This window comes from Nocardia sp. 852002-51101_SCH5132738, assembly GCF_001665695.1.
Classification (GTDB): Bacteria; Actinomycetota; Actinomycetes; order Mycobacteriales; family Mycobacteriaceae; genus Nocardia; species Nocardia nova.
Genome location: NZ_LZML01000217.1, coordinates 114,808 through 198,219 on the forward strand (window position 1 = coordinate 114,808; position 83,412 = coordinate 198,219).

78 protein-coding genes and 2 pseudogenes (1 of these 80 only partly in view) are annotated in these 83,412 nt (G+C 68.9%); 39 read left to right on the top strand and 41 right to left on the bottom strand.

Annotated features, from left to right (window positions below; genetic code table 11):
- Together dprA and A5789_RS34770 are read left to right on the top strand one after the other, a co-directional pair.
- Positions 1-303 carry the end of a DNA-processing protein DprA gene (dprA, locus tag A5789_RS34765; protein WP_064904023.1) on the top strand. It extends 834 nt beyond the left edge of the window, so only the last 303 of its 1,137 coding nucleotides appear in the window; the start codon falls outside the window, past its left edge; the stop codon is at positions 301-303.
- Positions 304-407: 104 nt separating this feature from the next.
- Positions 408-1,331, top strand: a complete 924-nt coding sequence (locus tag A5789_RS34770; RefSeq protein WP_064903931.1) for a tyrosine recombinase XerC — start codon at positions 408-410, stop codon at positions 1,329-1,331.
- Positions 1,332-1,543: 212 nt separating this feature from the next.
- Here A5789_RS34770 and A5789_RS34775 read toward each other — a convergent pair whose 3' ends face one another.
- On the bottom strand, positions 1,544-2,056 hold the full coding sequence (locus tag A5789_RS34775) for a DUF1990 family protein (protein ID WP_064903933.1): 513 nt from the start codon (positions 2,054-2,056) through the stop codon (positions 1,544-1,546).
- A gap of 149 nt (positions 2,057-2,205) precedes the next feature.
- On the opposite strand from A5789_RS34775, the gene A5789_RS37130 reads away from it, so the two are divergent.
- Entirely contained in the window at positions 2,206-2,973 is a 768-nt protein-coding gene (locus A5789_RS37130) for a siderophore-interacting protein (RefSeq protein ID WP_064903935.1), read from the top strand.
- Positions 2,974-3,024: 51 nt separating this feature from the next.
- Here A5789_RS37130 and A5789_RS37135 read toward each other — a convergent pair.
- Positions 3,025-3,477, bottom strand: a pseudogene (locus A5789_RS37135) (M23 family metallopeptidase); the annotation flags it as partial.
- A gap of 524 nt (positions 3,478-4,001) precedes the next feature.
- On the opposite strand from A5789_RS37135, the pseudogene A5789_RS38705 reads away from it, so the two are divergent.
- From A5789_RS38705 to tsf, 4 genes and pseudogenes are all read left to right on the top strand, one after another.
- A pseudogene (locus tag A5789_RS38705) lies at positions 4,002-4,322 on the top strand (YidH family protein); the annotation flags it as partial.
- Positions 4,319-4,684, top strand: coding sequence for a DUF202 domain-containing protein (locus A5789_RS34800; RefSeq protein ID WP_064903939.1), 366 nt, complete (start codon positions 4,319-4,321; stop codon positions 4,682-4,684). The pseudogene A5789_RS38705 and the gene A5789_RS34800, both read left to right, overlap by 4 nt.
- Positions 4,685-4,954: 270 nt before the next feature.
- On the top strand, positions 4,955-5,833 hold the full coding sequence (gene rpsB / locus A5789_RS34805; RefSeq protein ID WP_036503641.1) for a 30S ribosomal protein S2: 879 nt from the start codon (positions 4,955-4,957) through the stop codon (positions 5,831-5,833).
- 123 nt (positions 5,834-5,956) lie between these two features.
- The gene (gene tsf / locus A5789_RS34810) at positions 5,957-6,781 is read left to right on the top strand and encodes a translation elongation factor Ts (RefSeq protein ID WP_064903941.1); all 825 of its coding nucleotides are present in this window, start codon (positions 5,957-5,959) and stop codon (positions 6,779-6,781) included.
- A gap of 60 nt (positions 6,782-6,841) precedes the next feature.
- Here tsf and A5789_RS37140 read toward each other — a convergent pair whose 3' ends face one another.
- Positions 6,842-7,312 carry a hypothetical protein gene (locus tag A5789_RS37140; protein ID WP_146100924.1) on the bottom strand — a complete coding sequence of 157 codons (471 nt, stop codon included), beginning with the start codon at positions 7,310-7,312 and terminating at the stop codon, positions 6,842-6,844.
- 57 nt (positions 7,313-7,369) lie between these two features.
- Here A5789_RS37140 and pyrH point away from each other — a divergent pair, with 57 nt between their 5' ends.
- From pyrH to A5789_RS34830, 3 genes are all read left to right on the top strand, one after another.
- Positions 7,370-8,104: a UMP kinase gene (gene pyrH, locus A5789_RS34820; RefSeq protein ID WP_030513088.1), complete on the top strand. Its 735-nt coding sequence runs from the start codon at positions 7,370-7,372 to the stop codon at positions 8,102-8,104.
- A gap of 63 nt (positions 8,105-8,167) precedes the next feature.
- A complete protein-coding gene (frr, locus tag A5789_RS34825) occupies positions 8,168-8,725 on the top strand; it encodes a ribosome recycling factor (RefSeq protein WP_064904025.1) in 558 nt (185 codons plus the stop codon).
- 103 nt (positions 8,726-8,828) lie between these two features.
- Positions 8,829-9,716: a phosphatidate cytidylyltransferase gene (locus A5789_RS34830; protein ID WP_064904027.1), complete on the top strand. Its 888-nt coding sequence runs from the start codon at positions 8,829-8,831 to the stop codon at positions 9,714-9,716.
- A gap of 18 nt (positions 9,717-9,734) precedes the next feature.
- On the opposite strand, the gene A5789_RS34835 is transcribed toward A5789_RS34830, so the two are convergent.
- Positions 9,735-10,082, bottom strand: a complete 348-nt coding sequence (locus A5789_RS34835) for a lipopolysaccharide assembly LapA domain-containing protein (RefSeq protein WP_063014967.1) — start codon at positions 10,080-10,082, stop codon at positions 9,735-9,737.
- Between the two features lie 135 nt (positions 10,083-10,217).
- Here A5789_RS34835 and rlmN point away from each other — a divergent pair, with 135 nt between their 5' ends.
- Positions 10,218-11,327 (top strand): 23S rRNA (adenine(2503)-C(2))-methyltransferase RlmN, encoded by a 1,110-nt coding sequence (rlmN, locus tag A5789_RS34840; protein WP_063014965.1) that lies wholly within the window; start codon positions 10,218-10,220, stop codon positions 11,325-11,327.
- On the opposite strand, the gene A5789_RS34845 is transcribed toward rlmN, so the two are convergent.
- From A5789_RS34845 to hpnC, 12 genes are all read right to left on the bottom strand, one after another.
- A complete protein-coding gene (locus A5789_RS34845) occupies positions 11,324-12,655 on the bottom strand; it encodes an MFS transporter (protein ID WP_064903943.1) in 1,332 nt (443 codons plus the stop codon). The two genes, rlmN and A5789_RS34845, sit on opposite strands and share 4 nt — an antisense overlap.
- Positions 12,656-12,714: 59 nt before the next feature.
- A complete protein-coding gene (efeB, locus tag A5789_RS34850) occupies positions 12,715-13,950 on the bottom strand; it encodes an iron uptake transporter deferrochelatase/peroxidase subunit (protein ID WP_064903945.1) in 1,236 nt (411 codons plus the stop codon).
- 36 nt (positions 13,951-13,986) lie between these two features.
- Positions 13,987-16,215 carry an iron uptake transporter permease EfeU gene (gene efeU / locus A5789_RS38710; protein ID WP_155525843.1) on the bottom strand — a complete coding sequence of 743 codons (2,229 nt, stop codon included), beginning with the start codon at positions 16,213-16,215 and terminating at the stop codon, positions 13,987-13,989.
- Between the two features lie 92 nt (positions 16,216-16,307).
- On the bottom strand, positions 16,308-17,426 hold the full coding sequence (gene ispG / locus A5789_RS34860; RefSeq protein ID WP_064903947.1) for a flavodoxin-dependent (E)-4-hydroxy-3-methylbut-2-enyl-diphosphate synthase: 1,119 nt from the start codon (positions 17,424-17,426) through the stop codon (positions 16,308-16,310).
- Entirely contained in the window at positions 17,423-19,216 is a 1,794-nt protein-coding gene (locus A5789_RS34865; protein WP_064903949.1) for a 1-deoxy-D-xylulose-5-phosphate synthase, read from the bottom strand. Before A5789_RS34865 ends, ispG (A5789_RS34860) begins: the two co-directional genes overlap by 4 nt.
- A gap of 48 nt (positions 19,217-19,264) precedes the next feature.
- Positions 19,265-20,266 carry an adenosyl-hopene transferase HpnH gene (hpnH, locus tag A5789_RS34870; protein ID WP_030513098.1) on the bottom strand — a complete coding sequence of 334 codons (1,002 nt, stop codon included), beginning with the start codon at positions 20,264-20,266 and terminating at the stop codon, positions 19,265-19,267.
- The gene (ispH, locus tag A5789_RS34875; RefSeq protein WP_219823437.1) at positions 20,267-21,268 is read right to left on the bottom strand and encodes a 4-hydroxy-3-methylbut-2-enyl diphosphate reductase; all 1,002 of its coding nucleotides are present in this window, start codon (positions 21,266-21,268) and stop codon (positions 20,267-20,269) included.
- Between the two features lie 478 nt (positions 21,269-21,746).
- Positions 21,747-23,714: a squalene--hopene cyclase gene (gene shc, locus A5789_RS34880; RefSeq protein WP_082857057.1), complete on the bottom strand. Its 1,968-nt coding sequence runs from the start codon at positions 23,712-23,714 to the stop codon at positions 21,747-21,749.
- 2 nt (positions 23,715-23,716) lie between these two features.
- The gene (locus tag A5789_RS34885; protein WP_063014952.1) at positions 23,717-24,733 is read right to left on the bottom strand and encodes a polyprenyl synthetase family protein; all 1,017 of its coding nucleotides are present in this window, start codon (positions 24,731-24,733) and stop codon (positions 23,717-23,719) included.
- On the bottom strand, positions 24,730-26,232 hold the full coding sequence (hpnE, locus tag A5789_RS34890; protein WP_064904029.1) for a hydroxysqualene dehydroxylase HpnE: 1,503 nt from the start codon (positions 26,230-26,232) through the stop codon (positions 24,730-24,732). Before hpnE ends, A5789_RS34885 begins: the two co-directional genes overlap by 4 nt.
- Positions 26,229-27,131, bottom strand: a complete 903-nt coding sequence (gene hpnD, locus A5789_RS34895) for a presqualene diphosphate synthase HpnD (protein WP_321190262.1) — start codon at positions 27,129-27,131, stop codon at positions 26,229-26,231. The genes hpnE and hpnD overlap by 4 nt, the downstream gene beginning before the upstream one ends.
- A gap of 2 nt (positions 27,132-27,133) precedes the next feature.
- Positions 27,134-27,988, bottom strand: coding sequence for a squalene synthase HpnC (gene hpnC, locus A5789_RS38205; protein WP_030513104.1), 855 nt, complete (start codon positions 27,986-27,988; stop codon positions 27,134-27,136).
- A 179-nt stretch (positions 27,989-28,167) separates the two neighbouring features.
- Between hpnC and A5789_RS34905 the strand changes: the two genes are divergently transcribed.
- Positions 28,168-29,310: a CdaR family transcriptional regulator gene (locus A5789_RS34905; protein ID WP_063028573.1), complete on the top strand. Its 1,143-nt coding sequence runs from the start codon at positions 28,168-28,170 to the stop codon at positions 29,308-29,310.
- Positions 29,311-29,331: 21 nt separating this feature from the next.
- On the opposite strand, the gene crcB (A5789_RS34910) is transcribed toward A5789_RS34905, so the two are convergent.
- The 3 genes from crcB (A5789_RS34910) to A5789_RS34920 form a co-directional block, all read right to left on the bottom strand.
- Entirely contained in the window at positions 29,332-29,694 is a 363-nt protein-coding gene (gene crcB / locus A5789_RS34910; protein ID WP_030513106.1) for a fluoride efflux transporter CrcB, read from the bottom strand.
- Positions 29,691-30,209 carry a fluoride efflux transporter CrcB gene (gene crcB / locus A5789_RS34915; RefSeq protein WP_063014948.1) on the bottom strand — a complete coding sequence of 173 codons (519 nt, stop codon included), beginning with the start codon at positions 30,207-30,209 and terminating at the stop codon, positions 29,691-29,693. The genes crcB (A5789_RS34910) and crcB (A5789_RS34915) overlap by 4 nt, the downstream gene beginning before the upstream one ends.
- A 136-nt stretch (positions 30,210-30,345) precedes the next feature.
- The gene (locus A5789_RS34920; RefSeq protein ID WP_082941168.1) at positions 30,346-30,993 is read right to left on the bottom strand and encodes a phosphatase PAP2 family protein; all 648 of its coding nucleotides are present in this window, start codon (positions 30,991-30,993) and stop codon (positions 30,346-30,348) included.
- A gap of 194 nt (positions 30,994-31,187) precedes the next feature.
- Here A5789_RS34920 and A5789_RS34930 point away from each other — a divergent pair, with 194 nt between their 5' ends.
- Positions 31,188-31,922 (top strand): LysR substrate-binding domain-containing protein, encoded by a 735-nt coding sequence (locus tag A5789_RS34930; protein ID WP_063014939.1) that lies wholly within the window; start codon positions 31,188-31,190, stop codon positions 31,920-31,922.
- 48 nt (positions 31,923-31,970) lie between these two features.
- Here the strand turns inward: A5789_RS34930 and A5789_RS34935 are convergent, their stop codons facing one another.
- On the bottom strand, positions 31,971-32,255 hold the full coding sequence (locus tag A5789_RS34935) for a DUF2631 domain-containing protein (protein ID WP_104363070.1): 285 nt from the start codon (positions 32,253-32,255) through the stop codon (positions 31,971-31,973).
- A 162-nt stretch (positions 32,256-32,417) separates the two neighbouring features.
- Between A5789_RS34935 and dxr the strand changes: the two genes are divergently transcribed.
- A complete protein-coding gene (gene dxr, locus A5789_RS34940; protein WP_063015001.1) occupies positions 32,418-33,557 on the top strand; it encodes a 1-deoxy-D-xylulose-5-phosphate reductoisomerase in 1,140 nt (379 codons plus the stop codon).
- A 21-nt stretch (positions 33,558-33,578) separates the two neighbouring features.
- Complete coding sequence (locus A5789_RS34945) at positions 33,579-34,802, top strand: RIP metalloprotease (protein WP_064903956.1); 1,224 nt, start codon at positions 33,579-33,581, stop codon at positions 34,800-34,802.
- On the opposite strand, the gene A5789_RS34950 is transcribed toward A5789_RS34945, so the two are convergent.
- The 6 genes from A5789_RS34950 to nfi all read right to left on the bottom strand — a co-directional run bounded on the left by A5789_RS34950 (position 34,786) and on the right by nfi (position 43,232).
- Complete coding sequence (locus A5789_RS34950; protein WP_082857055.1) at positions 34,786-36,174, bottom strand: diacylglycerol kinase family protein; 1,389 nt, start codon at positions 36,172-36,174, stop codon at positions 34,786-34,788. The genes A5789_RS34945 and A5789_RS34950 overlap by 17 nt on opposite strands.
- A 21-nt stretch (positions 36,175-36,195) precedes the next feature.
- Entirely contained in the window at positions 36,196-37,902 is a 1,707-nt protein-coding gene (locus tag A5789_RS34955; RefSeq protein ID WP_064903958.1) for a SulP family inorganic anion transporter, read from the bottom strand.
- 9 nt (positions 37,903-37,911) lie between these two features.
- The gene (locus A5789_RS34960) at positions 37,912-40,707 is read right to left on the bottom strand and encodes a cation-translocating P-type ATPase (protein WP_082941169.1); all 2,796 of its coding nucleotides are present in this window, start codon (positions 40,705-40,707) and stop codon (positions 37,912-37,914) included.
- A gap of 31 nt (positions 40,708-40,738) precedes the next feature.
- Positions 40,739-41,662, bottom strand: a complete 924-nt coding sequence (gene ppk2 / locus A5789_RS34965; RefSeq protein WP_369817532.1) for a polyphosphate kinase 2 — start codon at positions 41,660-41,662, stop codon at positions 40,739-40,741.
- Between the two features lie 12 nt (positions 41,663-41,674).
- On the bottom strand, positions 41,675-41,935 hold the full coding sequence (locus A5789_RS34970) for a three-helix bundle dimerization domain-containing protein (RefSeq protein ID WP_063014933.1): 261 nt from the start codon (positions 41,933-41,935) through the stop codon (positions 41,675-41,677).
- 514 nt (positions 41,936-42,449) lie between these two features.
- A complete protein-coding gene (gene nfi, locus A5789_RS34975; RefSeq protein ID WP_227463057.1) occupies positions 42,450-43,232 on the bottom strand; it encodes a deoxyribonuclease V in 783 nt (260 codons plus the stop codon).
- Between the two features lie 255 nt (positions 43,233-43,487).
- Between nfi and ispG (A5789_RS34980) the strand changes: the two genes are divergently transcribed.
- The 3 genes from ispG (A5789_RS34980) (at position 43,488) to A5789_RS34990 (ending at position 47,477) form a co-directional block, all read left to right on the top strand.
- A complete protein-coding gene (ispG, locus tag A5789_RS34980; RefSeq protein ID WP_193615572.1) occupies positions 43,488-44,621 on the top strand; it encodes a flavodoxin-dependent (E)-4-hydroxy-3-methylbut-2-enyl-diphosphate synthase in 1,134 nt (377 codons plus the stop codon).
- Positions 44,622-44,729: 108 nt separating this feature from the next.
- Positions 44,730-45,590, top strand: coding sequence for a GNAT family N-acetyltransferase (locus A5789_RS34985; RefSeq protein WP_082857053.1), 861 nt, complete (start codon positions 44,730-44,732; stop codon positions 45,588-45,590).
- A gap of 81 nt (positions 45,591-45,671) precedes the next feature.
- Positions 45,672-47,477, top strand: coding sequence for a penicillin-binding transpeptidase domain-containing protein (locus A5789_RS34990; RefSeq protein WP_064903959.1), 1,806 nt, complete (start codon positions 45,672-45,674; stop codon positions 47,475-47,477).
- A gap of 117 nt (positions 47,478-47,594) precedes the next feature.
- On the opposite strand, the gene A5789_RS37145 is transcribed toward A5789_RS34990, so the two are convergent.
- Together A5789_RS37145 and A5789_RS34995 are read right to left on the bottom strand one after the other, a co-directional pair.
- Complete coding sequence (locus tag A5789_RS37145) at positions 47,595-47,750, bottom strand: hypothetical protein (protein ID WP_156055460.1); 156 nt, start codon at positions 47,748-47,750, stop codon at positions 47,595-47,597.
- A 167-nt stretch (positions 47,751-47,917) separates the two neighbouring features.
- Complete coding sequence (locus A5789_RS34995) at positions 47,918-48,436, bottom strand: peroxynitrite isomerase (RefSeq protein WP_063014929.1); 519 nt, start codon at positions 48,434-48,436, stop codon at positions 47,918-47,920.
- A gap of 180 nt (positions 48,437-48,616) precedes the next feature.
- Between A5789_RS34995 and A5789_RS35000 the strand changes: the two genes are divergently transcribed.
- Together A5789_RS35000 and A5789_RS35005 are read left to right on the top strand one after the other, a co-directional pair.
- On the top strand, positions 48,617-49,450 hold the full coding sequence (locus tag A5789_RS35000; RefSeq protein ID WP_082941170.1) for an ABC transporter permease: 834 nt from the start codon (positions 48,617-48,619) through the stop codon (positions 49,448-49,450).
- Positions 49,447-50,268, top strand: coding sequence for an ABC transporter permease (locus A5789_RS35005; RefSeq protein ID WP_082857051.1), 822 nt, complete (start codon positions 49,447-49,449; stop codon positions 50,266-50,268). The genes A5789_RS35000 and A5789_RS35005 overlap by 4 nt, the downstream gene beginning before the upstream one ends.
- 21 nt (positions 50,269-50,289) lie before the next feature.
- Here the strand turns inward: A5789_RS35005 and A5789_RS35010 are convergent, their stop codons facing one another.
- Positions 50,290-51,153, bottom strand: a complete 864-nt coding sequence (locus A5789_RS35010) for a helix-turn-helix transcriptional regulator (protein ID WP_062962471.1) — start codon at positions 51,151-51,153, stop codon at positions 50,290-50,292.
- Between the two features lie 178 nt (positions 51,154-51,331).
- On the opposite strand from A5789_RS35010, the gene A5789_RS35015 reads away from it, so the two are divergent.
- Positions 51,332-52,090, top strand: a complete 759-nt coding sequence (locus A5789_RS35015; RefSeq protein ID WP_064903961.1) for a pirin family protein — start codon at positions 51,332-51,334, stop codon at positions 52,088-52,090.
- A 15-nt stretch (positions 52,091-52,105) separates the two neighbouring features.
- Here the strand turns inward: A5789_RS35015 and A5789_RS35020 are convergent, their stop codons facing one another.
- Positions 52,106-52,726: a YHS domain-containing protein gene (locus tag A5789_RS35020; protein WP_063014923.1), complete on the bottom strand. Its 621-nt coding sequence runs from the start codon at positions 52,724-52,726 to the stop codon at positions 52,106-52,108.
- Positions 52,723-53,277, bottom strand: a complete 555-nt coding sequence (locus tag A5789_RS35025) for a peroxiredoxin-like family protein (RefSeq protein WP_064903963.1) — start codon at positions 53,275-53,277, stop codon at positions 52,723-52,725. Before A5789_RS35025 ends, A5789_RS35020 begins: the two co-directional genes overlap by 4 nt.
- Positions 53,278-53,351: 74 nt before the next feature.
- On the opposite strand from A5789_RS35025, the gene A5789_RS35030 reads away from it, so the two are divergent.
- The 5 genes from A5789_RS35030 to A5789_RS35050 all read left to right on the top strand — a co-directional run bounded on the left by A5789_RS35030 (position 53,352) and on the right by A5789_RS35050 (position 57,898).
- Positions 53,352-53,966, top strand: a complete 615-nt coding sequence (locus A5789_RS35030) for a TetR/AcrR family transcriptional regulator (protein WP_064903965.1) — start codon at positions 53,352-53,354, stop codon at positions 53,964-53,966.
- A gap of 279 nt (positions 53,967-54,245) precedes the next feature.
- Positions 54,246-54,677 carry a hypothetical protein gene (locus A5789_RS35035; protein ID WP_030513131.1) on the top strand — a complete coding sequence of 144 codons (432 nt, stop codon included), beginning with the start codon at positions 54,246-54,248 and terminating at the stop codon, positions 54,675-54,677.
- 60 nt (positions 54,678-54,737) lie between these two features.
- Positions 54,738-55,601 carry a type I methionyl aminopeptidase gene (gene map, locus A5789_RS35040; protein WP_064903967.1) on the top strand — a complete coding sequence of 288 codons (864 nt, stop codon included), beginning with the start codon at positions 54,738-54,740 and terminating at the stop codon, positions 55,599-55,601.
- A gap of 1 nt (position 55,602) precedes the next feature.
- Positions 55,603-57,195 carry a cobyric acid synthase gene (locus tag A5789_RS35045; protein ID WP_064903969.1) on the top strand — a complete coding sequence of 531 codons (1,593 nt, stop codon included), beginning with the start codon at positions 55,603-55,605 and terminating at the stop codon, positions 57,193-57,195.
- 142 nt (positions 57,196-57,337) lie between these two features.
- Positions 57,338-57,898, top strand: a complete 561-nt coding sequence (locus A5789_RS35050) for a hypothetical protein (RefSeq protein ID WP_063014910.1) — start codon at positions 57,338-57,340, stop codon at positions 57,896-57,898.
- A gap of 88 nt (positions 57,899-57,986) precedes the next feature.
- On the opposite strand, the gene A5789_RS35055 is transcribed toward A5789_RS35050, so the two are convergent.
- A complete protein-coding gene (locus tag A5789_RS35055) occupies positions 57,987-59,000 on the bottom strand; it encodes an alpha/beta hydrolase (RefSeq protein ID WP_227463058.1) in 1,014 nt (337 codons plus the stop codon).
- A gap of 191 nt (positions 59,001-59,191) precedes the next feature.
- Between A5789_RS35055 and mqo the strand changes: the two genes are divergently transcribed.
- Both mqo and A5789_RS35065 read left to right on the top strand, forming a co-directional pair.
- Positions 59,192-60,709, top strand: coding sequence for a malate dehydrogenase (quinone) (mqo, locus tag A5789_RS35060; RefSeq protein WP_064904040.1), 1,518 nt, complete (start codon positions 59,192-59,194; stop codon positions 60,707-60,709).
- Positions 60,710-60,730: 21 nt separating this feature from the next.
- Positions 60,731-61,180, top strand: a complete 450-nt coding sequence (locus A5789_RS35065; protein ID WP_030513138.1) for a GNAT family N-acetyltransferase — start codon at positions 60,731-60,733, stop codon at positions 61,178-61,180.
- Between the two features lie 75 nt (positions 61,181-61,255).
- On the opposite strand, the gene A5789_RS35070 is transcribed toward A5789_RS35065, so the two are convergent.
- Positions 61,256-62,032, bottom strand: a complete 777-nt coding sequence (locus A5789_RS35070) for an EI24 domain-containing protein (protein ID WP_064903971.1) — start codon at positions 62,030-62,032, stop codon at positions 61,256-61,258.
- Between the two features lie 69 nt (positions 62,033-62,101).
- Here A5789_RS35070 and purN point away from each other — a divergent pair, with 69 nt between their 5' ends.
- The 5 genes from purN to A5789_RS35095 all read left to right on the top strand — a co-directional run bounded on the left by purN (position 62,102) and on the right by A5789_RS35095 (position 67,650).
- Positions 62,102-62,698: a phosphoribosylglycinamide formyltransferase gene (purN, locus tag A5789_RS35075; protein WP_064903973.1), complete on the top strand. Its 597-nt coding sequence runs from the start codon at positions 62,102-62,104 to the stop codon at positions 62,696-62,698.
- A gap of 54 nt (positions 62,699-62,752) precedes the next feature.
- Entirely contained in the window at positions 62,753-64,789 is a 2,037-nt protein-coding gene (locus tag A5789_RS35080) for a magnesium chelatase subunit D family protein (RefSeq protein WP_227463059.1), read from the top strand.
- 117 nt (positions 64,790-64,906) lie between these two features.
- Positions 64,907-65,521, top strand: coding sequence for a cob(I)yrinic acid a,c-diamide adenosyltransferase (gene cobO / locus A5789_RS35085; RefSeq protein WP_063014897.1), 615 nt, complete (start codon positions 64,907-64,909; stop codon positions 65,519-65,521).
- Between the two features lie 13 nt (positions 65,522-65,534).
- Positions 65,535-67,163 carry a cobyrinate a,c-diamide synthase gene (locus A5789_RS35090; RefSeq protein WP_064903975.1) on the top strand — a complete coding sequence of 543 codons (1,629 nt, stop codon included), beginning with the start codon at positions 65,535-65,537 and terminating at the stop codon, positions 67,161-67,163.
- Between the two features lie 112 nt (positions 67,164-67,275).
- Positions 67,276-67,650 (top strand): cobalamin biosynthesis protein, encoded by a 375-nt coding sequence (locus A5789_RS35095; RefSeq protein ID WP_064903977.1) that lies wholly within the window; start codon positions 67,276-67,278, stop codon positions 67,648-67,650.
- A 111-nt stretch (positions 67,651-67,761) separates the two neighbouring features.
- Here A5789_RS35095 and A5789_RS35100 read toward each other — a convergent pair whose 3' ends face one another.
- The 3 genes from A5789_RS35100 to A5789_RS35110 form a co-directional block, all read right to left on the bottom strand.
- Complete coding sequence (locus tag A5789_RS35100) at positions 67,762-68,271, bottom strand: hypothetical protein (RefSeq protein ID WP_146098616.1); 510 nt, start codon at positions 68,269-68,271, stop codon at positions 67,762-67,764.
- A gap of 135 nt (positions 68,272-68,406) precedes the next feature.
- On the bottom strand, positions 68,407-69,537 hold the full coding sequence (locus tag A5789_RS35105; protein ID WP_064903979.1) for a hypothetical protein: 1,131 nt from the start codon (positions 69,535-69,537) through the stop codon (positions 68,407-68,409).
- Complete coding sequence (locus tag A5789_RS35110; RefSeq protein ID WP_064903980.1) at positions 69,534-70,682, bottom strand: phosphotransferase family protein; 1,149 nt, start codon at positions 70,680-70,682, stop codon at positions 69,534-69,536. The genes A5789_RS35105 and A5789_RS35110 overlap by 4 nt, the downstream gene beginning before the upstream one ends.
- Positions 70,683-71,073: 391 nt before the next feature.
- Here A5789_RS35110 and A5789_RS35115 point away from each other — a divergent pair, with 391 nt between their 5' ends.
- Positions 71,074-72,414, top strand: a complete 1,341-nt coding sequence (locus tag A5789_RS35115) for a DoxX family protein (protein WP_082941172.1) — start codon at positions 71,074-71,076, stop codon at positions 72,412-72,414.
- Between the two features lie 2 nt (positions 72,415-72,416).
- Here the strand turns inward: A5789_RS35115 and A5789_RS35120 are convergent, their stop codons facing one another.
- Positions 72,417-73,385, bottom strand: coding sequence for an alpha/beta hydrolase (locus A5789_RS35120; protein WP_064903982.1), 969 nt, complete (start codon positions 73,383-73,385; stop codon positions 72,417-72,419).
- An 88-nt stretch (positions 73,386-73,473) separates the two neighbouring features.
- On the opposite strand from A5789_RS35120, the gene A5789_RS35125 reads away from it, so the two are divergent.
- The 4 genes from A5789_RS35125 (at position 73,474) to A5789_RS35140 (ending at position 77,553) form a co-directional block, all read left to right on the top strand.
- Positions 73,474-73,881 (top strand): PPOX class F420-dependent oxidoreductase, encoded by a 408-nt coding sequence (locus A5789_RS35125; RefSeq protein ID WP_063014887.1) that lies wholly within the window; start codon positions 73,474-73,476, stop codon positions 73,879-73,881.
- A 194-nt stretch (positions 73,882-74,075) separates the two neighbouring features.
- Positions 74,076-74,630, top strand: a complete 555-nt coding sequence (locus A5789_RS35130) for an LGFP repeat-containing protein (RefSeq protein WP_030513149.1) — start codon at positions 74,076-74,078, stop codon at positions 74,628-74,630.
- 70 nt (positions 74,631-74,700) lie between these two features.
- Complete coding sequence (gene cobA, locus A5789_RS35135; RefSeq protein ID WP_064903983.1) at positions 74,701-75,960, top strand: uroporphyrinogen-III C-methyltransferase; 1,260 nt, start codon at positions 74,701-74,703, stop codon at positions 75,958-75,960.
- 132 nt (positions 75,961-76,092) lie between these two features.
- Positions 76,093-77,553 carry an MFS transporter gene (locus A5789_RS35140; protein WP_063014883.1) on the top strand — a complete coding sequence of 487 codons (1,461 nt, stop codon included), beginning with the start codon at positions 76,093-76,095 and terminating at the stop codon, positions 77,551-77,553.
- A gap of 25 nt (positions 77,554-77,578) precedes the next feature.
- On the opposite strand, the gene A5789_RS35145 is transcribed toward A5789_RS35140, so the two are convergent.
- The 3 genes from A5789_RS35145 to yaaA form a co-directional block, all read right to left on the bottom strand.
- On the bottom strand, positions 77,579-77,974 hold the full coding sequence (locus A5789_RS35145; protein WP_227463061.1) for an ankyrin repeat domain-containing protein: 396 nt from the start codon (positions 77,972-77,974) through the stop codon (positions 77,579-77,581).
- Between the two features lie 80 nt (positions 77,975-78,054).
- Entirely contained in the window at positions 78,055-80,094 is a 2,040-nt protein-coding gene (locus A5789_RS37555) for a three-helix bundle dimerization domain-containing protein (protein WP_197516798.1), read from the bottom strand.
- A 213-nt stretch (positions 80,095-80,307) separates the two neighbouring features.
- Entirely contained in the window at positions 80,308-81,072 is a 765-nt protein-coding gene (gene yaaA, locus A5789_RS35155; protein WP_064903987.1) for a peroxide stress protein YaaA, read from the bottom strand.
- A gap of 58 nt (positions 81,073-81,130) precedes the next feature.
- On the opposite strand from yaaA, the gene A5789_RS35160 reads away from it, so the two are divergent.
- Positions 81,131-82,888 carry a proline--tRNA ligase gene (locus A5789_RS35160; protein ID WP_063014876.1) on the top strand — a complete coding sequence of 586 codons (1,758 nt, stop codon included), beginning with the start codon at positions 81,131-81,133 and terminating at the stop codon, positions 82,886-82,888.
- Between the two features lie 104 nt (positions 82,889-82,992).
- On the opposite strand, the gene A5789_RS35165 is transcribed toward A5789_RS35160, so the two are convergent.
- Positions 82,993-83,412, bottom strand: a 420-nt coding sequence (locus A5789_RS35165; protein ID WP_064927431.1) for a ferritin-like domain-containing protein, incomplete at its 5' end; no start/stop codon positions are given.

The window sequence follows — 83,412 nt, forward strand, 5'->3', positions numbered from 1 at the left end:
CACCGGATGATCCGCGACCGCGAAGCGATTCTCGTCAGTCGTGTCGACGAAATCCACGACGAGGTCGGACCGCTGCGACTGTCACTGCCTGGGAGCAGCGAAGCCGGCGCCGATCTGGCCGGGGACCAGGCGGCCGTCTTCGCCGAACTGCCGGTGGCCGGTTCGCGACTGCCGAAACAGATCGCCGACGAGAGCGGCCTCGCCATCCACGCGGTGCGCGCGGCACTGGTTGGCCTCGAGGTCGCCGGCCTGGTCGGGTCGGACAGTTCGGGCTGGTTCCGCACCGTGCGAAAGGAGGCGTGAAAGGCGAATGCGACGTGCGTGCTCCGCGGTGATCTGCGGGTCCTTCCGTACTGCTGTCGGCGCGGTGGCTTGCGCGCGGGCCGGGCGCCGGTGAACGTGGAGAAATGGACGGATTACCGGGCGATCTCGTGGATCTGCTCGAGCAGTACGAACGGCATCTGCTGCTGGGACGCAACCGGTCCGCGCACACGGTGCGGGCCTATCTCGGGGATGCGCGATCCCTATTGGAGCATCTGTGTGCCCGGTCGCCCGATGCCGCGGTGGGAGAGATCGATCTGCCGCTGTTGCGATCGTGGCTGGCCGAACAATCGGCCGGGGGCGCCGCCCGGACCACCATGGCGCGGCGTGCCTCGGCGGCGCGGACGTTCACCGCCTGGCTGACCCACACCGGCCGCCTCGCGGCCGATCCCGGTCCACGGCTGGGCTCGGCCCGTGCACACCGGGTGCTGCCCGCCGTGCTGGGCAAGGATCAGGCCGATGCGGCCATGAACGCCGCGGAATCCGGTGCGGCGCAGCGTGACCCGATGGCTCTGCGGGATCGGCTCGTGGTGGAGATGTTGTACGCCACTGGAATCCGGGTCAGCGAACTGTGCGGACTCGACATCGATGACGTGGACCGGGGCAGGAGGCTGGTGCGGGTATTGGGCAAGGGCAACAAGGAGCGCTCGGTGCCGTTCGGCCTGCCCGCCGATCGGGCACTGGAGAATTGGCTGAACTTCGGGCGCCCGCACCTGGCCACCACCGAATCCGGGCGAGCGCTGCTGCTCGGCCGGCGCGGCCGCCGGCTGAACCAGCGCCAGGCCAGAACCGTTGTCCACGAGGTTGTTTCGGCCGTATCGGGAGCCCCGGACATGGGTCCGCACGGCCTGCGCCACACCGCCGCGACCCATCTGCTGGAAGGCGGAGCCGACCTGCGCGTGGTCCAGGAACTGCTCGGTCACGCCAGTATGGCGACCACCCAGCTCTACACCCACGTCTCGATCGAACGGCTGAAGCGGGTGCACGACCAAGCCCATCCCCGCGCCTGAGGAGCGGAATCGCCGAGGCAGCGGCGCGGCGTGACCGTGGCCTCGTCGTAGGGTGGCCATGTCACGACCGCAGGGTGGCCGTGTTCCGCTGAGCTGCCGGGCTGGAACACGTTGTCGTGCAAGATACTGCGATGTCGCACGCCGATGGGACGACCTTATCGCCGATCCGACAATCGCCGCGCATGCCCGCCGAGGCCGACAACGGAAGTCGTCTACGGCCGGATGGCGTCGATGTAGCGGCCCGCGATGAAGTGCTGCACCGCACGGACCACAGGGCCGCCGAGTTTCGTGTACCAGGCGGCGGGCCGCGAGAAGGCGGCCACGACGCCGTAGACCGCCTCGTCGGCGGGGTCGTATTCCACCGCGAAGAGTTCCTCGCCGATTTCCGGGTGGCCCGGCAGGGTGCCGTAGGCGAAGCCGCGGCGGGTCGGCTCGTCGACGACGTAGATCACCCGGCAGGGCGCCGTGATGCCGATGCCGGCGATACCCAGGCGCACCGTCAGAGCTGTTCCCGGTTCGGCGGCCGGGGTATCGGCGTGTTCGAAAATGCCGGTGCCGCGCTGCATGCGGTAGGCCAGGATCTGATCGCCGGCGGATTCGAACAGCGCCCGTCCGCTGCCGATGCGACGGCGCAGCCGGAAGTGGTGATAGCCGGGTGGGAATTCTCCGGCGGTCGCTCCGACTTCCGGATAGGTGAACGGCTCGGCGGCCGGGGAATTCGCCATAACACCATCCTTACCCGCAGCGCAGTGCCGCGACATGGCGCATCGAAGCGAGATCGTCCTCTCGACATTATCGACGATATACTTCGAGCTATCGGAGATAAGTCGTGCTACGCTTCCTTAGGTAACCCTAATATCGGAGGTATCGCACTGTGGCTCGTACTCGCACCAAACTGTCCTTCGAGGTCAGGCGCACGCGACGCCTGACCGACCACATGATCCGGGTGTATCTGGGCGGCCCGGGTTTCACCGGTTTCCATCCCAACGGATTCACCGACGCCTACGTCAAACTGCTGTTCCCCGGCCCGGACGGTGAGACGACGCGCACCTACACCGTGAGCGCCGTCGACCCCGAGGCCGAGGAGATCGCGATCGATTTCGTCTACCACGGTGACGAGGGGGTCGCCGGTCCGTGGGCGGCCGCGGCTCGACCGGGCGACCGCATCGAACTCTTCGGGCCGGGCGGTGCGTATTCCCCCAAGCCGGAGGCGGATTGGCATCTGCTGGCCGGTGACGAGGCGGCTCTGCCCGCCATCGCCGCGGCGTGTGCCGCCCTGCCGTCCGACGCCCTCGGCCGGGTATTCGTCGAAATCGCCGGTCCCACGGACGAATTGGATTTCCCGCGCCCCGCGGCGGTCGAACTCGCGTGGGTACATCGTGGGGATCGCACCCCCGGCGAAGCGCTGGCCGCCGCGGTCCGTGCCGAGCCCTGGCGCGAAGGCCGCGTGCACGTCTTCATCCACGGCGAGGCCGACAAGGTCATGCACGATCTGCGGCGCTACGTCCGCACCGAGCGCGGGGTGCCGGCCGATTGGGCCTCGATCTCCGGATACTGGCGACGCGGGCGCACCGAGGAGGGCTTCCGGCAGTGGAAACGTGAACTGTCCGAAGAGGAATCCGCCGCCGAGGCTGTTCGCTAGATCGGCGCGGGCCTCTGCCGGACCTCGGCGGGCCTCCGAGGGCGCCGGCGGTCGCACCGGTTTCAGGCGCACGGGAGCGTGGCGCACCAGGCCGAGCGGGTCGAGATAGTCACGGCCACGCCGCAGACCCCAATGCAGACAGACGCCGGGACAACCGGCATGTCCGGATTGCAGCGTCCCCAGGACCGCCCCGCGCTCGACCCGGCGACCGACCGGCACGCCCGCTCGCACCGGCTCGTAGGTCGTGCGCAGTCCGCCCGGATGGTCGACCGAGACGACCGGTTTGCCACCCACCTCACCCGCGAAGACGACGATTCCGGCACCGGCGGCGAGTACCGGCTGCCCGTCGGCGCCGGCGAGATCCACTCCGCGGTGGCCCGGTAGCCAGTCGTGCGGCGGTTTGTCGAAGCCGCGCACGACCGCCGGTCGCGGCTGCAGCGGCCAGCCGAATCCGGCCGGGGGCGTGGCGGACGCGCTCGCACCGCCGCAGCTCACGGCCATCATCACCACTCCCGGAAGAAATCTCGACAACCAGCGCATGCGTCCCACCCTCGCCGCAACCGACGGGCATGGAAAGATCGGTCTCGGCGTGTGTGGACAACTCGCAAGCATGTGAACAGGGCGCGTTCCCGGTGGGACGCCGCGGTGGTCGCTCGAGCCCGCCGGACTCGCCCGAGGAAGGTGCAGTCGATGGTCGCGTGTCGTGATTCCGCCGAATCGGTCACGGCCGTCCCGAGAACCTCCGCGGCGCATGCTGTTTCGTTCGGCAGACGGGTGATCGGCCCGTGCATGACCGGCGGCCGCCCGGCCGCCGTCTCCTCCGTGGACCGCGTTCGCCGGTGGTTCGGATCATGAGCGCCGAGACGCCCGACTCCGCCCCGGCCACACCGCCGGACCCGCGCACCGCGGACTCGAACCCGCCCGGCGCGCCCGCCGCCGCATCGTCGGCGCCCCCCGGGCCCCGCTCCGCCCGCGCGGGCACGGACACCGGCGGCGAACCGGCTGCGTCCGACGCGACGGAGGGCCCCGAACTCGACTATCGCTTCACCCTCGCCGGTGAACGCACCTTCCTGGCCTGGATCCGCACCGCCCTCGGCCTGCTCGCCGGTGGGGTCGCGGTGCACGAGTTGGTGCAGCCGTTCGGGCATCACGACATCCGATCGGCGCTGGCGATCAGCTGCATCGTGCTGGCGGCCGTGATCGCACTCGGCGCCCTCGGTCGCTGGCGGATGGTGGGGGCGGCGATGCGGGAGGGCCGTCCGCTCCCGCACACGGTGATGGTGCCGATTCTGGCGATCGGTATCGCCGTGATCGCCGTGCTGGCCGGCATCGGACTGCTGCTGTCATGACCTCGATCCCGCCGGAGCGCCCGCCCGCCGTGGCGGCCGATCGCGGTTTGCAGGCCGAGCGGACGGCGTTGTCGTGGTGGCGCACCGCCGTGGGGGCCATGGCCAACGCGCTGCTGTTCCTGCACGTGGCCTTGACCAGCGGCGACCGTGCGGCCCTCGTGCTAGCGCTGGTGGCGATCGGTGCGCTGGGGGTGGTGGCCACCGTCTGCGTAGTGCGCAGCCGGACCCTGCACACTCACGCGTGGGGAAGCTGGAGCGACGGACGGTTCGCGATGTCGACGACGAGCGTGGCGATCTGCGTTGTGGCGCTTGCTGCGCTCGTCGTGGCGTTGCTGGAGTCGATGCCCGGTTGGCGACTGTGAGCTGATCTGCGGATCGGCGGGTTGCCCGGCGTCCGCTGAGCCCGCCCGCGAAACCGGGCGCTGACCACCCCGTTTATGTTCTCACCTGCGCTGGTCGTAGACTGGCCACGCGGTTCGCTGTACGCGGATCGACTTCGCGCGTCCGATCACGGTGCCGTCGGCTGGTCCTCCCGAAAATTCTTCCGGAAGGTCCGGCGGCCACGGACGCCAGGGCAGAGACCGACCCTCGGTTTCTGCGTCAACCGGCACAGGAAAGGCGGATACGCGGCTATGGCTGTCGTAACCATGAAGCAGCTGCTCGACAGCGGCGCACACTTCGGTCACCAGACCCGGCGGTGGAACCCGAAGATGAAGCGGTTCATCTTCACCGACCGCAACGGCATCTACATCATCGACCTGCAGCAGACGCTGACCTACATCGACAAGGCCTACGAGTTCGTCAAGGAGACCGTCGCCCACGGTGGCACCGTTCTCTTCGTCGGCACCAAGAAGCAGGCTCAGGAGTCGATCGCGGCCGAGGCGACTCGCGTCGGGATGCCCTACGTCAACCAGCGCTGGCTGGGTGGCATGCTCACCAACTTCTCCACCGTGCACAAGCGGCTGCAGCGCCTGAAGGAACTCGAGGCGATGGAGCAGACCGGTGGTTTCGAGGGCCGCACCAAGAAGGAAATCTTGATGCTGACCCGCGAGAAGAACAAGCTGGAGCGCACCCTCGGCGGTATCCGCGATATGGCCAAGGTGCCCTCGGCCATCTGGGTCGTCGACACCAACAAGGAGCACATCGCCGTCGGTGAGGCTCGCAAGCTGAACATCCCGGTCATCGCGATCCTGGACACCAACTGCGACCCCGACCTGGTCGACTACCCGATTCCGGGTAACGACGACGCGATCCGCTCGGCCGCGCTGCTCACCAAGGTCGTCGCTTCCGCGGTCGCCGAGGGCGTGCAGGCCCGTGCCTCCCGCGCCTCGGGCGATGTGAAGCCCGAAGCCGGCGCCGGCGAGCCGCTCGCCGAGTGGGAGCAGGAACTGCTGGCGCAGGCGACCCCGGCCGCCGAGGGCGGCGAGGCTGCCGCCGAGGCTCCGGCCGAGACCGCCGCCGAGGCGGAGCTGAAGGAAGAGCCGGCCACCAAGACCCCGGCCGACTTCTGATCCGGCGCGGTTCCCACCGCGATTGTCTGTTCACCTTGCCGGCCCTTCCTGTTCGGAAGCGGTCGGCATGGTGGTGCTAAGAGACTTGACAACTTTCGTAAATCTTCGAGGAGGCTCGCCACGATGGCGAACTACACCGCCCAGGATGTGAAGCGGCTCCGCGAGCTCACCGGCTCCGGAATGATGGACTGCAAGAAGGCCCTGGAGGAGACCGACGGCGACTTCGATAAAGCCGTCGAGGTTCTGCGGATCAAGGGCGCCAAGGATGTCGGCAAGCGCGCCGAGCGCGCCACGGCCGAGGGTCTGGTCGCCGCGCAGAACGGCGTGATGATCGAGCTCAACTCCGAGACCGACTTCGTCGCCAAGAACGACGAGTTCCAGAACACCGCCGGCGACATCGTCGACGCCGCCGCCAAGGTGCGCCCGGCCGATCTGGAGGCGCTCAAGGCCGTCGACGTCAACGGCAAGACCGCCGACCAGGTGGTGCAGGAGCTGGCCGCCAAGATCGGCGAGAAGCTCGAGCTGCGTCGCGTCGTGTCCTTCGAGGGCCCGGTCGCGACCTACCTGCACAAGCGGTCCTCGGACCTGCCGCCGGCCGTCGGCGTGCTCGTCGAGTACCAGGGTGAGGGCGACGCCGCCGCCGAGGTCGCTCGCGCCGCCGCGATGCAGATCGCCGCGCTGAAGGCCAAGTACCTGACCCGCGAGGAGGTCCCGGCCGAGGTCGTCGCCAAGGAGCGCGAGATCGCCGAGGCGACCGCCAAGGAAGAGGGCAAGCCGGAGGCCGCGCTGCCGAAGATCGTCGAGGGCCGGGTGAACGGCTTCTACAAGGACGTCGTCCTGCTGGAGCAGTCGTCGGTCACCGACAGCAAGAAGACCGTCAAGCAGCTGCTGGACGAGGCCGGTGTCACCGTCACCCGCTTCGCCCGCTTCGAGGTCGGTCAGGCCTGATACACCGCAAAGGCCCCCGGCGCGACCAATTCCGTTGCGCCGGGGGCCTTTCGGTATCGATCAGCCACCGGTGCCGCAGTGGCCCGTTCCCGGCATGATGCAGTCGCTGCTCCCGGTGATGGCCCAGTTCGCCAGGAGCGGTATGACGGGGAGCAGGCTGATGATCGGCGTGCTGTTGTCCACGCTGCCGAACGCCGCCGCGGTGCTGCCGGTCGGGATCGGTTCGGTGAAACTGGTCGGCGTCGCAGAACCGGGGTTGTCCGGCGCTGCCGTGGCCTCCGGTGTCAGCGGAACGACCGCCGCCGTGGCGGGAGAGATGACGGCGAGGGGTGCGGCGCCGAGCAACGCTGCGGCGCAGAGAAAGTGAACCGTCCGGCGAGTGAGCTTCATGCGGCCGCACCTTATTTGAAACAACAACGTTTCGTAGTGGGATCCGGGAATGGCGGCGTATTCGAGGGTCGGCTCACCGGCGCGACCTCGCGTGGTGCAGGATGGACGCAGCGTGTTACCGTCCCGCGCGAACAATCGCACCCGGGAGGGTAATTTCCCGTGCGTGCGCTCGCTCGACTGCCGAGGACTAGGAGACCGATGACGGACCCGGATACGGCGCCCGACCGCAAGGGCTATCGCCGAGTACTCCTCAAATTGGGTGGGGAGATGTTCGGCGGCGGCGAGGTCGGGCTCGACCCGGATGTGGTCCAGACCGTAGCCGAGCAGATCGCCGAGGTCGTCTCGACCGGCGTGCAGGTGGCGGTGGTCATCGGTGGCGGTAACTTCTTCCGCGGCGCCGAACTCGAGGAGCGCGGCATGGAGCGGGCCCGCTCCGATTACATGGGTATGCTCGGCACCGTGATGAACAGCCTTGCGCTGCAAGACTTTCTGCAGAAGCAGGGTGTCGACACCCGGGTGCAGACGGCCATCACCATGGGACAGGTCGCGGAGCCGTATCTGCCCCTGCGGGCGAAGCGGCACCTCGAGAAGGGCCGCGTGGTGATCTTCGGGGCCGGTATGGGCATGCCGTACTTCTCCACCGACACCACCGCGGCGCAGCGCGCGCTCGAGATCGGCGCCGAGGTGGTGCTGATGGCCAAGGCCGTCGACGGCGTCTTCACCGCCGACCCCAAGGTCGAGGCGGAGGCGATCATGTTCTCCGAGATCACCCACAAGGAAGTCCTCGAGCGCGGACTCAAGGTGGCCGACGCGACCGCGTTCAGTTTGTGTATGGACAACCAGATGCCGATGCTGGTGTTCAATTTGTTGATCAAGGGCAATATCGCCCGCGCGGTGGCCGGTGAGAAAATCGGCACACTGGTTCGGTCCTGAACCCTGCGGGGATCGGTCCTCGCGAATTCCGGGCCCCGAAACGATGCTGTGGAGGAAACGGTCGTGATTGATGAAGCGCTCTTCGACGCCGAGGAGAAGATGGAAAAGGCTGTCTCGGTGGCGAAGGACGACCTCGGAGGTATTCGGACCGGCCGCGCCAACCCGGGCATGTTCAACCGGGTCGTGGTCGAGTACTACGGCTCGCCGACGCCGATCACCCAGATGGCCAGCATCACCGTGCCCGAACCGCGCATGGTCGTCATCAAGCCCTACGAGCAGGGGCAGTTGCAGACGATCGAGACCGCGATCCGCAATTCGGATCTGGGCGTGAATCCGACCAACGACGGCACGATCATTCGCGTGGTGATTCCGCAGCTGACCGAGGAGCGTCGGCGGGAATTGGTGAAGCAGGCGAAATCCAAGGGTGAGGACGCCAAGATCGCCATTCGCAATGTGCGGCGCAAGTCGATGGATGAGCTGAGCCGCATCCAGAAGGACGGCGAGGCCGGTGAGGACGAGGTCGGTCGCGCCGAGAAGGAACTGGACAAGACCACCCAGAAGTACGTTGCCCAGATCGACGAGCTGGTCAAGCACAAGGAATCGGAACTGCTCGAGGTGTGAGACTCGGCCCGGCGCGACGATGCGGCACGGGCCCGGGGACGGAGTGGACGAATAAGTGAGCGACGGGACAATCGTGGCCGAAGACGCCGCAGCCGGCGAGACGATGCCGGTGAGCGACCCGGCCGGTGCAACACCGGCTCCCGACACGCCCTCGGCGCAGCCGAGCGGTAAGCCCTCACGCGCCGGTCGCAACTTACCGGCCGCGCTGGCGGTCGGTGTCGGCCTCGGCGCATCGCTGATCGCGATCCTGCTGTTCGTTCCGAAGGTTCTGATCGGAGTCATCGCGGTCGCGATGGCGATCGCCACCTGGGAGGTCGCCAAGCGGCTGCGCGAGGCCGATGTCCTGGTGCCGCGGGTGCCGCTGATCGTCGGCGGGCAGGCGATGATCTGGCTTGCCTGGCCCTACGGCCCCCAGGGCGTGGCGGGTGCGTTCGCGGCGACCGCGCTGGTGTGCATGGTCTGGCGGCTGTTCGACCACGGCTTGTCGGCCACGCCGCGAAACTTCCTGCGCGACACCGCGATCACGGTATTCGTGGTGTCCTGGATCCCGCTGCTGGCCTCGTTCGCGGTGTTGATGCTGCAACAGGACGACGGCAATCTCCGGGTGCTGACCTTCATGATCCTGGTGGTCTGCTCCGATGTCGGCGGTTACGTGGCCGGGGTGCTGTTCGGCCGCCATCCGATGGTGCCGGCCATCAGCCCGAAGAAGTCCTGGGAGGGTTTCGCCGGCTCGCTGGTGTTCTGCATCATCGGCGGACTGCTCACGGTGACGCTGCTGCTGCAGGCCAATTCGATGATCGGCGTGCTGCTGGGCATCGCGGTCGTGCTCGTGGCGACCTGCGGGGATCTGATCGAATCGCAGATCAAGCGCGAGCTGGGCATCAAGGACATGGGCACGCTGCTGCCCGGACACGGCGGCATCATGGATCGCCTCGACTCGATGCTGCCCTCGGCGTTCGTCTCCTGGCTGGTGCTGACCGCCCTGCTCTGAGATCCCGCCGCTCCGGGTTCAGCGCCGCTTCGCCGCGCGCCGCAACTGCATGATCCGCCAGCCACCGGCCAGCGCCATCACCAGCGCTCCGGCGATCACCGACAGCAGCAGCGTGACGCCGAGCGGCAGGTTGAACTGCCAGAAGAACAGGTGGATCCGAACCTGATCGAGGTTCTGCAGGATGAAGATCAACAGCAGCACCCCGATGACCGCCGCCGCCACCAGCGCCACCCAGGTGTAGCCCGCGCGGGTTTTCAGGGCTCGGTTGCGCCGGACGGGTGCGGTCGAGGGCGGAGTGTCGACGCGCGGGGGATCGGTGTGCGGGACCGGATCCGGTCCGGGGCTCGGTACTGCGTCGCTGGTCATATTTCGATCATTCCCGATCGCTATGGCGGATATGCGTATCTCCGGAATACCCGTTCGGCCGCGCCGTAACTGTGATCGGGTTATCCCTGCCCGCAGGCGGCGGGCCGGTACCGGCAATGCGACACTGGAAGGGTTATGACTACCTCCCTGCCGCTCGTTTTCGATGCCCCGCGCCGTGGAATGCCGCCGCGGCATCTCGCCGACCTCGATTCGGCCCAGCGGCGGCAGGCGGTGGAGGAGCTCGGACTGCCGAAGTTCCGGGCCGATCAGATCGCCCGGCAGTACTACGCGCGGTTGCAGGCCGACCCGCGGCAGATGACCGATCTGCCCGAGCCGATGCGGGAGAAGATCGCGGAGGCGCTGTTCCCGCCGCTGCTCAGCGAGGTGCGGCAAGTGGTGTGCGACGAGGGAACCACCCGCAAGACCCTGTGGCGCGCAGGCGACGGCACGCTGCTCGAGAGCGTGCTGATGCGCTATCCCGACCGCAACACGCTGTGTATCTCCAGTCAGGCCGGCTGCGGTATGGCCTGCCCGTTCTGCGCGACCGGCCAGGGCGGACTGAATCGCAATCTATCGACCGCCGAAATCGTCGACCAGGTGCGCGCGGCCGCCGCGGCGTTGCGTGACGGCGAGGTGGCCGGCGGTGTCGGCCGGCTGTCGAACATCGTGTTCATGGGGATGGGTGAGCCGCTCGCCAACTACAAGCGCGTGGTGGCGGCGGTCCGGCGAATCACCGCGCCCGCCCCGGACGGCCTGGGTATCTCGCAGCGCAACGTGGTCGTGTCGACCGTCGGCCTGGCCCCCGCGATCCGCAAACTGGCCGACGAGGGCCTGTCGGTGACGCTGGCCGTCTCCCTGCACACACCGGACGACGAATTGCGAGATACGTTGGTGCCGGTCAACAATCGCTGGTCGGTCGCCGAAGTACTCGACGCCGCACGGTATTACGCCGACAAGACCGGCCGTCGGGTCTCGGTCGAATACGCCCTGATCCGCGATATCAACGACCAGCCGTGGCGCGCCGACATGCTGGGCTCGAAACTGCACAAGGCACTCGGCTCCCGCGTCCACGTCAACCTCATCCCGCTCAACCCGACGCCGGGCTCCAAATGGGACGCGTCGCCGAAACCCGTCGAGCGGGAATTCGTGCGGCGAGTGGAGGCACAGGGTGTGCCCTGCACGGTGCGCGATACCCGGGGGCAGGAGATCGCCGCGGCCTGCGGGCAATTGGCGGCCGAGGGTTAACTCGGTGCGCTGTCGGTCGAGCCGGTAGCGCCGCTTCCGGATCGCAGGGCGAACACACCGAGACCCGCGAGCACCATCGATGCCCCCACCACCCACAGCCCCGCGCGCTGGGTTCCCGTCAGGTCGGCCAGCCAGCCGGTGAGATACGGCGCCGCGAACCCGCTGACGTTGCCGAGCGAATTGATCAGGGCGATCCCGCCGGCCGCGGCGGCTCCGGACAGGAATGCGCTCGGCAGGGCCCAGAAGGTGGGCAGCGCGGCGAGCACACCGACGGCGCAGACGGTGACCGCGGACATCGCCGCGAACGGATTGTCCAGGTACAACGCGACCGGAATGGCGAGGCCGCCGATGATCGCGGGCAGGGCGACGTGCCGGCGGCGTTCGCCGGTGCGATCGCCGTGGCGGCCCCACCACACCATCGCGACCGCGCCGATCACATAGGGCACAGCGGTGATCAGGCCACGCTGCACCACCGAGTAGTGGGTCCCGTACTGCTGCTGGAATCCGGCCACGATGGTGGGCAGGAAGAAGCCGAGGGCGTAGAGCCCGTAGACGATGCCCGCGTAGATCGCGGCCAGTCCGAGTATGCGCGGATGGGTCAGAGATCGGCGCACCGTCCAGTGTTCGGTGCGCTGAACCGAGCGCTGCTCCGCCGTGAGTTCGGTTGCCAGCCAGTTCCTTTCCTCGGCCGACAACCAGCGGGCCTGCTCCGGCCGATCGGTGAGGTAGAACCAGGTCACCACCGCCAGCAGCAAGGCCGGCAGGCCCTGCACGAGGAACATGAACCGCCAGCCGCTGAGCCCGAAGACGTTGTCCCCGTACTCGATGAGCAGGCTCGACAGTGTGGATCCCAGAGCGGTCGACAGTGGCACCGCGGTCATGAACAGGGCGACGATACGGGCCCGGTAGCGCTGGGGAAACCAGAAGGTCAGATACAGCAGAATGCCCGGGAAGAATCCGGCCTCCGCCACGCCCAGCAGAAAGCGCAGCACGATGAGGACCGTCTCGTTGGGCACGAACGTCATCGCGGTGGCGACGATGCCCCAGGTGAGCATGATGCGGGCGATCCAGCGCCGCGCACCGAACCGGTGCAGCGCCAGATTGCTCGGCACTTCCAGCACGAGATAGCCGAGAAAGAAGATGCCCGAGGCGAATCCGAATGCGGTCTCCGACATGCCGAGGTCGGTCTTCATCCCACTGGGCCCGGCGAAACCCACGTTCACCCGATCCAGGTAATTGACGAAGTACAGCAGGCACAGAAACGGCACCAGCCGAATCGTCACCTTGCGTACGGTCGCGGTGGCGACGTCGGCAGGGGCGATCATCATCCGTACTCTGCGCATTCGCGGCCGGCCAGTCAAATCGGGTTCGCGGGCGCGCTCACCGCTCAGCTCAGCAAAGCCCGTGCGTACCAATCCTTCTCGTCACGCACCCCCGGCAGGGCGAAGAAGTAGCCGCCGCCGAAGGGCTGGACGTAGTCGGTGAGAGGTTCGTTGATCAGCCGGGTCTGGATGGCCTCGAACTGGCGGGCGACGTCCTGCTGGAAGCAGGTGAAGATGTGGCCCGAGGCCATGTTGCCGTTGCGCTCCACGCCGAGGTCGTAGTTGTAGGAACGGCGGACCAGCTGCTGACGGGCGGTTTCCGGAGTGCGCGGATTGGCCAGCCGGATATGGGAATCCAGGGGGATGACCGAACCCTCGGGGTCGGCGGCGTAGTCGGGGGTGTCGAATTCCTGATTGCCGTCGAGCGGGGCGCCGGAGTCGCGTCGGCGTCCGAACATGTTCTCCTGCTCGTTGATCGAGACCCGGTCCCAGAATTCGACGAGCATGCGGATCAGCCGGACCACCTGATAGGTGCCGCCGCGGGTCCACTCGGGTTCGCCGCCGCCGTCGGTCCAGATGAGCGATTCGGCGTCGGCGCCGGTGGGGTTGGCCGTTCCGTCCTTGAAGCCCAGCAGGTTCCGGCCGGTGCCGGAGGGGCGCGGCGGGGAGTTGTAGCCGTCGATCTTCCAGCGCAGCTGCAGTGCGCCGCGGGTCTGGCGGGTGATGTCGCGCAGCGCGTGATGGACGGTGTCGGGGTGATGCGCGCACAGCTGGATCAGCAGGTCGCCGTGCATCCAGACCGGATCCGGGGTGTCGTTGGGGAAGGTCCGCATCGGCGTGAGTTTGGCGGGTTTGGCCGCGGCCAGCCCGAAGCGGCCGTCGAACAGGCTCGCGCCCACACCGGTGGTGACGGTGAGCCCGTCGGCGATGACCTCCGGCCCGAGCACCGCGCTGTCGGAGGGAGGCTGGCCGAGCCCGAGGTCGGTCGGGGCGCCGCCGGCGGTGAGGAAGCGGGCGCGTGCGGTGAGGGTTTTCATCGCCTCCACCAGTTCCGTGCGGTGGGTGGTGGTGACGTCGAAGGCGGCGAAGCAGGCGGCATTCTGTTTCGCCGACGGGCCCGGGGTGAGGATGCCGGACTGGTGTTCACCGTGGAAGGGGTAGCTCGCCTCGGCCTTCGGGGTGCCCACGGTGGCGGCGTCGGCGTCCTTGCGGGCGCCCTCGGCGAGGATGCCCGCGGTCAGCGCGGTTCCGGCGGCACCGGCGGCGGCGCCGGAGAGGAAGCGGCGGCGGCTGACGTTCATCGTGAAGCCTTACTGGTCGGTCGGTGGTTCGGCATGTCAGTGGGAGATCGGCACTTCGAGCAATCGCGGCACCTTGGCGAGTTCCTCGAGGGCGGCGCCGAGGCGCGCGTTGACGGCTTGCCGGGCGGCCGGCGGGGTCCGGTCGGGCGACTGCCAGTGCCCGTGGTCCTGGGTGGCGAGCAGGGCGGCCTGCAAGTCGTCGAGACGGGTGCGCAGGGTGGCGCGCAGCTGCGGCGCCCGCGGGTCGATCAGCGGGCCGAGCTGATCGAGGACCGCGCGAGTCACGTCGATGTCGGCGAGCGTCATCGGATACGCGGCGCCCGCGCCTTGGTCGTCGATGCCCGAAATATGGTCGCGCAGGGCGTCTTCCAGAATCTCGTGCCCGCGCAGCGGGAGTTTTTTCGGATCGCCGGCGAGGTCGTCGCTGCCGAGATTCTTGCGGATGTTCGTGATATCGCCACCGAGCCGATCGACCACCGGCAGCAGCTGATCCGGCCGCTGGCCGTGCCACAGGCCGTACTCCAGCCGGTGCAGACCGGTGAATCCGGGATCGTTCACCCCACCCGGCAGGCCGTCGGGCAGACCCGAGACCGCGGTGCCGGCGTCACCGAAGCTGTTGTAGGAGGCGCCGACCCGTTCCCATTCCAGCTGGGCGTTCAGCCAATCCGCTTGTGCCGCAGCGATATTACCGCCGCGCAGATCGTTGCCGATGGCGGTGACGGCGCCGGAGAGCCGGGTCAGCACGCCGGCGGCATACGCCTGATAGGCGTCGTTGGGCCCGCGCAGATCGTCCTCGGTGACGCGTTTGACGGCCGGCGGGGTCTCGCCCGCCTCACCGCTGACCTGCACTGCCGCCGATGAAGTCACCGGTTTGCCGGACATCAGGCATTGCATGGTGTAGCTGCCGCTGCTCAAGGTCGCCGTCAGATTGGCGGTCGTGGCCGGGCCGATCGTCTCGATCTCGCCGACGACCGCGCCGCCGGAGTTGACCAGGTTGATCTCCCCGGCCTTGGACGTCTTGTTCTGCACCTCGAATGTCTGCGTCCCGGCCCGCCCGGACTTCCATTCCGAGGCGCACGAACTGTCGGTGACCGACACCGCCTGCGCCTTACCCGAGCCGCTCGACGGCAGCAGCGCGATCGCCACCCCGGCGGCCACCGCGGGAACCACCACCAGCACCGCACCGACCAGCAAGGGTCGAGGTCCGGCGACCCGCTCCCACCAGTCGGGCGTGTGCTCGGAGTCGGCCGGAGCCGATGCCGACGTTGTCGCTGCCGCCGGGGGAGGCGCCGACGCTGTGTTTCGCGGACCCTGGCCGGTCGCCCCGGTGGCCGGTGTGGCGCCCCCGCCACTCGCCGCGGCGGTAGCCGTCACGGGCGCCGCGGCCGCCGGCTGCGCCGCCTTCGCCGGGGCCTTCGCGGGCGCCTGGCGGCCCGCTCGGACGAACAGCGGGATCACCACCGCCAGGTAGACCACCCACGCCACGACCTGCAACACGGTCATCCGCGGCGTCAGTTCGGTGATGCCGGTGATGATCGAGACCCACCAGGAGTTGGGGTCGATATGCGCCGACAGGTCGAACGCGACCCAGTGGCGGCCGGGCAGAATTCCGGCGTCCTGCAGATCGCCGAGACCGTAGGACAGCACGCCGGCGGCGATCACGATCAGTGCGAGCGCGGTGCGGTTGAAGAACACGCCGAGGTTGAGCTTCACCGACTGCCGATACAGCAGCCAGCACAGCACCACCGCGGCCGTGAACCCGAGTGCGGCGCCGATCAGCGGCGCGACGGTGGTGCCGGAGGCCTTCACCGCGGTCCACACGAACAGCGTCGATTCCAGGCCTTCGCGCCCGACGGCCATGAAGGCCGTGATGGCCAGCGCTCCCGCGCCGATCGCCGTGGCGCGGGCGACCTCACCGCGAAGCTGGCCCGACAGCGACGCGGCGGTGCGCCGCATCCAGAAGACCATGGCCGTCACCAGGGCGACCGCGATCACACTCAGGGTGCCGCCGACGATTTCCTGGCCGGAGTTGGAGAGCACGCTCGTCGAATAGGTGAGCACCGCCGCGAAGCTGGCCGCCACCGATACCGCGCCGAGCAGGCCGAGCCAGACCGGGGTCGAGGAGACCGGGCGCTGGGGGGTCGATGTTTTGCGCACGGCAGCCAGCAGGATCGTCACCACGAGGCCCGCCTCGAGGCCCTCCCGCAGGCAGATCAGTAGATTCGGTACAGCCTCGGCCCAGCTCACCGTCCAAAGGTAAGGCATACCTATACCACAGGTCCAATCCTGCATGCCTGTAGCGAGTAACCGTTACCGTAGATGGGGTGGTATGCGCGTAATGTCCGGATTTGCCGAGGCTATCCCTCCGGCGCTTCCTCGACCAGTGCCAGCGCTTCCTCGAGCAGCGCCTCCACGATCATCGATTCCGGTACCGTCCGCACCACCTCGCCGCGGACGAAGATCTGACCCTTGTGATTGCCCGCCGAAACCCCGATATCGGCTTCCCGCGACTCGCCTGGACCGTTGACGATGCAGCCCATCACCGCGACGCGCAGCGGCGCCGGGAAATCCCGGAAGGCCGCCTCGACCTTCTTCGTGAGCTCGAAGACGTCGACCTGGCAGCGGCCGCAGGTCGGGCAGGACACGATGTCGAGGGTGCGGGGGCGCAGCCCGAGCCCGGCCAGGATGTGGTGACCGACCTTGACCTCCTCGACCGGCGGCGCGGACAGCGAGACGCGGATCGTGTCGCCGATCCCCTCGGACAGCAGGATCCCGAACGCGGTGGCCGATTTCGCGGTGCCCTGCAGCGGCGGACCCGCCTCGGTGACCCCGAGATGCAGCGGATAGTCGCAGCGCTGGGCGAGCAGCCGGTAGGCCTGGATCATCGTCAGCGGATCGTTGTGTTTCACCGAGATCTTCAGCTCGGCGAAACCGTGCTCCTCGAACAGCCTCGCCTCCCACAGCGCCGATTCGACCAGTGCGGCGGCCGTGGCGCGACCGCCGTGCCGGTCCAGGATGCGCCGATCGAGGGAACCTGCGTTGACGCCGATGCGGATCGGCACCCCCGCCGCACTCGCCGCGGCGGCGATCTCGCGGACCTTGTCGTCGAAGGTGCGGATATTACCCGGATTCACCCGCACTCCGGCACAACCGGCATCGATGGCGCCGAAGACGTAGCGTGGATTGAAGTGGATGTCGGCGATCACCGGGATGGCCGAGCGGCGGGCGATCGTCGGCAGTGCCGCGCAGTCGTCCTGGGTGGGCACCGCCACGCGGACGAGATCGCAACCGGCAGCGGTCAATTCGGCGATCTGGCGCAGCGTCGCCTCGACATCGGCGGTGACGGTGGTGGTCATCGACTGCACCGAGATGGGTGCGCCGCCGCCCACCGGCACCGAGCCGACCTGGATGCGCCGGCTCTCCCGGCGCGGTCGCAGCGTCGGAGCCGCGGGCTCGGACAGGAATACGGCGGTCATCGGATCCTCTCGGTCGCGGGTAACCATTCCGCGCAAGCCGCGGCGATGCCCTCGCCGGTCAGTCCGTACTCGGCCAGGATGCTGTCGCGGGAGGCGTGGGGGATGAATGCGGTGGGCAGGCCGAGCGCGCGAACAGGGGCGGCGTCGGGGTCGCGGGAAATCGCGTGGACCAGATGGGAGCCGATCCCGCCGGCGGCGATACCGTCTTCCACACAGACGGTGAGCCGATGCCGTGCCGCGATCGCCGGTAGCCCCGGATTGATCGGCCACACCCAGCGCGGGTCGATGACGGTGGCGCCGAAACCGCTGTCGGCCAGTAGTTCCGCCGCGCGCAGGCACGGCCCGGCCATCGGACCGACCGCCACCAGCAGAATATCGAGCGGACTGCGCGGCCCGCGGTACAGAATGTCCATCCCGTCCATCCGTGCCATCGGCGAAATATTCTCTCCGGCAGTGGCTTTCGGGTAACGCACGGTGGTGGGCCCGGCCGTGGCCACGGCTTCGCGCAGGAGTGCGCGGACCCGGCCGGGATCGCGTGGGCACGCGATCCGCATCCCCGGTACGCAGGTGAGCAGCGCCAGATCCCACATCCCGTGATGGCTGGGGCCGTCCGGACCGGTGACGCCGGCGCGGTCCAAGGCCAGTGTGACCGGCAGTTCGTGCAGCGCGATATCGAGCAGTACCTGATCGATCGCGCGGTTGAGGAAGGTCGAGTACACCGCCACCACCGGATGCATACCGGCTGCCGCCAAGCCCGCGGCGGAGGCCAGCAGGTGTTGTTCGGCGATACCGGAATCGAACACCCGCTCCGGTGCGCTGCGGGAGAATTCGCCGAGTCCGGTGGGCAAGCGCATCGCCGCGGTCATGGCGATCACCTCCGGATGGTCGCGGGCGATGGCGGCCAGTTCCGATTCGACGATATCGGTCCAGGTGGGGGCGGGCTGTTTGCGCGGCACACCGGTGACCGGATCGATCACCCCGCACGCGTGCATGCGGTCGGCCTCGTCCGCCTCGGCCGGGCCGAAGCCGCGGCCTTTCACCGTCACCGCGTGCACGACAACCGGTTTGGCCAGTTCGGCGGCCTTGTGCAGGGCCGTGCACAGTGCGCCGATGTCGTGGCCGTCCACCGGGCCCAGATAGGTGAAACCCAAGGCGTCGAACAGATTTCCGGAGACGGTGTCGCCGTCGCGCAGTCCGGTGAGATGCCCGGCCAGCGCGCCGACGGTCGGATCGTAGGAGCGCCCGTTGTCGTTGAGCACCACCACGACCGGGCGCCCGCCCGCGCCCAGATTGTTCAGGCCTTCCCAGGCCACACCGCCGGTCAGCGCGCCGTCGCCGATCACCGCCACCACCCGGCGCTCGTGTTCGCCGCGCAGCTGGAAGGCCTTGGCGATGCCGTCGGCCCACGCCAGGCTGACCGAGGCGTGGGAATTCTCCACCCAGTCGTGCGCGGATTCGGTGCGGTTCGGATACCCCGCGATCCCACCCGCCTGCCGCAGTGTGTCGAAGGTGTGCGATCGCCCGGTGAGCAACTTGTGCGCATAACTCTGATGTCCGGTGTCGAAGACGAGAACATCGGTGGGCGAACGGAAGACGCGATGCAGCGCGATGGTCAGCTCCACCGTCCCCAGACTGGCGCCGAGATGCCCGCCGGTTCCGGTGACGGTTTCGACGAGGCGATCGCGTAACTGCTGCGCCAGCGCGGGCAGTTCGTCGTCGGACAACGCGGCCAGTGCGTCGGGTCCGGTGAGGGCGGCGAGCGGGTCCGGCCCGCGCGGCGAGGGTTTCATGCGTGGCTCACCTTCCGGTGTGGGAATTCGACCCGGTGTCGATTCGGCTCAGCTGACGGCGGCGCGGATCGTCTCCTTCAGCGAACCCAGGGTCGCGACCACCGCGGTCGGCTCGTAGCCGCAGTGCGCCATGCAATTCGAGCAGCGTGGATCGTTGCCGCGGCCGAAGGCGTTCCAGTCGGTGTCGTCGATCAATTCCCGATAGGTGGCGACATAGCCGTCGTCGAGCAGGTAGCACGGCCGCTGCCATCCCTTGAGCGAATACGACGGAATCGCCCAGGCGGTGCAGTCGAAGTCGACCTTGCCCTCCAGGAAATCCAGGTACAGCGGAGAATGATTCAGCCGCCACTTCTTGCGGCGTCCGTCGGCGAAGGCCTTGGCGAACAGCTGATGGGTCTGCTTCACCCCGAGCCAATGCTCCTGATCGGGGGCCTTCTCGTAGGCGTAACCGGGCGCGATCTGCATGTGGTCGATCTCGAGCTCGTCGTTGAGATAGTCCAGGACGTCGATCACGTCCTGTGGCGAATCCAGATCGAAGAAGGTGGTATTCGTCATTACCCGGAATCCGGCGGCCTTGGCCTCGCGGATCGCCGCTACGGCCTGATCGAAGACGCCGTCCTTGCAGACCGAGGCGTCGTGGCGTTCGCGCAGTCCGTCCAGATGCACCATCCACGCGAAATTGCGGTGCGGGGTGAACTTGTGCAGATGTTTGGGCAGCAGCACCGCGTTCGTGCACAAAAAGACGATCTTGTTACGGTCGAGCAGTTGCCGCACGATCTCGTCGATCTGCGGATGCATCAGCGGTTCGCCACCGGCGATCGAGACCATCGGGGCGCCGCATTCCTCGATCGCGCCGACGGCCTGTTCGACCGGCATGCGCTGTTTGAGCAGCGTATGCGGATGCTGAATCTTGCCGCAGCCCGCGCATTTCAGATTGCAGGCGAACAACGGCTCCAATTCGACCAGGATGGGGAACTTCTCGCGGCGCAACAGCTTCTGTTTTGCGAGATACGCTCCCAGACGTACGGATTGACGGAATGGCATGGCCATTCAGCTCACCTCCCGAGGCAGGTTGAATCGAACACTCTCTTCGGTCACGGTGGTGTGGCGGACCCGGAGGGCGCCGAGCCCGGACAGGGCCTCGACCAGGTCGTCCACCAGATGCGGCGGTGCCGACGCACCGGCGGTGACACCGATGCGGCGGGTGCCGGCCAGCCAGTCCAATTCGACCTCGCCGGCGTCCTCCACCAGATGTGCCGCCACACCCTCGGCCGCGGCGACCTCGGCCAGCCGCAGCGAATTGGAGGAGTTACGCGAACCCAGCACGAGCACCAGGTCCGATTCCCGGGCCACCGCCCGCACCGCCTCCTGGCGGTTGGTGGTGGCATAACAGATGTCGTCCTTGCGCGGCCCGCTCAAGGCCGGAAACCGTTGCCGCAGAACATCGGCCGTGGCCTCGGCCTCCGCGACGGCCAGGGTGGTCTGCGTGACGTAGGCGACCCGATCGGGATCCGGTGGCGACACCCGGGCGGCCGCTTCCGGATCGGCGACCACGATCACATTGCCGGGCGCCTCGCCGCGGGTGCCCACCACCTCCTCGTGGTCGGCGTGACCGATCAGGAAGACGGTCTTGTCGGCGGCGGCGAAGGTGCGCACCTCCGCGTGCACCTTCGACACCAGGGGACAGGTGCCGTCGACCACGCGCAGGCGGCGGCGTTCGGCCTGGCGGCGGACGTCCGGGGTCACGCCGTGCGCGGCGAGCACGACCACCGCGCCTTCGGGCACATGATCGAGCTCCTCGACGAAAACCGCTCCGTGCCCGGCCAATTCGCGCACCACATGGCTGTTGTGCACGATCTGACGCCGCACGTATACCGGGGCGCCGAAGCGGAGCAACGCCTGCTCGACGATCTCGATCGCCCGCTCGACCCCGGCGCAGAACGAGCGCGGCCCGGCGAGCAGGATCTCGCGCTCGCCGGTTGCCGACGACCATCGGTCCAGCGCCGGCGCGGCCGCCCGCAGCGAACGCAGTGCCCGTATTCCGCGCCACATCGTGCCGGGGCGCAGCAGCGGCGCGTCGGGGGTGTCGACGATCGCCCGGAGCGCGACGGCCTGCCCGTCGGGGGCATCGGCGGCGAGGAACGCGGTTTCGGTGTCGACCGCGAGCGCACCGGTCTCCGCCAGTTCGGCGCGCGCCCGGCCGGTGACCACGTGCTCGGCGGAATACACCGGTCCGAGCCGTGCGGGCAGCCCCAGCCGCAGCAGTTCGCCGTGCAGCAATACCGCTGCGGGACTGGGCAATTCGGTGCCGTTGCGCCGGATCTCGCTGGCCACCACGAGATCACCGGGGCGCAGCTCCGTGGTCAGCGCACCCGCGACTCCCGCCACCGCGACCGGTCCCGCCGCCGCGGCGTCGTAGCGCCGCCGCGGACCGCGCCCGGTGTGCACCACGGGCGCCGTGGCGGCACCGCGCAGTGCCGCCCACTCCGAACGCAACGGGGCACAGACGGTTCCGGGGCGGGGCATGTCGTCAGCTCCCGTCTCGCTCGGCGGTGGCCGTTCGCCGCCGCAGGTACCGCCCCAACGCCCAGACCGGGAACACCAAGCGGTACAGGTGGTAGTTGATGTAGAAATCGCCGGGGAAGCCGGTGCCGGTGAACAGGTCCTCGTCCCAGCCGCCGTCGGGTCGCTGCGTGCGCACCAGCCAGTCGATGCCGCGGCGCACGGCGGGGGAGTCGTGTTCCTCGGCGGCCAGCAGGGCCAGCAGGGCCCACGCGGTCTGCGAGGCGGTGGAGTCGCCGCGGCCGACCCATTCCGGGTCCCGATAGGAGCGCAGATCCTCACCCCATCCGCCGTCGGCGTTCTGATGGGCCTCCAGCCAGCGCACCGCCGCGCGGATCGCCGTCGACCGCGGACTCGTACCGGCCGCGACCAGCGCCGGAACCGCCGCGCCCGTGCCGTAGACGTGGTTGGCGCCCCAGCGTCCGAACCAGGAACCGTCGGACTCCTGATGGTCGAGCAGCCAGCGCACACCGCGGCGGCATGCGCGATCACCGCCGCGGCCGAGGACGGCCAGCATCTCCACCACGTGCGCGGTCACATCGGCCGAAGGCGGATCGGTGACGGCGCCGAAATCGCAGAACGGCAGTTTCGTCGGCAGGATCGAGGTGTTGTCGGCGTCGAAGGCGCCCCACCCGCCGTCGGCGGACTGCATGCCGACCGTCCAGCGCACCGCGCGCTCGATCGCCGCATCCAGCCGCGGGCGATCCGGATGCGAAACCTGGTGCAGCGCAATGACGATCTCGGCAGTGTCGTCGGTGTCGGGGTAGACGTCGTTGGCGAATTCGAAGGCCCAGCCCCCGGGTTCCAGATGTGGCCGGCGCACCTGCCAGTCGCCGCCGGCGGTGATCTGCTCACCCAGCAGCCAGTCGGTGGCCCGCAGCACCGCTGGGTCGTCGGGCGCCACCCCGCCGTCCAGCAGCGCGGCCGTCGCCAGCGCGGTATCCCACACCGGTGACTGGCAGGCCTCGAGCCGCCGTACCTCACCGTCCGGGGTTTGTTCGCGGACGACGAATCCGTCCAGGCCCGCGATGCCAGCCCGCATCGCCGGATGATCGAGCGGATAGCCCAGCAGGTGCAGTGCCAGCAGCGAATACACCCACGGCGGCTGAATTCCGCCCCAGCCGCCGTCGGCCTCCTGGCGGGCCAGAATCCACTCCGCGGCGTGCCGCATCGCCACATCGCGCAGCGGATTCAACGGCAGCCGCGCGTAGGTGTGCAGCACCGTGTCCACGCGCTGGAACACTCCGGCGAGGGAGGTGATCGGCGCGCGGCGGGCCGGGGGCGCGCCGGTACGCAATTCGTCGATGCCGAACGGCAGCGGGCGGCACGGCCGCAGCGTGGCGACCACGGTCAACGGCACCACGGTCTGGCGGGCCCAGCATCCCCAGTCGTAGATGTTGAGCGGGAACCAGGACGGGAACAGCACGAGTTCGGGTGGCAGATTCGGCAGATCGTCCCAGGACCACAAGCCGAACAGCGCCAACCAGATTCGGGTGAAGACCCGCGACGCCTCGATCCCGCCTTCGGCGCGCACGAATGCGGCCGCGGCGCGCATATGCGGCGCGGCTGGGTCGTCACCGGCGAGTCGCAACGCCACCCACGCCTCGGCGGTGGTCGACAGATCGCCGGGGCCGCCGTGGAAGGTCGCCCAGGTTCCGTCGGCGCGCTGCTGTGATCGGATCCAGCGTGCCGCCGGCTCGGTCACGTCCGGGGTGGAGATGCCGAGGAACTCCCGCAGCAGGAGATCTTCGGCGTCCATCGTCACGTTGGTCGCCAATTCGCCCTTCCACCAGCCCTGTTCGTGCTGGGACGAGCGCAGCAGCCGCACCGCCGCGTCGGTGGCCGAGCGGACCGCGCTCAGTTCGTCGGCGCCGTGCGCCGGATCGACCGCTGCCCGCCGGTTCGCTGCCGCATTGCCGGTTTGGGTGACTGTCATTCCTATGCACTCCGTTCCACGATGAAATCGGCCAGGTCACAAAGCTCCCGGCGGTATTCGGGGGTGATGGTGACCGCGGCGAGAGCCTGCTGGGCGGTGCGCACCCGCCGCCGGGCCTCGGCGCGGGCCCAGCGCCGGCCACCGGCGGTCTCGACCATGTCGGCGGCGGCCCGCAGATCGTTCTCGCTCGGTTCGCCCGATTGGGCGAGCCACTGTGCCAGCGCCTGACCGGCCGCGCGGCCGGATTCCACGCTCCAGGTGACCGGGAGCGACTTCTTGCGCGAACGCAGATCCGAGAACACCGGTTTGCCGGTCACCGCCGGATCGCCCCAGATGCCGAGCAGATCGTCGACGAGCTGGAAGGCCAGACCGATGTTGTCGCCGTAGGTGCGCAGCGCCCCGACCGTCGCCGGCGGCGCCCCGGCCAGCACACCGCCGACCGCGGCACTCGCCGAGAGCAGCGCCGCGGTCTTGCCCATGGCCATGCGGATACATTCGGCGAGGGTCACGTCGTTGCGGTGTTCGAAGTCGACGTCGGCGGCCTGGCCGATGATCAGATCCTGGGTCGCCTTCCCGACCAGCCGGGCCGCCGCCACCGCGTGCGGTGACCCGGAATCGAGCAGCACCTCGTGCGACAGCGAGAGCATCGCGTCGCCGGCCAGCACGGCGACCGGATCGCCCCACACCGCCCAGACCGTGGGCCGATGCCGGCGGGTGGCGTCGCGATCCATCAGGTCGTCGTGCACGAGCGAGAAGTTGTGCACGAGTTCGACCGCCACCGCGCCCGGAATCCCACAGAGCTCGTCGCCGCCGGCGGCGTGGGCGGCGAGCATGGTCAGCCGCGACCGCACCGATTTGCCGCTGTCGGCGACGGCCGGACGGCCGCGTTCGTCGCAGAAACCGAGGTGATAGGCGACCACCGGCCGGATCGCGTCGTCGAGCCGCCCGACGGCGTCGGACAGCGCCGACCGGACGGCCTGGCCGTCGGCGTCGACCGTGGACAGGATGGTTACCGTCATCTGATCACCTCCGATATCCGCGTGCGGGGTTCGGGCATACCGGTGCGCTCGGCGGCACCGGCGCGGGGCCGACGCCCCGACGGATGCGAAATGATCTCGGCCGCAGCGGATTCCCCGCTGCGCACGGCGCCCTCCATGGTCGCGGGCCAGCCGGTGTCGGTCCACGCTCCGGCCAGCGCCAGGCCGGGCAACGCGGTGGCCGCGGGCGGCCGCAGCCGCGCACTGCCCGGTGCGGGCCGGAACGTCGCATGGCGTTCGCGAGTGACGAAGAAGTCGACCACCTGCGCCGTGCGGGCGGCGGGCAGCAACTGTTCGAGGGCGGGCAGGAATTCCCGGCGCAGCTCGGCGACGGGGCGATCGACGAATGCGTCGGCGGCGGAGACGGAGACGGCCAGATATTGCGCGCCGGCGGGAAACCGGGCAGGTGCCACCGACGGGCTCGGTGCGGCTGTCGCGACCGGCGCCGAACTGTCTTGTGGCCCGTCGGTGACGTCCGCGCTCCGGCGACCCGCCGCGCGCAATCCCGAGGCGTCGGTGCGGTCGAAAACCCACTGCACGACCGAGCCGACCCCCGCTCGCAGGGATTCGTTCATCACCGGCCGGTCGTAGACCACGTGGATGTTGACGATCGGCGAACTGCCCAGGCTCGCAGCCCAATTCGCGGGCAGATCCACCGCGTCGGCGGGCAACAGCGCCTGAGCCGCGGCAGGGGGCACGGCCGAGACGACGGCGTCGGCGGCGCAGTCGCCGGACCGGGTGCACACCGCCCACCCGTTCGCTACTCGCCGGACGGCCGTGACTCGCTCGTGGACGACCGTAACCCCGGCCGCGGTGAGGGCGGTCAGCGCGGCCTCACCGTGCAACTGCCGCAACGGGATCCGCGACCACCCGATATCGGCGGCATCGGCATCGGTGAGCAGGCCGATCCGGAAGACGGTCGCGGCCAGCGCCAGCGATACGTCGTCGGCGCGCGCGTTGAGGGTGGCGATGCCGACCAGATCCCACAGACTGTCCACGGCGTCGCGATCCTGGCCGTGCGCACGCAACCAGTCCCCGAAACTGGTGGTGTCCGTCCGTGGATCGGCGGGATCGACCGCCCGCAGAGCAAGTGCGGCCCGGACGAACCGCACCCGCGCGCCCTGCGACAACCACGGATAGCGCAGCAGCGCCCAGCTCAGATGCAACGGTGCCGGCAACGGCAGCCGCCGCAACCTGCCCGCGCGGCCACCGCCGGAGACGGGTATGTCCAAGCGCGGCTGCAGGTGCACCGCATCCCGCATGCCGAGCCGATCCAGCAGTGCGAGATAGCGGTCGCAGCACCGCAGGAAGACGTGTTGTCCGTTGTCGATCCACAGATCGCCACGGGGAAACGAATGCGTCAGCCCGCCCAGCCAGGGCCGGGATTCATACAGCCGCACCGCATATCCGGCGTCCGCGCAGCGCAGAGCCGCGGTGATCCCCGCGAGCCCGCCGCCCACCACGGCCACCCGCGCCGTCATCGCGGGCCCCACCCGAATGCCGTCATCGAGTACTGCAGCAGGGCGCCGGAGGCGACGCGGGTCTTCTCCCGTGCGCTCAACGACAGCCGCCGGTCGTAGACGGCCACCGGATTGGCGCGGATGCGCTCGTTGAGCCGCCGGTAGATGCCCGCTATCGCCGCGCAGCAGGCGGCACTGCGGCCGTCCAGATGCGGAATCAGCCGCAGTCCCAGGCAATACCAGTTCTCGGCGCGTTCGGCGCCGGCGCGGATCAGCGCGGCCAGTCCGCCGTTGTGATCGTCGAGCGCCCCACCGGCGTCGAGTTCGAGCCGGACGCCGAAGCGCAGCAACTCGTCCCGGGGCAGATAGACCCGGCCGTTGCCGAGGTCCTCGCGGATATCGCGCAGAATGTTGGTCTGCTGCAACGCTATTCCCAGCTGATCGGCATACAGCGGCGCGCACGGATCACCGCCGGAGCCGAAGATCGACAGGCACAGGCGGCCCACCGCCCCGGCCACGCACCGGCAGTAGTGGGTCAACTCGTCGAAGTCGGTGTAGGTGACGCCGTCGACATCGGCCTGCACACCGTCGATCAGTTCGCCGAACGCGCCCAGCGGCACCGGATAGCGCCGCGCGGTGTCGGCGACGGCGAATAACACCGGATCGTCGGTGCCGGCGCCGCCGGTGACCTTGTCCAATTCCTTGCGCAACAGGGTCAGCGCCTCGGTTTTGGTGGCCGGTTCGCCCTGCTCGTCGCCGATATCGTCGATGCGGCGGGCCAGCGCGTAGAGCGCGCACAGTGCCGTGCGCTTCTCCGGGGGCAGCAGCCGGATACCGTAGTAGAAGTTCTTGGCCTCGGTGCGGGTGATCCGTTCACAGGTCTCGTAGGCCGCCGCGGTGGTCGGGCCGGTCGCGATGATGCTCACTGCGGCACCACCGTGGCCTTGCCGAGCAGCGTGACCATCGAGGCCACGGTGTCGACGTGGCGGGGCCGCACCGGCTGGGTCCACACGTCGCCCTCGGCCGCGCGCAGCGCCTTCGCGGTCGCGCATCCGCCCGCGAGATATCCCGCGACTGCGAGCCGGGCCCATCCGGTGAGCCGGGCGACCAGCGGAGCTCCTTCGCCGAGCATCGCTTCGCAGCGTTCGACCTGGGTCAGGACCACCGCCCGGCATGCCGGATCACCCGGTCCGCCGGTGGCCAGCGCCGCTTCCGGCACCCCGGCCGCGGCCAGATCGTCCTGCGGCAGGTAGATGCGTCCGGCCGCGTGGTCCTCGGCCACGTCCTGGCAGTGCTCGAGCACCTGCAGTGCCGAACACACCCGATCCGACAGTGCCAGCGTGTCCGGTGTGGACTGGTCGAAGACCGCCAGGACCAGGCGGCCCACCGGATTCGCCGACAGCCGGCAGTAGCCCAGCAGATCCTCGAAGGTGGCGTAGCGGCCGACGCGTTGATCGAGCAGATTGGCCTCGATCAACTCCTGGAACGCCTCCTGCGGCAGATCGCACGCCGCCACGGTGGGGGCGAGCATCTGGAGCACCGGATCGTCGGGCGTGCGACCCTGGTAGAGACCGGCGAGGTCGGCACGCAGCGTCAGCAGTTGCGACACACGATCGCCGGGGGCTTCGTCGCCGACCTGGTCGATTAACCTGGTGGCTGCGTAGACCGCGTGCAGGTGTCGGCGTGGTTCGCGCGGCAACCACCGCAGCGCGACGGGAAAGTTCTCTTCCTTTTCACGGGCCCGCAGCCAGCGGGCCGGGGCTGTCGCTGCGTCCATGTTTCGATGGTGAACGCAACACAGGGCTCAAATCTTCAACCGTCGAGGTGATTCCGGTTGGTGTTTTTTGTATCCGGAAGATAATCGAGTCGGAAAGGACTCGAATGAGCGATTCCCATAATGAAATTCCGATAACACCGGAGGCATTGGAGCAGCTTTCGGAGGAACTCGACGCTAGGATGCCCGATCTCCTGGACGAGGTCCGTGATCTGCTCGCCGCGGAGTGGCCCGACTACGCGCGCTATCTCGACGACCATCGCCCGGAGGTCGCCGAGGTCGGGGTGTTGTTCGTCCATCGGCTCCTGGACCTGGCCGAACACGGCCCCCGCACAGGCGATTCCGCTGGTGAGGGCGTCCCGCCGCCGACACAGCTGGTCTTCGAACAGGTGGGTCGCCAGCAACTGCACGACGGCGCGGACCTGTCCGATCTGCTCGGCGCCTACCAGGTCGGCGCCCGCGCCGCCTGGCATCACGTCGCGGAAACGGCGCTGAAACTCGATCTCGGTCCGGAGGTGCTCGCGGTGCTGGCGGAGGCCGTTTTCGCCTTCGTCGACGAATTCTCCGCGGCCTCGGCGCACGGTTATGTGCTCGAACAGTCCGCCTCCAGCGCGGCCCGGGAACGGCACCGCGAGGAATTGGCGGAAATGTTGCTTTCCGGCCGTTCCGACACCGTCGGAATCCGGTTGGCCGCCGAACGCGCGGGCTGGCAGCTGCCCCCCGAGGTCGCGGTGGTGCTCGCCGATCCGGCCGATGCGCGCTCCTGCGGCGTGGTGGAACATCTCGGCGGTCACTGCCTGCCGATCCGGCGTGACGACGCGGTCGGGGCGATCGTGCCCAGTCCGATGCTGGGCGGGCGGATCACCCGGCTGATCGCCGCGCTGCGGGGTTGTGACGCGGTGATCGGTCATCCGCTCACCTTGGACCTGCTGCCGACCGGTATGCGGATCGCCCGCACCGCGCTGCGGTTGCGCAAGGCCGGCGTGCTGTCCGGCTCGCCGGTGGTGGTCGCCGACGAACTCGACACCATCATCGCCAATCGCGACGAATGGCTGCTGGAAACGCTGCGTGCCCAAGTGCTGCAACCACTTCGGGAACTGCCCGACGGTAAGCGCGACCGGCTGGTCGAAACGCTGCGCAGCTGGCTCTGGAACATGGGCGACCGGCACGCGGTCGCCGACGATCTGCACATTCACCCGCAGACCGTGCGCTACCGCATGGACCGGCTGCACGACCTGCTCGGGGAGCGCCTGGATTCGCCACGCGAGCGAGCCCGGATGTATCTGGCGCTGGTCTGGGATCAGCCGCACGGACGCGCCGGTTGAGTCGGCGATATCCGCGAGATCTCAGCCGACCAGCGCGTGCGTCACGGCATAGCCGAGCAGCGCGGCGCCGAGTCCGGCGATCACGCTGATCACCACGTTCATCGCGGCGTAGAACACGGAGCGCTGCTCGAGCAGCCGGACGGTCTCGTAACCGAAGGTGCTGTAGGTGGTGAGCGCCCCGCAGAATCCGGTGCCCGCGAACGCCAGCACCGGGCTGCCGGCCGCACCGCCGGTGAGCGCGCCCAGAATCAGGCAGCCGACGATGTTGACCGTCAGCGTGCCCCAGGGAAACAGACTGTCGTGGCGTGCCTGCACGAACCGATCGGTGAGGTAGCGGGCCGGGGCGCCGAGCACCGCACCGGCGAAGACCAGGACGACGGTCATCGTGCCTCTCCTCGAATCACCTTGCGGAGCAGCGTCATTCGCGCCAGCGTCACCCCGGCGAGGACCGCGAGCAGCGCGCTCAGCAGGGTAGCGGCCAGATAGACGAACGCCGTCACGGCCGAACCGGGTTGCAGCAGATTGCGGATTTCGACGGCGTAGGTGGAGAAGGTGGTGAACCCGCCCAGAAATCCGACCCCGAGAAACGGCCGCACCAGTCGATGCGCCGACCAGACCTCGGTGATCAGCACCATCAGCACGCCGATCGCGAGGCAGCCGAGCACATTCTCGGTGAATGTGCCCCACGGGAACTGCCCGGGGCGTGTCGGCAGGAGCTGGGTGAGGCCGTAGCGGGCCAGACCGCCCAATCCGCCACCCAGCCCGATCACCGCCAGCACCGCGCCGTGTTCGCGCAGCAGTTCGCGGCGTTGCGACGGGACGTGCAGATCGATATCGGGATCGACGGGCCGGTCGGCGGATTCGCCGGGCCGGGGCTCCTCACGGCGTAGCTCGGTCAACGACGGACTCCTACTCGAACACGAACATGGTGGTACCTCGAGTAGGGACTGTTGGCGATCGTCCGATCACGGTTGCTCCGGCCGCGGCGCCGAAGTGGCGAGCCCCACCGCCACGTCGGACAGAATAGCGTGAGGCTCACATCCGGGATGCCGGCGCCGTCGAGGCGTCGGCGACCAGCGGCGCCAGTGCGGAGGACCGCATGCGCGTCACCACCGCCGTGGCGGGGCGGGCCAGCAGCAGACTGACGGCAGCGGCGACCGGAATAGCCAGGATCGCCGACGCCACGACGTCGTGCGGGTAATGACCGCCGACATAGACCCGGCTGAAGGCCAGTACGACCGCGAAGACGGCCGTGATCCAGCCCAGCCGCCGATTCAGCAGATACAGCGCCGCGACGGTCGCCGCGGCGGTGGTGGTGTGACCGCTGGGAAACGAGTAGTCGCTCGGCACCGGACAGGTTTCGATGATGTAGGCGGTCGGCACGCCCCGGCACGGGCGTGGTTCGGCGACGATCACCTTCACCAGCTCGGCGACCAGATAGGCGACCACCACACTGACCGGAGCCAGGAGCGCCAGCGCCATGGACCGGTCGTCGCGGCGCCGGGCCTGCCACCAGCCGATCACCATCAGCACCGCGAACACCGCCAAACCGGCGTCGGTCCACCAGAGCATCGCGTCGTTGAGCCACCGGGTGTGGTCGGCGAAATCGGTGATGGTGGTGAACAGCGGCCGATCGAATCCGGGGCCGCCGGATGCCATCGGGGCCGGGGAGGGGGTCGTCAACGCATATCCGATCTGGTCTGCCCGGGACGCCGGGGGAGGATGGGAAACGTACTGCGATCATTTCTACCGTGTTCGCCCGGTGGGCACGGTTTCGACCACTGCCGTCGAACTCCGCGTCACCTGGATCGCGTATCGGGTCGCCGTGGTTCGCGGTGGATGCCGAACCGGCCCGCCCGGTGCCATACGCTGACCGCATGACCGAGTCTGCTCCCGCCGCGCTGCGCATCGGCTACGTCCCGGGCGTCACCGTCGCCAAGTGGGCGCGGGTGTGGGCCGAACGGTTCCCCGATGTCCCGCTCGATTTGATCGCCGTGCCGCAGGCACAGCAGCGCGACGTACTGGCGCAGGGACGGGTCGACATGTGCTTCGTCCGGTTACCGATCGATCGGGCCGGGCTGCACGCGATTCCGCTCTACCACGAGGTCGCCGTGGCGGTGGTGCAGAAGGATCATCCGATCGGGCTGTTCGACGAGGTGAGCCTGGCCGATCTGGAGGGCGAGCGGATGCAGGACGCGACCGATCTCGACGCGGTGGGCGACACCGTCGAATTGGTGGCCGCGGTCGGCGGGGCGGCGGTGGTGCCGCAGTCGCTGGCACGGCTGCATCACCGCCGCGACCTGATCTATCGCCCGCTCACCGATGTCGATCCGACCCAGGTCGCGCTGTCGTGGCCGATCGAGGACGCGGTCGAACTCGCCGAGGAATTCATCGGCGTCGTGCGCGGGCGCACGGCACGCAGTTCCCGGACCGCCGGTGAACGCGATCGGCGCGGCCGGCAGGATTCCGGTGCGCGCGCCGAAGGTGTTGCGGCGCAGCGCGGTAGGGGCCGGGGCGACGGCGGTGCGAAACCGGCCGCACGCCGGGGCGGCGCGGCGAAGCCGGGACGGGCGGGCAAGGCCGGCGGCCCGCGGAAACGACGCGGCCGCTGAGGTCAGCACCTCAGCGGCCGGTCGAATGATGCGCTACGCGACGGTGATTCAGCGCGGCTTGCGCCGGATGATCGAATCGCGGATCAAGATGCCCGCCAGCGCGACGGCGAAACCGATCAGGAAGATGTATCCGGTGTAGCCGGTGCCCGAGGTGTGGCCCTGCTGGTTCTCGAACAGCATGGCCAGCAGGATCAGGAAGACGACCCATCCGGCGATACGGAAGGTGCGCCGCGATTCACCACTCCAGCCCCAGGCGGCGGAGGGAACCTCGGCGGGATCGACCTTGGTGACGACGCCGGCGCTCTTGGCGGGTTCCAGTTCCGTGGCGGCCACGTTCGCTCCCATCATTTCCGTGTTCGCTGCGGTTCGGGTGCGCGGAGTGCACCGTGAGGTCCGCAGGTCGTGAAGGTGACTGTCGAGAATATGTTTGCATACGACCGGGCGTCGTAGCCAGCGGGGTGACGTGCGCGGCGATTCACCGTGGACAATGAGTGCGTGTCCGACATCGTGAAAGTTCTGCTGCTGGGCAGCACCGGCTCCATCGGCACCCAGGCATTGGAGGTCGTCGCCGCCAATCCGGACCGATTCCAGGTGGTCGGACTGGCCGCGCGCGGCGGCAATACCGACCTGCTGGCCGAGCAGATCCGCGCCACCGGTACCGACAACGTGGCCGTCGCCGATCCGGCCGCCGCCGCGAAACTCGGTGTGGGCCTAACCGGTCCGGACGCGGTGACCGAACTCGTGCGCCGCACCGACGCCGACGTGGTGCTCAACGCCCTGGTCGGCGCGCTCGGGCTGCGCCCGACGCTCGCGACTCTGGAATCGGGGCGGCGCCTGGCCCTGGCCAACAAGGAATCACTCGTGGCGGGCGGCAGTCTGGTGACCCGGGCCGCCACTCCCGGGCAGATCGTCCCGGTCGACTCCGAACACTCGGCGATGGCGCAGTGCCTGCGCGGCGGGCGCGCCGACGAGGTCGCGCGGCTGGTGCTCACCGCCTCCGGCGGCCCGTTCCGGGGCTGGACCGCCGAGATGCTGGAATCGGTGGACCCCGACGCGGCCAAGGCTCATCCCACCTGGTCGATGGGTTTGATGAACACCCTCAATTCGGCCACGCTGGTGAACAAGGGCCTCGAACTGATCGAGGCGCACATGCTGTTCGGGATCGACTACGACAAGATCGATGTCACGGTGCATCCGCAGTCGATCGTGCATTCGATGGCGACCTTCACCGACGGTTCCACCCTCGCCCAGGCCAGCCCGCCCGATATGAAGCTGCCGATCGCACTGGCCCTGGGCTGGCCCGACCGGGTGCCGGGCACACTCGCCCCGATCGACTTCGGCACCGCGTTCACCTGGGAATTCGAACCGGTCGACAACGAGGTCTTCCCGGCGGTCGAGCTGGCTCGCGCGGCGGGTAAGGCCGGTGGCAGCGTCACCGCGGTGTACAACGCCGCCAACGAGATCGCGGTGCAGGCATTCCTCGACGGTGCGCTGCGATTCCCGGATATCGTGCGCACGGTCGCGCGGGTCGTCGAGTCGGCCGACCGCTGGGCCGCGGAACCCAGTACCTTGGACGAGGTGCTCGCGGCGGATGCGTGGGCGCGACAGCGTGCGCGCACGCTCGTGAGCAACTGATTCAGGAGGGTTCCATACCGCATGGGCTTCGCGATCGGATTCGTGCTGTTCGCCCTCGGCATCACGGTATCGGTGGCGCTACACGAATGTGGCCACATGTGGGCGGCGCAGGCCACCGGCATGCAGGTGCGCCGCTACTTCGTCGGCTTCGGGCCGAAGGTGTTCTCGTTCCGCCGCGGTGAGACCGAATACGGCCTCAAGGCGCTGCCGCTGGGCGGTTTCTGCGATATCGCGGGGATGACCGCGCTGGACGAGGTTCCACCCGAGGACCTGCATCGCGCGATGTACCGGCAGGCCACCTGGAAGCGGCTGGTGGTGATGTTCGGCGGCATCGCGATGAACTTCATCCTGGGCTTCCTGCTGATCATGCTGCTCGCGGTGGCCTGGGGGCTGCCCCGGCTGGATTCGCCGCCGGCCACCCAGATCTACCCGGCCGGCTGCGTGCCCGCGCAGAACCCCGACGGGTCGATGCAGAAGTGCACCGGCCCCGGCCCGGCCGAACGCGCCGGGCTGAAGCGCGGCGATCTGGTGACCGCGATCGACGGCAAGCCCGTCAAGACCTGGAACGACTTCCGCTCGATCACCGAGAAGGCCAACGGCCCGGTCGTCTACACGGTGAAACGTGACGATCAGACCCTGCAGATTCCGGTGACCCCGGAGCGGGTGGCGACCTATCCGCTGAAGTCCACCGACAGTTCCGAGCGGGTCACCACGCCGGTGTACGTGAGCAAAGTCGGCGTGGCACAGGATGTGTACAGCCCGGTCAAATACAACGTGATCGCGGCGGTTCCGGCGTCGGCGGCCTTCACCGGCGATATGTTCGGCCGCACGTTCGCTTCGCTCGCGCAGATGCCGGGCAAGGTCGTCAGCCTGTGGCACGCCGTGACCGGCGGCCAGCGCGACGCCGACACACCGGTGAGCGTCTACGGCGCCAGCAAGATCGGCGGTGAGACGGCCGAACACGGATACTGGAACATGTTCGTGCTGGTGCTGGCCAGCCTGAACTTTTTCCTCGGCGCGTTCAACCTGCTGCCCCTGCTCCCGCTGGACGGCGGCCACATCGCGGTGGTGATGTTCGAGAAGCTGCGCAACATGTGGCGCAACCGCAAGGGCTTGCCCAACGGCGCTCCGGTCGACTACCTGAAACTGCTGCCCGCCACCTACGTGGTGGTGGTGATCGGCGGGGCGTACATGATCCTCACCCTGGTCGCCGACATCGTGAACCCGATCAAGCTGTTCCCGTAGCGGATTCGGCGCTCGCGCGACCGAGCGCCAGATCGCGCAGGCGCAGCCAGTCCAGAGCGGCTGCGGCAGGGCGGGTTCCGGGGCGGTTGCGCGGTACGCGCACGCGCAGCGCGCCGGGTTCCACGACGCATCGCACCGGTGTGTCGAGGAGCAGCGATTCCCCGTCGACGCCGGCGGGGATCGGTGAGCTCTCGGCCTCGACGACGACTTCGGATGCGGTCTGCTGGGTCAGTCCGTGGCTGTGTGTGCGACGGATCAGACCCAATGCCGCGCGGGTATCGGAGACCGAGACCGTGACCGCCCCGAGCACGCCGCGGTCGAGGCGGTCGCGGCGGCTCAGCCCGGCGAGATCGCTGGTGCCGTAGGGATTGTTGCTCACCAGCACCGCCTGCGGGCCGGTGACCGTGGTGGCGCCGATACGCGCCACCAGCTTGGTCCCGCTGTGGCCGGCGAGCAGATCGGGGAGCAGGCGCAGGACGGTCGCGGTCTTGTCGTCGCGATAGGCGGGGCTGCGCACGATCTCGGCGTAGACGCCGAACGAGGCGTTGTTGACGAACGGCCGGCCGTTGATCCGGCCGAGGTCGACGCGCATCTCCACGCCGTCGCGCAACGCGTCGAGCCCGGTCGCCGGATCGGTGCGGTCGAGCCCGAGGTCCAGCGCGAAATGATTGCGCGTGCCCGCGCTGAGCACGAGGAACGGCAGGTCGTGCGCGGCGGCGACCCCGGCCACGAGCGCTTGGGTCCCGTCGCCGCCCGCGACGCCCAGCAGGTCCGCACCTCGTTCGACGGCCTCCTGAGCCAGGGCGGCGACATCGACGCGACCCTCCATCAGCACAACCTCTGCGCCCAGCTCTTCGGCTCGGCGCCGCAGATCGAACTTCGCGACTTTCCCTCCCCCGGAGCGGGGATTCATGATCAGGAACGGTCGTCGCGGTGGCGGCGCGGAGTATTCGATCGCCGTCGTGTGGGCCTCACCCGGCCGTAGCGCGGCGCGAGCACAGAACATGGACGCGAAGGCCAGCGCGCCCGCCACCAGCACGACCCACAGCAGGCCCGTGCGCACGAACATGACGAGAACCACGATCGGCGCCGCCACCGCCACGATCGCCGACACCCACCGAATGGCCCCACGGTCGCTCACGAACCAGTACAGCGCGGCCACCGTCACCACCACCCCGCCCGCACCGACGATCAGCAGCGCGAGGGTACCCAGCACGTCGGCGAATACGACCGGCACCACGACGGCCGCACCGGCGAAGACGAATGCTGTTCGCGCCCAGCGTGATCGGGCGCGCAGCGAGCGGCCGCCGTCGTTCGCTGCGTCTCCGGATCGGCGGTGCGAGGGTGGCTCTTCGGCGTAGATGTGGTTCATGGCAGGCCTCGTCCCGGGCGCTCAGGTATCGGTCGTGTGATCGGATCGGTGCTGGAAGGCATCGACCGCTGCGTCGACGGTGGGGTAGAAATGCGTCGCGTCGAACCGGTCGCCGACGCCGAAGCGGATGATCGTGTCCTTGATCGGCCCTTTCATCTCCGCGAAGGCCAGCCGGATCCCGCGGCCCTCGAGGTACCGGTCGAGATCGACGAGTTCGTCGACGGCCGTGGTGTCGAGGCCGGTGATCGGTTCGGCGGCGACGACCACCCATTCGACCGGGTACGGAGCCCGCGCGACGAGCGAGCGCACGTAGTCGTCGAAGATCTGGCCGTTGGCGAAGAACAGGGGCGCGTCGAAACGCACCAGCACCAGGCCGGGGAAGCGGTGTCCCTCGGGGTGGCGTTCGATGTCGTGGAAACCCGGCCGGTCCGCGGTGGCGACGAGTTCGGTGCGGTACGGCTGCCAGGCCCGCGCGACCACCGCGACGAACGACAGCCCGATCGCGACCAGAATGCCCTGCAGGACGCCCACCAGCGCGACGCCCAGGAACGCGGCCACGGCGAGGCCGAATTCCACCGTGCTCATCCGCCACATCCGGACCAGGCCGCGCACATCGATCAACGCGGTGGCCGCGACGATCACCACCGCCGCGAGCGTCGCGTCGGGAAGGTAGGCCGTGAGTCCGGGGGCGATGAGGACGAACAGCAACACCGCGGCCGCTCCGACCACACCCGCCAATTGCGTATGCGCACCGTTCTGTTCGGCGACGGGGGTGCGAGAGCCGCTGGCGGACACGGGAAATCCGCCGAACAGCCCGCCGGCCACATTGGCGACCCCGATCGCTTTCATTTCCGTACTGCCGTCGACGTCCTCGCCGTGGCGCGAGGCGAACGTGCGCGACAGGACGCCGCTGTCGGCGAAGGCGATCAGCGCGATACCCGCCGCGGGCCCGATCAGGCGAGCGACCTCGTGCCGGCCGACCCCGCCGACCGAGGGCAGCGGCAGGCCCTCGGGCAACGCGCCGACCATCCCGATCTCGCCGGTGAGCCCGGCGGCCGCGGAGATCACGATGCCGGCCACGACCGCGACGAGCACACCCGGCACGATCGGCAGCCACATCCGGAAGATCACGATGACGGCGAGTGATCCGATGCCGACGGCCGCTGCGACCGGTTCGATGCCGGAGTGGAAGACCGCCCGGACGATGGCCGCGATCTCGGCGAGCAGACCGGTCTCCTCGACCGAGAATCCCAGCAGTTTGGGCACCTGCCCGACGACGACGATCAGCGCGATGGCGTTCAGATATCCCAGCCGGATGGGTTTGGACAGCAGTTCGGTGACGAATCCGAGGCGCAGGAAACCGCCGACGAGCAGGATGAGGCCGACGAGTACGGCCAGTACGCCCGCCAGCGCGAGGGCGCTGCGGGGATCACCGGCGGCCGCCAGCGGCAGCACCGCCGCCGCGATCAGCGGGGCCAGCGACGAGTCGGGGCCGAGTACGAGGATTCGCGACGGGCCGACCACGGCGTAGGCGAGCAGCGGAACGATGGTCGCGTACAGGCCGGCGTAGGCGGGCAGCCCGGCGGCTTCGGCGTAGCCCATGCCCGCGGGAATCAGGAGCGCGGTCAGGACGAGGCCCGCGGTCACATCCGCGCGCAGCCAGTCACGGTGATATCCACGCGCGGTCGCGATTCCGGGCAGCCGGCCGATACTGTCTCGCCAGCCCACGGCCGCGCCTCAGTGCGCCCGGGCACGCAGCGGCGTCACCGCGGCCGCAGTGTCGAGCGGAATTTGCGGTGCGTTGTGGCGGATGCGCCTGCGCCGCAGCGCCTTCTCCGCCTCGATCGCGATCGGGATCAGCACCGACCAGCCGAGACAGGCCAGCCACTGGCCACCCGTCAGCGATGTCGTCATCAGCAGATCCTGCAGGAAACTCAATTCCACGGCAAGCACGGTGACGACGACCGGGATCGACAAGATCTTCAGCGCACCGAGAACCGGTGCGGTGAAACCGGATTCGGGATCGCGACGCATCGCGAGCCCGGCGAGGACCGAACCCAGTGACAGCACCACGAAGGTCGTCGTCATCGGCACCGAGGCGGTGTCCGTACTCATCTCGCCGGGAGCCAGCAGCATGGCGGCAAGGGCGACCGCGAACTGCAGCACACCGTAGGCCAGCCACTGCGCGAACGCGGTCCGGTTGGCGATCGGCATCGCCGGATCGCGCGGCGGCTTGTTCATCAGATTCGCCGGCGGCGGGTCGGTCATGATGACGGCGACCGGAAACAGCGTGATGAAGAAGTGCTGGAACAGCACCATCAGCGGAGTCAGCGCGACGCCGTGGTTGATGTCGAAGATGCTGGCCACCAAGAACAGCAGCACCAGGGAGAACAGTTTCGACATCTGATACCGAATGTAGGACACGATCTTGTCGTAGATGGCCCGGCCGAGGCGGATCGCGGTGATCAGCGTCCCGAAGTTGTCGTCGGTGAGCACCATTTTGCCGGCCTGTTTGGTGACCTCGCTGCCCGAACCCATCGCGACGCCGATATCGGCCTTCTTCAACGCGGCGGCATCGTTGACCGCGTCACCGGTCATCGCCACCACCGCGCCGCCGCGCTGCATCACGCCGGCCAGCCGCAGCTTGTCCTCGGGGGTCACGCGGCCGAACACGTGCAGATTCGGCAGCGCCTCGGCCAGTTGCTCGTCGGTCATGGCTTGCAGTTCCGCGCCGCCGACCGCCCCCGGCCCCAGCCCGAGTTCGGCTCCGATCGCGGCGGCGGTGATCGCGTGGTCGCCGGTTATCATGCGCACGTCGATCCCTGCCTCGTGGGCGATGCGCACCGAATCGACCGCCTCGGGCCGCAGCGGGTCGATGATACCCACCATGCCGACGAAGGTGAGATTCTCGACCAGCGACATGGGATCGGCCCGCGCGGCGTCCACCCGGCCGTCGAGGATCCGGACGGCAAAGGCGAGAACGCGCAGGCCCTGCTCCGACATGGTGTGCATCGCGGCGGTGATCTCGGCGCGCGCCTCGTCGATCGGCACCTCCGTGCGGCCGGGGCGGTAGGCGCTCGCGCAGCGGGCCAGGACCATATCCGGTGCGCCCTTGACCAATTCGACGAATCGAGTCCGATCGTCGACGCGCAGATGGTGGAAGGTGGCCATGAATTTGTAGGCCGAGTCGAAGGGCACCGCGGCGATGCGCGGGTAGGCGCGGCGGGTGAGCGGAGCGTCGATGCCGAGCTTGGCCGCCAGTACCACCAGCGCCGCTTCGGTCGGATCGCCGACCACCTCTCCGGTGTCGGACACGGTGGCGTCGCTGTCCAGGCACAGACCATAGGCGAGCAGGCTGAAATCCGGGACGCCTTCGCCCGCGGCCTCGGTGACCGTTCCGTATGTGCTGTAGCCCTCTCCGGTCACGCCGTACCAGCGGCAGTGGAAGAACAGCGATCGCACCGTCATCTGGTTCATGGTCAGGGTGCCGGTCTTGTCCGAGTTGATCGCGCTGGTCGCGCCCAGCGTCTCGACATCGGTGAGGTTCTTGACCACGGCCTTGGCGTCGGCGAGGCGGCGTGCGCCGTAGGCCAGCATCGCCTGGACGAAGGTCGGCAGCCCGGTGGGAATCGCGGAGACGCCCATCGAAATGCCCAGCAGTAGTACCGCTGTCACATCCTGGCCGCGCAGCGCACCGATCACCACGATGATCGCCACCGCCGTCCACGCGATCACCCCGAGCAGTTTCGTCAGCGAATCCAGCTCACGCTGCAGCGGTGATCTCGACGGGGGGACCGCCGACAGCATGGACGCGATCTGGCCCATCTCGGTGTTCATCCCGGTTTCGGTGACCACCATGGTGGCGGTCCCCCGGGTGACCGAGGTGTTCTGATAGACCATGTCGCCGCGGTCGCCGAGCGGTACGTCCGCGGCGGCGAGAGTGCCGGGATCCTTGGCCACGGGGGCGCTTTCACCGGTGAGCGCCGCCTCCTGGGTCTCCAGCGTCGCGGAGGTGACGAGCCGGCCGTCGGCGGGGACGATATCGCCCGCTTCGAGCTGGACGATATCGCCGGGCACCAGCTCGAGCGCGTCGAGCTGGGTCAGCACTCCGTCGCGCACCACCCGCGCCTGCGGCGACTGCATCTTCGCCAGCGCGTCCACGCTCGCGCGCGCCACGAGTTCCTGTCGCGTGCCGAGTACGACGTTGAGCACGACCAGCACCCCGACCACGACGGCCGTCGGAATCTCGCCGATGACGACGCTGACCACCACCACCGCGACCAGCATCAGGTTCATCGGATCGCGGAGCTGTCGCAGCGCGACGGCCCACGGCGCCGGTGCGGGCTCGGCGGCTATTTCGTTGGGGCCGTAGCGTTTACGCCGCTGCTCGGCCGCGGCGGTGGTGAGTCCGGCGTGCCGGTCCGAGGAGAGCGCAGTCACCACCGCGTCGGCGTCGCGGGCGTGCCAATCGGCAGGTTCGGGTGCCGGTGCGCCGGCGGACGGATTCCGGGGCACCGCTTGTGTGTCCGCCATAACGCTCGTCCTCTCCCTCGGCTCGCAACTCTCAGTACGGCGTCGGAATCCAGTGCAGCGGCTGCGGTGGGACGCGATAGCCGTTCGCGCTCTGCCGATCCGGTAGCACGACCTGCGGTCGATCGAGCGGCTCGTAGTCGATCCGGCCGAGGAGGTGACTGATGATGTTGAGCCGGCCACGCTTCTTGTCGTCGGTGGCCGCGATATACCAGGGCGCCCAGCCGGTGTCGGTGAAGTGGAACATCTCGTCCCGTGCCCGCGAATAGTCGTACCAGCGGCTGTAGGAGCGCAGATCCAGATCCGACAGTTTCCAGATCTTGCGGGGGTCGTCGATGCGGCTCTGCAGCCGCCGCGTCTGCTCGTCCTGACCGACCTCCAGCCAGTACTTCAGCATGATGACGCCCGAGTCGACGATCTCGCGTTCCACCGTCGGAATCAGCTCGAGGAAGTGCCGGGCCTGCTCGTCGGTGCAGAAACCCATCACCCGTTCGACGCCGGCCCGGTTGTACCAGCTGCGGTCGAAGATGACGACCTCGCCGGCGGCCGGCAGATGCGGCAGATAGCGCTGGATGTACATCTGCGACTTCTCCCGCTCGGTGGGGGCGGGCAGGGCGACGACCCGGAACACCCGCGGGCTCACGCGCGCGGTGATGGCCTTGATGACTCCCCCCTTACCGGCCGTGTCGCGGCCCTCGAAGACGAGGCAGATCCGCGCGCCGGAGTCCTTCACCCACTCCTGCAGGGCGACCAGTTCGGCCTGCAGCGGCCGCAGCAGCCGCCGGTACTCCTTGTTCGACATCGGCGTGTTCGATATCGGCTCGTTCGACCTCGCCGCCGCGGATTCCTGCGCGCCGGACAGCTCCGCCGAGCTTCGCGGCGGACGGTGGGAACGCTCGGTGAGCGTGTTCCCCGGGGTGTCGGCCCGGCGCTTGCCGTGGCGGGACTTCTTCCCCACGTACTCGTCTCCTCAGATGACCGTCACTGCGCGCGTGCCGCGCGGACGGGTGCGAGACGCGGATGCCGGTGTTCCTGCGGGCCGGATGCTGATCGCTTGCCGTGCTGCCTTCTCGACGAGCAGAGGGACGAAGTCGTGTACTCGCGCATCGGAGAAGCGCTTGTGGATGTCGCGCACGATGAGTTCTATGTCCCCCGGCGGGACGGACGGGTGGCGCGCGATCATTCGCTCGATGACTTGTTCGACCTGAATCAATTCCTCATCGCCGGTCATCGGTCTATCGTCTGCCCGGCGGCGATGGTCGTCAAGGCACGAATCGGGCGCGAAATTCGACGGCGCCTTGCTCTTTCGTGATTCGTCATATCCGCCTCCGGTGGCCGTTCCCCTGTCGTGCCGTCTGATCTGCGGTGTTCGTCTTGATATGCAGTGTTCGCGGCGATCGGACGCGGCCGACGCGGATCGGAGTAAAGGGTTCGCGTCCGGTGGCGATCGGCGAATAGTCATCGGATTTCAGCTACTTCGATCGGGTACGACGAAACGGAAAACAATCGACCGCATCAGGCGCGATCGCAATTCGAGAACGAATATCTGAAACGAGATGACATTCGACTCTGGCGCCGCCCGGACATTGATTGCCGTCGCTCCGGGTGGCGGTGGTGTTCGGCGAATCTCGCGGGTCCGCGCAACGCGAATCGTCGATTAGCGATTAAGTTGCCGATGGTCGCCTTCGTAGGCTGGTTCGATGCTGCCACCCGGCGCTGCTCGCCCGTTGTGCCCGGGCGCTTCCCTAGCCGCGAGCGACGCTGTCGCGCAACAGTGTTCGGCACAGATGGTCGGCGCGGCGGGTGGTCTCCGGCTGGCGGTACTTCGGCGCGAGCGCGAGAACCTGGGCGCACGCGGTGTCGAGGGAGATGCGATGGCCCACCGACACGTACACCGGTTTGATCCCGGGCTGGGTGCGCAGCGCCCGGCCGACCACCTCGCCGTCCACCGTGATGTCGGATACCGAACCCCGCGCGGCATCGGGCTCGTCGCATCGACCCCACACCGTCTTGGCGACGCCGATCGACGGCAGGCCGGTCAGCACCCCCAGGTGGCACGCCAGCCCGAAGCGCCGCGGGTGGGCGATGCCCTGGCCGTCGCAGACCAGCAGGTCGGGCGTGGTCTCGAGGCGTTCCAGCGCGGCCAGGGTGGTCGGCAGTTCCCGGAACGCGAGCAGGCCGGGCACGTACGGAAACCGCGTCGTGCCGCGGGCGACGGCGGTGTCGACGGTCGCCATCGTGTCGAGATCGAGGACCACGACGGCGGCGACGACCGCGCCGGACTCGTCGTAGGCCGAATCCAGGCCCGCGACGGTGCGAAATCGCGGCGGCCGCGGGTCGTGGGTGAGCACCGAATCGCGCAATCGTTCCTGCAGTGCCGCAGCCGCTTCCGGGTCGGCGGGCAGTTCGGGAATCATCGCCAGGCGCACGGTCAGCGCCGCCCGACACGTGGTCGCGGGATGTACATCCGGTGAATCCTCCTGAACGCGACGGTGCTTGCCGGTCTTCGGCTCGTCTACGGTAGCCACCTCGGCATCCGGGCGGAAAAACGCGGATGACCGGGCATACCGGGTGTGCCGGGCAGCTCGGCCCGGCGACGGTACGGTCCTGGTCACAGTCGTTCGGCGGTGGTGGCGGACCATGAGTGCGTGGTTCACCGGCCGGGGTGTCGGTGCTCTCACAGGTCGCTCTCATACCGCCCGCACTAGACTCGGCAACGAACGGGTGCACCAGACGCAGACGAAAGTAGGCAGCCGAACGTGAGCACAGCCATCACCCTGGGGATGCCGGCCGCACCGGCGGCGGTCCTCGCACCGCGGCGTAAAACGCGCCAGCTGATGGTGGGCACGGTGGGAGTGGGCAGTGATCACCCCATCTCCGTCCAGTCGATGACCACGACCAAGACCCACGACGTGAACGCCACGCTGCAGCAGATCGCGGAACTGACCGCCTCGGGCTGTGACATCGTGCGCGTGGCCTGCCCGCGGCAGGAGGACGCCGACGCGCTGCCGATGATCGCGAAGAAGTCGCAGATCCCGGTGATCGCGGACATCCACTTCCAGCCCCGCTACATCTTCGCCGCGATCGATGCCGGCTGTGCCGCCGTGCGCGTCAATCCGGGCAACATCAAGGAGTTCGACGGCCGCGTCAAGGAGGTCGCCAAGGCCGCCGGTGCCGCCGGGATCCCGATCCGGATCGGCGTGAACGCGGGCTCGCTGGACAAGCGCATGCTCGAGAAATACGGCAAGGCCACCCCAGAGGCGCTGGTGGAGTCGGCGCTGTGGGAGGCGAGCCTGTTCGAGGAGCACGGCTTCGGCGATATCAAGATCTCGGTCAAGCACAACGATCCGGTGGTCATGGTCGAGGCCTACCGGCAGCTGGCCGCACAGTGCGACTACCCGCTGCACCTGGGCGTCACCGAGGCCGGGCCGGCCTTCCAAGGCACGATCAAATCGGCGGTGGCCTTCGGCGCCCTGCTCAGCGAGGGCATCGGCGACACCATCCGGGTCTCGCTGTCCGCGCCGCCCGCCGAGGAGGTCAAGGTCGGCGGGCAGATCCTGCAGTCGCTGAATCTGCGTCCGCGCAAACTCGAGATCGTGTCCTGCCCGTCCTGCGGACGTGCGCAGGTCGACGTCTACTCCCTCGCCAACGCGGTCACCGCGGGTCTGGAGGGTCTCGAGGTGCCGCTGCGGGTGGCGGTCATGGGCTGTGTGGTCAACGGTCCCGGTGAGGCTCGTGAGGCCGATCTGGGTGTCGCCTCCGGTAACGGCAAGGGCCAGATCTTCGTGAAGGGCGAGGTCATCAAGACCGTGCCGGAACACCAGATCGTGGAGACGCTGATCGAAGAGGCCATGCGCATCGCCGACGAGATGGGTACCGACGCCGAGAACGGCGAGCCCGTCGTGACCGTCGGCTGACCGCCGGACGCGGACAGGGGAGCGGGCGTGTTGCGCGCCGGGCGCATTCTGCCCTTGGAGCCGAGCAAAGCCCCCGCACGCAGGCGTCGTTCATGGCAGGCTGGGAGCGTGCGGAGTGTGCTGGAACCGTCGCGCCGGTCACGGATTTCCGGTGCTCGTCAGCTCGCGGATCGCGATCTGGCGCAGGTGCTGGAAGTGCTGGACACCGATCCGGTGGCCGGGTGCATGGTTGCCGCGCGTCTGCAGGAATACGGCCTGGACAACCGCGGCGGCGGGGAATTGTGGACGCGGCGTACCCCGGCGGATTCGCTGTGTTTCTCCGGCGCCAATCTGGTGCCGTTGCGCGGAACGACCGACGATATGCGGGCCTTCGCCGATCGCGCGGCCCGGTGGCCGCGGGTGTGCTCCTCGGTGGTGGGCCGCCAGGAATTGGCGCTGCCGCTGTGGGAGACGCTGGAACAGCGGTGGGGTCCGCCGCGTGAGATCCGCGCCGATCAGCCGCTGCTGGCCCTCGACGGCCGCGCCCGCGCCATCCCCGATCCGAAGGTGCGTCGCGTGCGCAGCGACGAGCTGGAACGGTATCTGGTCGCCGCGGTCGCGATGTTCACCGAGGAGATCGGCGTCGATCCGCGGGCCGGCGACGGCGGTCGCGGATACCGGCGCCGGGTGGCGAGCCTCATCGAGGCGGGCCGCGCGTGGGCGCGCTTCGAGGACGGCCAGGTCGTCTACAAGGCCGAGGTCGGGGCGATGTCGCGGCGGACCGGTCAGATCCAGGGCGTGTGGGTCCATCCGCAGTGGCGGGGTCGCGGTCTCGGCACCGCCGGGACGGCCGCGGTCGCCGACGCGGTGGTCGCGGCCGGGCGCACCGCGAGCCTGTACGTGAACTCCTACAACGAGGTCGCCCGCCGCGCGTACGCCAAGGTCGGCTTCCATCAGGTCGCGACATTCGCGACGATCCTCGTGGACTGAGCGCGCGGGTTTCCCCGCTTACTGTGCAAAACCAGTGTGTCGCAACGTTTACCAGCGACCGGCTGGCTACCATCGGTGGCAATGTGGAAGTCGAGATGTGCGCCGCGCGCACTGGTGCTGGGTGCGGCCGCCGCCGTCGTGGTGACGGCGAGCGCGTGTTCCTCCGGACCGCAGGGTCCGGTCGCCGCCGCCGACTCCTTCCTGTCCGCCTTCGCCCGGCAGGACGCGGCGCACGCCGCCGATCTGACCACGCAGCCCGAGAAGGCCTCGGCGGCATTGGCTTCGGCGTGGCAGAACCTGCAGGCGCAGCACCTGGCCGCGCACACCGGATCCGCGCGCGTCACCGGCGACACCGCTACCGTCGACTACACCTACGAGTGGACACTGCCGAAGGACCGCGCCTGGAGCTACTCCGGCCAGTTGCAGATGGGCCGCAGCGATGGGCAGTGGAAGGTGCGCTGGAGCGCCTCGGACATCCATCCGAAACTGGGTGACACCCAAAGCCTGCACCTGCGCACCACTGCGGCTCCGCGGGCCCGGGTCAACGAACGATCCGGCAGCGACGTCCTGGTTCCGGGGGTCGTGCACCGGATTTCGTTCGCGGTGTCCGACGCCCCGGATCCGGGCTATGTGGCCGGAGCGCTGTCGGCCGCGCTCAAACAGTTCGACGACACCCTGACCACCGACGCGATCCTGGCCGCCGCCCGGAAACAACACGGTCCCACTCTCGTCCTGGGCCTCAGCGATTGGGAATTCGACCAGGTCAGCGGACAGTTGCTGGGCCTGCCCGGAGTGACCACCGACCGGCAGTGGGATCTGCTTCCCACCGACCGGCATTTCGCGCCCGATCTGATGACGCAGATCCGCAAGACCGTCATCGACGAGGTCGACGGCAAGGCGGGCTGGAGTGTGGTCACCGTCAATGCCGACGGCGTCGATACCGATGTGCTGAAAGAGGTTGCGCCGCAACCGGCCCCGTCGTTCTCGCTGAGTATCGACCGCACCGTGCAGAACGCCGCGCAGCGGGCCGTCGACCCGCGCCGCGAGCAGACCATGATGGTGGTGATCCAGCCCTCCACCGGAGCGATCCTCGCGGTGGCGCAGAACGAGGCCGCCGACACCGACGGGCCGGTCGCGACGACCGGACTGTATCCGCCCGGCTCCACCTTCAAGACCGTCACCGCCGCCGCCGCGATGACCGCGGACATCGCGAATCCGGATACCGTCGTGCCGTGTCCGAGCCGAATCGTGGTGGGGGAGCGGACAATTCCCAACTACGACCTGTTCTCCCTCGGCGATGTGCCGATGTCGACGGCGTACGAGCGGTCCTGCAATACGGCCTTCGCGAAATTGGCCAGCGAACTGCCCGGTGCGGCCCTGACCGACGCGGCGGCGCGGATGGGGGTGGGCCCGGACTACACCGTGGCCGGGTTGCCGACCGTGTCGGGTTCGGTGCCGCGCGCCGACGACGAGGTGGTTCGCACCGAGGACGGGATCGGCCAGGGCGGGGTGGTGGTCAGCCCGTTCGGCATGGCGCTGGTGGCGGCGACGGTCGCGCACGGGTCGGCGCCGACGCCGTATCTGATCTCCGGGCACGAGACGGCCGTCCACGGCGACCGGCCGAGCCTGTCACCGCAGGTGGTGGAGGGCCTGCAGGCGATGATGCGCAAGGTGGTCACCGGCGGTACCGCCGAGCGGATCGCCGACCAGGGCGAGGTGTTCGGCAAGACCGGTGAGGCGGAGGTCGACGGCGGATCGCATTCGTGGTTCATCGGCTATCGCGGCGATCTCGCGTGGGCGACGCTGCTGGTCCGCGGCGGGAGTTCGGACAATGCGGTCGCGGTGACCAGGGATATGCTGGCGGCTCTGCCACCGGGGAGTGCCTGAGCCGGGGCGTGTGCGCGCCGTGCGGACGAAGATTTTCGGGAGCCCCCTGAATACACGTGACCGGACGCTCGGTGGCGTCCGGTCACGGGGGTGAAAGCGGTGACGTTCGTGAGCCGTTTATTGTCCCTGCACCTCCGTTCCACCGACGGTGGCCGAGGTCGCGTGCTCGGTCGGGGGTGACGCCCCGGCCGAACCGTCTCCCAGAATCTCCACGGCCCCGGTCCCGGCGAGGATCATCCCCGCGGTGATCAGCGTGAGCGTCGAACGCTTCATGGTCTTCTCCCTTATCGGTGAGTGAGAGCCACTGGCATCGAACCATCGGTTCGCCGACTATTAGCCGACCCGGAAAACCGTAAACCGGCGAACCGCGCGCCGACAACCCCCTGCGCCGGAACGCGCAGCGGAAGAGACCACGAAAAGCCTGGTTATACCGTCAATTCTTAATTCTGTTCAGCTCGGCGCAAGCTGGCCGACAAATGATGTTGCGTCGGTTGCCCGACGGCCGCCATTCGCAGCTTGTAGTCGATCGTGTCCCCGGACAGATGAATAGAGCGGCCCAGCGCGGTGACCGATTTCGCGGTACTCGAGGTGCCGATATGAGTGGAATCGAGCTCGAGCCGCAGTCCGTCCTCGACGACCGCGATGCGCCCCTCGCAGATCTCGGTGATGCCGGTGGGGTGCGCGAGGATCAGCTCCACCCGGTCCGCGCCGGTCGAGCGCAGGTAGCCGGTTTCGGCGTGCAGCGAGCGGCCGTCGCCGGCGTGGCGGGTGCGCTGCCGATAGGTGAGGAACGGCCGGCCGACGTGGCCGAATCGGATCTCCTCGTGATAGTCGAACGGCTCGATGGTCGGATACTCCCCGTGGCCGGAGCCCCGCCAGGTGCCCAGCAGCGGAGCCAGATGGGCGATATCCGGATGGGGCGCGACGGCGGGTTGGGGTTCGAGCACGGCGCACAGCATAGTTCCCCGCGGCGCCGAGGGTGGGACGACCACGCGGCAGAGTCCGGTTCGTCCGGGACGAGACGGGGTAAGCCGCGACATACACCGCGAATCGGGCCCCGCTCGCGCCGAGATCGCGCGGCGGCGGCCCGGTGTCTGGTGTGATGGACGGATGCCGACCGCGTGCGAACGGAGCAGGCAATGACAGTGCGAATCCAGCCGGTGCCGCGGCGGGGCACGCATGCCGTGCTGCGCGGCTGGTGGCTGCCGTGCTGGGTGCTGACCCGCCGCCAGATCCGGCCCTCGCTGCGCAACGGCGAGGTGCTCACCGCGGTGCTGGCGCCGACGGTGTTCACCCTCGGCTTCTACGTACCGCTGAATCGGGTGATGAGCTTCGCCGGGCACGGCGCGAGCAGCTACGCCCAGTTCCTGATGCCGATGATCGTCATGCAGGCGGTGTCGTTCTGCGCGACCGCGGCCGCGCTGCGCGCGGCGGTCGACGCCCGCGACGGTCTCGACGCCCGGCTGGCGACCATGCCGATTCCGCCGATCGCCCCGCTGGTCGCCCGCACCGCAGCTACCGGATACCGCATCACGATCGCCTTGGTGGCGGCGCTGCTGGCCGCGCACGTGATCGGCTTCCGGTTCGGCGGAAGCTTCTGGGAAACAGTCGGCTTCGTCCTGTTCGCGGTGTCGGTCGGGCTGATGCTGGGACTGTTCGGCGATCTGCTGGGGGCATTGTCGAAATCGCCGGAGGCCACCACCCAGGTGCTGATGCTGCCGCAGTTGATCCTCGGCATGGTGTCCACCGGGTTCGCGCCGGCCTCCCAATTCCCGCCGTGGATCCAGGGTTTCGCGCGGAATCAGCCGGTGTCGCAATTCGTCGACGCGATGCGGGCGCTCGCGGGTGACCAGCCGGGTTTCGCGACAGCGGTGGACCGGTCGACGGTCGGACCGGGTGTGGTGTGGACGGCCGCCGGGCTGCTGGTCTTCGGCGGCGGTTCGGTGGTGCTGGCCGTGCGGCGGCAGCGATGACGCGGGCGGACACCGCGGTGCGCGAACTGGCGACCGTGCAGGTGGATACCGAGCGCTGGCGATATCTGCTGCCGCAGACCCTGGTGCAGACCGGCCGGCTGTTGCGGCGCTGGCGCCGCGATCCGCTCACGACGGCACAGATCCTGGTCTTCCCGGCGCTGCTGCTGGTGATGCTGAATACGGTGCTCGGTCGGCAGATCTCCTCGTTCTCCGGCGTCGACGCGCTCTACGGTTCTGTTCCGATGGTGACCGTGGTGTCGGTGATGTCGGGATCGCTGGCCGGGGCGGTGACGCTCGGCCGCGAACGGGATGCGGGTCTGCTGGGCCGCTTCTGGGCGCTGCCGGTCCATCGCGCCTCGGGACTGCTGTCGCGGCTGCTCGCCGAGGTCGCCCGGATCGTGCTGTGCACGGTGGTGCTGTTCGCGGTGGGTATGGCGCTCGGTTTCCGGTTCCATCGTCCGGCCGCCGCGCTCGCGGTGCTCGGCGTGCCGCTGCTCTACGGACTGGGATTCGCCACGATGGTGACGGCGGTCGCGGTGTATTCGGCGAAGACGTTCGTGGTGGAGGCCATTTCGCTCGGCTCCTCGCTGCTGATGTTCTTCAGCACCGGATTCGTTCCACTGGAGGCCTATCCCGGCTGGGCACAGCCGATCGTGGAACACCAGCCGATGTCCACGGCGATCGACTCGATGCGCGCGCTGGCGCTCGGCGAGCCGGCGCGTGGGCCGCTGTGGGCGACGGTGGGATGGTCGGTCGGTGCGATGGTCGTCTTCGCCGTGCCGGCGGCGGTCGGATTCCGGCGCGCCAGCCGGCAGTGACCGGCGCCGCGCCGGCATCGATCAGCGCAGGCCCTCGGCGATCTCGTTGATCATCTCCGCGGAGTCGCGCGGACTCAGGGCCATCGCGCGCAGCTGGTCGAACATCACGCCGAAGCGACGAATCTCGTTGTGGCCCTCCACGATATCGTCGCCGGCGATCCCCTCGACGTAGACCAGTTCGGGGTCGGCCGGATCGGGGAAGTCGAGGACGACGAAGGAGCCGACCATCGCCGGGTGCGCACCCGCGCCGAACGGGAGCACTTGCAGGATGACATTGCGCTTGTCGGTGTCCTCGGTGAGCCGCAGCAACTGTTCGCGCATCACCTCGGGCCCGCCGACCACCCGCCGGATCGCGGCCTCGTCGAGGACCACCCACAACTCCAGGGGATTACCGTCGCGGGTCAGCACCTTCGAACGCTCCACCCGGGCCCGCAGGCGCTGTTCGATCACCGACGTCTCGACCTTGGGCATCGCGGTATCCAGGACCGCCCACGCGTAGCGCTCGGTCTGCAACAGGCCGGGGATGAACGAGGTCTGGAACAGTCGCGCCGACAGCGCCTCGGTTTCGAAATTGATGTAGGCGGCGTAGACCTCCGAGACGGCCGCCTCGAACGGACGCGACATGCCCGGTTTCTGCGCTTCCATGAGCAACTGCACCGCGTCGGAGCGCTGCGGTTCGCCGATGCCGTACAGGTCGAGCATCGCGGTGAGGGTGCGCCGCTGCGGGCGCGCCTGCGCGGTTTCGATCCGGTAGAGCGTGGTGACGTTGATGCCGGTGCGGGCGCTGACCACCTCCTTGCTGATCCCCGCCTGCTCACGCATCTCCGACAGCAGTGCGGCCAACCGCCGCAACTGAACCGTCAGCACTGTGCGTTTACCTGCCATCGCGCGCGTACTCCTCGTGAGATTCGGGACGCTCGAGCACGTTCCACGGATTCGGGAACGGTCGGGCGAGCATACCGCCCGTCCCGCGGGTTCCGGCGCGGTCGTTCCCACCCGGGAATATCCACGATTGCCCGGGGATTGCAGCAGGAGAACACGGGTGGAACGGAGGTCGATCGCCATGGCGCCGACAGCAGCGGAGGCGGTGCGGATCGTACGATCCGGCCAGCGATACGGCTGGCGGAACGAATGGCTCGATTCCCGGCAGTCGTTTCCCGCGACCGGGAATTTCGATCTCGCCGCCCATGCGCACGGAATGTTGCTGGTGCACAACGAGGATGTCGTCGAGGCCGGTGCCGGTTTCGACACCCATCAGCATCTGAATACCGAGATCGTGACCTGGGTGCTGGAAGGCACTGTGGTGCACCAGGATTCGGAGGGGCACTCGGGCCTGATCCGGCCGGGCCTGGCCCAGCGCATGAGCGCGGGAACCGGAATCCTGCATTCCGAACGCAACGGTGCGGGGTACGGCGAGCGGGCGAACCTGCACGTGGTGCAGATGTGGATACCGCCGGACGAGGCCGGCCGCGCGCCGGGTTATCAGGAATCCGACGTCGAGGCCGACCTGTCACGCAACGAGCTGGTCACCGTCGCATCCGGAATACCTCGCCATCGCGCCGAGACGGCGATCACCCTCGGCAACCGCTACGCGGCCTTCCACGTCGCACGGCTGGACCCGGGCCGTTCGGTGCTGGTGCCGGAGGCACCGTTCGGTCATGTCTTCGTGGCCCGCGGAACAGTCGCCTTCGAGGGCCCGGACGAGCGGACCACCCTGTCCGCCGGTGACGCGGTGCGCACCACGGGCACCGGCGGGCAGCGCATCACGGCCGTGGCGCCGAGTGAGGTGCTGATCTGGGAGATGCACGCGAGTACGAGCTGATCCGGCCGGACCGGTTCAGCCGCCTGCGGTGATCGAATGCTCCTCGGCGAAGGCCTTCCGGCAGCCCGGCGCGCAGAAGGCGTAGTCGACACCGTCGTGCGTCAGGGTGAAGCGCGCGGTCGCCCACTCCACGGTCATACCGCACACCGGATCGATCACATGGCCGTCGGGCACGTCCCGGTGATCCTCGGCCGGGTGGTAGTCCTGGGTGATCAGCCGGGTGATCTCGGTTCCGGAGGTGGCATGTCCCAGCGTGCCGACATTGCCCTCGCGCAGGCCGATGATCTGCACCAGGCAATGCGGGTCCCGGGACAGCCGGTCCGGATCCGGTTCGGTCGCGGCGACGGCCTCGGTGATCGCCGCGATCAGGTGCGCGCCGAATCCTTCCGTGTTGCTCCAGGACCCGGGCACCGTCACGCGGGCCAGATAACGCGGTGCGGTCGAGGGATCGGGACCGCCGGTCGCCCACACCTCCGGCGTGTGGATCAGCACGTGGGTCAACTCCCGGGCGCGAGCGAGGACCTGCTCGGGTGCGGATTCGCCGGTGGTCAGGGCGTGCAGGATGCGTTCGGCCAGGGCGGCGCGGCGCTCGCGCGTCGGTGTGGACCCGGAGACGAACAGTTCGATGGTCATCATGAGCGGAATTCCTTTGCGTAGGAGAGCAATTCGTCGACCGACCACTGGTCGTCGGCGTGTGAGCCGTAATGGGCGGCGGCGATGGAGCCGTCGGAGGCGATGAGGAAGTCGGCGGGCAGGCCGAGGCGACCGCCCTGCGGCGTGCCGCGGGGCGTGGGTTGTTCGCCGCGTGCCATCGGGCCGACGGCGCCCCCGACCGCCAGTGCGATACCCGGCCACGCCCGCGGATGCAGCAGTGCGCGAGGTGCGGATTCCACACCGAATTCGCGATACAGCGCCTTGTCCGGATCGGCGATCAGCTCCAGCGGGATATCGGCGGCGTAGTCGGTCAATTCGTCCGCCGGGGAATGGAATACGGCGACCTCGCGGATGCCGGCGGCGGCGATCTCGGCGTGTCGGGTGACGAAGCTGCGCAGATGCCGGTGACAGATGGGACATCCGGCGAACCGGCGGAATTGCAGGTGGATCAGGCGGTCGGGATCCGGGACGGGAATCTCGGTGCCGGTGACCGCGGTTAGGGTCCGGCTCGCGACGGTGGTGGGTGGCGACATGAATGCTCCTCACTACGTAGGTGTACCTCGTACGCCTACGACCAGTATGCGCGTATCTTGTACGCTGTCAATCCGTGCCCCGTCCTCGCTCGCTGACCACCGCGGACCTGTCGGCGGCAGCCCTGGCGGTCATCGACCGCGCGGGTCTGCCCGGGCTGACGATGCGTGCGGTGGCCGCCGAATTGGGCATGGCCACCATGGCGCTGTACCGCTACGTCGCCGACCGTGAGGCCCTCGAAGTGCTGATCGTCGATCGGGTGCTCGGTGAGGTCGACGTGTCCACCCCCGTCGACGCGCCGTGGCGGGCGCAACTGGCGTTACTGCTCGAGCGGATGCGGGCGGCGGTCGCGGCGCACCCGGCGACGGCTCCGCTGGTGCCGCGGCATCGGCACGCGAGTCCGGCCGCACTGCGCTGGATGGACGCCACCCTCGCCGCCCTCACCGCCGGCGGCTTCACGGGGCGGGAGCGAGTGATAGCTCAGCGGACGCTGGTGGCCTTCCTGCTCGGCTGTCTGGAGAACGAACACTATGCGGCGATCGGCGGGGCCGGTACCGCGGCGATCGCGTCGCTGCCCTCGGCCGACTATCCCTACCTCATCGAAACCGCCACGCAGGCCCGGGAAATCTCGGCCGAGGAGGAATTTCGAGAAGGTATGGAGATAGTTTTGCGTGGTTTAGCGCCGCACTGAGCGGGCCGCGGGAGCTCGCCGACGCGCCGTCGCGGGTTCCGGCCACCCACGGCAGTCCCGTGAAATGATTGCCGGCACAGTCGTTCTCGAGACATCACCGCACGTCGCAGGCGTATCGTTGTTCGGGAAGACTGTGACCACACCGTGATTCCGGCAATGCAGACGCAATCTTGCGTTCTTGCATATGCAAGAGCAGAATCCGATCTACCCTTAGATTCGCCACATTCGATCCGAACTACGGACGAGCGAAATCCGGAGATCAGTGATGACGGTGCGACGATGACGACTTCGATTGCCAGTGCGTTACCAGCAGCCCCGCAATTGTTGTGCGCCTTCCAAGGTCGGCGATTCCAGGACCGCGAACTGTTGCGATCCGCCCGGGCGCTGGCCGAGCTGCACACCCGGCGCGCGCAGATCGCCGACCCGATTCTCATCGCGGAAATCGACTGCCGCCGCGGTGAACTCATCGACGACATCAACGAATGGGTCGAACGCGAACTGCCGGGCTATCGCACCGGCGTCGCGCTGCGCACCGATGTCCTCGGGCCGATGGTCGATCGCATGGCCGGCAGCTGGGTCGCCGCCAACCGCGCCATCGACCGTGACGGCGCCCGCAGCGACACCACCCACAAGCACTGGTACCACCTCGCCGAACTGGTCGACGGCTACACCGACCTCGTCAGCGGCGTCGCCACGCCGCCCGCCCGGTAACCGCAGCGCACAGCGGGCGTCGCCGCCGTGGGCGCCTCCGGGGGCGGATAGTCTGAATGCATGTCTGTGCGCACCCGCAAGCCGCTCGTCCCCGGAACGCTCTCGCCCGTCCGCGAGGTGCCGCGCTCGATCGAGCGGCCGGAGTACGCCTGGAAGAAGACCGTCAACGAGGGTCGCGAGCCGTGGGTGCAGACGCCGGAGACCATCGAGAAGATGCGGCTGGCGAGCAAACTGGCCGCCCAGGCGCTGCAGGAGGCCGGTAAAGCCGTCGCCCCGGGCGTCACCACCGATCACCTCGACGCGGTCGTGCACGAATATCTCTGCGACCACGGCGCCTACCCGTCGACGCTGGGTTACAAGGGCTTCCCCAAATCCTGCTGCACCTCGCTGAACGAGGTGATCTGCCACGGCATTCCGGACTCCACCGTCATCGAGGACGGCGACATCGTCAATATCGACGTCACGGCCTACATCAACGGTGTGCACGGCGATACCAACGCCACCTTTCTCGCCGGTGACGTCGAGGAGGAGGCCCGGCTGCTGGTGGAGCGCACCCACGAGGCCACCATGCGGGCCATCAAGGCGGTGCGACCGGGGCGGGCGCTGAACGTGATCGGGCGCGTCATCGAGTCGTATGCGAACCGTTTCGGCTACGGCGTGGTCCGCGACTTCACCGGCCACGGCGTGGGCCCCACCTTCCACAGCGGCCTGGTGATCCTGCACTACGACCAGCCCGCCATCGAGTCGGTCATCGAGCCGGGCATGACCTTCACCATCGAGCCGATGATCAACCTCGGCGGTATCGATTACGAGATCTGGGACGACGGCTGGACCGTGGTCACCAAGGACCGCAAGTGGACCGCGCAATTCGAGCACACGCTGGTCGTGACCGAGGAAGGCGCCGAAATCCTCACGCTCCCATGAGATGCGCGGGTGTGGCCGTCGCGGTGATGCGGTGAACGGCGCGCTGTTGGTCGCCGGCACCACCTCCGATGCCGGCAAAAGCGTGGTGGTGGCCGGGATCTGCCGCATGCTGGCGCGGCGCGGCGTGCGGGTGGCGCCGTTCAAGGCGCAGAACATGTCCAACAATTCGGTCGTCACCCTGGACGGGGGCGAGATCGGCCGGGCGCAGGCATTGCAGGCGCGCGCCTGCGGACTCGAACCCAGCGTGCGGTTCAATCCGGTCCTGCTCAAACCCGGCAGCGATCGCCGCTCGCAACTGGTGGTGCGGGGCATCGCCGTCGACACCGTGGGAGCCCGCGATTATTTCCGGCACCGGCGTTGGTTGCGCGAGGTGGTCGCCGGGGAACTGGCCGCCCTGCGCGCCGACTTCGATGTCGTGATCTGCGAGGGCGCCGGCTCGCCCGCCGAGATCAATTTGCGCGCAACGGATCTGGCGAATATGGGTCTCGCGCACGCGGCGGAGCTGCCGGTGCTGCTGGTGGGCGATATCGACCGCGGCGGGGTGCTGGCACATCTGTTCGGCACCGTGGCGATCCTCGACCCCGAGGATCAGCAGCTGATCTCGGGCTACATCGTCAACAAGTTCCGCGGCGACGTGGAGTTGCTGCGCCCGGGCCTGGAGCAGCTGACCGCGCTCACCGGCCGCCCGACGCTCGGTGTCCTGCCCTTCAGCGACGAGCTGTGGATCGACGCGGAGGACTCTCTGGGCACCGTCGCCGACGCCCCGGTCGGCCGGCCTCGCCCGCCGGTGGGCACCGAATGGCTGACCGTCGGCGCCATCCGACTGCCGCGCATCTCCAATTCCACCGATATCGAGGCCCTGGCGTGCGAGCCGGGGGTTTCGGTGCGCTGGGTGAGCGATCCGTCGCGCTTGGCCGGAATCGACGTCGTCGTCGTGCCCGGCAGCAAATCCACGGTCTCGGACCTGAACTGGTTGCGCCGCACCGGAATCGCCGATGCAGTGTGCGCGCACGCCGCGGCGGGCAAGCCGGTCCTCGGGATCTGCGGCGGATATCAGATGCTGGGTCGCCGCATCGACGACGAGGTCGAGTCCTCGGACGGGCAGGTCGCGGGCCTCGGGCTGCTCGACCTCGATATCGAGTTCGCCGAACCCAAGGTCCTGCGCCGCAGCGCCGGCCGAGGCGCGACCACCGGCGGCGCGGTGGCCGGAATGTCCTTGTCGGGCTACGAGATTCACCACGGCCGCGTCCGGCGCAGCGGCGATCCGGCCTGGGTCGAGGTAGCCGGAGCCGCCTCGGACGACGACCGCGGCGGCGTCGCGGAAGGCAGTGTGCGCGGTGCGGTACGGGGCACTCACCTGCACGGACTGCTCGAATCCGACCAGTTCCGCCGCGCCTGGTTGCGCGAGGCCGCCGAGCAGGCCGGGCGCACCGGATTCGCCGTCGCGCCGGACACGAGTGTGGAGGCGGTGCGGACCGCGCAATTGGACCTGCTCGCCGACCTCATCGAGAAACACCTCGACGTCGCGGCTCTCGAGCGGCTGATCAGCGGCGGGGCGCCGGCGGGTCTGCCCTCGGTGACCCTGGGCCGCTGAGCACGGCCGCCGGGTGTGCCCGCGGGCCGAATCCAGACTCGCGCCACCCACCTCACAGCGCTGCGATCCGAGTCATCACCGGCCGGGAACGTGGCCGAGGACATGGCGTGCGCCCGCCCGCTCCCGTGTAGCGTGGATCGGCATGGAGACCCGGCAAATCGCGGTCGGTGACCGCGCCTGGACCGTACGAGTCGGCGGGCCGGAGTCCAGGCATACGGTGCTGCTGCTACCCGACGCCGGAGCTCCGGCCGACGTCTACGACCAGGTGTGCGAGCGACTGCACAATTCCGATCTGCGCACCATCACGGTGGAGTCGATCGACGGCCTGGACAAGGCCGCGGTGTATGCGATCCTCGACGATCTCGGCGTGGCCTGGGCCAACCTGGCCGGGTACGGCGCGGGCGCGGAACTGGCCTGGCAGCTGGGCGCGCGCGGCTTCGGCCGCTTCGTCGGACTGGTGGTGGCCGGGCGGCCGCATCCGGCCGTCGCCGTGGACGGGACCGCCGCCGATGCCACCTGCCCCGCCGTGGAACTGCCCACCACCGTCATCGCCACCGAGGACCTGCCGCGCGCGGTCGCCGATTCCTGCGGTCGCCACGTCTTCGGCGAATTCCGCGTCACCCAGGTCGACACCGCCGATGTGCCGATCAAGGCCGATCACGAATTCGCCACCGAGATCGTGCTGCGCTCCGGTCTGTGGTGAGCGCCGGCTCGCGATAGCACCCGTCAAAGGTGCCGCCGACGCCGCCGGTACGGCACGCATCGGCGAACACCCTGCGCGGCAACGTGATTCAGTGTGCGCCGCGGAAATCCCGCAACCAGCCCAGCCAGGCGTCCAGTTCGGTGAACGCGTGCGCGCGCACCTCCGGCGCCGACAGGAACACGTCGTGGCGGGCGCCCTCGATCGGCACGATGTTCGTGCGGCCGCCGAGACATCCCGACCAGCGCTGAATCTGGCGAACGTCGAGCACCACATCCGACACATCGGCGGCGGGGCCGTACTCGCGCATGAACTTCGTCACCTTCGACCGCAGGATCAGCGCCGGAACGCCGACGTCGAGTCCGTGATGCAGTTCCGCGTGACCCCTGCGGATGGCGCGCAACCAGCCCAGATGGACCGGGAACCCGCCCAGCGGCTTCCAATCCAGGTTGTAGTCCCATTCGCCGGAGACGCTGGTGTGCAGGCTGTCGCCGTAGGTGCTCAGCTCACCGCCGGGCAGGCGTGTCATCGCGCGCAACCGGCCGACACCGCCGATCACGGCGGTGCCGATGTGGCGGTAGTAAGCCGGGCCCTGCAGATCGAACCACGGGCTGTTGAGCACCAGGCCGGTGATGTCTTGGGCGGCGGCGTCGCGGCGGTTCAGCCACAGCGGCAGCACCAGACCGCCGGTGGAGTGAGCCATCAGCAGCACCGGCAACCCGGTCTCCTCGCGCACGATCTCGACCGCGCGGTCCAGTTCCGCGTCGTAGAGCCGCAGGTCGCTGACGTAGTGCGCGGTCTGCCCGGGGCGTCGGGAGCGCCCACACTTGCGCAGGTCGAGGGCGTAGAAGCGGTAGCCGCGCGCACTCATGTGCTCGGCGAGGTGCTTCTGGAAGAAGTAGTCGGTGAAACCGTGCACGTACAGCACGGCGCCGGCGGCCGGCTCGGCGATGTCGGGCTCGTGGCGGACCAAGGTGGCCTCGACGACCCCCTCACCGTCGGGATCGGGGCCGAGGGGGATGGTCAGCTGCCGATATCCCTCGCCCAGGACATCGGGCTGCCAGGCGTGGGTGGTCGACGGGGCCAGCGGCGTCTCGTTCGTCACAGCTTCACGATATTCGACCCGCTCAGGGGCCTGCACGGCGAGCCGTGCCGAAGGTGCATGTGTGAGGGTTTCGGAAACGGGCATGGTGAGGGGCAGAATCAAGTTGAAGTGAACGGCGGGTAACCTCATTACCCGCCCACCAAGTGCCCGCGCTGGACAAGGAAGTCGATCACCCCGTGCCGAACGCTGCGATGACTGAAAAGACCGATGTAGTCCTCATCGGTGCCGGCATCATGAGTGCCACCCTGGGTGCACTGCTTCGCCAGTTGCAGCCCGACTGGTCGATCACCATGTTCGAGCGGCTGGACGCGGCCGCGCCCGAGAGCAGCGACCCGTGGAACAACGCGGGCACCGGCCACTCGGCGCTGTGCGAGCTGAACTACACGCCGCAGGCCGCCGACGGTTCGGTCGACATCACCAAGGCGATCGATATCAACGAGCGCTTCCAGGTGTCGCGCCAGTTCTGGGCCTACGGCGCCGAGAACGGCGTGCTCGCCGACCCCTCCGGCTTCATCAATCCCATTCCGCACGTGAGCTTCTGCCACGGCGCCGACGGCGTGGAGTATCTGCGCAAGCGCCACGCGGCGCTGGCCCGGCACCCGCTGTTCGAGGGCATGGAATTCATCGACAGCCCGGACGAGTTCACCCGGCGCCTGCCGCTGATGGCCCGGGGTCGCGACTTCTCCGAGCCGGTCGCGCTGAACTGGACCCAGACCGGTACCGATATCGACTTCGGATCGCTGACCAAGCAGCTGCTGGCCTACCTCGGTTCCTCGGGCGTGGAGATCGCGTTCGGCAACGAGGTGCGCAACCTGTCCAAGCAGTCCGACGGCAGCTGGACGGTCAAGGTCCGCAACACCCGCACCCGCACCTCGCGCACGATCAACGCCAAATTCGTCTTCGTCGGCGCGGGCGGGTATGCGCTGCCGCTGCTGCAGAAGGCCGGCATCAAGGAGATCCAGGGCTTCGCCGGATTCCCGGTCAGCGGCCAGTTCCTGCGCTGCACCAACCCCGAGCTCATCGCCCAGCACGACGCCAAGGTCTACGGCAAGGCCGCCGTCGGCGCGCCGCCGATGTCGGTGCCGCACTTGGACACTCGGGTCATCAACGGCAAGCCGGGCCTGCTGTTCGGCCCCTATGCCGGCTGGACCCCGAAGTTCCTCAAGGACGGCAAGTTCAGCGACCTGCTCAAGTCGGTGCGGGCCGGCAACGTCACCCCGATGCTGGGTGTCGGCGTCACCGAACTCGGCCTGGTCAAGTACCTGGTCAGCGAACTGCTGAAGTCGCCGTCGGGCAAGGTGAACACCATGGAGGAGTTCATCCCGCGCGCCGACGGCCACGACTGGGAGCTGATCACCGCCGGTCAGCGCGTGCAGATCATCCGGCGCAAGGGCGTCGGCGGCGTGCTGGAGCTCGGCACCGCGGTGATCACCGCCGGTGACGGCTCCATCGCCGGACTGCTCGGCGCCTCGCCCGGCGCCTCCACCTGTGTCAGCGCGATGATCGACGTGTTGCAGCGCTGCTTCCCGGGCGAATACGCCGACTGGACACCGAAACTCAAGGAAATGGTGCCGTCGCTGGGTGTGAAGCTGTCGGAGAACCAAGCGCTGTTCCACGAGGTGTGGGACTGGTCCACCAAGGCACTTCATCTCAACGGCAGCGGCCGGGTCGACAACACGCCGATCGCCGTAGGGGTCGCGCACAGCTGAATCATGTGATAGCAAGACGCGATGATGTCAACGGTTGCGCTCAAACGGTCGTGGGCCGCGGATCTCGATACCGCGACGCTGTACAAGCTGTTGAAACTGCGCGTCGAAGTGTTCGTCGTGGAGCAGAAATGCGCTTATCCGGAACTGGACGGGCTCGATCTGCTCCCCGAGACACGCCACTTCTGGCTCGACGACGAGGGTGAGATCATCTGCACCCTGCGGCTGCTGGAGGAGCACAACAACGGCGTGAAGTCGTTCCGCATCGGCCGGTTGTGCACCACTCCCGAGGCGCGCGGTCACGGCTACACCACCCGGGTCCTGCAGGCCGCCATCGCCGAAGCCGGTTCGGCGACAGTGCGTTTGAATGCCCAGACCTATCTGGTCGACCTCTACACCAAGCACGGGTTCAAGCCCGACGGCGAGGAGTACGAGGAGGACGGGATCGCGCACATCCCCATGCGCCGGGGCTGAGTGGCGAATCCACCACGGAGATTTCGGCCCCGTACCCCTTTGTCGGGTGCGGGGCCCTCTCGTGTCGCGGGAAAGTCAGTCGCGCAACGGATTCGGCGCCGGATCGCTGTCCGCACCGCACAATTCGCGGGCGAGCATCGTGGCGCCGGCGACCGCGCCCGGCATGAGGACGACGGCCACGAACGGCACGAGGAATGCGGCCGCCAGCGGAATGCCGAAGCCCCACACGAGCATTCGATGTGACCGCAGCATCGTGAGATGTTCGCGCAGCTCGATTCCGCGGCGCAGCATCGCGACCGCGGTCAGTTCCTGAGCCAGGAAGAACCCGGCCACGCAGACTCCGAGTACCGGGATCACCGTCTGCCCCACGACCGGCAGGAATCCGGCGCAGAACAGCACCACGCCCCACACCGCCGCCCGGATCAGAATGCGCACCCCGTCGCGGACCCCGATCCACACCTCGCGCCACAGCGGCAGTCCCGATTCCGGCGCCAGGCCGCCGGCCGACAGCGACCGATCCACCCGTTCCGACAGGGCCTCGTAGAACGGCTGGCCGATCACCAGCGTCACCGCGGTGAACGTGATCACCGCCAGGAACATCCCGAGCAGCACAAGCAGCACGGCGAGGCTGCCGCGCAGCAGTCCGGGCCACGGCGACGTCCAGTGCGCCGCGAACGGCGTCGCCCACGCCACCAGATCCCCCGCGAACCACACCAGCGCCACCAGCAATCCCAGATACAGCGCCATCGAGATCACCCCCGGCAGCAACCCCAGCCCCAGCTCCCGCCGATGCGCCGCGGCCCACCGCTGCCCCCGCACCAGATATCCGAAGCCCCGCACCACATCCCGCACCCGCCCAGCGTATTCGGCGGGTGGGCAGTTCGCCGAAACTCCTCGTGCGGCTGTGGGAAACTGCGAGGTGTGCGCAATCTTCGAGTCGGCGTGCTCGTCTCACACAACGGCTCGAATCTGCGCGCCCTCCACCGGTCCTCCCTCGAGCCCGGCGCGCGCTTCGAGATCGCGGTCGTCATCGGCAACAACAGCGGAGCAGCGGGTCTGGCCTACGCCCGCGCGAATCGCATTCCGACCCGGCATCTCTCGGGCGCGACCCATCCCGACCCCGACGCATTGGACGATGCCATCCGTGCCGCTCTGGTGGCGCACGCGACCGAGTGGGTGGTGACCGCGGGTTATATGAAGAAGCTCGGCCCGCGCACGCGCCGGCAATTCGATTCCCGCATCCTCAACATCCACCCGGCGCCCTTACCGCGATTCGGTGGCATCGGCATGTTCGGCCTGCGCGTGCACGAAGCGGTGCTGGCGTCGGGCGTCGCGGTCACCGGGCCGACGGTGCATCTGGTCGACGGCGACTACGACACCGGGCGGGTGATCGCGCATCGGGAGGTTCCGGTATTAGCGGACGACACAGCCGGGACCTTGGCCGCGCGGGTGCTCGAGGCCGAGCCTGTGGTGTTGCCACTGGTGGTGCGGCAGATCGCGGCGGGGCGGCGGCTGTAGCGCGACAGGGCAGCCCGGTGCGGGGGCGGAATGGGGCGCGCATACAGTGGGGGCGTGTCCGATTTCCGAGGTGAATCCGCATCGGCCGTGTCCGCGCATCGTGACGGTGAGGCGGGGTTTCCGTTCTCGGCGGTGGTGGGGCAGGAGCAGCTGCAGCTGGCGCTGATTCTGTGCGCCGTGCATCCGGGGATCGGCGGGGTGCTGGTGCGCGGAGAGAAGGGGACCGCGAAATCGACCGTGGTGCGGGCGCTGGCGCAGTTGTTGCCGCCGGTGACCGACGAGGGTGGGCCGCGGCCGGCCCGCCTGGTGGAGTTGCCGGTGGGTGCGACCGAGGACCGTGTCGTGGGATCGCTGGATCTGGAGCGAGTGCTGCGCGACGGGGAGCAGGCATTCCGGCCGGGACTGCTGGCGGCGGCCCATCACGGTGTGTTGTACGTCGACGAAGTGAATCTCCTGCACGACCATCTGGTCGACGTCCTGCTCGACGCGGCGGCGATGGGACGGGTGCATATCGAACGTGACGGCGTGTCGCATTCGCATCCGGCCCGGTTCGTCCTGGTCGGCACCATGAATCCGGAGGAGGGCGAACTCCGCCCTCAGCTGCTGGACCGGTTCGGCCTCACCGTCGACGTCGCGGCTTCGCGCGATGTGGACGTGCGGATGGCGGTGGTGCGCCGCCGGCTCGACTACGAGGCCGATCCCGACGGCTTCGCCGCCGCCTACGCCGCGGCCGATCGCGATGTCGCCGAGCGCATTCTCGCCGCCCGCGAACGCCTCGCCGAGGTGGCGCTCGACGATATCGAACTGCGCCGGATCGCCGCACTGTGCGCCTCCTTCGACGTCGACGGCATGCGCGCGGATCTGGTGGTGGCGCGGACCGCGACGGCCCACGCCGCCTGGCGCGGAAGTGACTGCGTGACAGCCGAAGACGTGCGGATCGCCGCGGAACTGGCGCTGCCGCATCGCCGCCGGCGCGATCCGTTCGACGAACCGGGCATCACCGACGAACAACTCGACGACGCCATGCGGGAAGCCGAACAGGAGGCCGAGCGGGCCCGCTCCGAGCACAGCCGTGCGGAGAACGAATCTGCGAGCGGCGCAGCCGATTCGGACAGCGACCTCGAGCGTGAGTTCGAGGGCGATACGGACACCGACGCAGGCCCCGAGAACAACGGTTCCGACGGCGGCCCCGACGACCGGGGACCCGACGACGACGGCCCCGACTCACCGGGCGGCGGCCCGCGCGGTGGCGCCCGCGAGGGCAGTGCGGGGGCGCCGGCGAAATCCGCTGCCCGCCCGCCGCACTGGGAGATACCGGGAGTCGGGGAGGGTGCTCCCGGGCGCCGATCACGCGCCCACACCCGGCACGGCCGGGTGGTGCGATCGGTCACCGACACCTCCGCGGGCCTGCATCTGCTGGGCACGCTGTTCGCCGCCGCGCCGCATCAGCATGCCCGCGGCCGCGTCGAGGGCCCGCTGACACTCGAGGCGACCGATCTGCGTGGCGCGTATCGCGAAGGGCGCGAAGGCAATCTGGTGGTGTTCGTCGTCGACGCCTCCGGATCGATGGCCGCCCGCGACCGCCTCTCGGCCGTCACCGGAGCGGTGGTCGCTCTGCTGCGCGACGCCTATCAGCGCCGCGACAAGGTCGCCGTGATCACCGTGCGCGGCAGCGAGGCCGAGCTGGTGCTGCCGCCGACCTCCTCGGTGGATATCGCGGTGCGGCGCCTCGCCGGCCTGCGCACCGGCGGCAAAACCCCACTGGCACAAGGATTGCTGAAGGCGCGCGAGGTGGTGGCCCGCGAACACGTCCGCGATCCGCAGCGCCGCGCGATGGTCGTGCTGCTCACCGACGGCCGCGCCACCGGCGGTGCCGACCCGATCCCGCGGGCCCGTGCGGCCGCCCGCCTGCTGGCCCGCGACGGCGTGGCCGGCGTGGTCGTGGACTGTGAAGGCGGCATGGTCCGGCTGGGTCTGGCCGCCGAGTTCGCCAGGGAGTTGCGCGCCACCTACCTGCGCCTCGGCGAGCTCACCGGCGATTCGGTCGCCGCCGCGGTGAAGTCCGGATTGCCGCACCACCTGGCGGCGTGAACGCTCGTGCCACCATCGGCGACCGCTCCGATCGTGGCACGGCCGGACCCGCGCGGCCGGGCGGGTGCGCGGATGTGGGAATGTGATGCGTAGGTGCTCGACCAGGAGGATGCAGCGATGCCGAAGGGCGTTCCGGAGACGATTCCCGACGACGGGCTGACCACTCGCCAGCGGCGTAATCAGCCGGTGCTCGCCGTGCACACCGGGCCCGGCAAGGGAAAGTCGACCGCGGCGTTCGGGATGGCGCTGCGGGCCTGGAACCAGGGTTTCGATATCGCGGTCTTCCAGTTCGTGAAGAGCGCGAAGTGGAAGGTCGGCGAGGAGGCCGCCTTCCGCACCCTGGGCCGGCTGCACGAGGAGACCGGCACCGGTGGTCCGGTGGAATGGCACAAGATGGGCGAGGGCTGGTCGTGGACCCGCAAACAGGGCAGCGAGGACGACCATGCCGCGGCGGCCCTGGCCGGCTGGCGGGAGATCGCGCGCCGGCTGGCCGCCGAACAGCACCGCTTCTACGTGCTCGACGAGTTCACCTATCCGCTGAAATGGGGGTGGGTGGACGTCGACGAGGTGGTCGAGACGCTGCGGAACCGGCCCGGCAATCAGCACGTGGTGATCACCGGCCGCGAGGCACCGCAGGCGCTGGTCGACGCGGCGGATCTGGTCACGGAGATGAGCAAGGTGAAACATCCGATGGACGCCGGGCGCAAGGGCCAGCGAGGTATCGAGTGGTGACGGCGGCCGGCCGATGACCACTCCGGCCGTGGTGATCGCCGCGCCCGCCTCGGGCAGCGGAAAGACCACGCTGGCAACCGGTTTGATCGGAGCGCTGCGCCGCGCCGGACATCGCGTCGCGCCGTTCAAGGTGGGGCCCGACTACATCGATCCGGGCTATCACGGCCTGGCGGCCGGGCGGCCGGGACGCAACCTGGATCCGGTGCTCGTCGGTGCCGAGCGGGTGGTGCCGCTGTACCGGCACGGCAGCGCGGGCTGCGACGTGGCCGTGGTCGAGGGCGTGATGGGCCTGTTCGACGGCCGGATCGACGCCGAGAACCCCGCCCCCATCGCCGAGGGCTCGACCGCGCAGGTCGCCGCGCTGCTCGGCGCGCCGGTGCTGCTGGTCGTCGACGCGCGCGGCCACAGTCAGAGCCTGGCCGCCCTGCTGCACGGTTTCGCGACCTACGACAGCGGTATCCGGCTCGGCGGCGTGATCCTCAACCGTGTGGGCAGTCCGCGCCACGAACAGGTGCTGCGCGGCGCCTGCGCCCGGGTCGGCCTTCCGGTGCTGGGCGCACTGCCGCGAATGGACGAATTATCGGTTCCCGCACGGCATCTCGGGCTCGTCCCGGCGGTCGAGCACGGCTCCGCGGCGCATGCGGCGGTCGAGGCCATGACCGAACTGGTCGGCGCGCACATCGATGTGGGCGCGGTCGCGCGACTGGCCGCGGCCGACGTGGACGGGCCCGCGTGGGATCCGATCGGCGAAGTCGCGGCGGCGGCCCCACACCTACAGTGGCGGGGTCCAGGCGTGAGCCGGACCGCCCTCGACGGCCCGGAGCCGGGCGAGGACACCGGCCGCGCCGGATCAACGCTGCCCTTCGACAGCACGGCGCGTACCGTCGGCAGGTCTGACAGCTCGGCGCCTGCGATCGGCACGTCGCGGATCTCGGCGGAGACGGCGGGGCAACAACAGTCCGGCGAGCCGGAGACGCCGATACCGATATCCGCCTCGGGCGGCGGAGTGCGAGAGCCCGCGCCGATCATCGCGATGGCGGGCGGCCTGGCGTTCACCTTCGGCTACGCCGAACATCGGGAACTGCTGACAGCGGCCGGAGCGCGGGTCGCGGTCTTCGATCCGTTGCACGAGCAATTGCCCTTGGGGACAGGCGGTTTGGTCCTGCCCGGTGGCTTCCCCGAGGAGCATGCCGCCGATCTGGCCTCGAATACGCCACTGCTGACCGCGGTCGCCGAGGCCGCCGCCCGAGGCATGCCGATTCATGCCGAATGCGCGGGCCTGCTCTATCTGACCCGCTCGCTGGACGGCCATCGCATGGCCGGAGTCCTCGATGCCACCGCCGAATTCGGACCGCGCCTGACCCTCGGCTACCGGGATGCGGTGGCATTGGCCGATTCGGTGTTGTGGCGCACGGGAGAACGCGTGCGCGGCCACGAATTCCACCGCACCCGCTTGGTCAGCACGGGATCGCACCCACCCGCCTGGGGATGGCGCACCGACGACGCCGCGGTCCGGGAAGGTGCGGTGGCCCACCAGGTGCATGCGTCCTATCTGCACACTCATCCCGCCGGGAACCCTACGGCCACAGTTCGTTTCGTCGCGATGTGCGAACAGTTCGACGCGGCGCACGCCGGCGTGTGACGGCGATGGGCGAGCTCCCGGCCGAACGAGCCGCCGGCGGACCGCTGTATCCGGCGTCGCGGCGTGCCGGGCGGGTCGACGATCATTGCGGCGGCCGGGCGAGGAGGCCCCGATGAGCGAGGCGGTGGTCGTGGGTTTGGGGGCGCGGCCGGATCCCACAGCGGAAGCCATTGTGGCGGCCGTGCGGAAAGTTCTGGGGAACAGCACGATTCGATGCCTGGCGACGATCGATCGGCGGGCGGAGGAGCCGGGAACCGTCGCGGCCGCCGCCGCATTCGGGGTGCCGGTGATCGGATTCGGTGCGGACGAACTGGCCCGGGTCGACGTCCCCCATCCGGGTCACCGCGCGGCGGTCGCGATCGGCACGCCCAGTGTCGCCGAAGCGGCCGCGCTTCTCGCGTGGCGCCGCTGGGGAGGGCGCGGGCGGCTGATCGTGCCCAAGACGGTCGTCGGCACGATCACGGTCGCTGTCGCCGAGCGAGTGTGAACACGGGCCCGGCCGTTGCGGCCCCGCGAGCAGGCTCCGACGACGCTCGGCCGAATCCCAAAAGGTGCGGATTCGGCCGAGTGGTCGCGAAAGCTGTTGTCCGGAAGTGCGTTACACGCAGGCACCGCCGAGGGCCGCCGTCGTGACGATGGTGTATCCGGCGACCGGTGACAGTTCCGGCAGGCCGTCGTAGTACACCGCGCTGACGACGTGCTCGCCCGGCCGGTCGGGCACCCAGCCGATGCTGGCGACCCCGTTGACCACCGGCGCGGTGCCGACGATATTGCCGCTGATCCCGGAAAGGTGACTGAAGAAGTCGACGTTGCCGTGGGTGACGGGGCTGCCGTCGGGGTTGCGCACCGTCGCCACCGCGTTCTGGGCGCAGCCCACCAGCGCGCCGCTGACCGGGCTCAGCGCCGACCCGGACATCGATACCGAGATCGTGGGCGCCACCGTCGCACCGGCCGGGGCCGCTCCCACGACCGGAAGCAGCGCGCCCATCAGCGCACCGGCGGCCAGGACCAACCCGGCACGCGTACGTGCGCGCCACGCCCGCCCGGAAGACAGCGCCGGGCCCGGGAAAACCTGGGAGGAACCACGCGAAACACGGAATCCGCTCATCGTGCCTGCCTCTCGCTGTGCCGTCCCGGGCCGACGGCCCGGCGTCGATCCGTCGGAGGGTACCTGAGATCCAGCTCACATCGGATTCGCCACGCGGAGCTGCCCCGACATTGCGGTACGCGGAGCGGACGCGAGTTACGGCGCGACCGAGGTCCAATCGGCGAAGCCGGTGGGGTCGTGACGGCCGAGGCTGCCGTGTTCGAACAGTCCCCAGCCCTCGGCGTCGCCGCACCGTGCCTGTCCGACGTGGTCGATCACACCCCACGGAATGCGCCCGGCCACCGCCGGATCCGTCAGGTCGTAGCTGCTGCTCGACGACCAGTCGCGGCCCTTCCACTGGCCGTGCAGCCAATCCGGATCGCCGCCGTAGCCACAGCCGATATGCAGCGGAATGCAGGTGTGGGCGCGGACCTCCACGGTGAGCGGCGAGCCGTCGCCGGCGGTCATATCGAGCCGCGCGGACACCGGAATGCGTGTGCCGGAACGGTATTCGATGTGCACGCGGGGCCAGCCGAGCTGTTCGACCCGCCCGTCCGGCCACACCCGCACGGCGTCGTTGAGGGTGCGGAAGCCGTCCGGATTCTCCTGCACGATCACCACGATCGCGAAGTCGTCGAAGCGCAGCGGAACATACAGCCACCAGAATCCGGCCGCCGGTTCGCTCGCATCGCGCCCGGGTGGTTCGGTCTCACCGACCGGCCGGATACCCCAGGACCGGTCGCGGGTCCCCATCCAGACGTCGGGGTCCACGGCGATGTCGTCGCCGTCGACCTGCAAGGTCCCCGACCAGGAGCCGACCTGGGCGAACCGGGAGGCGTCGATGATCGGCCGGCTGCCGGTGTGGATGAGATGCGGCTGCTCCTGGACGGCGGGGAACGAACCGTCCCAGGTCAAGTCGAAGGACAGGTCCTCGTGCTCGCAGATCACCCGGACGCGCCGCAGCGGTTCGATCACCTCGATGCGATAGCCGCCGACGCTCATGTTCAGGTTCCGCGGCGGCAGCGCGTCCGAGAACCGGACCGTCCGCAGGACATCGCCACGGCGCACCGCGGCATACGCGTCGATCACGCCGAGATTCGGATAGACGCCGAAGCCGGTAACCAGCATCGTGCCGCTGCTGCGGTCGTGAGCGTTGAAGTAGCTGCGGTCGTAGAAGTTACGGTCGGTGGTGGCCGCGCGCGCCAGCGACAGCGGTGTCTGGTGCACCGGATATTCGTCCAGCGGAACCGGCGCCTGCTGAGCCGGATGTCCGTCGATGCCTGTCATCGGTCTCCTCGATCCCACTGGTAGGTGCCGTCGAGCAGGGCCTCGAGGGCCGCTCGGTGCATCACGTAATCGTCCCGGTCGTCGGTGTCGGTGTCCTCGCCGAAGTGGATCATCCGCCGTTTGATGCGCGCCATCACGATGCCGTGCCGCAGCGCGGCGTAGACCAGGTACCACTCCAAATCCCGCAGACGGTGGCCGGTGAGCTCCTCGTAGCGCGCGACCACGTCGTCGCGGCGCAGATAGTCGGGCAGTCCGGGCTGGTCGAAGCGGGTGGCGATGTCCTGGAAGAAGCGATGGATGAAGATCAGCCACGCCACGTCGAGTTCTCGCGGGCCGAGCGTGGCCATCTCCCAGTCCAGGACCGCGGCCGGGTCGAATTCGTCGAAGATGATGTTGCCCGGCCGGGCGTCGCCCCAGTTCAGTACGTCGGGCCCCGGATCGGCGGGCCAGTGCTGTTCGAGCCAGTCGAAACCGCGCTCCAGCAACGGGATTCGATAGCCGTCGTCGGCGAGCGCCCACCGGTACCAGTGGCGCTGGGCGTCGAAATGCCGGCGCAGCGACGAGCCCGCGCCGGCCAAGGCGGGGAATGTCGCGGCCGGGTCGGCGATGGCGTGGACCCTCGCGATGATGTCGACCGTGGCGTGGGTGATCCGCATCCGCTGCTGTGGCGTGGCGTCGAAGACCCAGCCGACGAACACGTACGGCGGATTGTCCTCCGGAATCCGCCCGTTGATCCGCTCCATCACGAAAAACGGTGTGCCGAGCACGGATTCGTCCGGCTCGAACCAGCACAGTCGCGGCACCGGCACATCGCTGTGCGCGCCGACGCCGGCCATCACCGCGTACTGGGTGTCGAGGTCGTAGGTCTCGAAGACCGGGAACGAGCCCTCCTCGGGTGGCATCCGTGCGACGTAGGAGCCGGTCTCCGTGCGGCCGTCGCGCTCCCAGCTAGCCTCGAACATCACCGAGGAGCTGGACATGCCGCCCGCCTGCGGCCGCGACAGCCCCGTGACCACCGGCGCGGTGGTGCCGGTGAGCTTGCCGGCCAGCCACCGGGTGAGTCGCTCGGCGAGGTCGTCGAGATCGCGAGCGCTGGTGGTCAGCTGCCGCCGCTGCCCGGGGTCGGTATCGGATTCGCCCGACATTGCGGACCTCCTGACGGGATGAAAATGTCTGTGCGCCAACTCTTTACGCACCGGCACGGCAATATCCGGCCCGGTGCGGGCGGCGTGTGGATGAAATGTAACGCGTTCTAATGCGCGGTGGCGCGAAATCGGCGGCGAATTTTTCGCCGTTCCGCTGACCGGGACCCGGTTTGCCCACAGTGCGCGCGAACGGTGCGGGGACCACCAACCCTGACCTTAGTGCTGCCACGTACGCCGCGCGGAGTACCGCCGAATCGGGGTCCGGCCCTGAGGACTTTCGCCGCAGGCCCTCGTAACGTCGGACACCGATCCGCGCACCCCGGTCGCTTCGGCGCCGGCGGCACTGCCTGTGCGCCGGAGCATCCGGGGAGAGGAGTGGGTAGTGAGTGTCATGGTGGCGCAGGCCGAACCGCCGCAGCTGGAGCACGAATCCGAGACGGCGGCGGGCTGGAAACCGCTCACCCGGCAGGCCTTTCGGTTCACGTTCCTGTACTTCGGGTTGTTCTGCCTGATCTATCCGCAGATCGTCTTCGCCTTCACCGGCTGGTTCGGCCGCTGGCTCGACGCCGACGCGGTGCTGTGGCAACCACGCTTGCTGCGCCCGGTGCTCGAGTGGGTGGGGCGCACGGTCTTCGGAGTGCATCCGGTGCTGAGTCCCAACGGCAGCGGTGATCAGACGATTCTGTGGGTGCTGGTGTTCTGCATCCTGGTCGTCGCCCTCGCGGGCACGTTGATCTGGACGCTGCTGGACCGCCGTCGCACCGATTACCGGCGCCTGGCCGGCTGGTTCCTGCTGTTCCTCCGGTTGTGTGTGGCCGGTCAGATGCTCAACTACGGGTTCGCCAAGGTCATCCCCACCCAGATGCCCGAACCGATGCTGTCGACGTTGCTCGAGCCGTACGGCAATCTGACCCCGATGGGGGTGCTGTGGAATCAGGTCGGGATGAGCCCGGCCTACGAGATCCTGCTCGGTTCCGCGGAATTGCTGGCCGGGATATTGCTGTTCGTTCCGCGCACGGCGACGGTGGGCGCGATGCTGACGCTGGTGAGCATGGCGCAGGTCTTCGTGCTCAACATGACCTTCGACGTGCCGGTCAAGATCCTGTCCGGACATCTGATGCTGATGTCGATGGTGTTGCTCGCGCCGCAGGCGCGGCGGCTACTGAATGTGCTGGTACTCGATCGCCCGGTCGCGAGCTCCACGGCGCCGTACCCGTTCCGCACCCGCCGGGCACGATGGATCGCGGCGCTGGTGCAGGTCGGCATCGGGGTCTGGGTGGCGGTGGCCCTGACCCACGTGAGCCTGCAGTTGTGGGACGAGGGTCCGGGCCGGACGAAACCGCCGCTGTACGGCATCTGGCAGGTCGACGAATTCAGTCGCGACGGGCAGCCGGTTCCGCCGCTGCTCACGGACCCGGACCGGTGGCAGCGCGCGGTATTCGACCTCGCCGGCGTCATGCAGTATCAGCGGATGGACGGGACGCTGGTGCCCATGCAGGTGCGGGTCGACACCGGCGCCCATCGCCTGGACCTGCATGCCGTGCCCGCCACCGCGGGGCACTCCGTGACCGCCGGCGGCTTCGCGTACGACCAGCAGGGCCCGGACCGGCTGCGTTTCACCGGAGAACTGGACGGACATCCGGTGACGGTGACCTTCCGGCGTCAGGACCCGGACGCCTTCCCACAGCGCAGCCGCGGCTTCCACTGGATCCAGGACGCGCCCGGGGAGTGAGGTCAGCCGGCCGCGGCGCCGATCTGGTTGGCCCAGTGCGGATTCGGGGCGTAGAACTCCCCGGTGCCGGGGGCGAAGGCGGCCGCCGCCCCGGCGCATCCCCACAGCCGGGCCACCAGCCACGCGGTCGGATAGCCGAGATAGCCGTATACGCCGTCGGTACACGGCGACGAGGCCCGGGCGCAGTCCGGTTGCCCTTGGACATCGTTGTGATTGGGGCCGACCAACGTGCCCCACACCTTCGTCACCGATCCCGGGGTGGCCTCGTAGTAGTCCTGGTTGGACTGCAGGCCCGGAAGTGCCCACAGCTTCTGCGAGGGGGAGATCAGCGCGTCGTCGGAGCCGTTGACGAAGAACACCGAACCGCCGCCGAGGCGGCGAGTGTCGGTGCAGCTCAATCTGTTCGAGCAGAACGACTGGGCGGGCAACTCGATCGGCACGGCGGTGCGAATCAGCCCGCCGGAATCGATCATCGCGTTGAGCACCCCGGTGGCACCTTGGGAATGACCGACGGCGCCGATCGCCGAGGTATCGAGCCGATCGTGGAACACGCTCGCCGGATCGGCGGCCCGCTCGACGAGGTATCGCGCCGCCCCGGCAATATCGACGCCCGTGCCGGTACTGCGATTCTCGGTCGCGATCACCACGAACCCCCACGAGGCCAGATGCCGCAGCAGATGGGCGTACTGGCGAGGTTGGGCGGCCGTGCCGTTACCCCAGGTGATGATCGGATGACGGGGGCCACGCGCGGCCACATCGGTCGGATACCAGATGTCGTAGGCGGCGCCGGTGCTGTCGCAGCAGCCGAATTCGTAGTGCTCGGTGACCTGCCACGGGCCGGGTTCCAGGTAGCGGGCCTCGGTCGGGCCGCTCGCGCGGTAGGGGTCGGCCGCGTACGCGGTGGCGGCCACCGCGGCGGCGACCGCGACCGTCACCAGCACCGTCAGAACCTGCAGCACGGCTCGTCGCATGTTCGCAGCATAGAACCGTGCCGAACACACCGTGACGGAACGACGGCCGGTGGGAATGAGTGTGCGTGGCAGCGGGTTGTGCCGTGGCATGGGTGTAGAACTCTCCGACGACCTGAAGAAGATCCTCGACGACACAAAGGTTTTCGCCACGCTCGCGACGATCGGCCGCGACGGGCAGCCGCACCTGACCGTCACCTGGCTGCTGCGGGAGGGGGAGGAGTTGGTGTACTCCACCACCGTGTCGCGTCAGCAGTACAAGAACGTGGTGCGCGACCCGCGGGTGACGATCATGATCAACCCGCCGGACAATCCGTACGTCTACGCCGAGATCCGCGGCACCGCCACCGTCGTCCCCGATCCGGAGAAGGCTCTGCCCGATCGGCTGTCGGTGAAATACACCGGCCTGCCCTATATCGAATTCAATCCCGCCTCCGTCGACGACGCCGAGCGAGTGGTCGTGCGGGTGACCCCGGAACGGATCAACGGCCGGCTCTGATGCGACCGAATTCACCTCGTGTGATTTTGTGAGATGAGTCTCGACTGTGATACGGCGAGCGTTGCAGAGCCGGTGTAACCCCTGCAGGATGGCGGGAGCGGCAGCTTCCGTCGCGCCAACTTCGCAGGTAGAGGGAGTTTCTCTTGGCTTCGTCAGGTCGCAGACAGAGTAGACGCACAACGCGCCGGTCCGGGATGCGCGCGGCAGCCGCGGGTGCCGCCGCACTGGCGTTGCTCACCGGCACGGGTGCCGGTGTCGCCGCCGCCCGTCCGGTCGGCGCGTTCGACGTCGGCGGGGCGATCGAGAAGGAATACGACCGCGCCGGCGGCGGCGCCTTCTTCGGCAACCCGACCGGGCCGGAATCCGACGCCAACGGCGGCAAATTCCAGGTCTTCGACCGCGGCTGCTCGATCTACTGGTCCGTGGGTACCGACGCCCATGCGATCTGCGGCCTGATCCGTGACAAATGGGGTTCGATGGGCTGGGAGAACAGCGCCCTCGGCTTCCCGCTCACCGACGAGGCCCAGGCCGGTAAGGACGGCAAGGCCCGCTTCAACCAATTCCCCGGCGGCGTGATCTTCTGGTCGGCGAGTACCGGCGCGCACCCGGTCTGGGGTTCGATCCTCGGCATCTGGAACGGCAACAACGCCGACCGCGGCCGTTACGGCCTGCCCACCAGCGACGAATACGACTACAACGGCGGCAAGGCCCAGGATTTCCAGGGCGGCCGGATCACCTGGAAGCCCTGATCTTCCGGGCCCGCGGCGTCGCGACGGGTGATTGCGGAGTTCACCCGGCCACGCCGTAGGCTGAAACCTTGTGCCGAATACGACAGACGACCAGCAATCCGGTGACCCGAACTATGTCGTCGGGCTCGATCTGGCCGGCCGCCGCGTCGTCGTCGTGGGTGGCGGCTCGGTAGCCCAGCGCCGGCTCGGACTGCTCATCGCGAGCGGAGCCGATATCGAGGTGATCAGCCGGACGGTCACTCCCGCGGTGGAGGCGATGGCCACCTCCGGTCAATTGCGCATCTCCCAGCGGGCCTACGCCGACGGTGATCTCGCCGGCGCCTGGTACGCGATCGCCTGCACCGACGAGCCCGAGACCAATGCCGCCGTGGTCGAGGAGGCCACCCGCCGCCGCATCTTCTGCGTGCGCGCCGACAATGCCCGGCTCGGCACCGCGGTGACTCCGGCCAGCGCCCGTTACGACGGGCTGACGCTCGCGGTGCTGGCCAGTGGACGGCACCGTCGTTCGGCCGCGGTGCGGACCGCGCTGCTGGAAGCCCTGCAATCGGGCGTGGTCATCGACGACTCCGAGCCCGTGGCGCCGGGTGTCGCGCTGGTCGGCGGCGGGCCGGGCGACCCCGATCTGATCACCGTGCGTGGCCGCCGGCTGCTGGCCCGCGCCGATCTGGTCGTCGCCGACCGGCTGGCGCCGCCGGAACTGCTGGCCGAACTCGGACCGCATGTGGAGGTCGTCGACGCGGCGAAGATCCCGTACGGCCGGGCGATGGCGCAGGAGGCGATCAACACCGCCCTCGTCGAGGGCGCCAAGGCCGGCAAATTCGTGGTCCGGCTCAAGGGCGGCGACCCGTACGTATTCGGCCGCGGCTACGAGGAACTCGAGGCGTGCGTGGACGCCGGGGTCCCGGTGACCGTGGTTCCCGGTGTCACCTCCGCGATCTCGGTGCCGGCGCTGGCCGGCATTCCGGTGACCCACCGCGGTGTCACCCACGAATTCGTGGTGGTGAGTGGGCACATTCCGCCCGATCACCCGGATTCGCTGGTGGACTGGCCGGCCCTGGCCCGGTTGCGTGGCACCCTCGTGCTGCTGATGGGGGTGGAACGCATCGAGAAGTTCGCCGCCGCACTCGTCGACGGTGGCCGCGCCGCCGATACGCCCGTCACCGTCGTGCAGGAGGGCAGCCTGCGCACGCAGCGGATCGTGCGCGCGGATCTGTCCACGGTCGCCGAACGCGTCCGCGCCGAGGGCATCCGGCCGCCGGCGATCATCGTCGTCGGCCCGACCGCGGGCTTCACCGCGGGCGCGCCGGATGCCGTCGAGCAGGCCGGTTAGGCCCGCGGTGCGTGCCCGGGACAGGGGCACAGCCCGCTCGAGCGACCCGCGGAAAGCGCGAGTACGCGTTGGGCTGGCCGGTGCCGATATCCGTTACAGTGAGTCACTGTGCTCGATAACCCCGCTGCGACGATGCAATATCCGGTGACGAAGCGGGCCTTCGGGCTGCCGATCCTGGTCCTGTCCGGCCTGCAGTTGATGGTCGTGCTGGACGGCACGGTCGTGATCCTGGCGCTGCCGGCCCTGCAACGCCATCTGGGCCTGACCAGTTCGGGCAGTGCGTGGACGGTGACCGCCTACGGCCTCACCTACGGCGGGCTGATGCTGCTCGGTGGGCGCCTCGGCGACTCGTTCGGTCGCAAAAAGATGCTGCTGCTCGGTGTTTCGTTCTTCACCCTCGCCTCACTGCTGTGTGGGCTGGCGCAGAACGAGGCCATGTTGATCGGCGCGCGGGCCCTGCAGGGCACCGGCGCCGCGATCGCCGCACCCGTGGCGATGGCGCTGGTGGTCAGTACCTTCGCGCCCGGACCGCCGCGCAATCAGGCGATCGCCATCTTCGGGTCGATGATGGGCGTGGGTTCGGTCGGCGGTCTCGTCGTCGGTGGCGCCCTCGCCGAATGGAATTGGCGGCTGATCTTCCTGATCAACGTGCCGATCGGACTGTTGATCATCCTGGGCGCGGCGTTCCAGCTGCACGATTCGGCCCACCATCGACTGCCCCTGGACGTGCGCGGTGCCTTCCTCGGCACCCTGGGCTGCGTCGGTGTGGTGTTCGGCGCGACCGAGGGCCCCGATCTCGGCTGGACCAGCCCGTACGTCATCGGCGCGCTGATCGCCGGATTGCTGCTGCTGGTGGCGTTCGTGCTGGCCGAACGGTCCGCCGTCAATCCGCTGCTGCCGCTCACCCTCTTCCGTGATCGTGACCGCTCGATCACGTTCATCGCCCTGCTGCTGGGCTCCGGCGTCCTCGGCGCGATGACCTATTTCGTCGCGCAGTTCCTGCAGAACGTCGTCGGCTACAGCCCGCTCGTCGCGGGTCTGGCCTCGATCCCGTTCACGATCGGCGCCGGCATCGGCACCGGCGTGGCGTCCAAGGCCGCGTTGATGATCCGGCCGCGGTGGCTGCTCGCCGGTGCGGCGACGGTGCTGGCCGGGGCCCTGTTCTTCGGATCCACCCTGGATCGCTACGTCGAATATCTGCCGACGCTGCTGGTGCTGCTGGCGGTGGTCGGTATGGCGATCGGTTTCGTGATCGTGGTCGGGCCGCTGTGCCTGCTGGTGGGCGTACCGGTGAACGAGGTCGGCCCGCTGTCGGCGATCGGCCAGATGATCCTCACCCTCGGCACCCCGTTCGCGGTCGGCCTGCTGACGCCGCTGGCGGCCTCGCGCACGCTCTCACTCGGCGGCCGGACCGATCGGACCTCGAATCTGACGCCCACCGAGGTGGCGGCGCTGTCCAGCGGTTACACCTTCGTGTTGCTCATCTGCGCGATCGGTGCCGTGATCATCGGGCTGCTGGTGCTGACTCTGCGCTACACGCCGCAGCAACTCGCCCAAGCCCAGCACGCGCAGGAGGAAGCGCAGCAGGTGTAGCCGTCTCGGCGGCGGCGCGCGCGTCTCAGCGGCGATCGAACAGTTCCAGTACTTCGGTTCTGCCGAAGACGGTCGCCGATTCCCGAGCCGACGGTGTGCCCGCGTCCGGATCGGCTCCGGCCGCCAGCAGGGCCTTCAGGATGTCGTCCTCGCCTTTGAACACCGCTCCCGCGGCCGGGGTCTGGCCGCGGTCGTTGGCGCGATCGGGGTCCGCGCCGCGTTCGAGCAGTGCTGTCACGGCCGCCTGCTGCCCGTGGTAGGCGGCCAGCATCAGCAAGGTGTCGCCCTTGTCGTTGCACAGATTCACCGGGACGCCCGCGTCGATATACGCCGCGAGCGTCGCGGCTTCGCCCGTGCGGGCCAGCTCGAAGAGCTTGGTCGCCAGTTCGACCAGGTCGGGATCCACGCCATAGGTAGCCACGGGCCATTACTACCACGGCGGGGCGACGGTCCGGCGAAGCGGCGACCTGCCTTTCGATCGGCTCGGCGCGCGGTGCGCGATCAGTTGTAGGAGCGCGCGACCCCGTCGAGAAGGTGTTCCAGGGTGTCGTAGGTCGGAGTGTCGACGACGTCGACCACATCCGGGGCGACCGGAATGTGGTGTTCAGCGGTGACGGCGCTGAACTGGGAGGGATCGGCGGTACGGAAGCCGTGCTCGGCGGCCAGGCGCTGCAGTTCGGGATCGGTGCTCAGCAGCTGTCCGACCCGGTCGCCGGTGGCGGTCAGTGGGACCAGCGTGTGCCGGGACAGGACCGTCGGAGACGGGTACAGCATCACCGCGTCGGCGGGCAGCTTGCCGGCGACGGCGGCCTCCACGAATTGCGATTCGTAGCCCCACACCATGGGCGTGGGACCCATTCCCGCAGTGAGGTATTCGCCGAACGGACCCGCGCTGGAATTCTCGGTGTACCCCTGTTTGGTGAACAGCCGCGACACCTTCGACAGCACGAAATTCTCGGCGGCCGGACCCTGCACGATCGCGTCGTCGTTGGCGACGTAGGCGGCCACCGCCAGATACATCGCCGCCGAATTGGAGGTCCGCGGATCGGTGGTCGAGATCAACACGTTCTTGCGCACCGGATAGGAGGTGTTGGCCTCCAGCTGATCCCACTGGGTGCCCTGCTGCGTGAGATCGAGATACCGCCGCATATCGAAGGCGGGCACAGTCCCCGGACGGGCGATTCCCGCGCGGGCGAGCAGGTCCACGATCGGCCGGAAACTGGCGACCACCATCGGCGAGGAGAACGGCGTGTATTTCGCGGTGATCCCGCGTTCGCGCTGAATTCGTTCGGCGGCCAGGCTGCTCGACGGAAAGGCGAAGTCGTCACCGTCCAGCTTCACCGACGTCGCGATCTGCCGCGATCCGGCCGGGTCCACCTCCAGCCGAATTCCCTTGTGCGCCAGTGCGTCCACCACGCGGGGATCGGTGAAGAAGCCCATCTTCTCCGACCCGACCACGCCGTGCGCGGTGATCAGCGCGGGAGCCGGGGCGGGGGAGCCGCTGTCGCCGCCGCGAAAGCCGAAGGCCACAACGAGCGCGACGACTACGACGACCACCGCGGCGGCTACGGCCAGGACCCGTGGCTCTCGCAATGCGGTTACCAGGCCCGCTGTGGCCGCTCCCCTGGAGGCCGGGCTCGTCGCGGCCGCGCGCTCCGGTTCCGGTTCTGCTGCAGCGTCACTCGCGGACGGTGTGGCGGCCACGATCTCAGGTTTCGTCGGTTCGACGGGGGAGTGGCCGGGTGCGAGCGCAGCCTCAGCGGCTGCGGCGGGAAGCGAATCGCGTTGGCCTGTACTGCCTTCGATGACGTCGGCGTCTGGCAGGTCGGCGTCTGCGTCTCCGCTGTCGGCGGATGCGGGGCGATCGGTACCCGGCGCGGGCTGCTGGGAGCCGGTCGCGTCGGCGGGCCAGGACTCGGCGCAGGATTCGGCGGCGGGGTCGCCGCTGTGTGCGATGTCGCCGGGGCGTGGCGAATCTGCCTCGCCGGGTGCGGGTTCCGAGGCACCGGCGTCTTCCGCGACGGTTTCGGTCGCCGATTCCGCGACGGCGCTCGGGACGTGATCGACGGGCGCGGGCATGTCATCGGCAGACGCGGCGTCGGCGGGCGCGGAGGTCGCATCGGCGGGCGCGGGCACGTCATCGGCGGGCGCAGGCGCGGCGTCGGTAGGCGCAGGCGCGGCGTCGGTAGGCGCAGGCGCGGTGTCGGTAGGCGCGACTTCGGTGGGCGCGGCGTCGGTGGCGTCCTCCTCGATCGAGGGCGCCGACACCCGCTCCGGAACAACCGGCGCATCCGCGTAGTCGAGTTCGTGCGAACGGTCGTCGGCCTTGGGCTGCGGTGGGGTGTGCTGCAATTCGCGGCGCACGATGCGTTCCACCAGAATCGGCACGAAATCGCGGACGGCGTGGCCGTCGAAGCGACGGCGCACCTGGCCGACCATTTCCTCTACCAATTCCGGGGAATGGCTGCTGCCGTAATGGCCGACCAGCCGATCGGTCAACTGACGCAGTGCCTTTTCTTCACGGTCGGTGGCGTCACCCACGCCGAACTCCTCGCCCAATCGCATCCCAACGGCAGCGGTCGGCCGGCCGCGCCGGAAATTACGATAGCGAGCCGGAATGCCCGTTCCGTGCCACCGTGTTTCGGCCCGATGACGATGAAATGCGCTGGTGGAGGGGTATTTTCCGGCGATTGTTCCCGTGGCTGGGCAGGCGCTATTCGGCTCGAATTACGTCGGCGGTCACCGAGAATTCACTCACGTGAGGACCAGCAGTTCGCTCGACGACGCGATTTCCACACGCAGCCCGGCCTTTTCGGCGATCCGCGCCAGTGCGCGGATATCGCCGGGCTCGGCGCGAGTCGACACCAGGGCCCGTGCCAGCAGCCCCTTGTGATGCTTGTTGAAATGGCTCACCACCGTGCGGCTGCCGTCCGGGCGTTCGGTCAGTACGGTCGCGGTCACCGCGCCGGGCAGTCGCCCCAATTGCTGATAGGTCCCCGAACGCAGATCGACGACCAGCTGACCGGCCGTCGCCTCCCGCAATGCCGGGGCCAGCACCGGTTTCCACAACGACGCCAGCGTCGGCAGGCCCGGCAGTTTCGAACCGCCCGACAGCCGATACCCCGGAATCGCATCCCCCGCGCGCACGATCCCGAACAGCGCCGAGCCGATCGCCAGCCGCGCCCCGGCGCGAGCGCGCTGCGTCTTGGTCAGCGAACCGGCGTCGAGCGCGTCGTAGAGCACGCCGGTGTAGCGCCGCAGCGCCGGTGCGGTCGCGGCGGTCCGCAGCGTCGCGTTGCGGGCGAGCGCGGTCTGCAAACCTTCCGCGCCCGCGCCGGTCGCCTTTCCCAGCCCCAATGCCACCCGTGCCGCCTCCGGGTTCGCGGACAATTCGATCAGCTCGGTGATCAGCTTGTCCCGCACCGCGGTGAGCTGCGGTAACCATAGGGAATCCAGATCGAGCGGACCGAGATTTCCGCCGTCGGACTTGGTTTCGGAAGGAGGCAGAATCACCAGCACGAGCCGATACGGTAATGCCCTGCAGGCATCCACGCAGCAGCGGCTAGTCTGTGCATCCGTGATCACCCGTCTCTCGCACCTGTTCCTGCGCACCCTGCGCGACGATCCCGCCGACGCCGAGGTGCCCAGTCACAAACTTCTGGTCCGCGCCGGATATGTGCGCCGGATCGCGCCGGGCGTCTATTCGTGGTTGCCGCTGGGTTTGAAGGTGCTGCGCAAGATCGAGGACGTGGTGCGCCAGGAGATGGACGCGATCGGCGGCCAGGAGATTTCGCTGCCCGCGCTGCTGCCGCGCGAGCCGTACGAAACCACCAACCGCTGGACCGAATACGGCGACAGCCTTTTCCGCCTGCAGGACCGTAAGGGAGCCGACATGCTGCTCGGACCCACCCACGAGGAATTGTTCGCCCTGACGGTCAAGGGTGAATACAACTCCTACAAGGATCTGCCGGTCACGCTCTACCAGATTCAGACCAAATACCGCGACGAGGAACGGCCGCGCGCCGGAATTCTGCGCGGACGCGAATTCGTCATGAAGGACTCGTACTCCTTCGATCTGGACGAGGACGGCCTGAAGGCCAGCTATGCCGCACACCGCCAGGCATATCAGCGGATGTTCGCCCGGCTCGGGATCGAATACGTGATCGTCGCCGCCACCTCCGGCGCGATGGGCGGCAGCGCCTCGGAAGAATTCCTGGCCAGCAGCCCGATCGGCGAGGACACCTACGTGACCTGCCGCGAATCGGGATACGCGGCCAATGTGGAGGCCGTGGTGACGCCCGCGCCGCCGGAGATCCCGATCGAGGGGCAGCCGGCCGCCGTCGTGCACGACACGCCGGGCACGCCGACCATCGCGTCCCTGGTCGACTGGGCCAACGACGCCGGTATCGCCGAACGGTACGGCCGCCCGGTGACCGCCGCCGACACGCTCAAGAACGTCATGGTGAAGCTGCGCCACCCCGACGGCAAATCCGAGATCGTCGGCATCGGCGTGCCCGGCGACCGCGAGGTCGACGCCAAGCGGCTGGGCGCGAGCCTCGAACCGGCCGAGGTGGAGTTGCTCACCGACGAGGACTTCGCTGCCAATCCGTTCCTGGTGAAGGGATACATCGGCCCGAAGGCGCTGCTGGACAACGGTGTTCGCTATCTCGTCGACCCACGCGTGGTGACCGGCACGTCGTGGATCACCGGCGCCGACGCCTCCGGCAAACATGTCGTGGGACTCGTCGCGGGCCGCGATTTCACCCCCGACGGCACGATCGAGGCCGCCGAGGTGCGCGACGGCGACCCCTCGCCCGACGGCCGCGGTGTGCTGCACTCGGCGCGCGGTATCGAGATCGCGCACATCTTCCAGCTCGGCTACAAGTACACCGACGCCTTCGAGGTGGATGTGCTCGGTGAGAACGGCAAACCGGTCCGGCTCGTCCAGGGTTCCTACGGGGTCGGCGTCTCCCGGATGGTCGCGGTGATCGCGGAGCAGATGCACGACGAGAAGGGGCTGCGCTGGCCGGCCGAGGTCGCCCCCTTCGATGTGCACGTCGTCATCGCCAACAAGGACGAGGCGGCCCGCACCGGAGCCGAGGAGGTCGTCGCCGGTCTGGACGCCCAGGGCGTGGACGTCCTGTTCGACGACCGCACCGCCTCACCCGGCGTCAAGTTCAAGGATGCCGAATTGCTCGGCATGCCTTGGGTTCTCGTCATCGGCCGGGGCTGGGCCGACGGCAAGGTGGAGCTGCGTAACCGCTTCACCGGCGAATCCGAGGACATCCCGGCGGACGCGGCCGTCGATACCGTGCTCGCGAAGATTCGCGGCTGATCGTCCGAGTGCACCCGGTCGCTGCGACCGGGTGCATCCGGCCGGCGACCCGCGCTACGGCAACGGAAGGCAGGACCTACCGGTGTTCAGGCCGCTGCTCGGGCTCAGGGCTGGCCCGGGAACGGTGTGGTCGCGGGATTCACGCCCAGAATCGACTGCCAGGTGGCCAGGCGGACGGCGCATTCGGTAAGGGCCTCGATGCCGATGCGGCGGCGATCCGGGGTGGTGGAGTGTTCCACGACCGCGCGCCAGGCCACCGCCGCGTCGGTCTCCACGGTGACGGCGAGTTTGGCCGCCGGGATGGGATCGTCGACCGGAAACGGCGGGGTGTAGGCGGCGGCGGGCGCCGGAACACTCGCACCGGCCGCCTTCAGTGCGTCGACGGTGGCGTCGCGGCGGGCACGGTGGGCCGCGGTGAACTCGGCGACGACCTTCGCGCGCTCCGGGGACGCGTAGGCCGCGATGAGGCCGTAGGCGTAGACCGCGGTGTATTCGGCGTTCAGCGCGTCGAGCAGCGCCTGCTG

Bases quoted from the DNA above. Each gene is read 5' to 3' on its own strand.
- A5789_RS34770 (WP_064903931.1), top strand. From the start codon at position 408: ATGGACGGATTACCGGGCGATCTCGTGGATCTGCTCGAGCAGTACGAA.
- A5789_RS34775 (WP_064903933.1), bottom strand. From the start codon at position 2,056: ATGGCGAATTCCCCGGCCGCCGAGCCGTTCACCTATCCGGAAGTCGGA.
- A5789_RS34800 (WP_064903939.1), top strand. From the start codon at position 4,319: ATGACCTCGATCCCGCCGGAGCGCCCGCCCGCCGTGGCGGCCGATCGC.
- rpsB (WP_036503641.1), top strand. From the start codon at position 4,955: ATGGCTGTCGTAACCATGAAGCAGCTGCTCGACAGCGGCGCACACTTC.
- tsf (WP_064903941.1), top strand. From the start codon at position 5,957: ATGGCGAACTACACCGCCCAGGATGTGAAGCGGCTCCGCGAGCTCACC.
- pyrH (WP_030513088.1), top strand. From the start codon at position 7,370: ATGACGGACCCGGATACGGCGCCCGACCGCAAGGGCTATCGCCGAGTA.
- A5789_RS34830 (WP_064904027.1), top strand. From the start codon at position 8,829: ATGCCGGTGAGCGACCCGGCCGGTGCAACACCGGCTCCCGACACGCCC.
- A5789_RS34835 (WP_063014967.1), bottom strand. From the start codon at position 10,082: ATGACCAGCGACGCAGTACCGAGCCCCGGACCGGATCCGGTCCCGCAC.
- rlmN (WP_063014965.1), top strand. From the start codon at position 10,218: ATGACTACCTCCCTGCCGCTCGTTTTCGATGCCCCGCGCCGTGGAATG.
- A5789_RS34845 (WP_064903943.1), bottom strand. From the start codon at position 12,655: ATGATGATCGCCCCTGCCGACGTCGCCACCGCGACCGTACGCAAGGTG.
- efeB (WP_064903945.1), bottom strand. From the start codon at position 13,950: ATGAACGTCAGCCGCCGCCGCTTCCTCTCCGGCGCCGCCGCCGGTGCC.
- efeU (WP_155525843.1), bottom strand. From the start codon at position 16,215: ATGCCTTACCTTTGGACGGTGAGCTGGGCCGAGGCTGTACCGAATCTA.
- ispG (WP_064903947.1), bottom strand. From the start codon at position 17,426: ATGACCGCCGTATTCCTGTCCGAGCCCGCGGCTCCGACGCTGCGACCG.
- A5789_RS34865 (WP_064903949.1), bottom strand. From the start codon at position 19,216: ATGAAACCCTCGCCGCGCGGGCCGGACCCGCTCGCCGCCCTCACCGGA.
- hpnH (WP_030513098.1), bottom strand. From the start codon at position 20,266: ATGGCCATGCCATTCCGTCAATCCGTACGTCTGGGAGCGTATCTCGCA.
- ispH (WP_219823437.1), bottom strand. From the start codon at position 21,268: ATGTGGCGCGGAATACGGGCACTGCGTTCGCTGCGGGCGGCCGCGCCG.
- shc (WP_082857057.1), bottom strand. From the start codon at position 23,714: ATGACAGTCACCCAAACCGGCAATGCGGCAGCGAACCGGCGGGCAGCG.
- A5789_RS34885 (WP_063014952.1), bottom strand. From the start codon at position 24,733: ATGACGGTAACCATCCTGTCCACGGTCGACGCCGACGGCCAGGCCGTC.
- hpnE (WP_064904029.1), bottom strand. From the start codon at position 26,232: ATGACGGCGCGGGTGGCCGTGGTGGGCGGCGGGCTCGCGGGGATCACC.
- hpnC (WP_030513104.1), bottom strand. From the start codon at position 27,988: ATGGACGCAGCGACAGCCCCGGCCCGCTGGCTGCGGGCCCGTGAAAAG.
- A5789_RS34905 (WP_063028573.1), top strand. From the start codon at position 28,168: ATGCCCGATCTCCTGGACGAGGTCCGTGATCTGCTCGCCGCGGAGTGG.
- crcB (WP_030513106.1), bottom strand. From the start codon at position 29,694: ATGACCGTCGTCCTGGTCTTCGCCGGTGCGGTGCTCGGCGCCCCGGCC.
- A5789_RS34930 (WP_063014939.1), top strand. From the start codon at position 31,188: ATGACCGAGTCTGCTCCCGCCGCGCTGCGCATCGGCTACGTCCCGGGC.
- A5789_RS34945 (WP_064903956.1), top strand. From the start codon at position 33,579: ATGGGCTTCGCGATCGGATTCGTGCTGTTCGCCCTCGGCATCACGGTA.
- A5789_RS34950 (WP_082857055.1), bottom strand. From the start codon at position 36,174: ATGAACCACATCTACGCCGAAGAGCCACCCTCGCACCGCCGATCCGGA.
- A5789_RS34960 (WP_082941169.1), bottom strand. From the start codon at position 40,707: ATGGCGGACACACAAGCGGTGCCCCGGAATCCGTCCGCCGGCGCACCG.
- A5789_RS34970 (WP_063014933.1), bottom strand. From the start codon at position 41,935: ATGACCGGCGATGAGGAATTGATTCAGGTCGAACAAGTCATCGAGCGA.
- ispG (WP_193615572.1), top strand. From the start codon at position 43,488: ATGCCGGCCGCACCGGCGGCGGTCCTCGCACCGCGGCGTAAAACGCGC.
- A5789_RS34990 (WP_064903959.1), top strand. From the start codon at position 45,672: ATGTGGAAGTCGAGATGTGCGCCGCGCGCACTGGTGCTGGGTGCGGCC.
- A5789_RS37145 (WP_156055460.1), bottom strand. From the start codon at position 47,750: ATGAAGCGTTCGACGCTCACGCTGATCACCGCGGGGATGATCCTCGCC.
- A5789_RS34995 (WP_063014929.1), bottom strand. From the start codon at position 48,436: ATGCTGTGCGCCGTGCTCGAACCCCAACCCGCCGTCGCGCCCCATCCG.
- A5789_RS35000 (WP_082941170.1), top strand. From the start codon at position 48,617: ATGACAGTGCGAATCCAGCCGGTGCCGCGGCGGGGCACGCATGCCGTG.
- A5789_RS35005 (WP_082857051.1), top strand. From the start codon at position 49,447: ATGACGCGGGCGGACACCGCGGTGCGCGAACTGGCGACCGTGCAGGTG.
- A5789_RS35010 (WP_062962471.1), bottom strand. From the start codon at position 51,153: ATGGCAGGTAAACGCACAGTGCTGACGGTTCAGTTGCGGCGGTTGGCC.
- A5789_RS35015 (WP_064903961.1), top strand. From the start codon at position 51,332: ATGGCGCCGACAGCAGCGGAGGCGGTGCGGATCGTACGATCCGGCCAG.
- A5789_RS35020 (WP_063014923.1), bottom strand. From the start codon at position 52,726: ATGATGACCATCGAACTGTTCGTCTCCGGGTCCACACCGACGCGCGAG.
- A5789_RS35025 (WP_064903963.1), bottom strand. From the start codon at position 53,277: ATGTCGCCACCCACCACCGTCGCGAGCCGGACCCTAACCGCGGTCACC.
- A5789_RS35035 (WP_030513131.1), top strand. From the start codon at position 54,246: ATGACGACTTCGATTGCCAGTGCGTTACCAGCAGCCCCGCAATTGTTG.
- map (WP_064903967.1), top strand. From the start codon at position 54,738: ATGTCTGTGCGCACCCGCAAGCCGCTCGTCCCCGGAACGCTCTCGCCC.
- A5789_RS35045 (WP_064903969.1), top strand. From the start codon at position 55,603: ATGCGCGGGTGTGGCCGTCGCGGTGATGCGGTGAACGGCGCGCTGTTG.
- A5789_RS35050 (WP_063014910.1), top strand. From the start codon at position 57,338: ATGGAGACCCGGCAAATCGCGGTCGGTGACCGCGCCTGGACCGTACGA.
- mqo (WP_064904040.1), top strand. From the start codon at position 59,192: ATGACTGAAAAGACCGATGTAGTCCTCATCGGTGCCGGCATCATGAGT.
- A5789_RS35065 (WP_030513138.1), top strand. From the start codon at position 60,731: ATGATGTCAACGGTTGCGCTCAAACGGTCGTGGGCCGCGGATCTCGAT.
- cobO (WP_063014897.1), top strand. From the start codon at position 64,907: ATGCCGAAGGGCGTTCCGGAGACGATTCCCGACGACGGGCTGACCACT.
- A5789_RS35090 (WP_064903975.1), top strand. From the start codon at position 65,535: ATGACCACTCCGGCCGTGGTGATCGCCGCGCCCGCCTCGGGCAGCGGA.
- A5789_RS35095 (WP_064903977.1), top strand. From the start codon at position 67,276: ATGAGCGAGGCGGTGGTCGTGGGTTTGGGGGCGCGGCCGGATCCCACA.
- A5789_RS35100 (WP_146098616.1), bottom strand. From the start codon at position 68,271: ATGAGCGGATTCCGTGTTTCGCGTGGTTCCTCCCAGGTTTTCCCGGGC.
- A5789_RS35105 (WP_064903979.1), bottom strand. From the start codon at position 69,537: ATGACAGGCATCGACGGACATCCGGCTCAGCAGGCGCCGGTTCCGCTG.
- A5789_RS35110 (WP_064903980.1), bottom strand. From the start codon at position 70,682: ATGTCGGGCGAATCCGATACCGACCCCGGGCAGCGGCGGCAGCTGACC.
- A5789_RS35115 (WP_082941172.1), top strand. From the start codon at position 71,074: ATGGTGGCGCAGGCCGAACCGCCGCAGCTGGAGCACGAATCCGAGACG.
- A5789_RS35120 (WP_064903982.1), bottom strand. From the start codon at position 73,385: ATGCGACGAGCCGTGCTGCAGGTTCTGACGGTGCTGGTGACGGTCGCG.
- A5789_RS35125 (WP_063014887.1), top strand. From the start codon at position 73,474: ATGGGTGTAGAACTCTCCGACGACCTGAAGAAGATCCTCGACGACACA.
- A5789_RS35130 (WP_030513149.1), top strand. From the start codon at position 74,076: ATGCGCGCGGCAGCCGCGGGTGCCGCCGCACTGGCGTTGCTCACCGGC.
- A5789_RS35140 (WP_063014883.1), top strand. From the start codon at position 76,093: ATGCAATATCCGGTGACGAAGCGGGCCTTCGGGCTGCCGATCCTGGTC.